Below are 115,343 nucleotides of genomic sequence, written 5' to 3'. Positions count from 1 at the left end.
AGTGGTATCAGGATTGAAATTCATGCGGTTGCCGTCATTCCGAGATGGACAAGGTAGCCCGCGAACACCACGAGCAGAAGCCCCCCCTGCCAGCGCCGCAGCTGGCTGCCTCGCGCCAGGGCAAAGACGAACAGCGCGGCGGTCATGCCGAGCATCACCGGGTAGTCGCGGACCAGCACCTCGGGCTCGATCGCCAGCGGCGCAATCAGCGCGGGGACTGCCAGCACGGCCAGCAGGTTGAACAGATTGGAACCGATCACGTTGCCGATCGCCAATCCCGCCTCGCGGCGAAAGGCCGCCACCAGGGAGGTCGCCAGTTCCGGCAGGCTAGTCCCGATGGCCACGATGGTCAGGCCAATCACCAGGTCACTGATGCCCAGTTGCTCCGCAATCCCCACCGCACCCCAGACGACCAGCTGGCTGCTGGCAATCAGCAGCGCCAGACCAAGGCCCAGCCAGGCCAGGGCGCGACCGGTAGAGGTGGCCGCCGGAATGGCCTCGACCATGCCACGCACCTCTTCAGGCGCCTCGGCCGGATCCAGCGCCTGCGCACGCCGCGCGATATGGATCACCCAGGCGGTCACCAGCAGCAACCCCGAAATCAGAAGCCCGCCCTCCAGGCGGCCCAGCTCGCCGTCCAGCAGCAGAAACAGGACAGCCAGACTCACCCCCATCAGGATCGGTAGCTCGCGGCGCACCAGGCCGTGCCCGATAACGAGCGGCGCCACCAGCGCCGCCATCGCCAGCACCAGCCCGATATTCGCGATGTTCGAGCCGATCGCATTACCCACCGCGAGGCCCGGGTTGCCCTGCAGCGTCGCCAGTACGGACACGACGATCTCCGGTGCCGAGGTGCCGAAGGCGACAATGGTCAACCCGACCAGCAGGGCACTCACGCCCACGCTACGCGCGAACGCCGAGGCACCGAACACGAAGCGGTCGGCACTCCAGGTCAGCAGTACCAGACCGCCGATGACCGCAGCAACGGGAAGGACCATCAGCGAGTGCCGGGACCGGAAGTGGGTGGAGCGGGGTGTCTCTTCACCCGCCAATTGTAGCCGATCGCTGTAACCAATCGCCGGGGCCGGCCCGCGCGCACTGTCACCCCCCAGGGATCAGATACCCGGCGATGGCGAACCACAGCGGGAGTGTCACCAGCGACAGCGCCGTCGTCAGCGTGACCGCGGCCGCATACAGGCCGGTATCGAGCCGGAAGCGATCACAGAACACGAGCCCCAGGACCATCGCCGGCATCGCCGCCTCGAGCACCGAACCAATCCCGGGCACACCCTCCAGCCCGACCCACCAGACCAGGCCGAGCGCGAACAGCGGTGCGATCAGCAACTGGATGACGGACACCATCACCAGGGGGCGCAGATCGCGGCCGCGGAAACGGTCGAACACCAGCGCCAGCCCCAGCGAGAACAGCATCAGGGGGGCGACCGAGTCAGCCAGGAAGCCGAGCCAGGTATCCAGCCAGGTCACCAGCGGCAGACCGGCCAGGTTCAGCGCCACGCCCAGGACCGCCGCCCAGATCGAGGGGACAGCGACCAGCCCGCGAATGGCCCCGCCGCCGCCATACAGCCGGACCGCCTCCGGGTCCCCGTAACGCCTGGCCAGCAGGATCCCCAGCGTCAGCACCAGGGGCAGGCAGGCGAACAGGTCGTACTGGATCGCCACCGCCCGGCCGGCATCGCCGAACAGACTATCGAGTACGGGGAGCCCCAGGTAGGTGGCATTCGGCCAGGCCGCGGCCAGCAGCATCGCCCCGACCGCCGCGCGTTCTGCCAGGCAAAGTCGGCAAGCGAGCAGGGTCACGGCCACCATCGCCAGCACGGTCGTGCCGGCCACCAGGGCGATGCGCAGCGAGTCGAGTCCCAGGGGGGCGGTCCACAGCACCTGCAGCACCAGCGCGGGCAGCAGCAGGTAGTAGACCAGGGTGGTGAGCACCCGGCGGGCGGTGTCGGCGTCCAGCCCGCCGGGGCGCAACAGGCGCCAGACGACGCCCGCAACGATGAGCGCCCCCATCTGGGTCATGACCGTCAGCATGGGGGCGCTCGTTTAGGACTATAGGTTTCGCGTCAGAAGGTAATCAGGCCTGGCCAGCCTGCTGCTCCTGCTGCTGGCGTTCGACGTCGGCACGCACCTGGTCCATGTCCAGCTCGCGCACCTTGCCCAGCACCTCGTCCAGTTGCCCGGCGGACAGCACGCCCGGCTGGGAGAAGACAATGATCTGCTCGCGGAAGATCATCAGCGTCGGGATGGAACGGATCTGGAACGCCCCGGCGATCCCCTGCTCCTCGTCGGTGTTCACCTTGGCGAAGACGACGTCGGAATGCTGCTCGGAGGCCGCCTCGAAGGTCGGGGCGAACTGCTGACACGGGCCGCACCAGGGGGCCCAGAAGTCCAGAATGACAATGTTGTTGCCGGTGATCGTGGATTCGAACGTATCCTGCGTGAGTTCCTGAACGGCCATGATGGCGGGCTCCAATGAAAGTGTGTGCGAAACCTTAACAGCCCCGCCGCAGGGTTTCAGGATTTCGATGCCGCGAGCATGGCCGCTCGCAGGCGCTCCAGGCGCTCGATCGGGTCGTCCGCCTCCAGCAGCTGCTGCTTGATCTCGAGATCGATCGGCAGCAGCTCCGTCAGCCGTCCGACCACCCAGGAGGAATCGTCAAAACGACGCTCCAGGTGTGACCAGGGCGTGCCGAGCTGGTCCAGCAGCCGCTCGAGCAGATCCGCCAGTGAGGCATAGTCCACCGGCAGGCTGACATCGGGGCGCTCCTGCAAAGGCTCGACCTCCGCCAGCCAGAGGCCGTCCTCGGCGCGGCGCGGGTTGTGAAGCTGGTGGCGACGCTCGCCCTTGACGAGGATCCCGAGCAGGCCGTCCGGCCGCTGGTCCCAGTCGACGATCGCGACCTCGGTCCCGATCGGGTGGAAGCCGACGGACGGGTCCGTCTCCGCCTCCGGACGGGGCGCACCGGACTCGGTGTCCGGCTCGATCGCGACGATCACGAAGCGGTCATCCTCGCGCAGGCAGCGGCGCACCATGTCGAGATAGCGCGTCTCGAAGATCCGCAGCGGCAGCAGCCCCTCCGGAAACAGCACGGTATTCAGCGGGAACAGTGGCAGAGTTGTCATGCCGGGCCCTCCGGCGGCAACGACGCCTCGCCCCAGCGCGGGCCCAGGGCATGTTCGATGTCCAGATGGTCCAGTACTCGCGCCACCATGAAATCAACCAGATCGTCGATGGATTGCGGCCGATGATAAAAGGCCGGGTTGGCCGGCATGACCACCGCACCCATGCGCGCCAGGCGCAGCATGTTCTCCAGGTGGATCTCGGAGAACGGCGTCTCGCGTACCACCAGCACCAGCCTGCGCCGCTCCTTGAGCACCACATCCGCCGCGCGTTCGATCAGCCCGCGCGAGGCCCCGGTCGCGATGGCCGATACGGTCGCCGTAGTGCAGGGGCAGACCACCATCGCCTCAGGCACCGCCGAGCCGCTGGCCACCGGTGCGGTCCACTGCTCCGGGCCATAGCAGCGGATCTGTCCATCGGCAGCCCCATGACGCTCGGCGAAAAAGCGAGCGATCTCGGCCGGACGCCCGGGTACGTCGAGATCAGTCTCCAGCCCCAGCACCACTTGTGCCGGTTTCGACAGCATCAGATGCACCTGCACCCCCGCCTGTACCAGGCACTCCAGCAGGCGCAGCCCGTAGGGCGCGCCGGAGGCACCGGTCAGGGCCAGGGCGATCGAACGCGGCTTTCCACTCATGCGGGGGTCCCCGAGGGTTCACGTGACTGCAACCCGGCGATCAGGCGCTGGTGCAGGCCATCGAAACCACCATTGCTCATAATGACCAGCGTATCGCCGGGGCGCGCCGTGGCAAGAATCCCCTGCAACAGGGATTCGATCTCGCGCGCCACCGACAGCCGCCCGCCGAGCTGATGCTGCAGACCGTCAGTGGACCAGTCGATCTCCGGGGCATGATAAAGGTGCACCCCGTCGGCGCGTTCCAGGGCCGCCCCCAGGGCCTTGGCATGAATCCCCATACGCATCGTGTTGGAACGCGGCTCCAGCACCGCGATCAGGCGTCCGCCGGGGGCGACGCGGCCGCGCAGGCCCTCGAGGGTCAGGCGGATCGCGGTCGGGTGATGGGCGAAGTCGTCGATCACGCGGATCCCGTCGATCTCGGCGCGCAACTCCTGGCGCCGCCGCACACCGCGGAAGGCCGGCAGGGCCGCGATCCCCGCGGCCAGCGGTACCCCGGCATGGCGGGCCGCCCCGAGCGCGGCCAGGGCATTGGAAAGATTGTGCTGCCCCGTCATCTCCCAGGCCACGCGCCCCTGGGCCACCCCGTTGGCCAGCACCTCGAACTCCGAGGCATCGTCATTCAAAGGCCGCGCCACCAGGGCCACCGTATCCCCGGTGTCCGGGTCGGTGGTGATGCGCTCCACCGGCGTCCAGCAGCCCATCTCCAGCACGCGCTCCAGCGCGGCATCACCTGCGGGCGCCAGGATCAGGCCCTGGCCGGGAACAGTGCGTACCAGGTGATGGAACTGACGTTCGATCGCGGCCAGGTCCGGGTAGATGTCTGCATGGTCGAACTCGAGGTTGTTCAGCACCAGGGTGCGTGGCCGGTAGTGGACGAACTTGGCACGCTTGTCGAAGAAGGCGGAGTCGTATTCGTCCGCCTCGATCACGAAGAACGGGGTCTCGCCCATCCGCGCGCTGACGCCAAAGTTTCCGGGCACGCCCCCGATCAGGAATCCCGGGCTCAGCCCGGCATGTTCCAGGATCCAGGCCAGCAGGCTGGCGGTCGTCGTCTTGCCGTGGGTACCGGCCACCGCCAGCACCCAGCGGTCATGCAGCACATGCTCGGCCAGCCACTGCGGGCCGGAGGTGTAGGACAGGCCGCGATCGAGCAGGGCCTCGATGACCGGCATGCCGCGAGTCATCACGTTGCCGACCACGACCGGTCCCGTATCCGGCAGGGTCGCCGGGTCATGTCCCTCGTGATAGGGGATACCGGCCTGCTCCAGCTGCTCGCTCATCGGCGGATACAGCTTCTGGTCGGAACCGGTGACCTGGTAGCCACGCGCGCGGGCGAGCTGGGCCAGCCCGCCCATGAAGGTCCCGCCAATACCGAGGATATGCAGCTGGCCCGTGTTCACTACAGCGCTCCCAGGGCCACCTGGGTGATCACGCTGGAGACCACCACATACCCCAGCGCGATCAACATGCCGACAAAACGGCTGCCCAGCTCCAGGGCCTGCTGCAGGATATGCCCGAACACCAGCAGCAGCCAGCCCACCAGCGTCAGCAGCGCCAGGAGGGCCCCGGTGGAGACCTCCTCCGGGTCGGCCGGGGCATCGATCAGCATCAACAAGGCCATCAGCAGGCCCAGAAGGGCCCCGGTGCCGGCCATTGCGGTAAAGGTCTGCAGCCAGCGGTCAGGCACACCCCCCATGCGCAGCACCACGACGATAAACATATACAGCACGGCGAGATCGAGCACATTCAGGACCAGGGCCTGGCCCGTGCCGTACATCGGGATGCCGACCGCCATGCCCGTGACCAGGGCAATCCCGAGCCAGAAGATCAGCGTAGCGTTATCGGGCGGCAGGTCCTGCGGGCCACTGCGCAGACGCAGGATGTCCAGCATCGTCCAGAGGCTGTTCAATCCATGTCCTCCTCGGCTTCCATCGCCTCCAGGGCCTCGAGCTCGTCGAGTTCATCCAGCATCTCGGTTGCGCGCTCGTCCGACGCCCCGCGCACCAGGAAGTCGCGGCGCTGCAGATAGGCCTCGCGCATGGCGATGTATCGATCGTCGGAGATCTGCGCCAGCATACGCTCGGTCGGTATCAGTCCGGCGCGCATATCAACCACATCCAGCGCGATCAGGCCCACCCACCAACCGGTGTGATCGGTGCGCAGGTTTGTGTGATAGAGGGGGCTGGTATAGCCGTCAACCAGACGCGCCGGGGCATCGCGCGCGGTACTGGGCCCCAGGAGCGGCAGCTGCAGGTACGGGCCACGTGCCACGCCCCAGGCACCCAGGGTCTGACCGAAGTCCTCGTTGTTCTTCTCGAGGCCCATGGGAGTCGCGACATCGATCAGGCCGAGCAGACCGAAGGTCGTATTGAACATGATGCGCCCGGTATCCGAGGCGGCGTTGTCCAGGTTGCCCTGCAACAGGTTGTTGAACAGGACCGTGAAGTCATTGAGGTTGGAGAAAAAATTGCCTACCCCGGTCTGGACGGGCTGCGGCAGCCGCCGATACTGGACTGCGGCCGGGCGCAGCAGGGCCTGGTCAAAGTCGTCGTTGATCTCGAACACCACCCGGTTGTACGACTCCCAGGGGTCGTCCGGATGACGATCTTCGCTGGGCACGGTCGCACAGCCGGAAAGCGTCAGTACCATCAGGGCCGCCAACCCCATGCGTAAACGGGAAACAACCGACATACGATTCCTTTTTCGCTGCGCCCGACCTCGGGAAACACGGATCAATGTACACGCTCGCGCTCGAGTCGCTTTTGCGTGCGAACAAGGCGCGGTGACTGCCGTGCAGTCATTCTGCACAAGGGAGCCGCAATGCCGTACGCGCGCCCGTTTTTGATAACAACGGGCAGCCGAGCCCCTGCAGTGAGTGAGTTGCGGGGTTGGCACCCCAGGTTCCCCGATCCTGCGTTGCGCCCCGCATTCATCAAAAACGGGCGGGTAGAACCACTACCCGCTACGCACCACGCCTTGTCTCGGAAAACCTGGGGTGCCAACGCGAGTGTGTACATTAATCTGTGTTTCCCTAGGCGTCAGGAACCGGTAATGGGGTGAATATCCGCCTTGCGGGCCACACCAACCTGGCCCCGTCCCTCGTTCTTGGCGGTGTAACAAGCGCGATCGGCGGCCACGAAGGCCGCATCCACACTCGGCAGCGTCTCGCCCAGTTGCACCACACCCACCGAGGCCCCAATGGTGACGTCCCGCGCCTCGACCTGCAACGGCCGGTCGCCCAACGCACTGCAGATCCGCTGCCCCAGGACCCGGGCCTGCTCGGCATCGGTTTCGTACGCGATCACCGCAAACTCGTCGCCCCCGATCCGGGACACGGCATCGCGCGATCGCGTCAGCTGCCGCAGGATCGTCGCCACCCGGCGCAGAAGCTGGTCGCCCACCCGGTGGCCATGGCGATCGTTTACCGCCTTGAAATAATCCAGATCCACCAACAGCAGGCTCGCCACCGACGAGTATTCCCGGGCATTGTCCATCGCGTGCTGCATCTCGCGCTCGAATGCGCGCCGGTTCAACAAACCGGTGAGCGGATCGTGACTCGCTTCATGCACCAGCCGATCCACCAGCTCGCGCTCCTCGGAGATATCGGCCAGCACGAGCAGGGTGCGCACCGAACTGCCCGCCACCGGATCCAGCGCTGTGCGGTCGATGCGCACGATCCGTTCGTGGCCGCTGGGCGTCACCAAGCGTGCCTCGGTATGCTCGCCCAGATGTTTGGCGAGCGGCTGGGATCGGTCTGCACCCAGCGGCCGATCGGTCCCCATCTCGCGCAGGTCCAGGACCTGATCCAGGCTGCACCCCAGTGCCTGCAGACGGACCAGCCCCGCCATCTGCTCGCCCGCGGGGTTCATATAGACGATCCCGCCACGGGCATCCAGCGTAATCACCGCGTTCGGGATCGCGCCCATCGCCCGGCGCAGGTTGTGCCCGGCGATGCGCATACGGGCATGTACCCGCAGCACGTACAGGAGGATCGCCGCGATACCTGCCGCCAGGACGGCGAGTAACGCCGCCAGGTTGTCGCGCGCCCATCGCAGCACGGCGAACGGCTCGGGGGCGTAAAGCCCCACGCCCAGGTCGTACATCAGGCCCTGCACGTCCTCGTAGGAACGCGGCGCGGCCCAGCCCGTAATCCCGACCGCCTGGCTCACCGGGTGCTCGGCATCCAGCGCCAGAAGGGCGCGCAGCACTGCCTGAGCGATATCCACATCGAGATCGCCGCGCATCGCCAGCGGCCACTCCGGGTACAGACGGGTCGAGGTCCGGTAGGGGAAGCGGGGCACGGCCCGCTCGCCGATCAGACGCACTTGCTCGACCCGTGGGTCGCCCTGCTCGCGCAGGTCTTCGAGGATCCCGGTGCGAAAGGTCGCGGCATCCACCTCGCCCGCCAGCAGCAGATCCAGTCCCCGGGAAACCGGGAAGCCCGTGAATACCACGCGATCCAGATCGGTCTCGACATCCAGCCCGGCGGCCTCGAGTTCCCGCCAGGCCATCCACCAGCCGCCAAAGCCGTCGGGGTGGACCGCGGAGACCCGCTGCCCGACCAGGTCGCTCAGCTCGACCAGGTCCGTGCGGTCCTCGCGCGCGATGATCACAGCCCCAAAACGGTCTTCCTCGCGCCCGACCTCGGCCGGGAGCATGGTCGCGATACGGGAGATGCCGTGACGCTGCTCCAGCATCACGTAGGAGCCGGGGTTGGTCAGGACCAGGTCAAAGCGACCCTCCGCCGCCCCCGCCTGCAGGGCATCATTGTCGACCGGCACCAGGCGGACCTGAATGGCCTCCAGCGCCTGCTCCAGGTACTCGGCGAAAGGCGTCCACTGTTCGCGCGCGGCATCCTCGCCCCGGTGCGCCAGCACCGCGAGGATCAGCTCGCGCTCGGCCACCCCGGCCTTCGCACCGGCCGGCGTTGCCAGCAGCGCGCCAAAGACCAGCCCCCACAGCAGAACGACACCTCCGAGACCGCCCCTGCCGAACCAGGACAGGAAACCAGGCGATCGCCGGAGGCACGCACGCGGGCTCATCTCATGTGGGCTTCCGATTGCGGCTGGCGGCGATGCGCAGGCGCAGTGCGTTCAGGCGAATGAAACCCTCGGCGTCCTTCTGGTCATAGGCGCCGGCATCGTCCTCGAAGGTAGCAATCGCGTCGTCGAACAGGGTGTCCTCGGAGCGGCGGCCGGCGACGATCACGTTGCCCTTGTACAGACGCAGGCGCACCTCGCCGTTGACCACACCCTGGGTGTCATCGATCGCGGCCTGCAGCATGCGCCGCTCCGGACTCCACCAGTATCCGTTGTAGATCAGGCTGGCGTAGCGCGGCATCAGCTCGTCCTTCAGGTGCGCGGCCTCGCGATCCAGGGTGATCGACTCCAGCGCCCGGCGCGCCTTGAGCAGGATGGTGCCGCCCGGGGTCTCGTAGCAGCCGCGCGACTTCATGCCGACATAGCGGTTCTCGACGATATCGAGACGGCCGACGCCGTGGGCCCCGCCGCGTTCGTTGAGCTTCGCGAGCAGCTCGGCCGCGCTCATACGCTCGCCATTGATCGAGACCGGGTCGCCCTTCTCGAAACCGATGGTCAGCGTCTCGGATTCGTCCGGTGCCGCCTCCGGGGAGACCGACCAGCGCCACATGTCTTCCTCGGCCTCGGTCCACGGGTCTTCCAGCGGGCCGCCCTCGTAGGAGATGTGCAGCAGGTTGGCATCCATGGAGTACGGCGACTTCGTACCCTTCTTAGCGTAGTCCACCGGGATGTTGTGCTGCTCGGCGTAGGCCATCAGGCGTTCGCGCGAGTTCAGGTCCCACTCGCGCCAAGGGGCGATCACCTGGATGCCCGGCTTCAGCGCATAGGCCCCGAGCTCGAAGCGGACCTGGTCATTGCCCTTGCCGGTCGCGCCATGGGCGATGGCGTCGGCGCCGGTCTCCTCGGCGATCTCCACCATCCGGCGCGCGATCAGTGGCCGTGCGATCGAGGTACCCAGCAGGTACTCGCCCTCGTAGATGGTGTTCGCGCGGAACATCGGGAACACGTAGTCGCGCACGAAGGTCTCGCGCAGGTCCTCGATGTAGATCTGCTTGACCCCCAGGGCCTCGGCCTTGGCGCGGGCCGGCTCAACCTCCTCGCCCTGGCCCAGATCGGCGGTGAAGGTGATCACCTCGCAGCCGTACTGATCCTCCAGCCACTTGAGGATCACGGAGGTATCCAGGCCACCGGAATAGGCCAGCACGACACGGGAAATCTTCGAACTCATGGGAATACCAATCCTTCTTTCTTCTTGAGAGTTATAGTCGTTTTTGTGACGGGCTTCACTACCAGCCCGCGGAGGCCGGGGCGCCCCGGGGAGACTCCGGCGCCGCCCGCGGCTCGGCCGGGGGCAGCTCGCGGCCGGCGTCAACAGCGGTTTCCGCAACGGAAGATGGTCTGGCTGCGGCGTCCGCGCCACCCAGCCACCAGATATCCACCCGGCGCGAACCCTCGCGCTCGCCGTCCGCGTCCGGGTCGACACCACCGGCCTCGACCGTCAATCCATCGCCCGGCACACCCGCCTCCACCAGCGCCGCGCGCACCGCCTCTGCGCGCTGGCGACTCAGACGCTCGTTAACCTCGCGCGAGCCTTCGGCGTCGGTCAGGCCGACCAGGCGCACCCGTGGGCCTTCTACTGTGCGCAGGGTCTCGGCCGCACGGGCGACGGTCTCGCGCCCTCTGGAATCCAGTTCGCGGCTGCCGGTTGCGAAGTACACCGACCAGCGATCCAGCGCCCCGACATCCGGGCCCTCGGCCCCGGTGTAGCAGGCCTCGAAGGCCCCGGCACGCTGGGCAAAACGGATGCCGCGAAAATGCACCGCGTCCTCGGCACCGGGGAAATCGATCCGCACGTCATGCCCCACCAGAAGGCGGGCCTGGAGCGCCTGAACATGCGCGTCCGGAACCCGGAAACGATCGGGTCGTTCGGCCCGCAACTCGAGATCCAGGGGCGACTTCGGACTCGCCCCAAGCCACTCCGGGGCCCCGGTGCGCAATCGCGCGGTGGCGCCCTCGGGCATTGCGTAGGGGGCAAGCCAGAAGGCGCGAAGCGCCAGGCCTGGCTGGGTCTCGAAGCGCAGCGTACCGCCGTGGCGAACGCCCTGCTCGATGCGGCAGGCATCGTCCAGTTCGATCACCTGCCAGTCGCTGCGCTCCAGCGATTCACGGTGAGGCACGACCCCCGCCTGAGCCACCCCGTGCGCCAGCCACAGTCCCCCGAAAACCAGGAGAGCAAGACGGCGCAGCACGGACACGGAACTAGCGACTCTTGGGCGGCAGGATATCGGTGATCGAACCGTGCGCGACCTCGGCGGCGAAGGCCACCGTCTCGCTCAGGGTCGGGTGCGGATGCACGGTCAGACCGATGTCTTCCATCTCCGCCCCCATCTCCAGTGCCAGCATCGCCTCGCCGATCAGATCGCCGGCGGACGGCCCCACCAGACCCGCGCCGATCACCCGGCCATCGGCGTCGAACAGCAGCTTGGTCATGCCGTCCTCGGCACCCAGCGCAATTGCGCGGCCGGAGGCGGCCCAGGGGAACACGCCCTTGGTGTACTCGATGCCGTCGGCCTTGGCCTGTTCCTCGGTCACGCCCATCCAGGCGACCTCGGGGTGGGTATAGGCCACCGACGGGATCGCGCGCGCGTCGAAGTGCACCTTGTGCCCGGCGATCACCTCGGCCGCGACCTTGCCCTCGTGGGTGGCCTTGTGCGCCAGCATCGGCTGGCCGACCACGTCGCCGATGGCGAAGATGTGCTCGACGTTCGTGCGCTGCTGGCTGTCGACCTCAATGAAGCCGCGCTCGGTTACCTGCACGCCCGCCGCCTCGGCACTGATCTTCGCGCCATTCGGGCTGCGCCCCACGGCAACCAGCACACGGTCGAAGGTATCCTCTTCCGGCAGGCCCTTGGCCTCGCCCTCGAACTGGCAGACGATCCCGGCCTTGGTGGCCTTGGCCCCGTTCACCTTGCTCTTGAGGAAGATATTCTCGAAGCGCTTCTTCGCACGCTTCTCGAACGGGCGCACGATGTCGCGGTCCGCGCCCGGCATCAGGGTATCGGACAGCTCGACCACCGTGACCTTGCTGCCCAGCGACTCGTATACACAGGCCATCTCGAGGCCGATGATGCCGCCGCCGACCACCAGCAAGCGCTCGGGGATCTCGGCGAGATCGAGGGCATCGGTGGAATCCATCACCCGCTCGTCGTCCCAGGGGAAGCCGGGCAGCTTGATCGCCTGCGAGCCGACCGCGATGATCGCGTGTTCGAAGCCGATCACTTCACGGCCATCATCGCCCTCCACGGCGATACTGTTGGCGCCGACGAACTCGCCCGTGCCCTGCACCACGCGCACCTTGCGCTGCTTGCACAGCTGCTTGAGCCCGCCGGTCAGCTTCTTGACCGTCTTGTCCTTGTAGCCCCGCAGGCCGTCGAGATCGATCTCCGGCTCGCCGAACTTGATGCCCAGCGCGGCAAAGCGCTCAGCCTCGTGCAGCACCTCGCCGGCGTGCAGCAGCGCCTTGGACGGGATACAGCCGACGTTCAGGCAGACCCCACCGATCTGCGGGTAGCGCTCGACCATCACCACGTCCAGCCCCAGGTCCGCGGCGCGGAAGGCGGCGGTATAGCCGCCGGGGCCGGAGCCCAGCACCAGGACCTGGCACTGGCTGTCGGTATTCGGGTCGGCGGCCGCCTTGGGTGCCGCCTTCTGCGGCTCACTCGCGGCGCCCGATTCCACCTTGGCGGATTCGGTCTTCTCGCCACCGGATGCGGGGGCGTCATCGCTTCCGCCCGCAGCCTCGCCACTGGCCTCGAGATCGAGGAGCTTGCTGCCCTGGGAGACCTTGTCCCCGACCTTCACATGCAGCTTCTTCACGGTGCCGGCCTCTGGGGCGGGCACGTCGATGGTCGCCTTGTCGGACTCCAGCGTGATCAGCGGGTCTTCCGGCGCGATCTCGCTGCCCGGCTGTACCAGGACCTCGATGATCTCGACGTCCTTGAAATCCCCGATATCCGGGACCTCGATGGTCTTCGTCTGGCTCATCCAGTCACTCCGGTTGCGATTACAGCAGCATGCGGCGCATGTCGGACAGCAATGCGCTCAGCGTGGTGGCAAAACGGGCGCCCAGCGCGCCATCGATCACCCGGTGATCGTAGGACAGCGCCAGCGGCAGGATCAGGCGCGGCTCGAACTCCTTGCCGTTCCAGACGGGCTTCATGCTGGAGCGCGACACCCCGAGGATCGCGACCTCGGGGGCATTCACGATCGGCGTGAACTGGGTGCCGCCGATCCCGCCGAGGCTGGAGATGGTCAGGCAGCCGCCCTGCATGTCCGCGGGCTTCAGCTTCTTGTCGCGGGCGCGCTGGGACAGGTCCATCAGCTCGGAGGCGATGTCGACCAGGCTCTTGCGATCCACATCGCGCACCACCGGGACGACCAGACCGTCCGGCGTGTCCACCGCGATGCCGAGGTTGTAGTACTGCTTCAGGATCAGGTTCTCGCCGGTCGCATCCAGCGAGGCATTGAAGCGCGGGTACTGCTTGAGCGCGGAAACCACCGCCTTCATCAGGAACGGCAGGAAGGTAACCTTCACGCCCTTCTTCTCGTACTCGGCCTTCAGCGACTTGCGGAAGTCCTCGAGCTCGGTGATGTCGGCCTCGTCGAACTGGGTCACGTGCGGGACAGTGACCCAGTTGCGATGCAGGTTCTTGCCGGTGAGCTTGTTGATCTTCGACAGCGGCTGGGTCTCGATCGGACCGAACTCGGAGAAGTCGATCTCCGGCATCGGCTCAACCCCCAGGCCGCCGCCGGCGCCCTGGCTCAGCGCGCGCTTGACGAAGCCCTGCACGTCCTCGCGCAGGATGCGCCCCTTGCGCCCGGAACCCTCGACCTTGCTCAGGTCCACGCCCAGCTCGCGCGCGAACTTGCGCACCACCGGCGAGGCATGGGCCTTGCGGAAGGCCGACTCGTCGCGGATGTGCTCGGTCGGCGACGGCCGCGGATCGGCCCGATCGGCCGCTTTCGGCGCCTCGGACGGCTTCGGCTGCTCGGCCTCGGGGGCCGACTCGGCCTGCCCACCCGAGGGAGACGGCGCTTCCTGCTTCGGCGCCTCGTCGTTGGCTGAGGTGTCCTCGGCCGCGCCCTTGTCGGAGGGCTCCAGCTCCAGGATCGGGTCGCCCTGGTTGACGCGGTCGCCGGCCTTCACCTTCAGCGCCTTCACGGTGCCGCCCTGCGGGGCCGGGATCTCGATGGAGGCCTTGTCGGACTCCAGCGTGATCAGCGGATCCTCGGGGGCCACGGTGTCGCCGGGGCTGACGATGACCTCGATGATCTCGACGTCCTTGAAGTCGCCGATATCCGGGACGTGCACAGTAGTCGTGTTGCTCATGTCTGCTCCTGCCTCGGGTCCGGCGGCCTCAGGCCTGCAAGGGGTTGGGCCGTTCGACGTCGATCTTGTACTTCTTGATCGCGTCGGAGACGGTCTTGACCTCGACGGTCCCGTTATCGGCCAAGGCCTTCAGGGCCGTGACCGCGATGTGGTAACGATCCACCTCGAAGTGGCGGCGCAGCGCGGCACGGGTATCCGAGCGACCGAAGCCGTCGGTCCCCAGCACGCGGTATTCGGCCGGCACGAAGGCACGGATCTGGTCGGCATAGGCCTGCACGTAGTCGGTCGCGGCGATTACCGGATCCTCCGAGCCACCCAGACATTCCTCCACCCAGGACTTGCGCGGCTTGGCCTCCGGATGCAGCCGCGCATGGCGCTCGACATCGCGGCCGTCGCGGGCCAGCTCGTTGAAGCTGGTCGCGCTCCAGACCTCGGCGGCGACGCCGAAGTCCTTATCCAGCAGTTCGGCGGCGGCAATGGCCTCGCGCAGGATGGTGCCGGAACCCAGCAGGCGCACCTTCTTTTTCTTGCGCCCACCCGCCTGCAGCCGGTACAGGCCGCGGCGGATGCCTTCCTCGGCGCCCTTCGGCATGGCCGGCTGCGGGTAGTTCTCGTTCATTACGGTGATGTAGTAGAAGACGCTCTCCTGCTCCGCGTACATACGGCGCATGCCGTCCTGCACGATCACCGCCAGCTCAAAGGCGAAGGTCGGGTCGTAGGCGATGCAGTTGGGCACGTTGGCGGCCATCATCAGACTGTGGCCGTCGTCGTGCTGCAGGCCCTCACCGGCCAGGGTGGTACGCCCGGCGGTCGCCCCCATCAGGAAGCCACGGGCACGCATGTCGCCAGCGGCCCAGATCAGGTCGCCAATGCGCTGGAAGCCGAACATCGAATAGAAGATGTAGAACGGCACCATCGCCACGCCATGGGTGGAGTAGGAGGTGGCCGCCGCGATCCAGGAGGACATGGAACCGGCCTCGTTGATCCCCTCTTCGAGAATCTGGCCCTTCTTGTCCTCCTTGTAATACATCACCTGGTCCTTGTCCTGCGGCTCGTAGAGCTGACCGACCGAGGAGTAGATTCCCAGCTGGCGGAACAGCCCTTCCATGCCGAAGGTACGCGCCTCGTCGGGCACGATCGGGACGATGTTCTTGCCGATCTTCTTGTCGCGGGCAAGCAGGGTCAGCAGACGCACGAAGGCCATGGTGGTGGACATCTCGCGCTCGCCGGAGGCCTCCAGCAGGCCGTTGAAGGCGTCCAGCCCCGGGATCTCCAGCGGGGTGGCCAGCGGGCGGCGCACCGGCAAATAGCCGCCCAGGTCCTTGCGCCGCTCGTGCATGTACTTCATTTCTTCGGAGTCGGGGTCCGGCTTGATGTACTCGGCCTTCTCCACCTGCTCGTCGGACAGCGGGATGTTGAAGCGGTCGCGGAACTGCTTCATGTCGTCCGCGTCCATCTTCTTCTGGCTGTGGGTACGGTTCTGGGCCTCGCCCGCCGACCCCATGCCGTAGCCCTTCACGGTGTGCGCGAGGATCACGGTCGGCTGCCCCTTGTGCTCCGCGGCCTCCTTGTAGGCTGCATAGACCTTGACCGGGTCATGGCCACCGCGATTCAGGCGCCAGATGTCCTCGTCGGACATATTGGCCACCATGCGCTTGAGCTCGGGGTACTTGCCGAAGAAGTGCTCGCGGACGTAGGCGCCATCGCGCGACTTGTAGTTCTGGTAGTCGCCGTCGACCGCCTCCATCATGCGTTTCTGCAGCAGGCCGTCAGTGTCCTTCGCCAGCAGCGGGTCCCAGTAGCGGCCCCACAGCACCTTGACCACGTTCCACCCGGCGCCGCGGAAGATCGCCTCCAGCTCCTGGACGATCTTGCCGTTGCCGCGGACCGGGCCGTCCAGGCGCTGCAGGTTGCAGTTCACCACCCAGGTCAGGTTGTCCAGCTTCTCGCGCGAGGCCAGCGTGATTGCCCCCAGGGTCTCCGGCTCGTCCACCTCGCCGTCACCGACAAAGCTCCAGACGCGGCGGTTCTCGGTCTGCGCCAGGCCGCGATCCTGCAGATAGCGCATGAAACGCGCCTGGTAGATGCTCATGATCGGGCCCAGCCCCATGGACACGGTCGGGAACTGCCAGAAGTCCGGCATCAGCCAGGGATGCGGGTAGGAGGACAGGCCCTTGCCGTCCACCTCGCGGCGGAAGTGGTCCAGCTGCTCCTCGGTCAGGCGGCCTTCCATGAACGCGCGGGCATAGATCCCCGGCGAGGAGTGCCCCTGGGCAAACAGCAGGTCGCCGCCATGATCGTGCGACGGGGCGTGCCAGAAGTGATTAAAGCCGACGTCATAGAGCGTAGCGGCGGATGCGAAGGTCGCGATATGCCCGCCCAGCTCGGCCGATACGCGGTTGGCCTTGACCACCATCGCCATCGCGTTCCAGCGGATATAGGAGCGGATGCGGTGCTCCACCGCGCCGTCGCCCGGGTATTCGGGCTCCAGGTGCGTAGGGATGGTGTTCACGTAGGCGGTATTGGCCGAATACGGGAGGTAGGCCCCGCTGCGGCGCGCCTTGTCGACCAGGCGCTCCAGCAGGGCGTGCGCCCGTTCGGGGCCGTCGGTCTCCAGCACGGAGGCCAGGGCGTCAATCCACTCCTGGGTCTCCTGCGGGTCGATATCGTGTTCGGTCGCGTTCGGGTCCATGCGTCTACCCCTGAAAACGGGTTGGGAATCAGGATGCCATCACGGCTCCAGGCCACCGGGCGGGCGGGCATTTGCTACCATGCGCCGGTGTTGGGCGGGCATAAAAGGCGCAAGTATCCCGACTGAGCCGCCAACAGGTCAAGCGAAAGCCGCCTATGGCGCCGATCTTCGGGAAAATCTGCGGGAAAAGCCGCAAACATCACGAAAGCCCACGCTCTCGCCGCCAACACCCGCGAATACCGCCCGCCGACCCCATTCAGGACCGAGCACACCGATGGCCGAACCCGTCCAGCTGGACCCGCAACACCGCCCCATGGCAAACCGATTTCGCGGCTTCCTGCCCGTTGTGGTAGATGTCGAGACGGGAGGCTTCGATTGTCGGCGACATGCCCTTTTGCAGGTCGCGGCCGTGTTCCTGCGCCGCGACGAAAACGACCATCTGGTGCGCGACCGCACCGTGAGCCTGCACGTGCGCCCCTATGAGGGGTCGGAGATGGATCCAAAGTCGCTGGAGGTGAACGGGATCGACCCCTACCACCCGCTGCGCGCGGCCTACCCCGAAGATCAGGCCATGGGCCGGCTGTTCAGCGAGGTCCGACGGGAGGTGAAGATCAACCACTGCAAGCGCGCAATCCTGGTCGGGCACAACGCACACTTCGATCTCGGCTTCGTGCATACCGCCGCCGAGCGCTGCGGGATCAAGCGCAACCCGTTCCACCCGTTTTCCAGCCTGGATACCGTGTCCCTGGCCGCACTGGCGTTCGGCCAGACGGTGCTGGCACGGGCGGCCGATGCCGCGGGGCTGGGATGGGATACGGAAGCCGCTCACAGCGCGGCATTTGATGCGGAAAAGACAGCGGATATTTTCTGCCAGATCGCGAACCGCTGGCAGGACGGGGTCGGGGTCCCGCAGAACGCCCTGCGCCTGCCCGACCCGGAAGAGCTGCCGCCGGGGAGCTGACCCCGACCCGGGGTAACACCCACAGATCGCCATGCCCCTGCGGGGCTCGCGATGACACTACCGCAACCCCGTCATTGCGAACCCCGCAGGGGGTGAAGCAATCGCCCGACATTTCGGCGGCGGCAGGGCCCGGGGGCTACGTCAGGAGATCGCCACGGCCCCTGGCAGGGCCCGGGGGCTACGTCAGGAGATCGCCACGGTCCCTGGCGGGGCCTCGCGATGACGGTTTTGGGGTGTGCGACAGCCCTTCGGGCTGACGCACCAGGAGTTCTAACTCGCCGCGCGCTTGGCGTGGGCCTCTTCGACCGCCTTCTTCAGCTCACCGCTTTCGAACATCTCAAGGGTGATGTCGCAGCCACCGATCAGCTCGCCATCCACATAGACCTGCGGGAAGGTCGGCCAGTCGGCGAAGCGCGGCAGGTTCTGCATGACCTCCTGGTCAGCGATCACGTTCACGTAGGCGAACTCCTGCTCGCAGCGCTTGAGCGCCTCGACCGCGCGGCTGGAGAAGCCACACATCGGGAACTGCGGGGTGCCCTTCATGAAGATCACTACCGGATTGTCTTCCACCTGCTGGCGGATGCGGTCCATTACGTCCATCGAAGTACTCCCAAAGATTCGGTGCAAAACAGGGCGAGGCACCAGCGGCACCACACCCGATAATCAATTCGCAGTGTAACGCTCAGACATTGAAGCGGAAATGTACCACGTCGCCTTCGTGCATTAGGTATTCCTTGCCTTCCAGGCGCCATTTCCCGGCGTCCTTCGCACCCTGCTCGCCATTGTTCGCGACGAAGTCGTCATACCCCACCACTTCGGCACGGATGAAACCGCGCTCGAAATCGGTATGGATGACACCCGCGGCCTGCGGCGCAGTGGAACCCCGACGCACGGTCCAGGCTCGCACTTCTTTCTCGCCGGCGGTAAAGAAGGTCTGCAGGTCCAGAAGCCGGTAGGCGGTACGGATCACCCGATCCAGCCCCGGCTCCTCGAGCCCGAGATCGGCCAGGAATTCGGCCCGCTCCTCCGGATCCAGCACGGCGATCTCGGCCTCGATGGCCGCACAGACGCTGACCACCTCGGCGCCCTCCTCGGTCGCCTTGGCCTGTACCGCCTCGACCATCGCGTTGCCGCCGGCCAGCGAGGCCTCGTCGACGTTGGCGATATACATCAGCGGCTTGATCGTCAGCAGATGCAGGTCATAGAGCAGGCGCCGCTCGTCCTCGTCCAGGTCCTGGGCCCGCGCCGGAATCCCCTGATCCAGGCCGGCCGCGACTTTTTCGGCCGCCTTCAGCTGCGCGATGGCCGTCTTGTCCTGCGACTTCGCCGCGCGCGCCAGTCGGGTCAGCGCCTTGCTGGCGGTCTCGAGGTCCGCCAGCATCAACTCGGTGCTGATCGTCTCGATATCGGCCAGTGGATCAACCTTGCCGGCCACGTGCACGATGTCATCGTCCTCGAAACAGCGCACCACCTGGGCGATCGCATCCGTCTCGCGGATGTGAGCCAGGAACTTGTTGCCCAGCCCCTCGCCCTGCGCGGCACCGGCCACCAGACCGGCGATGTCGACGAACTCCACCGTGGTGGCCAGCGTACGCTCGGGCTTCACGATCTCGGTGAGCCGCGCCAGGCGCGGATCCGGCACCTCCACCACGCCCACGTTCGGGTCGATGGTGCAGAACGGATAGTTCTCCGCGGCGATCTCGGCGCGGGTCAGGGCATTGAACAGGGTCGACTTGCCGACGTTCGGCAGGCCGACGATCCCGCACTTCAGACTCATCGGGTTTCCTCGGGGGTTGTGCGACCGGGGGCCGCCTTCGACCCGCCGCCATGCAGATTGCGTACAGCCTCGTCCCAGCGCCCGGCAATCAGCGCCGGCACCTGGTCCAGCGCGGCATCGATGGCATCCTCGATCGCACGGGCATCGTCCCGACCAGGCCGGTCCAGCACGAACGGGACGACGTCGTCACGATGCCCGGGGTGACCGATACCCAGGCGCAGCCGGGCATAGTTCGGCCCACCCATATGGCGATGCAGGTCGCGCAGACCATTGTGGCCACCGTGCCCGCCGCCCATCTTCAGGCGCGCGACACCGGGGTCCAGGTCGAGCTCGTCATGCACCACGAGAATCTCTTCCGGGGCAATACGATAGAAATCCGCGCACTTGCGCACCGGGAGACCGCTCTTGTTCATGAAACTCATGGGCTTGAACAGCCAGCAGTCGCCCTCGGGCAGAGTCAGCCGCGCCGCCTCGCCATCGAAGCGGCCCTCGCTGCGAAATTCGGTGGAATGACGACGAGCCAGGGCATCCACAAACCAGAAGCCCGCGTTATGCCGGGTCTCGGCATAACGCGGGCCCGGATTGCCCAGCCCGACGATCAGGCGAATAGCCATGGGTCAGAAGGGCGCAGGAATGGCCGTGAGGCTTATTCCTTGTCCTCGGACCCGCCTTCGTCGCCGGAGGAGGACGCTTCTTCGCCACCCTCGGCCTCGGCACCCTCGGCCTCGGCGGCTTCGACTTCCTCGCCCTCTTCTTCTTCGGCCTTCGCGGCACGCGGGAGCAGGACACTGACCACGGCGTAGTCGTAGTCCTCGCCGTGCATCAGGGCCACACTTTCCACACCCTTCGGCAGTTTCAGCTCGGAGATGTGGATGGTGTCACCGACGTCCATCTCGACCACATCGATGTCGATGGACTCGGGCAGGTCGCCCGGCAGGCACTCGACTTCGATGTCGTTCAGCATGCGGCTGACCATGCCACCACCCAGCTTCACGCCCTTGCATTCTTCCTCATTGTGGAAGTGCAGCGGCACGTGCACACGGATCGGCTGGTTCGCCGACACACGCAGCAGATCCACGTGGTAGATGGTCGGCTTGAACGGATGACGCTGCACGTCGCGCAGGATCGCCTTCTCGCTCTTGCCATCCAGCTTGACCGTCAGGATGTGCGAGTAGAACGCATCATGCTTCAGGTTGTGCACCATCGCGTTGTGGTCGAGGGTGATCGGCTGCGCGTCATTCTCGCCACCGTACAGGATGGCGGGCAGCTTGCCGGCGCGACGCAGGCGGCGGCTCGCACTCGATCCCTGCTCGTCCCGCTTCTCGGCTTCAATGGTAAAACTCATGCTCATCGTTGCTTTCTCCAAATGAACACGCCTCATCCGCGACCAGATGAGGCGTGAAGTTGGGGGACAATCCCCCGAAATCGTGGCGCCAGTAGCGCCTTGCGCCCGAGGCTTCAGTCCACAAACAGCGAACTGACCGATTCCTCGAGATTAATCCGACGAATGGTCTCGGCCAGCATCTCCGCGACCGACAGCTGCCGGATCTTTGCACAGGCCTGGGCATTCGGCTGCAGGGCCAGAGTGTCGGTCACCACCAGCTCGTCCAGCGCCGAACCGTTAATATTATCAATTGCTGCACCAGAAAGCACGGGGTGCGTGGCGTAGGCGCTCACCGACGCCGCACCGTGCGCCTTCAGGGCCTTGGCCGCCTGACACAGCGTGCCGGCGGTATCCACTAGGTCGTCGATGATGATGCAGGACTTGTCGCGCACATCACCGATGATATGCATCACCTCGGACTCGTTCGCACGCGGACGGCGCTTGTCGATGATCGCCAGATCGGCATCATCCAGGCGCTTGGCAATCGCGCGGGCACGCACCACACCGCCAACATCCGGCGAAACCACGGTCAGATTGCCGGAGACATGCCGCCAGACATCGCCCAGCAGCACCGGCGAGGCGTAGATGTTGTCCACCGGGACGTTGAAGAAACCCTGCACCTGATCCGCGTGCACATCGATAGTCAGCACGCGATCGGCACCGACCGCCTCGATCATGTTCGCGACCACCTTGGCCGAAATCGGCACCCGCGCCGAGCGCACCCGGCGGTCCTGGCGGGCGTAGCCGAAGTACGGGATCACGGTGGTAATGCGACCGGCCGAGGCGCGCCGCAGCGCGTCCACCATGATGACCAGCTCCATGATGTTCTCGTTGGTCGGCTGCCCGGTCGGCTGGATCAGGAACACGTCGCGACCGCGCACGTTCTCCAGGATCTCGACCTGCACCTCGCCGTCGCTGAAGCGGCCCACAATCGCCTTGCCCATCGGCAGGCCCAGGTGCTCGGCAACGCTCTGTGCCAGGCGGGGGTTCGCGTTCCCCGCGAAGACCATCATTCGGCTCTTGTCGACCACGGTTTTTTCCGGTCTGGGTGGTGCGGAGCGGGTGAACGGGTCACCTGGCTCCAAAATAGACCCCGGCGTGGCGCCGGGGCCGGTGGTGTGTGGCGCGGTGGCGATATCCAGCATCACCACCCGCGTTGTATGGCTGGGCCGGCAGGATTACGGCGCTTCGCGCCGCCCTTCGGGCCGCCGCCAGTGACGGCGTCCTCTCGCGGCTATGCCGCTCGAGTCGAACCCGGTTCCCATCCTGCCGGCCCTTTGGCCGGTGCCGCGGCGCCATGCGCCGCGGGTTTCGTTGTATGGCTGGGCCGGCAGGATTCGAACCTGCGCATGACGGGATCAAAACCCGTTGCCTTACCGCTTGGCTACGGCCCAATTGCTCGTTGTTGCCTGCCCCAACCCTGCCCAGGTTCCGCTTCCGGAACCGATGGCGGATCGGCTGCCGCCGATCCGGGCCGGCAGGATGATGGCGCTGCGCGCCACCCTTCGGGCGCCACCTGCGGTGGCGTGCTCTCGCGGCTGCGCCGCTCGGGTCGAACCTGCGCATGACGGGATCAAAACCCGTTGCCTTACCGCTTGGCTACGGCCCAATTACTTGTTGTTCGGCACCCTCGGCGGCGGCGCTGCCCGGGAGCCACTGCCGCAGGGGCGACACGTTCGTCAGCGGCGTCACCCAGCTCCGCCAGGGACGGGGCTGTGCGGCCTGCGCCTGGCGGGCAGCCTGCTCGTTCGGGAACATCCCGAAGATACAGCCCCCAGTGCCGCTCAGCCGCGCGCGCTCCGTTTGCCCGCCCATCCAGTCCAGTGCCTCGGCAACGAGTGGATACTGCCGGCGAACCAGCGGCTCGAACACATTACGAAAGCGCGCGGCATCAATTTCGGGCGAAATTGTCTCGGCGGGACAGTCGCGTGTCAATTCCGCTGAGCCAAACATGGGCCCTGTCGCCACCGAAACGCCGGGGTCCACCAGCAGCAACCAGGCCAGATCCGGCTCCAGAGGAACCAGGCGATCCCCGACGCCTTCGGCCCAGGCCGCCCGGCCGCGCACAAAAACCGGCACATCAGCCCCCAGGCCCAATCCAATCGCGGCCAGGTCATCCTCCAACAGCCCGAGATCGAATAGTCGGTTCAGTACGACCAGCGTGGTTGCGGCGTCGGAACTGCCCCCACCCAGGCCACCTCCAATCGGGATGCGCTTGTCGAGATGCACCCGCACCCCAAAGGATGAACCGCTGGCCTCCGCCAGCGCCCGCGCGGCCCGCAGGCACAGGTTGTGACCTCCATCGAGCGCCCCGGCCGACATCTCGAATCGCCCCCGCTCCAGCGGTTCGAAGCGCAGCGAATCCGCCAGCCCGACGAACTGAAACACGCTCTGCAGCTCATGGTAACCATCGGCGCGCCGCCCCGTGATATGCAGAAATCGGTTGATCTTGGCCGGCGCGGGGAAGGCCACATCGAAATCGCCGCTCATCGCGTCGCCATGTGCCAGTTGGCGATGCGCACGCGCAGCTCCACGCCCTCGCGCTCGAGGTCCATGCGCACCGGGAGCGCTATGCCGTCAACCTCATCGAACTCGCCGAACTCGATCACCCAGCCGGACTGCTCGATGCGCCGGGGCAAGCCGTCCTCGTCCGTCTCGAGATCGTAATCGGCGCCCGGTGCGAGCAGACCCCGCACCCAGTAGCGCATGCCGGAAACCGGTATCGACTCGTTCGTCAGGTAGGCGACCAGGGCATCCGGGTCCTCGGCCTGATACTGCTCGCCGGCCCGCGTGACCAGCACCGCGGGTTGATTCGGGGCCAGCGTCAGACGACCACCCCCGCGCCCCATCGGGCCGGACAGGTCGAGGACATGGCGCTCCTGCTGCACGCGCCAGTTCAGCTGCGCGGACCAGTATTCCGTCTCGGTGGAGAGCCCCAGACGGGCCGCCAGGCGCCACTCGTCAAAGGCCTTCACCACCTCGGCGCGCTCGTCGAAGGCCTGTCGTGCAGCGGGGTCTTCGGTTCGGGGCATTGGCGCGGCACAACCAGCAAGCACCAGCGCGAACACTATGATGGATGCCCAGCGAGCAGCACTCGCCCGCGAACGGGCACAGAGTGCGCGGAATCTCGCTGCCATCAATTTAGAAGCTCGTCACGCACCCGCAGCAGGCGCTCGTGATCCGGCTCGCGCTCCAGCGCCGCCTCCAGAATGGAGCGCGCCTCGTCGCGTTCGCCCCGCTCCCAGAGCACCACGGCAAGGTTGCTCGCGATCTCGCCGTCGTCGGAGAGATCGTAGGCGCGGCGCAGGAAGTCCTCGGCCTCGTCGAGGCGCCCGAGGCGATAGAGGACCCAGCCATAACTGTCGATGATCGCTGCGTCGTCGGGCTCCTGCGCGTAGGCCCGTTCGATCAGGTCCAGCGCCTCGTCATAGCGATCGGTGCGATCGGCCAGCGTATAGCCCAGCGCATTCAGCGCGGCGACGTTCTCCGGATCGTTGTCCAGGATCGCGCGAAAATCCGCCTCGGCGGCCTCGATGTCATCCTGGCGCTCGTGCACCAGGCCGCGCATGTACAGCAACCGGGTATCGCCGGGGAACTGCACCAGTCCCCGATTCAGGCGTTCGCGCGCAGCCGTGTACTCGCCCCTTTCGCGCAGCAGGTTCGCCTCGCCAACATAGGCACGTCGGGCAAGCTCGGCATCCGGACCCTGCTGCATCTGTTCGAAGCGCTCGCGCGCAGCCGACTCGCCCTCGATCTCCAGCGTCATGCGGGCCGCGCGCAGGCGGGCATCATCGGCGTGACCGCCACCCCCGACCCGCTCGTAGGCCTGGCGGGCGCCCTCCGGGTCGTCTTCCATCTCGTGCAGCCGCCCCAGGTAGTAGGCGATGTCGTCCTCGCGCTCGCCCAGGGCATCCAGTCGCTCCAGATAGGTCCGGGCCGGGCCCAACTGTTCGGCCTCGAGGTTCATCAGCGCCAGGGCCAGCAGCAGCTGCACATCCTCCGGGTCCTGCTCGACCAGGCGGTCCATTTCTTCGCGCGCCATCTCGCGATCATCGTGCTCCGCCAGCATGCGGGCATAGCCAAAACGGGCCTCGCGGCTCTCGGGGTGGTTGGCCACCGTCGTGCGCAGTTCTTCCAGTGCCTCGTCGGACTGCCCCACCTCGTCCAGGGCGCGGGCACGCAACAGACGCAAGGACACGGATTCCGGGAAGCGCTCCACACCCCGAGCAGTCGCCTCCAGTGCCGGCTCGCCGGGCGCGAAGCGCAGTGCCGCCTCGGCAAATACGCGATGCACACCGACGTCGTCCTGACGCTGATCCGTCAGGCTCTCCAGGGCCTCCAGCGCGGCCTCGCGGTTGCGTGTCTGACCGACAACCGCCCCGAGCGCCGCGTAGGGGTCCCCACCCTGTACGGCCTGCAGGTCAATCACCGTGCCCATCTGCTCGGCAGCGGGGCCCGGCTGCCCCAGGTCCAGACGCAGCACCGTGGACAGCTGCAAAGCATCCAGGCTCTCCGGTGCCAGCTGGCGCCAGCGCTCGGAAGACTGCAAGGCCTGATTGCGGTCCTGGGCGAACAGTGCAATACGGGTGGCCCGTTCGGCGATGGCCGGGTCGTCGCTGAGCAGGGCCGCGGCGCCGTAGTAGCGCGCAGCCTCCTCGTACTGCCCGGAGCGCACGGCGATCTCGCCGACCAGCACACCCAGCATCAGGGCCGCTTCCGGGTCCTGCGCCGGCATGATCGGGAGGATCACGGGGCGATCCGTCTCCAGGGCCTCGCCCTCCGAGGCGCCCAGAGGCATGTGGGCGCAGCCCACCAGCACGAGCGCGGCCAGCGCCGCAAATAGGGGTCGAATCATTTCGGGTCCGATCGGATTACTCCATTGCATTCTGGGGAGACTCGGATAAGTGCATCGCTTAGTTGCATCACTAATGGGACGCCCATCCCGTGCCACGGTTCCAAACCGGCAACCGTGCGGCACACCGGCTGGACACTGTAACGGACGGCACGGGCCAGTACACTACGCATCCACCACCGAGGGAATGCACTTCTCCCCCGGTGACTTGTATGTTTTGGGGGCCTTTTCCGGGCATTTGCGGCACAATAGCGTCAGCATGCTGTTCACTCTTGGTATCAATCACAAGACCGCCCCGGTCGCGATCCGCGAACGGCTGTCGGTGAATGAAAGCCAGCTCGGCGAGGCCCTGCACTCGCTGCGCTCGGGCGTCCTGTTGCCGGAAACCGCGATCCTGTCGACCTGCAACCGCACCGAGGTGTACTTCCGCGAGGGCGGCAAGCAGTCGGAACACCGCGTGCTGGACTGGCTGGGCGGCTACCACGGCATCGACCGCGACGAACTCAGGCCCTATCTCTATCTGCACCACGACGGCTCCGCGGTGCGCCACACCCTGCGCGTGGCAAGCGGCCTGGACTCGCTGGTCCTCGGCGAGCCCCAGATTCTCGGGCAGATGAAGACGGCCTACCAGCATGCCCATGACGCCGGCACGCTGGGCCGCTCGCTGGAGCGCCTGTTCCAGCATGCCTTTGCCACCGCGAAGGACGTGCGCACCCAGACTGCGATCGGCCAGAGCGCCGTCTCGGTGGCCTTCGCCGCGGTCTCGCTGGCGCGCCAGATTTTTGGCGACCTGAAGCCGCTGACCGCGCTGGTGATCGGCGCCGGCGAGACGATCGAACTGGCGCTGCAGCACCTGTCCGGCCACGGAATCGGGCAGGTGATCGTCGCCAACCGCACCGAGGAACGCGCCCAGGCCGTGGCCGAGCGCTTCGACGGCCAGGCGATCAGCCTGAACCAGTTGCCGGATCGCCTGGCCGAGGCCGACATCGTGATCTCCTCCACCGCCGCCCCGCTGCCGATCCTCGGCAAGGGGGCGGTGGAACGTGCCCTGCGCAAGCGCCGGCACAAGCCGATCTTCATGGTCGACATCGCCGTCCCGCGCGACATCGAGCCCGAGGTCGGCCAGCTCGAGGACGTCTACCTCTATACGGTGGACGACCTCCAGGAAGTGATCGACGAGAACATGGCCTCGCGCCAGGCCGCCGCCGCGCAGGCCGAGGAGATCATTACCCAGCGCGCCAGCGAATTCATGCGCTGGTTGCGCGCCCGCGACTCCGTGGACAGCATCCGCCAGCTGCGTCAGCGCGCCGAGGCCGTCAAGGCCGAATCCCTGGCCAGGGCCGAGGCGATGCTGCGCGCCGGCAAGTCGCCGGAGGAGGCCATGCAGTTGCTGGCCCACAGCCTGACCAACAAGCTGATGCACGCCCCCTGCAAGTCGCTGAACACCGCCGCCCACGAGGGTGACGCGCGCCTGCTCGACGCCGCCCACCGGCTGTTCCAGCTGCCCAGCCCGGAAGACGACCCCGGCCACGACCCCGAGTCCGGCACCCGTTCGTGAAGGCCTCGTTCCGTACCAAGCTCGAGGGCCTGGCCGAGCGTCATGCCGAGATCGCGCAGCTGCTGGCCACACCGGACGCCGCCGAGGACGCCGACCAGCTGCGCCGTCTGTCGCAGGAATACAGCCAGCTCGAGCCGGTCGCCGAGGCCTGGAAGGCCTGGCACGACAACCAGGCCGCGCTGGAAGAGGCCCGCGCGATGCTCGCGGAGGACGACCCCGATCTGCGCGAAATGGCCGAGGCCGAGATCGACACCCTGGCGGAACAGGCCGAGGCACTGGAGGCCGAGCTCCATCGCCACCTGATCCCGAAGGACCCGCACGACAACGCCAACGTATTCCTCGAGATCCGCGCCGGCACCGGCGGCGACGAGGCCGCCATCTTCGCCGGCGACCTCCTGCGCATGTACACCCGCTACGCCGAACAGCAAGGCTGGAAGCTGGAGATCCTCAGCGCCAGCGAGGGCGAGCACGGCGGCTACCGCGAGGTAATCGGGCGCCTGGCCGGCCAGGGCGCCTTCTCGCGACTCAAGTTCGAATCCGGCGCCCACCGCGTGCAGCGCGTCCCGGAGACCGAATCCCAGGGCCGCATCCACACCTCCGCGGCCACGGTCGCCATCCTGCCGGAGCTGGACGAGGTCGAGATGCCGGATATCAACCCGGCCGACCTGCGCGTGGACACCTTCCGCGCCTCCGGGGCCGGCGGCCAGCACGTCAACAAGACCGACTCCGCGATCCGCCTGACCCACCTGCCCACCGGCATCGTGGTCGAGTGCCAGGAAGAACGCTCGCAGCACAAGAACCGCGCCAAGGCGATGACCTACCTCGCCGCGCGCCTGTTCGAGGCCGAGCGCGAGGCGCAGGCCGCCGCGCAAAGCGCCGAGCGCAAGAGCCTGGTCGGCAGCGGCGACCGCTCCGAGCGCATCCGCACCTACAACTTCCCGCAAGGCCGTGTGACCGACCACCGCATCAACCTGACCCTGTACAAGCTGGAACAGGTGATGGCCGGTGACCTCGACCCGGTAATCGAACCGCTGATTCACGAATACCAGGCCGAGCAGCTCGCCACTCTCGCGGACGCGTAATGGAAACGCCCGCGACGCTGGATGCACTGCTGCGGGAGCTGCGCGGCCGTCTGCAGGCGGCCGGATCGGACGAGCCAGGGCTCGAGGCCCGCCTGCTGCTCGGCGCGGCGACCGGCCTCGACACCAGCGCCCTGATCGCCCGCGGGCTCGATGTCGCCTCCGCGTCGCAGCGCGAACGTGCCGACACCCTGTGCCGGCGTCGCGAGGCGGGTGAGCCGATCGCCCACATCCTCGGCCGCCGCGCCTTCTGGACCCTCGATCTCGAGGTCTCCCCCGCCTGCCTGATTCCGCGCCCGGAGACCGAACTGCTGGTGGAACGGGCCATCGCGGCCATCGACGCCTGCGAGCGCGCGCATCCCCGGGTACTGGATCTGGGCACCGGCAGCGGCGCGATTATCCTCGCGCTGAAGGCGGAACGCCCGGCCATCGAGGCCGTCGCCACCGACCGCAGCCCGGACGCCCTGCGCCAGGCCCGTGCGAACGCCAACACCCTGGGGCTGGACGTGACCTTCCTGCAGGGGGCGTGGCTCACCCCGTTCAAGCCCGAGGACGCCTTCGACATGATCGTCAGCAACCCGCCCTATATCGCCCAGGACGATCCCCACCTGACCCGCGGCGACCTGCGCTTCGAACCGAGGGAGGCACTGGCCGCACCGGAAGCCGGACTTGGCGATCTGTACACCATCATCGATACCGCACTCCTCCACCTGCTCCCGGATGCCCCGCTGCTGCTGGAGCACGGGTTCGATCAGGCCCGAGATGTTCGCGCCCGCATGCAACAGGCGGGCTATCGCGAGGTGCAGAGTTTGCGTGACCCCGCCGGGCACGAGCGCATCACGATCGGGAGCCGTCCATAAAAAAGCCCCGGCGCGAACGCCGGGGCCAACCGTGTGATGCGGGTGCTGCCTAGAACGGCAGATGCAGGTGCAGGTTCATCGAGCCGCTGGGCGAGCGGTGCCGCGGGCGGCTGTGGTAGTGGTGATGATGGTGCTGCTGGTAGCTGTGATAGTGCCGGTGATGATGGCCACGCCCGCGTTTGTGCGAGCGCTTGGAATGCTTGTAGCCACGATAGCCGGGATGGCTGCGGGCATGCGGCGGGCCGCCATAATGGCCCGGGCGATGATGCGCATGCTGCAGTGCATCAGGGTCGAAGGCCGCGGCACCGGTGTGCACAAAGCCGGAGACCGGCTGGGCCGCATGCGCCGGGGCCGCCAGGGCAAACGCCAGCAACGCCGCCGGCGCCAGGGCGATCATCATGCGTTTCATCGTGTACCTCCTTGAACTGCGCAACTGGCAGAATTGCCAAGGTCCAAATTACGGGGTCTTCCTGAACGGTTCCTAACCGAGCCGCCCCAGGAGCGTGACGCCGGTTACACTTTGCCGTACTACGTGACTAAGCCTTGACCCGATTCACACTGGAGAACGCCCCGTGGATGACCCGGAACTGCTGCGCTACAGCCGCCAGATCATGCTGCCCGGTGTCGGAGTCGAGGGGCAGCAGCGCCTGCAGGAAGCACATGCGGTCATCATGGGCCTGGGCGGACTGGGTTCGCCGGTAGCCGCCTACCTCGCGGCCGCCGGGGTCGGACGACTCACGCTGGTCGACCCGGACCATGTCGAGGTCACGAACCTGCAGCGGCAGATCCTGCATACGGACGCGGATATCGGCCGCGACAAAGTGGAGTCCGCGGCGCGGCGCCTGGCGGCGATGAATCCGAACTGCCACGTCGAGACCCGCGCCGAACGCCTGGATGTGGATGCCATGACCACCCTGTTTGCAAAGGCCGACGTGGTCCTGGACGGCACCGACAACTTCGCCAGTCGGGGCGCGATCAACCGCGCGGCCGTAGCCAGCGGCACACCGCTGGTCTCCGGCGCGGTGATCCGCTTCGAGGGACAGCTCACCACCTTCGACTACCGCGACCCCGAGGCCGCCTGCTACCACTGCCTGTATGGCGAGGGCGGCGGGGACGAGGACACCTGTGCGGCCAATGGCGTACTGGCCAGCCTGCCGGGGGTGATCGGCAGCCTGCAGGCCACCGAGGCGCTCAAACTGCTGATCGGGCTCCCGACCCTGAGCGGGCGGCTACTGATGGTGGATGCGGCCGGCATGCAGTTTCGCGAGATTCGTCTGCGCCGCGACCCGGGTTGCCCGGTCTGCGCACAGCGCCCGGCGCGGGCCTGAGCGGCACGCTGAGTCAGGCGCTGGAACGGGGCCGGAAGGCGACCACCTGGCCACGGGGGATACGCTGATCCTCCTGGGCCAGGGCGGCGGTCAGGCGGTCGGCCATACAGTTCAGGGCGCGATTGGTAACCATGGGCGCCATGGAGTGATAAAGACGCAGCTCGCAGGCCACCGGGCGATGCAGGTTGTGCCGGTGGGCGGCGCGGAAGGCCGTCCAGGCCACCACCGGCATATCGTTGAGCACACGATCCACCACAACCCAGGCATCCGGCTGCAGGATCAGGTCCAGGTGTTTGAGGATTGGCAGGGGCAGACGGATCTCGGGGCCCAGCCGCCGCAGGGCCAGGGCCACCTGGTTGTAATAGCGGGCCTCGACCTGCCATCCGGGTCGGGTATCCAGGGTGGGAATCTCGGTATGCCGGGAATACATGACCAGCCCCCCGCCAGGGAAACACTGATGCCATTACTATCTCTATAGCAAAGACTGTCTCTCGGCGGGAAGATTCCGTGTCCGGTTTATTTGCACCCGGCTACTGGCGCGTGTCGGGGGTTGGCGGCTGGGCTGTCTGGGTGGCGCAGAGGGCCTCGGCATCCACCGGGTCGAAGTGGTATTGCGCGTTGCAGAACTCGCAAGTCACCTCGATCTTGCCCTGCTCCTCGATGATGCCGCGGATCTCGTCCTGCCCGAGGCCGCGCAGGGTCTCGGCCACCCGCTCGCGCGAGCAGGGGCAGTGGAACTGGACCGGGGTCCCGTCGAACAGGCGCACGCGCTCCTCGGCGAACAGCCGGCCGAGCAGCGTGCCGGCATCCAGCTTCAGCATCTCCTCGGGGGTGGTGGTGTCGGCCAGGATGTTCGCGCGGTTCCAGTCCTCGGAGTCACGCGTGACTGCATGACCACCCTCACCCGGTACCGCCTGCAGGAGCATCCCGGCCGCGGACTGACCGTTGGCCGCCAGCCACAGCCGGGTGGGCAGCTGCTCGGAACGTTCGAAGTAGACATTCATCGCATCCGCCAGGGTCTCGCCCTCCAGCTCGACCACCCCCTGGTAGCGCTCGCCGCCATCGCCCGGGTCCAGCGTCAGCATCAACCGGGCGTTGTCGCCGGCACACTGGGCCAGCGTCGCATCCTCGGGGGGCGTCTCGCGAAAGCGCGCCAGGCCGCGCAGCCGACCCTGGCCATCGGCCTGGGCCACGATCATGTGCACGGGACCAGTGCCGGTGATTTGCAGGATCAGTGAACCATCGAACTTGAGCGTGGCGGCCGTCAGCGCCACGGCCGCATAGGCCTGCCCCAGGAGGTCGCGCACCACCGGCGGATACTCGTGGCGTTCCAGCAGGGCCTGCCAGGCCGCGTCCAGGTGTACCCATTCGCCACGCACCCCGGCTTCTTCCAGCATGAAGCGGTGCAGGGTGTCGGTTTCAAGCATGAAGTCCGCAGCCCTGCATCATCCGTCCAGCTTGGCCTTCAGGCGCTCGTTCACCTGAGCCGGGTTGGCCTTGCCCTGGGTGGCCTTCATCACTTGGCCGACAAAGAAGCCAAACAGCTTGTCCTTGCCACCACGGTACTGCTCCAGCTGCTGCGGATTGTTGGCCATCACCTCGTCGATGATCGCGTCGATCGCGCCGGTATCGGTGATCTGCTTGAGCCCCTTGGCCTCGATCACGGTGTCGGCATCGCCCTCGCCGTTCCACATCGCCTCGAAGACCTCCTTGGCGATCTTGCCGGAGATGGTCTCGTCCTGGATGCGCGCCAGCAGCCCGGCGAGGCCCTCGGCGTTCACCGGGGCGTCGGCCAGCTCGACCTCGGAGCGGTTCATCGCGGCGGAGAATTCGCCCATCACCCAGTTGGCGGCGATCTTCGGCGCGCCACAGCCGGCGGCCACGGCCTCGTAGAAGTCGCCCATCTCGCGCGCGGCGGTCAGTACACCGGCGTCGTAGTCGGACAGGCCGTACTGTTCGACGAAGCGGGCGCGCTTGGCATCCGGCAGCTCAGGCAGCCTGGCACGCACGGACTCGATGAAGGCCTGGTCCACGACCAGCGGCAACAGGTCCGGGTCGGGGAAGTAGCGGTAGTCGTTGGCCTCTTCCTTGCTGCGCATGGAGCGCGTCTCGTCACGATCCGGGTCGTACAGGCGGGTCTCCTGGACCACGCTGCCACCACCCTCGATCACGTCGATCTGGCGCTCGATCTCGTGATTGATCGCGCGCTCGACGAAACGGAAGGAGTTCAGGTTCTTCAGCTCCGCACGGGTACCGAACTCGGTCTGGCCCTTCGGCCGGATCGAGACATTCGCATCACAGCGGAAACTGCCTTCCTGCATGTTGCCGTCGCAGATATCGAGATAGCGCACCAGCGAGTGCAGCTTTTTCATGTAGGCGACGGCCTCTTTCGCCGAACGCAGTTCCGGCTCGGAGACAATCTCGATCAGCGGCGTACCGGCGCGGTTGAGGTCGATGCCGGTCATCGACTCGAAGCCCTCGTGCAGGCTCTTGCCGGCGTCTTCCTCCAGGTGCGCGCGGGTTACCCCGATGCGCTTGATCGTGCCGTCCTCCAGCTCGATATCCAGATGCCCCAGCCCGACGATCGGCAGTTCGAACTGCGAGATCTGGTAGCCCTTGGGAAGATCCGGGTAGAAGTAGTTCTTGCGCGCAAACACCGACCGCGGCGCGATCTCGGCGTCAATCGCCAGCCCCAGCATCACGGCCCGCTCGACCGCGCCCTGGTTCAGCACCGGCAGCACGCCGGGCATGCCCAGGTCCACCGCGCAGGCCTGGCGGTTGGGCTCGGCGCCGTAGGCGGTCGGCGCGCCGGAGAAGATCTTGGAGACGGTGTTGAGCTGGGCGTGAATCTCCAGCCCGATGACGGTTTCCCATTCCATGCGGCGATCCTCAGGCGAAGGCCGCCGGCACACGGGTGTGCCAGTCGGTTTCTTGCTGGTACTGGTGGGCAACGCCGAGCAGGCGCGCCTCGTCGAAGTAGTTGCCGATCAACTGCAGGCCCACCGGCAGGCCGTCGATCTCGCCGGCCGGCAGCGACATCGCCGGCAGGCCCGCGAGGTTCGCGGCGATGGTGTAGATGTCCGACAGGTACATGCTGACCGGATCGGCCTTGGCGCCCAGGGCGAACGGCAGCTCCGGCGTGGTCGGGCCGAGCAGGACGTCGACGTCCGCGAATGCGCTGCGGAAGTCGTCGGCGATGATGCGGCGGACCTTCTGCGCCTTCAGGTAGTAGGCGTCGTAGTAGCCGGCGGACAGCACGTAGGTACCGACCATGATGCGGCGCTTCACCTCGTCGCCGAAGCCCTCCCCGCGCGAGCGGGTGTAGAGGTCCATCAGGTCCGCGGGGTTGTCGCAGCGGTGGCCATAACGCACGCCGTCGAAGCGCGCGAGGTTCGAGGAGCACTCGGCCGGAGCGACCACGTAGTAGGCCGGCACCGACAGGTGGCTGTTCGGCAGGCTCACCTCGCGGATCTCGGCGCCGCGGCCCTTGAGCACCTCGACGGCCGCGTCGATCACGCCGCGTACCTTCTCGTCCAGGCCCTCGCCGAAAAACTCCTTCGGCAGGCCAATGCGCAGACCCTTCAGGTCCTGGCTCAAACCGGCGGTGAAGTCCTCGGCCGGGCGCTCGACGCTGGTGGAGTCGCGCTCGTCGAAACCGGCCATGGCGTTCAGCATCAGGCCGCAGTCCTCGGCGGTCGCGGCCATCGGCCCACCCTGATCGAGGCTGGAGGCAAAGGCGATCATGCCGTAGCGCGACACGCGCCCGTAGGTCGGCTTGAGCCCGGTAATGCCGCAGAACGCGGCCGGCTGACGGATCGAGCCGCCGGTGTCGGTGCCGGTCGCCCCCGGCACCAGGCGCGCACCCACCGCCGCGGCGGAGCCGCCGGAGGAGCCGCCGGGGACGCGCTCGGTATCCCAGGGATTGCGCACCGGGCCATAGAAACTGGTCTCATTGGACGAACCCATCGCAAACTCGTCCATATTCGTCTTGCCGAGCATCACCGCCCCGGCGGCGTTCATGCGCTCGACGACGGTGGCGTTGTACGGCGAGACGAACGGATCAAGCATGCGCGAGCCGCAGGAGGTCCGCACACCTTCGGTGCAGAAGATGTCTTTCTGGGCGACCGGCACGCCCAGAAGCGGGGTCTGCTCACCATTGGCCAGGCGGGCATCGGCCGCTTCGGCCTGCGCCAGCGCGGACTCGGCGGTCACGGTAATAAAGCTGTTGAGCTGTGAATCGAGGCGCTCGATCCGGTCCAGATACAACTGGGTCAGCTCACGCGAGCTGATCTCGCGGGCCTGGAGCTTGCGCGCCCAGCCGGACAGGGTTTCCTGGGACATGGTTTCGGGAACTCTTGTCTAATAAAGCGTGATGAAATCGGCGAAATCGGCCAGCGGTGCCCGCGGCTTACTCGATCACGCGTGGCACCAGGTAAAGCCCACCCTCGACGGCCGGCGCAATCGCCTGAAAACCCTCGCGATTGTCGGTCTCCGTGACCGCGTCCGGGCGCAGGCGCTGCTCGGCATCCAGCGGGTGGGCCATGGGTTCCACGCCCTCGATGGGGGCGCCGTCGAGCTGCTCGACAAAATCGAAGATATCGCTCAGACCGCCGGCAAATTCGCGGGCCTTTTCGTCGCTCATCGCCAGACGAGCGAGGTGCGCGATGCGCTGAACTTCGGAGGCTTCTACAGACATGATCGGCAAGGGCCCCTGTATCAGTCGATGGTGATGCGGAATGCGGCCGGCAAACTTACCACAAAGCCGTTATTGCCCAAACCCCGGGCAGTTGCTAGAGTCTCGGGCTTTCCCGCCCGACCACCAACGCAGGTTTCTTCTTCATGCTCAAACGCCTCCTGGGGTTGTTCTCCAACGACATCTCCATCGACCTCGGCACTGCCAACACCCTTATCTATATGCGCGGCCAGGGGATCGTCCTGAACGAGCCGTCCGTGGTCGCGATCCGGCAGGACCGAGGCCCGGGCGGCCCGCGCTCCATCGAAGCCGTGGGGATCGAGGCGAAGAAGATGCTGGGGCGCACGCCGGAGCACGTGGTAACCATCCGCCCGATGAAGGACGGCGTGATCGCCGACTTCACCACCACCGAGAAGATGCTGCAGTACTTCATCAAGAAGGTGCACGAGCGGCGGATCTTCCGCCCCAGCCCGCGGGTACTGGTCTGCGTGCCCTGCGGCGCGACCCAGGTGGAGCGCCGCGCGATCCGCGAATCCGCGTTCGGCGCCGGGGCGCGCAAGGTCTACCTGCTGCAGGAACCGGTGGCCGCGGCCATCGGCGCCGGCATCCCGCTGGATGAGGCCGTGGGCTCCATGGTGCTGGACATCGGTGGCGGGACCTCCGAGGTCGCGGTGCTGTCGATGAACGGCATCGTCTACTCCGAGTCCGTGCGCATCGGCGGTGACACCTTCGACGAGGCGATCATGTCGTATGTGCGCCGGAACTACGGCGTGCTGATTGGCGAGGCCACCGCCGAGCGTATCAAGCATGCGGTCGGCTCGGCCTATCCAGGCAAGGAGCTGCTGGAGATCGAGGTCAAGGGCCGCAACCTGGCTGAAGGCGTGCCGCGTTCGTTCACCCTGAACTCCAACGAGATCCTCGAGGCCCTGCAGGATCCGCTGTACGGAATCGTCTCCGCCGTGCGCACCGCGCTGGAACAGACCCCGCCGGAACTGGGCTCCGATGTCGCCGAGCGTGGCATCGTGCTGACCGGCGGCGGCGCCCTGCTGCAGCAGATCGACCGCCTGCTGATGGAAGAGACCGGCATCCCGGTGGTCATCGCCGACGACCCGCTGACCTGTGTGGCGCGTGGCGGCGGGCGCGTGCTGGAGATGCTCGACGAGAAACAGGTGGACTTCCTGTCCATGGAGTAGACTCCGGGCTGGATCGGGGGATGGGGTGTCGCCCCGCATCCTGGGAAATTGGTGGGGCTCTTCCCATCGCACCTGCCAACCGCGGTGCCGCCCTGACCCAATCACGACCCGCAACCGGAGGTTAAGCCATCAGCAAGCCGCTGTTCAGACTGGGTGTATCGCCCACTCTGCGCCTGCTCGCGGTGATCCTGCTGGGTGTCGCGCTGATGGCGCTGGATCACCGACTGAACGAGCTGCAGACGGTGCGCAATGCGCTGTCCACGGTGGCCTACCCCCTGCAGGTCGCGGTCGATGCACCGATCCGGGCGGGCAGCCGGCTGCTCGAGTCCTTTACCAGCCGCGAAGACCTGATTACCGAGAACCGCATCCTGCGCGAAGAGAACGCTGAGCTGCGGGCCCGCCAGTTGCGCTTCGATGCGCTGCAGATGGAAAACGACCGCCTGCGCGCACTCCTGAACACCGCCGAACGGGCACAAGAGCGCGTCGAGATCGCCAAGCTCCTGGCCGTGGACCTGGACCCCTTCCGCCAGCAGATCGTGCTCAGCAAGGGCAACCGGCACGGTGTCTACCCGGGGCAGCCTGTCATCCACCCCGATGGCGTGATCGGACAGGTCCTGTCCACCCAAATGACCAGCTCCACCGCGCTGCTGATCTCCGACCCCGGCCACGCCTTGCCTGTGCTCAGTGCCCGTACCGGCCTGCGCGGCATTGTCGTCGGCACCGGCAACCCGCGGCGCCTCGAAATGCGGCACGTACCGCCCCAGGAGGACATCGAGGAGGGCGACCTCCTGCTGACCTCCGGGCTCGGCGGGCGCTTCCCGCCGGACTACCCGGTCGCCCGAGTGACCTCGGTCGAACGCCAGCCGGGACAACCCTTTCTTGATATCCAGGCCGAGCCTCTGGCGGCCCTGGACCGCTCGCGCGAGGTCCTGCTGCTGTGGACCAGCGAACGTCCGGACGCGGACGCCGATACCCGCCCGGAAGAAGAAGGGGAAACGACCGAACGGGAAGCAGAACCGGAGGGCGAGGCCGACATTCCGGGGGCGGCTGAGAACCCATGAACCGCACGCTGGGCATCCCCTGGCTAATCGCCCTGACCCTGGTCGTCGCGCTGGCCCTGGCCATCGTGCCCATACCCGATGCGCTGCCCCCAGCCCGACCTGAATGGCTCCTGCTGGCGCTGGTGTACTGGATCATGGCCTTCCCTCAGCGCTTCGGGGTGCTGACGGCCTTTGTCATGGGGTTGCTACTGGATACCCTGTACGGCCAGTTGCTCGGGCAGAACGCCATCGCCCTGGCGGTGGTGGCGTACATCGTGCTGCAGATTCATCCACGCCTGCGTGTTTACCCCGTCTGGCAGCAGGCCATCGTGGTGGCCGTCCTCACGGCGCTGTACAAGCTCCTGGCCCTGTGGCCACAGGGCGCGATTGGACTGCCGCCCGACAGCGCCTGGTATTGGGCGCCGGTGGCGACCAGCGCACTGGTCTGGCCGTTGATCTTCGTGCTGCTAAGGGACATGCGGCGGCGCTGGCTGCTCCACCTGAGCTGAACACGGGCCACCCGTTCTGGTCGAACGCCCCCAAAAGCGACTCATGCGCGAGCGTGTACGTTGATCACTAGTCCCCTGACGAATGGAGAGAGACACGATGGACCCGAAGACCCGCACCGAAATCGAGGCCGCTGTATTCCAGCGCCTCTTGCAGCATCTTGATGAACGCAAGGATGTGCAGAACATCGACCTGATGAATCTCGCCGGTTTCTGCCGCAACTGCCTGTCCAAGTGGTACGTCGCCGCCGCCGAGGAACGCGGCGAGTCGATCGATTACGAGGGGGCCCGCGAGATCGTCTACGGCATGCCCTACAGCGAATGGAAGGAGCGCTACCAGAAGGAGGCGACCGCCGAGCAGAAGGCGGCTTTCGAGGCGAGCCAGAAATCGACCCATGCATGACCACGGACTGATCGAGACGCCCGAGGCCCTGCAGGCGTTTCTCGATTCGATCACCGGGACGGACTGGATCGCGCTGGACACGGAGTTCCTGCGCGAGAAGACCTACTATCCGCAGCTCTGCCTGGTACAGGCCGCCACGCTGGATCAGCTCGCCTGCATCGACCCGCTGCGCCTCGACATCCAGCAGCTCGCCCCGCTGTTCCGGGACGCGCGCATCACCAAGGTCTTCCACGCCGCCTCGCAGGACATGGAGTTGCTGTATCGCGAGCTGGGCTTTGTGCCCAGCCCCGTGTTCGATACCCAGATTGCGGCCAGCATGCTCGGCTACGGCGAGCAGGTCGGCTATGCCAACCTGGTCAAGAACGTGCTCGATCGCGATCTCGACAAGAGCCAGACCCGGACCGACTGGTCCCGGCGTCCGCTGAGCGCGGACCAGATCCGCTATGCCGCCGACGACGTCCGCCACCTCGCGACACTGTTCAACCGCCTGCTGCACGAGCTGGATACCCACGACCGCATGCACTGGCTGCGCCCGGAGATGGAGGCGCTCAGCAATCCGGCCCTGTACGAACCGGACCCGGAACAAAGCTGGCAGCGCGTATCGGGGGTCAAGCGGCTGAAGCCCAAAGAACGCGCGGTACTCAAATGCGTCGCGGCCTGGCGCGAGCGTACCGCGCAAAGCAGCAATCGTCCCCGGCGCTGGGTGCTGTCCGACGACCTCCTGCTGGACATCGCACGCCGCACACCGGCTGATACCCAGGCTTTGCGCGAACTGCGCCAGTTCCCCGGCGGCATGAAGCCCGACCACATCGAATCGCTTCTGGCCGCCATCCGGGAAGGCCAGGCCCTGCCACGCGAGCAATGGCCGCATTTGCCGGAGAAGCCGCGCCTGAGTGAGCGTGACGAGGTGCTGGTCGATATCGGCATGGCGCTGCTGCGCGAGTGTGCCCGCGAACACCAGATCAGCGCCGCGGCGATCGCGCAACGCAAGGATGTGATCGAACTACTGAAGAGCGACGGCACGGAAGGCCGCCTGGCTAGTGGCTGGCGCCGGGAGATTGCAGGTCAGACCATCCAGCACTGGTTCAGCGGCGAGAGCCGCCTGGCCTGCAAGCCCAGTGGTGAGCTTGATATGGAACCCGTTAGCGAAACGATTGCGACGGAATAGCCGCCGCAATCGTCGCAAGATGCAGATGCAACCCGCTCAGGCCGCGGATTTGTACACACCACGGCGCGGGGACTTCAGACGTCCCTGGCGCTTGAGGTAGGCAAGCGTTTGCGAGATGTTCTTGGTATCCAGGCCGGCCTTCTCGGCACGCTCCTTGATCTCCTTGGTCGCCATCTCGGATTTCTCCGCCACGATCTCGACCAGCTGCTGACTGACCGAGCTGCCGCCCCGGCCGCCACGGCGACCACCACCAGCACGACCGACACGGCCGCCCAGTTCACGGATCTGGCGCTCAAGCTCGTTGAGTTCTTTGCGATGACGCGCGATCATCTCTTTGCGCTTTTCCATCAGCTTTTCGCGCTTCTTGCGGCGCTCGGCGTCCTGGCGCTCGGCTTCTTCCTTTTCCCGCTGACGGGCCAGTGCATACAGCTCTTCGGCGGAAAGTTCGGAGGCCTTCTTGCTATCCAGACTCATTACTCGTCTCCTCGTTCGGAACTTCTCAATGACCAGAACGGCTTCCAACTCCTCGCACGCCCTGGACGGCACATATCGCACGGGTGAATATGATAAAAATAGAAGTAAATTACAAGAGCCGAGAAATAAATTAACACTCGAAGAAGAAGCGCAAATCCGACAAAAGGTGCGCGAATTCTACATCAAGTCACAACCGGAACAGCCGAACACGCCCCCCGAAGTTCTTTTTAACCTACGAGGCAAAGCCGCCGGGCAATGGCGGCTGCGCAACGGGCACGAGCAGCTACGGTTCAACCCCGAGGCGTTCTGTCAGGACTGGGATTCACACTTCCCGGATACCGTCGCCCACGAGGTGGCGCACTCACTCGTGTACCGGACGTCCGGGTTACGCCGCGTACGCCCTCACGGCCCGGAATGGCGAGCCTGGATGGAAACGTTCGGCTGCCAGCCACGGGTTACGCACAACACCCCCCTGAAAGGCAGAAGGGTCCGGACCTATACCTACCGTTGCGCCTGCCAGACCCACGCACTAAGTGCGCGGCGACATTATCTGATTCAGCGGCGCCGATACCGCTATGAATGCCGAGAGTGCGGACAGCGACTACAGCAGGAGAAATAAAGATCATTAGAAAACCTGGCGGGGCGGTCAATGCAGATCATGCAACCGGCTTTCCAACTCGGCCAATACGCATTCCACTGCGCCACGCCCCTCCTCGATCACCGTGCGCGCCGCATCACCCATGGTTTTCCGACACTCGGAATCTCCCAGCAAATCCGCGACGGCGCGGCCCAGCGCCTCGGCATCCTGCACACGCCACAAAGCACCTTGCTCCCCGAGGCGCTCGACTGCGAATGTAAAATGCTCGGTGCTGGGCCCCACAAGCACCGGCAGCCCGAGCGCGGCGGGCTCGAGTACATTCTGCCCCCCCAGGGGAACCAGGCTGCCCCCGACAAAAGCGGCATCCGCAGCACCAAGGTAGACCCCAATCTCGCCGATCGTATCGCCCACCAGCACATCCAGCGGCGGCCCCGGACATTGCGTGCGCCTCCCGACCGAAAACCCGGCTTGCCGGGCCGCCTCGAAAGCCACGTCAAAGCGATCTCGATGGCGCGGCACCCAAAGCAACACGGCGTCGGGATGGGATTCGCGCACCGCGCGATGGGCCTCGAGCACGGCCTCTTCCTCGCCTTCCCGCGTACTGACCGCCACCCAGACCGGCACGCCTTCAGGCGCAACAGTCGCACGCAGATCCGCCGCCTGCTCATGGCCGGGCGGCAATGCGCGATCGAACTTCAGATTCCCCACCACCTGGACGCGCGCGTTCGGCGCCCCCAGCTCGCGAAAGCCCCGGGCGGCCGACTCGTCCTGGGCCAGGATCTTCTCGGCACGCGCAAGGGTTTCCCGCACCAGAGGCTGCAGACGCCGGTACCGCTTGATTGAGCGTGGTGATAGCCGCGCACTCACCACCCGGAGCGGAATACCGGCCTGTTCGCAGGCACGATAGAGATTGGGCCAAAGCTCGGTCTCGACGATCAGCGCGACGGCCGGACGGGTGCGCCGCAAGAATCGGCGAACGGCCCCGGGCAGGTCCAGCGGCAGATAGGCGTGCTGGACATCCCTCCCGAGAGCCGCTTCCACCCGGGCGGCTCCCTCCGGTGTCGTGGTCGTCATCAGGAGCGCATGCTCCGGATAGCGGCTACGCAAGGCACGTGCGAGCGGTACCGCCGCCTCCACCTCGCCCACCGAGGCGGCATGGAGCCAGATGGTGCCGGGTGTTAGCGGCTCCCCGGCTCCCAGCCATTCCCGCCAGCGGGCCACTGGTACCGCGTTTGTCCGGGCGCGGCGCACCAGCCGCGCCAGCAAGGCCGGAGAAGTCAGTCGCAGGAGGGCCGTATAGAAGATGTGGCGCATCGCGGCTAGCGGCTCAGTCGAGCCACGCAATGGCCTCGGGCAGGGTGCGGATACGGATGTCTCCGTCTTCAGTGGGCAGCGGTTCCGTGCCCGAGGGATCAAACAGCAATCGGGCGCCGACCCCGGCGCGCCGCGCGGCCTCGAGATCCGACGCGCGATCCCCGACGAGCACCGAACCAGTGAGATCCAGATCCAGGTCATCCCGCGCCCGCAACAGCATGCCCGGCTCCGGCTTGCGATCCGGACAGGCCCGACGATAGTCGGGCTGCGCATCACGGGGATGATGAGGGCAGTGGTAGACGGCCTCGATGCGGCCACCGCGCTCGGAAAAGCGCTCGCTCATCCAGTCCGTCAGCTGCCGGAAATCGCTGTCGCCGTAATAGCCGCGGCCAATCCCGGACTGGTTGGTGACGACCACCACCGGCCAGTGCCGGGAAGTGGCGGCCGCCACCAGTTCGAAGATGCCGGGGACGAACTCGACCTGGTCAGGGCGATGCACGTAGCCATGGTCGACATTGATCACCCCGTCGCGGTCGAGAAACAGGGCGCGCGCACTCACGCCGACCCCGAACGTTCCTGATCGGCCACCAGCGCATCCTCGACGATCCCGCACAACAGATGCCCGATCAGCCCGTGGACCTCCTGAACTCGCGCGGTAGCGGCATCGGGCACCCGCAGCACATGATCTGCGGGATGCGTCTCCGGCAGCCCCTTCTCGCCGGTCAGGGCAACCGTAACCAGCCCACGCTTGCGCGCCATCCCGATGGCCTCGAGCACATTGGGCGAATGCCCGGATGTGCTGATCCCGACGAATACATCACCCGGCTGCCCCAGCGCCTCGACCTGACGCGAGAACACATGCTCGTATCCAAAATCGTTCCCGATCGCCGTCAGCACCGAGGTGTCGGTCGTCAACGCGATCGCCGCCGCCCCCGGGCGCACCGCCCGATAACGACAGACAATCTCCGCCGCAATGTGCTGCGCATCCGCCGCGCTGCCACCATTGCCCGCCAGCAGCACCTTGCCGCCGTCGCGGATGCACTGCAGCCAGCGCTGCCCAACCGTCTCGACCTCGGCAACAAACGCCCGGTCCTCCGCCAGCCGCCCGAACAGCCGGCTGGCCGCCGTGAGCTCCTCGATGATTCCTTCCCGCACTTGCGCTCTCCGCCAGGGAAACACTGAACAATGTAAATGGTCAGCGGGGCACGCCCGCCGATGCCGGGCAAAGTACACCGCGTATCCTTAAGGCCACAAGCAACCGCACGTCGCGGTATCACAGGGCCATGTACAATTTGGGAATGTCTCTCAGCGCCAGTCCGAGTTTCGTGCCACCCGCAAGCCACATGCCGGGCAGCCTTGCCCCATGTTCCGCAGCCCCTGCCGCCCAGCAAGCCCCGGGCGCGACCGGGTGTGCTTTCGTGCTGGCCGGGAGATCATGTTGAGTTCAAGCGGCGCCCACGTCCCGGCTGTCCTGGTCATCGGCCCGGCCTGGGTGGGTGACATGGTGATGGCCCAGAGCCTGTTCATGACGCTCAAGCAACGCGAACCCGCACCCGCTGTGGACGTGATTGCGCCCGCGTGGAGCCTGCCGATTCTGGAGCGCATGCCCGAGGTGCGCCGTCCCATTCCGTTGCCTGTGGGCCACGGGGAGCTTGCACTCGGCCGGCGCTGGCATCTAGGGCGGTCACTACGGGACGCGAACTATCAGCAGGCGATCGTACTGCCGCGTTCAGCAAAGGCGGCAGTACCGGCCTTCGCCAGTGGGGTACCCCGACGGACCGGTTACCGCGGCGAGTTCCGCTACGGCCTGCTCAACGACATCCGCCCACTGGACCGTCAGCGCCTGTATCGCACGGTCGATCGGTTCGTCGCGCTCGCGCACGCCCCGGATGCACCACAACCACCCCCGATTCCGGAACCCAGGCTGGTGATCTCCGAACGCGGTCGGGACGAGGCACGCATTGCACTGGGACTGGGCAACCAGGAGGCACCGGTTCTGGCACTCTGCCCCGGCGCGGAGTACGGCCCCTCCAAGCGCTGGCCCGCCGAGCACTATGCAGAAATTGCTCGGGCCCGCCTGACAGCAGGCTGGCAGGTCTGGCTGTTCGGTTCACGGAAGGACCGTCCAGTGACCCAGGCGATTGCCGAGGCCGCCCCGGGCTGCGCAGACCTGGCCGGGCGCACGCAGCTGGGCCAGGCGATTGACCTGCTTGCCTGCGCAGACCTGGTCATCACCAATGACTCGGGGCTCATGCACATTGCGGCGGCCACCGGCCGCCCGGTGATCGCTGTCTACGGGTCCTCCGACCCTGGCTACACGCCGCCGCTAACCCCCCGCCGGCGCATCCTGCATCTAGGTCTGGAATGCAGCCCCTGCTTTCAGCGCGAGTGCCCCTTGGGGCATTTGAACTGCCTGCGCAAGCTGGCGCCCGAGCAGGTACTGGAGGCCGCCGACGCCCTGCATGCGGAGAGGCACTGATGCATCTGGCATTCGTGTTGTTCAAGTACTTCCCGCATGGCGGGCTGCAGCGCAACTTCCACCGCATCACCGAGCTTGCCCTGGAGCGCGGCCATCAGATCGACGTATTCACACTCGCATGGGAGGGCTGGACCCCGGAGCACCCGCACCTGAAGCTGCGTGTACTGCGGGTGCCTGGCTGGCGCAACCACACACGCTATCGCCATTTCGCCCGCCGCGTTCAATCGGAGGTCCAGGCACTACAGCCCGATCGCGTCGTCGGGTTCAACAAGCTGCCCGGGCTGGATGTCTACTACAACGCAGACCCCTGCTTCATCGAACGGGCGCAGGCTCGCAGCCAGCTTTATCGCCTCTCCGGGCGCTACCGCGTACATGCGGCCCTTGAGCGGGCGGTCTTTCGCACCGAGGCGAACAACCACATCCTGCTGCTATCCGAGGCCGAGAAGCCCCTGTTCCAGCGCTGGTATGCGACTCCCGAGGACCGCTTCCACCTGATGCCACCGTATGTCTCGGCTGACCGCTTCGCCAATGCCGACACCCCGCAACGAAGGCACGCTCTTCGCAAACAGCTCGGCCTGGGGGACGACTCGCTCATGCTCCTGATGGTTGGGTCGGACTTCCGACGCAAGGGTGTGGACCGCAGCATCCGGGCGCTGGCCGCCCTGCCGGACGGCTTGCGGGAACAGGCATCGCTATACGTACTGGGCAAGGGGCGCGCGGCCCCACTGATGCGCCTGGCCCGAAGTCTCGGTGTCTCGGGGCAGGTGCATTTCCTGCAGGGGCGCGACGACGTGGCCGACTTCCTGTTTGCGGCCGACCTGCTTCTGCACCCCGCCTACCAGGAGAACACCGGGACCGCGATCGTCGAGGCGATCGCGGCCGGTCTGCCCGCCCTGGTTACAGCCAATTGCGGATACGCCTTCCACATCGAGCGCGCCGACTGTGGCGAGGTGCTGACCACGCCGTTCGAGCAGCCCATGATGGACGCCGCCCTGGCCCGCATGCTGAGCCAACCCAAACTGCAGGCCTGGCGTGATGCGGCCCTGCGCTACAGCGTTCGCACCGAACTCGGCGCACGCGCCGAGCACGCGCTGCGGGTCATCGAAGGCCCCCGCTATGGCGAGGTGGCGGCATGAGGGTGCTCCGGCGCAATGAACTGGTGATGGACGATGCCTTACACGCGGCGTTAACCGCACGCTACGGCCCGGGAGACCCCTTCGAGCAGGCCATGGCGCTGGATGGCGAGGTCGTCCGCAACGTCGACGGGCGGCGCACGTTCCGTTTCGAACTGGGCGGGCAGCCCTACTTCGCCAAGGTGCACAACGGCATGCCGTGGCGACGCATCCTGCGCAAGCTGAGCCAGTTCCGCATCCCGGTGCTGGGTGCCGAACCCGAATGGCGTGCAATCCACCGGCTGCGGAAGCTGGAGATCCCGACCACGCCACCGGTCGCATTCGGCATCCGGCGTGGACTGAACCCGGCACGGGAACGCTCGTTCGTGATTACCCGCGACCTGGGGCGCACCCGCACCCTGGAACAGGAATGCCTGAGCTGGCCCGAACAACCACCGGCCTTCGCCTTTCGCCTGCAGTTGATCCGAGAGGTCGCCCGCATTGCCCGCACCCTACACGGGAGCGGCATGAATCACCGCGACTTCTACCTGTGCCACTTCCGACTCGACCTGAACTCGAACGAGAACGCCATCCGGTCCGGCCGCATCCCGCCGCGCCTGCACCTGATGGATCTGCACCGCGTTCAGTTCCACGCCCGCCTGCCGGCCCGCGCGCAAATCAAGGATCTCGGAGGTCTGTACTTCTCCGCCATGGATATCGGCCTCAAGCCACGAGATATCCTCCGTTTCATGCGCCTCTATCATGGCACCAGACTCCGCGCCACCTTGGTTGAAAGACACACGCTCTGGACTCGAGTGGCACAGCGAGCCCGAACGCAATACCGCAAGGAACACGGGCGCCTCCCATGTCACGGCTGATGCAATGGCTCGCAGGCATCGGGCGAAGCTCAAGCGTGAAAGGAGTCGCCCCTCTTGACGAAGACCTGAAGAACGCCGGCCTCACCCTCCTGGAAAACCAACCAAAGGCGGGCTGGACCGTCCTGGACAGCTCGGCGCAGGCCCGCGTCGCGCGCGGCCAGTGGCAAAGTCAGGCAGTTGTAATAAAGGTCTTTCTTCCAAGGGGGCCATGGGAATCCGTCAAGTCCATCGGCCGGGGCAGTCGCGGCATGCGGGCCATTCGGCATGGGCGCCAAATGAGTGAAGATGGTTTCGATACACCACGCGCACTCGCCTATGGCTGGATCGGGGTGAACGAGTGCCTGGTAATGGAGGACATCAATGGGGCCAGCCTTTCACACCTGATCACTTCCCGCCATGGGGAACCGTTCCTGGCCATTGCGGACCGTCATCTTGTTCACCGCCGACTCGCAGAAACCGTTGCTCACCTCCATGAGTCCGGATGGACCCATGGCGACCTCCGACTTGGGAATATCCTCGTGTCACCCCCCTCCGCAACCGGACGGTTGGTGTTCCTGGACAACGAAAGAAGCAAAAAACATGGCAGACCATGTGACGGCCAGAAAAACCTGGTCCAACTCAACATGACTCATCCGTCTTTTCTGCCTCGAACCAGTCGTGTTCGGTTTCTGAGCCACTATGCAACACAGCGCGGCATGGGGCGGGTCGCATTCCGCCACCTTGCTATTCGGATTGCCCAGGCAACCGAGGCGCGCCACCAGGAACGGCTGCGACGTGGTGGTTCCAAAGCGCGTTTTTCAGCCAAATAGCAATGAACTCGAACAGCCAAAGCATCCGGCTAACTTCCGGGTTTTGCGGTGCCGGCAATCCCGACCACCCTGTCGTGAAAGCGCTCCAGGCGGGGCACCCCGTACTCGACGGGGCTCGGCGCGAATGCCTGAAGACCAATGCCCAGGCCGAGAGCGGGCTCCTTTTCTCGGACTTCTCGCCCGACCCTGTCTTTTACAAGCGGTATCCATCCCGATGGAGAAACCGGATTCTTGGGCATCTTGGCATTCGCTCCCGTGCCCGCCGGGTTTGGGAGTTCTCGACCTACCTGAAAGGACATAACGCGCCGGTTGCCAAACCTCTGGCCTACCTGGACGGCTCGGCGGAAAGCTGGTTCTTCTGCGAGGCTCTGCCCCAACACCCAAGCCTGAATCAATGGCTAGAAGACGATGCGCTACCGGACGCGGCCCTACTCAGTGAACAGGCCGCTCAAGCGATCGCCACGTTGCACAACGCGGGGGTTGTACACCGTGATTTCAAGTGGGGAAACGTGCTGTTCTCAGCCACAGGAGACGTCATCATCGCCGACCTGGATGGCGCGCGGTTTCATCACCAGCCGCGCCGGGCGGATCTCGCCCGCGACCTAGCCCGTTTCGCCGTTAACGGGCTCGAGGTTGGCCTGACGCAAAGCTGGGCGCGGTCCTTCGTCGGCCGTTATTGCAAGATTCGCGGCATTCCCGTTGAACGACTTCTTCCCGCGGTCGCCCGCTCCGTCACCGTCATTAGCAAACGGCACCAGAAGCGCTATCGTCGCCCCCCTGTCAGCCTGACCTGAGCTTTGGACATCGAAGTGAAAAACCAAGATCGACTTGTACAACTCATGCTGGATCAGCACCTGGGAAATTTTCTCGTCGCCACACCGGTCCTCTCTGCTCTGGCCCAGCACGAGAAAAATCTCCTCGTCATTCATGAACCTCACGCCGAACTCGCGAAACGGATCCCAACGCTAAAGGGCCCGATTGTCACACTGCCCAGAACGGGCAGCCCGGCAAGGGACTTCATCGGATTCATCAAGCTACTCCATACAGTCCGCTCCACAAGACCCACGATTGCCCTCGATTTCGGCGGCAGCGGCAGCGGGGGCTGGCTCGGAGCCATGAGTGGCGCCCCACGGCGAATCTGTCGAGACAGCGCACCGTATGCTCGGCGCTTCAGTGAGCACGTAGCAAAGCCAGAGGGGATGCAACACCGCATCGAAATCTACGGCGCCATAGGGCGAGCTGTCGTACCCGAACTGGAATGGGGATGGCCCAAGCTTGAGCCACTGTCCTCGGACCACGCAAACCTTGAAGAGACTCTGCGTGCGCACGAAATAGACTCGGAGCGCCCGATGATCTGCCTGCATGTAGCCGGAGGGAAGGAATACAAGCACTGGCCGTTGCCGAAATATGCTCAGGTAATCGACACATTACGCCGCGAAGGGAAACAGCCCATTCTGATCGGTGCGGGGCCTGACCGCACAGCGGCGCAGGAGGTTCAGGCTCTGTGCGAGGACCCGCCGGTCAACCTGGTGCAGCGACTGGGCATTGGAAGCCTCATCGCTCTCTTCGAGCGCGCGTCTCTTTTCATTGGCAACGACAGTGGCCCCATGCACATGGCTGCCGCAACGGGCACACCGGTTGTTGCGTTGTTCGGGCCGACGGATCCCGTCCGCTGGGGCCCTCTAACCAACCGGGCCCTGATCGTTCGCGGCACGGAACATATACCGCCGGAACAAGGAAAGAAGAAGTTTGCCGACGGTCGCCGAATGGACAGCATCCGGGTCGATGACGTGGTGAACGCCATTCGCCTCTCCGAGAAGCGCTTTGCAAAGTAGCTGGAAGAACCTTAAGTCCTTCGACCAAGCGCGTGGCCACCACTCACCAAATTCTCTCGTAGCGGCTCTTGTACCGCGCGTCGAATGCCGGGCAGGTATTTTCGCTGGATCAACCTGGCTGCCCGCGGCCAGACCCGTGGAATCCGTGAGGCGTGAGCCAGCCCCAGGGTGCAATACACTCTTCTGCGAAACGCCACCCCCCGAAAGGTGCGAAACGGAATGGCCGCCAGCCGAGAACTCTCTTCTCGAACTCCCTCCAGAAAGGCTCGCTGAGCTTCCACCGGATCCCCTTCCTCCAGATGAACTAGCGGATCCAGAAGCAAACGCCGGTACAGGTACCCCAGCAGGCGGTGGCCAGCGAGAGTTCGACGCCAGAGGGGTTCAGCGAATGCGGCCGCATAATCCAGGTGCATCGCACGGCCGCGGCTGACATCGAAGAGCACATTGTCCATATTGCGGTCCTTCATTCCCGCAATGAAGGCTGCTGGAAGCGATTGCCCCAGGCCATAAAACAGCTTCTCTCGTTCAAGGCCGCCAGGCTCCCGATCGACAATGGCAGCGACAGACTTTGCGGGGCTGTAAGGCATGGCCACCCAGCCAGCATCGATCACCTGAACCGGGAAAGCGGGCACTCCCAGCGCGGAGAGCACCTCGCTAACGGTGACCTCCTTGTCCGCATCAACTGTGCTCTTGACCACCAGGGTCTCCTGGCCGCCGGCTCGCACCAGAAATACCTCGCGAACCAGACGCTCCACCTGAATAGCCGGAGTACGGAGTTGCTCGGACAGCCGATCGCGAACGCCAGATGGTAGACTCTGCATTCGATCCATTCGCGTTGACGATTGCACGTTCTCTCCCAATAACGACTCGCTGCCCCGGCACCCCCCGCGAAAGCGCGCGGATCATAGCGGGCCACCAAGCCACTACATGATGTCATGACCGATACACCAGAAGAACGGCCCCTCGCCAACCAGCATATCCTCATCGTGCTGGAGAAAAAGGGCCATGTGGGTGCAAACGTCCGGGAACACTTTCGCGTCTACCGCGAGGCAGGCGCCCGCCTCACTCTGTGCTTCTTGACCGGCGACGGCTCGGAGTACCAGTCTGACCGTCCAGCTGACAGCGTTACCGGACTGCGTCTCAGCGACAAGGCAAGCAGACGGAACCGAATCGCAACCGCATGGCGCCTGGCGCGAATCCTGCGAAGGGACCGACCAGACGTCATGATTGGGGATCAATACAAATGCGTCGCGAGTCTGCTACTTGCCAGCGTCATCGCTCGCCATGGTCGCCCGATCTACGCACTGCTGCGCGGATACTACGCAACGGATTCCAGAAGCCGTCAGCGCTACTACCAAGCCTTCCGCAAGCGCCTCACGGGCATACTGACCCTGACCGACGCGCAGAGAGATCGCTTCATCGCGAACATGCCGTGGTATCCAACAGACAGTATCTCCGTCGTCCATAACTATATCGACGCCCACCGCCTGCGCACGACAATGCTGTCGAAAACGGAGGCGCGCGAAAGACTCGGACTGGATGAAGACCAGTTCGTCTTCGGCTGTGTGGCCCGTTTTGACAGCTACAAACGCATCACTGATCTACTAAAGGCCTTTGCGAAGCTGCAGACACGAGACGCCGCTCAGGCCCAACTCGTCATTATAGGCGACGGAAAAGAGCGCGCAGCTCTTCATGCCGAGACCAGAGATCTGGGTATTCACTCACGCACCCTGTTCACAGGCTTTTTAGCAGGTGCCAACCGGTACATGCAGGCGTTCGACGTATTCGTTCTGCCCTCCGAAGGTGACAACTTCGCCAGAGTCTTCCTCGAAGCGATGGCGGCCGAGATCCCTGTCGTAGGGGTACGCGGCGGCGGAACACCCGAAGTCCTCGGAACGACCGGCTACCTCGCCCCTCCCCGCGATCCGGCCGCGCTGTCCGAGATCCTCGACCAACTCATCCGCCTTTCTCCGGATGAGCGATGCGCTGCTGGGCGGAAGGGGCGGGAGGAGTCGGAGATCCGATTCACGCGGGAGGGGCTCCGACGTCAGCTACTCGGCGCCCTGAGCGGGAGCATGATGCAAGCTCGAACGCTTCAGCCTGATGGCATCTAGGTGCCTGTCGATCACTTGCGCCTGCGCCTGACCCAGCGATGAAACCTTCTGAAAAGGGGCCGCAAGGGCCTGACGAATACCCCGAGCGTGTGGGGATCGTATTTGCCCACATGCGCCACCTTTACGGCGCCGGTGGAGGACTCGAACGAAATCGCTGGAACCTCGCCAACGAGTTTCTCCGCATGGGCATCAAGGTGGACTTGCTGGTGTTGAATCCGGACGGGCTGGAACACCTTGCCGACCAACCCGATCGGCATGCCATTCGTCTGCGGCGCGAACACCCAATAGCAACGCGCATCCGCGCGCTCAACAGCGCGCCCGACAGCTGGAAGGAATTACTCAAACCCGTGATTCTCCCGGCCAAAGGTGCCAAGCCGCTTCGCTACCTAAGAAGCGTCCAGCAATATATCGAAGGGTATCGCCCAGAACGGATAATCGGAGGAGGAACCCAGGAAAACCTGACACTTGCCATCGCTCGATCCGGAACAACGCACAAACCTCGCCTGACCCTTAGCGAACATAACCCTTTGTCGAACACGCTTACGACAGAAAAACATCGTCGACTCTGGCGCTGGCACCACCTGCGCCCCCTGCTGCGGCGCATGTATTCGCAGGCCGACTCGCTCGTGGCGATCTCTGACGCAGTAGCCGATGATCTGGCAAGCACGCTCGATCTGCCAAGAGAACGCATCAAGACCGTCTACAACCCGGTAGTCACGGATGCCCTGTGGGAACGGATCCGCGAACCATTCGATCACCCTTGGTTCGCCGAAAGCTCCCCCCCAGTGATCCTGAATGTCGGGCGGATGACCGCTCAGAAGGACCAGGCTACGCTCATCCGAGCATTCGCAGCCGCGCGACAAACGCGCCCACTCCGGTTAATAATCCTGGGTGACGGGCCAGAGCGCGCCAATCTGGAGAGACTGGCTGACGAACTCGGTATTCGACAGGACATCCACATGCCGGGGTTCGCCGCGAACCCGCTAAAGTATATGGTTCGGGCATCAGTCTTCGCCCTCACCTCGCGCTGGGAAGGTTTTGGTAACGTGCTCGTCGAAGCGCTGGCATCGGGCTGCCCTGTTGTTGCCACCAACTGCCCGGGGGGACCCGCTGAAATCCTGGATCACGGTCGCTTCGGCACCATGGTGCCATCCGACCCGGCACAGATTTCAGAGGCCCTGCTGGCCACGATCGACGCCCCCCCCGATCGCTTGCTCCTGAAAGACCGGGCCTCCCAGTTCACCGCCGCCCGGGCCGCAGAACACTACCTGTCCCCCTGACCGGCGACATCACGAATCTGATCGAGCCTATTTCCAACTGTTGCGCCAGATGAAGCAAAGGTACCGACCATGGGGTTGCGAACGCATCTGAAAGTCCACCTGTCGCCTTTCTTTCTCCGCTATCCGTGTCGATACGGTACCACCAAGGTCGACACTCGAATTGCCGTGGACCGAGAACGGCGTTTCATCTATTTCCGCATACCCAAAGCGGCCAATTCCACTGTCAGCTATGCCATCAGCAATATCGAAACCGAAAACGGCGACAGCGCCGGAGCCTATAAATCCGGATACGATCGTGCGAGCTCATTGGGGTTCCTGGAGACCTACCGCCTTCACCAGCGGTTCTTCCTCTTTTCGGTTGTTCGAAACCCATATACCCGCGTAGCGTCAGCATACTTGGACAAAATCCAAGGCCAAAAGCGTCAAAGGGTCCCCGTCGCGAGAGCGCTGGGCCGCGCGAGCACCGCGCCAATCACCTTCAACGAGTTCTGCGCATACCTCGCGAAAGGCGGGTATCGCGACGACGTCCACTGGTTTCGCCAAACGGACCTGATTCCGTGCGGAACCGACTGTCTAGACTACCTAGGCTCCGTCGAAACGCTCACGAAGGATCTGAACGCTATCCGAACCCGACTCGCGATTACAAGCGAAACCGGTCGATCCGACTGGAACCATGGCAAGACAGGCGCCTCGTCGCGCCTCTTTGAACTATACGACGATGAAACTCGGATCTCCGTTTTTGAAACGTACAAGCAAGACTTCGAGCTACTCGGGTATGCAAAGAGCTTGGACAAGAACGACCAGCCCCCTTTACGAGCCTCGATGGCCTAACCAAACAAACCAGACAGGTGGCGCACTCTCTCTAAAGGGACTGAGACCCCTCGATGATGGAGACAATCGCAAACTACAGCCCGAACTTACTCTAGCTAACGCTGAAGCATTTTTTCGGGAATCAGCTTCTGCCGAGACCCTTAAGCGAGACGGCGTCGTAGTTCATACCCAATCAGCAATGCGAGAGGAACCCAGAGGCCAAGCCAGAAATGCGGATTTACCCGGTGAATGATCTCGTGGCCATCAAACGACAACATCACGATACCGCCGAAGAACATCGATATACCAAACGCTAGTCCGGCGATACGTTCCCGACTCGTCATCCCCACTTGGTGAACAGCCTCTCGGATAGCAACTAGCACCAAGAGTGCCCAAGCGAGTGCCCCCCAAATACCGGCTACCAGCGTCGACATCAGCCAGATGCTGTGTGGGCTGTAATACGTTCGGCCATCACCGCCCATGACGGCACGATCCAGGATGAGCCCCTCGCCGTACCAGGGGTTCTGCATGATGCGATCGACAACGGCCAACCAGACAGTAAAGCGATTAGCATCCGCACGTTCGATAAAGCTTCGGAACCCAAAATCCATGACGTGAGTTACGACTACAAACGCCCCCACCCCGAAGACGAGCCCCAACAGCACCTTCCAGTAGCGAAAATATGCAAGCTGGACGACCGCCCCGACCGAGAATCCGAGCAGTAGCGCACGGCTTTGCGCAAGAAGAATAAACGCCACCCCAACCGCAACGCCGACCCAGCCCAGAATCCGCAGATATCCCTTGTCTCGATTCAAGGCGACGGCCAATCCGACTAGCGCCACCAGCAAGAAGCCGACGGAACCGCGATTCGGACTATCGCGGTAAAAGACCATGTTGTTCAGTCGCGTCGAGGGAAACGGATGATCCGCGTAGTAAACCCCGATGGAATACACGAGAACAACCGCCGCTATGGGTATCAATACCAGAACCAGGCGATCGAACCAGTCGTCGCGGGTCGCTACAACCCAGGCTGTCGCCGAGACAAAAATGAGGGTCAGAAGCGCATAACGGACCTTGTCATAAACTTCGTCGGCGTCGACCAGACTTGGGTCACTCCACAACATCGAGGCCGAGAGCACTCCGACCCACAGGATCAGAAACTGGAAGACGCGAGAAGAAAGAAGGAGGCCCCAGTCCTGCCACCTCATGGCCAGCAGGAACGGCAACACTATCAGGAGGTACAGAACATCGCGATGAAAGCGGGTACTCCAGGCGGCAAGAAACCCCGCAAGGAATATAGCCAGCGCCCAGCCGAGCCACCGGGAATCCCTGACCCCGGCGCGGAACCGGGCAAAAGACCAGAATCCGCGCACCCGGAAGAATGCGCCTGCATTCACGGCATCAGCCTCGGCCGATCAGCGGACTTCTGCGCTCATCGATCAAGAGCCGCATTGGTTTGCAGCTCCTGCACCCAAGCCTCGTCAAATAATGAGTCACGTCGGGTCTCGAGCTTCTGCTGGTTCCGGCGATGGGTCTTCTCGGGGGAGACAGCAGCAGTGCCATGCCCAAGGTGGACGATGCGCGGCATCATGGTACGCACTGGAACAACTTTAGTCGGGTACCCCTTGTCCCAGAGCTGGGCGGAAATCGAGTAGCCACCACTCTGGTCGTAGAAACCCTTTTTGCCCTCAACACTGCGGAAAGTGAGCCCCTCGTCCAGCAGAATCTGGCGGCGATACATCGCACAGAAGTCCTTGGGATAGTGACCCTGCTTCCACACGTAGCGCTTCTTGCGCAGCCCAAGAGCGTACTTGATGTTGCTGCGGATCACATGAAAGACACGCTTCTGGAACTCGTAGACGGGGTTCTTCAGCTCCAGCTTCCATGTGCCCACGCCACCAAGACGGGGATCATCCCCCATCGCCTTCAGGTATTCGTCCAGCCAGTCCTCGCGCTTTACAAACAGGTCCGTATGCATCGTGACCAGAAACTCGCCTGTGGCCTCTTTCAACGCGATATCGTGCGAGGTCCAGACGTTGTGCGGGAAATTGAACAGCCCCTCTTCCGGTCGCTCGATCAAGCGGATCCATTCCAGCGAACGCAGGTACTCCAGGCTTTCGTCTTTCGAACCATTGTCGATGACGATGACCTCCACATCCTTGCCGCGCGTGTTCTTGCGGATCGAACGCAGGCACGGCTGCAGCAGAGGCAGGACCTGCCAGTGAGGAATCGAGATGCTGATACGACCGGGAACAATGGTATGGCTCGACATAAACTACTCCGGATAGGCTGCGCACAAGCGCCCACATCAGGGGACATGGCAGGTCAGGCGCGCATGCTACCATGCGGCCAGTATCGCGTCCCTGATCCTGGGACGGATCCGGACGTCTGTTATCATGCGCACCATCTCGGCTTACTGACCCGGCTTGCGCTCCGCTTGCCCAGGTGCGCCGCACATCAATGCAGTGTCGCCAAGCCTAGCACCTAGCCTGCCAAGGAACCCAGATGGGCGCCCGCTCGATCGACCAGAACCCGAACCACCCGACCGCTGGCAAGTCCTGGCACCTTTACAAACGCATCTTTGCGTTCATCAAGCCCTACTGGCGCCTGGGCGTCCTGGCGATCACAGCGATGATCCTGGCCGCCGCCGGTCAGGCCGCGTTCGCCTGGATTATCCAGCCACTCGTTGACGGCACCTTTATCGAGCAAGACGCCGGCGCTCGCCTGTGGGTACCGGCTGCCCTGATCGGGATTTTCCTCTTTCACGGCTTGACCACCTTCGCTTCGGATTACAGCGTCGCCTGGATCGGGCGCAAGGTAGTGAAAGACATCCGCCAAGCGGTGTTCGAACATTATCTCCGATTGCCATCTTCGTTTTTCGACCGGCACTCCCCCGGCACCCTGCTGGCCAAGCTCACGTACAACGTGACGCAGATCAGTTCGGCCGCATCCAAGGCCATCGTCGTCCTGATTCGGGACAGCTTCACCGTCTTGTTTCTTCTGGCCTACATGACCTACCTCAGCGGTTGGCTCGTGCTCATCGTCTTCACCGTGGCGCCTATCGTCGGCCTGGTAATTACGGGCGCCAACCACAAATTCCGGAAGATCAGCCGCCGCATGCAGCAGTCAACCGGGGATTACGCGCAAATCGCTGAAGACGGGATTCGAGGCCAGACGGAGGTCAAGATCTTCGGCGCGATGGACTATGAAGCCCGACGCTTTGGTGATACCAACGAGCGGTTTCACCGCCAGGCCATGCGCCATAAGGCCGTACAGGCCGCCGCCCAGCCGTTATCGCAATTCGGAGCCATCATTGCCCTGGCCCTCATCGTCTACCTCGCAACCATGGACTTGGTACTCGAGACGATTTCGCCTGGAGGGATGGTCTCGTTTGTCGTCGCCATGCTCCTGCTGCTACCCCCACTCAAGCGCATCGTGGGCGTCAATGCCGAGATCCAGAAAGCACTGGCCGCAGGCGAGAGTGTATTCGAGGTCCTGGACACCCCTCCGGAGGCAGATAACGGCAAGCGCCCCCTGCACCGCGCCACGGGGCTGATCGAATTCGATCACGTAGGGTTCCAGTACCCGACGAGCCACCAACGAGTACTCCAGGATATCAACCTGGTCATCCAACCAGGCCAGACCGTTGCCCTAGTAGGCCGCTCAGGCAGCGGCAAGACAACGCTGGCTCGGCTCTTGCCCCGCTTCTACGAGATCGACGAAGGTGAAATCCGCCTGGACGGACACCCAATTCAGGAATACCGCCTTCAGGATCTCCGTTCCCAAATAGCCGTCGTCAGCCAGCACGTGGTCCTGTTCAACGACACACTGGCACACAACATCGCCTATGGGATGAAAGAACCACCCTCGGAAGACCAGCTCCGAGAAGCGGCGCGAGCGGCCAATGCGCTCGATTTCATCGACAAGCTCCCGAATGGCTTTGACACGGTCGTTGGTGAAAACGGCATCATGCTGTCCGGCGGGCAACGCCAGCGTGTCGCCATTGCGCGAGCGCTCCTCAAAAACGCACCCATTCTGATCCTTGACGAGGCCACGTCGGCGCTGGACTCCGAGTCGGAGCAAAAGATCCAGCTCGCACTGGAGACTCTCATGCGCGATCGCACCACTCTTGTGATCGCTCACCGCCTCTCGACTATTGAAGATGCCGATTGCATCGTGGTCGTAGATTCCGGACGCATCACCGAAGCCGGCACCCACGCCGAGCTTCTGGGCCGCAATGGTGCATACGCTGCATTGCACAAGGTCCAGTTCGAAGACGGAAAAGAGGGGCCCCGGTGAAGAAACATCAGCGCGGAACGTCACCTGATCCCTGCGACACACCAAGGGCCCGGATGCCCCTGATATACTGAGCGGCTCTGCCATCAACTCCCACTTGATGCCATCCCCGTGAGCGCTCACCTGGCACTTTTTTCCAACTGGGGCCACAGGCTCGGCGTAGGCCTGCTATGGCTTATCGCTCGTCTGCCCGCGCCGCTCGTGCTGCGTCTGGGCGAGACGCTCGGGCCTGTTACCTATATTTTGGCCCGCCAGCGACGACTGATCATCCGTCGCAACCTCGAACTGTGCTTCCCTGAACTGGAGGCCCGCGAACGCGAGGCCCTGGTACGCTCCAACTTCCGTTATACCGGTCGCGGCTTTGCCGAACTGGCGCTGGCATGGTTCGGCGGACCACGTGTAGACAACATCCCGCTGCGCGTCCGCGGACTGGAGCATCTGGAGGAGGCACAGGCCGACGGGTCGCCTGTAATCCTGCTCTCGGGTCATTTCACGCCAATCGAGATCGCCGGCCGCCTGCTGAGTCGGCAAATCGACATGGCCGTGATCTACAAGCCCATGGATCGCCGGCCCCAGGCGGATGCCACCATGAGGCAGGGAAGGGCCAGGATCGGGCCCGTACTGTCCAAAGATGACCTGCGCGGCATCGTGCGCACCCTTCGTGATGGTCGACCCGTTTGGTACGCGGGCGATCAGAACTATCGCAGCCGACAGAACGTCTTTGCTCCGTTCTTCGGCATCCCGGCCGCCACCGTGACCGGACTCCCGCGTCTTGCGCGAATGAGCAAGGCACGTGTCGTGCCGCTTTTCTATCACGCCCTGCCCGGACACGAGGGCTACGAAGTGGTGCTCGGGCCGAAGCTGGAGAACTATCCCTCCGGAGACGATGAGGCGGACGCCGCACGTATGAACCAGATTATCGAGCAGGCCGTACGCGAACACCCGGAGCAGTACTTTTGGGCACACCGCCGTTTCAAGAGCCAACCGGACCCCGAGGTAGACATGTACCCCGGCGTCAAGGATCACCGCCGAGCCCGTCGCTCCGGGCGCCGCAAGTCTCACAAGTGAGCCGCAGCGACCATGCCCCGCGTACTACCCCTGACCAGCCCGCCCGAGTCCCTGTGCATCCTGCGCTTCTCGGCGCTGGGCGACGTGACTCACATGACACCGGTGGTCCGCACCCTGCAACACGAATGGCCGGACACCCGGCTGACTTGGGTCGTCGGGCGCGCTGAGCACGCTCTGGTAGGTGATATCCCGGATGTGGAGTTTCGGATCTTCGACAAGACGGCCGGCTGGGCCGGTTACCGCGAACTCTGGCGGCAACTGCGCGGCGAGCGCTTCGACGTGCTGCTGCACAACCAGTTCGCCATGCGCGCCAATATCGCCAGCCTGGGCATTCGGGCTGACCTGCGCCTGGGCTATGACCGCGCCCGTTCGCGCGATCTGCATGGTCTGTTCATCAACGCGCGCATCCCGCCGCACCCCGGTCAGCATGTAATCGACATTTATTTCAGCTTCATCGAGACACTGGGGATCCGCCGTCGCCACATGGTCTGGGACATTCCCGTACCGGAGGACGCCACAGCGCGCGCCCGCGACGAGATTCCCGACGACACCCCGACGCTGGTGATCAGCCCCTGCTCCAGTCACCCCCTGCGCAACTGGACCGCCGAGGGCTGCGCGCAGGTGGCCGACCACGCGTTTCGAACACACGGCCTGCAGGTACTGATTACCGGGGGGCCTTCCGAACTGGAGCGCCAAATGGGCGAGGCCACCCTGAAGCACAGCCAGTTCTCTCACCGGAGCCTGGTCGGGGCCACATCGATCAAGGAGATGCTGGCCATCCTCGGCCGCGCGACCGCCGTGGTCAGCCCGGATTCGGGCCCAGCCCACATGGCGAACGCGATGGGTACCCCAGTGATCGGCCTGTACGCCTGCACCAACCCGGGCCGTGCACGCCCCTACTACAGCGGACCGTGGTGCGTGGATCGTTACGATGAGGCCGCCCGACGGGAACTGGGCAAACCGGCCAGCGCGATCCGCTGGGGCACCAAGATCGAGCGACCCGGTGTAATGGAGCTGATCCGGCCCGAAGACGCAATCGAACGCCTGGATGCATTGATGGCAGCGGGCGCGCCCCGCGCCCGGCCGCCGATGGCCGCGGCTCAGTCGCCCGAGGACGCGCCCGCCTCATAACCGGCACGCAGGGCCACAAAGCAGGCACCGGTGTAGACCCAGCGGCTGCGAATCCGCAGGCGCTTCTCCAGGTCGCGGCGCAGCCGCTGCAGATTGGCCTCGCGCCAGTCCGGGTCCGTTCCGGCTCGATGCCGCCCACGATCCCAGTCGATGACGCTGACCCGTCCATCCGAGGCGATTAGGATGTTGCGGCTGTTCAAGTCCGGATGCCAGTGCCCGGCATCGTGGAAGCGCCGGATGCAGGCGCCCACCGCCCGCCACGTGGTATCCGAAACCCCGGCCTCGCCAAGGTTCTCATCCAGTGAACGCGCCCCCGGTACCCGCACCGTAATCAGATCGGCCGCATACAGCGGCCCGGAACGCACCACGCGCCCGGCCACCGGGCGCGGCACAGGCAGTCCTTCACCATACAGCCGGGCCGTGTAGCTCCACTCGCGCCAGGGACGGGTCTCGGCAAGACCCTGCCACAGGTAACGATCGCCCAGAATGCGCGCAACAGTCCCGCCACGCATGTAGTGGCGCAGCACCCATTGCTCGTCGGGATCGAAAGGGCTGCGGAAGAACGCCACACTGCCACGGCCACCGCCGCGGCCCGTCACCAGACCTCGACGCTCCAGCTCGCCGAAATCGAACCACCAGGATTCCGGGACGGCGGGCAGGGCCGCATCATGCAGCACGCGGACCCGCCCGCGACGCCAGTGGCGGGCTTCCACGCTCAGGCAGCCCGGCCGGCGGCCTCCAGCACCCCCCAGGGGGAACGCTCGGGCATATGACAGGCCTCGGGACGCACGTAGAAGGTGGCCACCAGCGCGTGCTGGCCGGACAGCGCCGCATGACTGACCTGGTCGGTCAGCACGCACCAGCTGTAATACGGCTCGAAGCTCAGTTCCGTACCACGCCCCGGGGCATTCTGGAACTCGTCGCTGTCCTTCATCCAGTTGTGCATGCGCCGCATCGCGCGATCGTAGGGCGAGGTATCACCGACCACTTCGAGCTGCGGAAGGTTAAGGGCCGACAGTGCACGCAGACTGCCCGTCCATGCGCGCTCCGCCAGCCCCTGGCGCAAGCGCGGTGGAGGGGCAATGCCGGCGGCGGCGCCGAACTGGCGATAGAGTTCGCCGAACTCCTCGGCCACCCGCCAGATGCGCGCCTCTTCCGGATTGATGTTGGTAAAGAAGCGCAACGGCCGCCATCCGTGAGTGGCTCCGGCCGGGAAGGCGTCCACATGCAAAAGTTCGTTGTTGGAGTGCCGCTTGATCACCCGGCCCTTCTCCTGCACCGGACGGAAGTTGATCTTGCGCGGGCTCCAGCCGCTGGTGAATTCCGGTAGCAGATGCCCCAGGAAGCCCTCCACCCGCTGGCCGTACTCGCGCAGGATACGGCGCACGCGCGCGCCTGCGTCGCCCTCATTCTTCAGGCCGCTGATAAAGTCTCCATGCGGGTGATAGCTGATGTTCTTCAGACTGAGCAGCCGCCCGACCTCGTCGCGCAGAAAGGCCAGGTCCTGCTCATCCGGCAGCGGCAGGCGTCCCGGCTCGAACAACAACACGTGCCCCTCCTCCAGCGAGCGCTCCAGGCGATCACCGGGGGTTTCATACTCGTCCGCGCGAACGCGATGCAGGGGCTGGCCACTCATGCTACTTCTCCGGAATCAATCGGCCTGATCGGCCGCGACCGCATCGAGGTAGGCGTGCACACCGTCCTCGATATCGTGAAATTCCAGGTCGCAGCCGGCCGCACGCAGCTGCGACAGATCGGCCTGGGTATAGCTCTGGTAGCGGCCCTTCAGGTGATCCGGGAACGGGATGTACTCGATCTCGCCGCGGCCGAACCAGTCGATCGTCGCACGCGCCATGTCGTTGAAGGTCCGCGCGCGACCGGTCCCGCAATTGTAGATCCCGTTGACCTCCGGATGTTCCAGCAACCACAGCTTCAGGTTCACGCAGTCACGCACATCAACGAAGTCGCGGCGCTGTTCGCCATCGGCGTAACCATCACAGCCCTCGAACAGCCGGACCGTATTGCCCTCGCGCAGCTGGTTGCTGAAGTGATGGATCACGCTCGCCATCCCGCCCTTGTAGCCCTCGCGCGGGCCGTAGACATTGAAATAGCGCAGCCCCACCACCTGGGCGGTCAGCTGATCCATGTGCCGGCGCAAATACTGGTCGAATGCGAGCTTGGAATAACCGTATGCATTCAGCGGGCGCTCGTGAGTCGGGTCCTCGCGGAAGGTGTCGTTACCGCCGTACACCGCGGCCGACGAGGCATAAATAAACGGGATACGTCGATCCTGGCACCAGTGGAACAGCTCGCGGGTGTAGGCGAAGTTGTTACGCATGATGTAGCGCCCGTCCCACTCGGTCGTCGCCGAACAGGCGCCCATGTGGAACACAGCCTCCACTGGCCCCAGGTGGGCATCGCCATCGACCAGGTCGCGGAAATCTTCCTTGTCGTGATAGTCGGCGATGATGCAGTCGGTCAGGTTCAGCGCCTTCTGCCCATGGGTCAGGTTGTCGACCACAATGATGTCGGTGCGACCCCGACGGTTGAGCTCCTTGACCAGATTGCTGCCGATGAATCCGGCACCGCCGGTAACAATAATCACGGGGACAACTCCTGAAAAAAGCTGGGGATGCGCCGCATTGTACGCGGCGCACGAAAGACGGGGAAAGCGTGGTGAGGGACGCCGGGTGTCAGGGCTCCGAGGGCTTGCGCATGCGTTCGATCATCGACGAGGTCGAGCAACCATCGAGGAAGTCGAGGATCTCCACGCGTCCGCCGTGTGCCACCACCGCATCGTGCCCGGCGATGTCCTTCGGGCGGTAGTCCCCGCCCTTCACCAGCCGATCGGGAAGGACCTCTCCGATCAGGCGCGCCGGGGTGTCTTCGGAGAACGGCACGACCCAGTCCACCGAGGCGAGCCCGGCGAGGACCGCCATGCGCTGCTCGACGGGGTTCACCGGACGCCCCTCTCCCTTCAGGCGGCGTACCGAGTCATCGTCGTTGACCGCCACAATCAGGCGGTCGCCCAGACTGCGAGCACGCTCCAGATAGGCGACATGCCCGGCATGCAGCAGGTCGAAACAGCCGTTGGTCATCACGATGCGTTCACCATGTACGCGAGCATCCGCCACGGCGTGCAGCAGCTCATCCTCGGTCAGCACCCCACGCCCGGTCTGCTCCTGATCCTGCAGGGCACGGCGCAGTTCCGCTACGCTGACTGTCGCGGTACCCAGCTTGGCCACCACGATACCGGCAGCAATATTGGCCAGGGCCATCGCCTGAGGCAGTTCCAGGCCGGTTGCCAGTCCGGCCGCCAGCGTCGCAATCACGGTATCGCCGGCCCCCGTTACATCGAACACCTCCCGTGCCCGGGCCCCCAGGTGCACTGGCACGGCGCCCGGACGAATCAGGCTCATGCCGTCTTCGCCCCGCGTCACCAGCAGCCCTTCGATCCCACAGTCCCGGGCAAGTGCCTCGCCTCGCGCGACCAGTTCGGTCTCGTCGGCGCAGCGCCCCACCACCGCCTCGAATTCGGTCAGATTGGGGGTGATCAGCGTCGCCCCACTATAGAGCGAGAAATCACGGCCCTTTGGATCGACCAGCACGGGGACTCCGGCGGCGCGGGCGGCCTGAATCAGGGGTTGGGGATCGCGCAGCGCGCCCTTGGCGTAGTCGGACAGGACGACGGCGCCGCAGTTGGCCAGCAGGGGCTCGACCTGTGGCAGCAGGTCGGCGGCGCGGGTGCCGGGGAAACCGTCCTCGAAGTCGAGGCGGATCAGCTGCTGGTGGCGGCTGATTACGCGCAGTTTGGTGATGGTGGCCGCCCCGGGCTGGCGGCGGAAGTGGCAGGCCACTCCCGCGCCCTCGAGCAGACCGGACAGTTCGGCCGCGGCCTCGTCCTCGCCGGTCACACCGACCAGATCGGCATGACCACCCAGGGCGGCAAGGTTCAGTGCGACGTTGCCGGCCCCGCCCGGACGCTGCTCGATCTCGCTCACGTGGACCACCGGGACCGGGGCCTCGGGCGAGATACGATCGGTGCCGCCGTGCCAGTAGCGATCCAGCATCAGGTCACCGACCACCAGCACACGGGCCTGATCAAACGGGGGCAGGGAGAGCTTCATCGGATGCGTGCGCGGGAACGCCCGGGGCGGGCACGATTCACCCCGGCGCAGATGCCAGGGCGCGGGCCCACGATGATCAGGCGTCGTCCTTCAGGATGAACTGGGTGCCACAGTACGGGCACTGGTAGCGGCCGTCCGGGGTCTCGTCGATCGGCAGGTAGACGCGCGGGTGCGAGGCCCATAGCGCCATCTTCGGCGTCGGGCAGTGCAGCGGCAGGTCTTTCTTGGTGACCGTGATCTCCGGCTGCGCGTTCGCGGTCTCGTACTGGTCCTGGTGATGAGCGGTATCGGGATTGACCATGGTTTTCGTCTCGCGTGTCAGAGGTAGGTCAGCCAGCCGTCGTGCTGACGGTCGCGGCCCTGTACGACATCAAAATAGCGCGATTGCAGGCGTTCGGTAATCGGCCCGCGGGTGCCGGAGCCGATCGGGCGGTCGTCGACCTCGCGGATCGGGGTCACCTCGGCGGCGGTACCGGTGAAGAAGGCCTCGTCGGCAATGTAGACCTCGTCCCGAGTGATGCGCTTCTCCACCACGCGCAGGCCTTCCTCCTCGGCCAGCGCGATCACCGTGCGGCGGGTGATGCCGTCCAGCGCGGAGGTCAGGTCCGGGGTGACCAGCACGCCATCGCGCACCAGGAAGATGTTCTCGCCACTGCCCTCGGCCACGTAGCCCTCGGTATCCAGCAGCATGGCCTCGTCGTAGCCGCAGCGGGTCGCCTCCTGCAGGGCCAGCATCGAGTTCATGTAGTTGCCGTTGGCCTTGGCCTTGCACATCGTCACATTCACGTGGTGCCGGCTGTAGGACGAGGTGCGGATGCGGATGCCCTTCTCCATGCCCTCGTCGCCCAGATAGGCGCCCCAGTGCCAGGCCGCGACCATCGCGTGCACATTGAGGTTGTCCGCGCGCAGACCCATGCCCTCGGAGCCGAGAAAGCACATCGGGCGCAGGTAGGCGCTCTCCAGGCCGTTGTCGCGGACCGAGGTGATCTGCGCGTCGTTCAGCTCGTCGGCCGAGTACGGGATGGTCATGCCGAGGATCTTGGCGGAGTTGAACAGGCGCCGGGTGTGGTCCTGCAGGCGAAAGATCGCCGGGCCGCGCTCGGTCTTGTAGGCGCGCACGCCCTCGAACACGCCCATGCCGTAATGCAGGGTGTGGGTCAGCACGTGGGTCTGCGCCTCGCGCCAGGGCACCATCTGCCCGTCCAGCCAGATCACCCCGTCGCGGTCGGCCATCGACATGTCTTGTATCCCTCTAGGCGTTCTTGTTGGCGACCGGATCCGGCGCGCCGAACAGGTCATTCCAGGTTTCGATTATGCGGTCGCGCACCGCCAGCAGCTCGTCGTCCGGCTCCTCGACCCGGGCCTCCCGGCCCGCCAGCGTCAGGCGATGGATGCGGTTGCGCAAATCCCGATAGGCATCCGCCAGCACCTCGCTCAGGTCCTCGCCGATCACGCCCTCGCGCCCGAGGGTCTCCAGCGTGCGGATCTTGTCCGGCCAGTTGCAGACGGCGGGATGGTCGTGGGCGGATACCAAAACCCAGTATTGAACCATGAATTCGATATCAGTGATACCGCCCCGATCGCGCTTGAGATGGAAGCCCTGGCCCTTTTTCGAGGCGTGCTCGGCCAGCATGCGCTGGCGCATCTCGACGACCTCCGCCCGCAGGGCATCGGTGTCGCGTTCGCGGGTCAGCACCTCGCGGCGCAGGGCATCGAACCGCTTGCCCAGCTCAGGATCACCGGCGACGAAGCGGGCGCGCACCAGTGCCTGATGCTCCCAGGTCCAGGCGGATTCGTCCTGATAACGCCGGAAGGCCTGCAGCCCGCTGACCAGCAGACCGGAGGTGCCGCTCGGGCGCAGCCGCGTATCCACCTCGTACAGCCTGCCGGCCGCGGTAAAGGCCCCCAGCAGATGGACCACGCGCTGCGCGACCCGGGCAAAGAACTCGGTGTTGTCGATCACCTTCGGCCCGGCGGTCTGCGCGTCCTCGCCCTCGGAATCATGCAGGAATACGACGTCCAGATCGGAGCCATATCCGAGCTCGAAGCCGCCCAGCTTGCCGTAGCCGATCACCGCGAAGCGCGCCGGGCGCAGGTCGTCGCCCTCGCCGCAGCGCGGCGCGCCGTGACGCTCGACCAGCTTGTCCCAGGCGAGCTTGAGCACCCGCTCGAGCATCACCTCCGCCAGCCAGGTCAGGTGGTCGGAGACCTTCATCAACGGCAGAAAGCCCATGATGTCGGCCGCCGCCACGCGCAGCGTCTGCACCTGCTTGAACTGGCGCAGGCGGTCCAGCATCTGCTCGTGGTCCTCACCCGGGAACTGCGCGAGCTCCGCCTCCAGTTCCTCGCGCATCCCGTCCCGGTCCGGCGGGGCATACAGGGCACGCGGGTCGAGCAACTCGTCCAGCAGGACGGGGAAGCGCGTCAGCTGCTCGCTGATCCAGGGGCTGGCCGCGACCAGCTTGACCAGCTGCGACAGCGCCAGCGGATTCTCGACCAGCAGCGACAGATACACCGAGCGGCGGGCGATGGTACGTACCATCTGAAGGGCGCGGGGCAGCACTGCGTCCGGGGCATCCATCTCGGCCAGGGCCCCGATCAGCAGCGGCATCAGACGATCCAGCCGTTGGCGTCCCGTGGTGCTCATCGCGCGCACGCCGGGGCTCTCGCGCAAATCCACGAGCCCCTCCAGGGCCGCTCCGGGGTCATCGAAGCCGAGGGAGGACAGGGCCTCGCGCGCCACGTCGTCGTCCAGCGAGCCCTGCCACAGGCGATGCAACTGCTGTTCGCGGTCCGCCTCGGGCGAGCTGTCCATGGACTCGGCATCGTCGCGCTGCGGGGCGGTAAACACCTGTTCGAAGTGCGCATGCACCCGGCGCTGCTCGCGCACCAGCGCCGCCTCGAAGGTCACCTCGCTGTCGAATCCCAGCGACAGGGCCAGGCGGGTCCGGTCGCCGGCAGAGCGCGGCAGACGGTGGGTCTGCTGATCGTTGAGCATCTGCAGGCGGTTTTCGACCCGGCGCAGAAAGCGATAACTGCGCTCCAGTTGGTCGACCGCGTAGCCCGGCAGCAGGTCGCGCGCTCGCAGCACCTCCATCACGCCCAGCAGGTCTCGCCGTTGGAGGGCCTGGTCGCGCCCGCCGCGAATCAGCTGGAACGACTGGGCGATGAACTCGATCTCGCGGATCCCGCCCTCGCCATGCTTGACGTCCTCGTAGCGCCCGCGCCGGGCGGACTCGTCGTTGATCATCTGCTTGAGTTCGCGCAGGTTCGCGAGCGTGCCGTAGTCCAGATAGCGGCGGTAGATGAACGGGCGCAGACGCTTCATCAGCGCATCCCCCGCGGCCGCATCGCCCGCCAGCGGACGCGCCTTGATCAGGGCGTAGCGCTCCCACTCGCGGCCATGCGCCTGGTAATAGTCCTCCATCGCATCGAAGTGCATTACCAGCGGGCCCGAGTCGCCGAACGGGCGCAGGCGCATGTCCACGCGATAGCAAAAACCGTCGGCGGTCACCTCGGACAGCGCCGCGATCAGGGCACGCCCCAGCTTCTGAAAGTACGCACCGTTATCCAGGACCCGCTCGCCATCAGTCTCGCCGGACTGGGCGTAGGCGAAGATCAGGTCGATATCAGAGGAAAAATTCAGCTCACCACCACCGAGCTTCCCGAGCCCCAGCACGACCAGCGACTGAGGTGCGCCGTCGGCCCCACGCGGCTGCCCGTGGCGACCCTGGTAGTGGCGGTCGAGCCAGTCCAGCGCGCCCTGGATCAGGCCCTGGGCAAGACGACTGAGGTCATGCATGACCTCGTCCAGGTCCGCGCGCCCTTCCAGGTCCCGCCAGGCGATGCGGATCATCTCGCGATGGCGCACCTCCCGCAGCGCGTGCTTCAGCGGCCCCTCGCCCTCGGCCTTCTCCAGCGCGGCGCGCAGCATCGCGGCAAAGGCGTCGTCATCCCGCGCGGGCACCCGCCCCTTGTCATCCAGGGTGTCGAGCAGATAGTCCGGATGCCGACCCACCGTCTGGGCGAGGTAATGGCTGAAGGCCAGCGGGCTGGCCGACTGACCCGACAGGCTGCCGGGCCAGTCGGCCTTTTCGCCAAGGTCCTGTAATAGGTGCTCGACCTCCTCGTCCAGGAAGGGGGGCAGGGCTTCGGGGGTATCGGGCAGGGGCTTGTCCATGGGCCAAGCTTAGGGAAACACTGATCAATTTACACACTCGCGTTGGTACCCCAGGTTTTCCGATACAAGGCGCGGTGCGCAGCCGGTAGTGGTTCTACCGGCAAGGGCCGCCACGCAGGATCGGGGAACCTGGGGTGCCAACCCCGAAGGGGCTCGGCCGCTTTTGCGCGCACACGGCGTTGCGGCTCCCTTGTGCAGAATGACTGCACGGCGGTCACCGCGCCTTGTTCGCACGCAAAAGCGACTCGAGCGCGAGTGTGTAAATTGATCAGTGTTTCCCTTAGGAAACGCCCACCGCCGTGCATACCCTCTCTTCCGCGCGGCTCAAAATCCCGCTCCGGCAGCAGAAAATCGTTGACAAGGATGAGAACACAAATAACAATCGTTCTCGTCTAATTTGATCAATGGAAGATTCAGTATGCCGTTTCGCCCCCTTTCCTGGCTGGTGATGGCCGCCGCGGCCGTGGCCGTCTCCATGCCCCTGGTCGGCTGCAGCCCGGCCGACGAAGATGAAGTGAACCTCTACTCGGCGCGGCAGGAGAATCTGATCCAGCCCCTGCTCGAGCAGTTCACCGAGGAGACCGGGATCAAGGTGAACCTGGTCACCGGCAGCGCGGACAGCCTGCTGCAACGCCTGCGCCACGAAGGGCGCAACTCGCCCGCGGACGTGCTGATCACCGTGGACGCCGGGCGCCTGCACCACGCCCAGCAGGCGGGTGTGCTGCAGGCTGTGGAATCCGACACGCTGGCCGAGAACATCCCCGAGCGCTATCGCGATCCCGAAGGCGAGTGGTACGGCCTGTCGCTGCGCGCGCGCCCAATCCTCTATCACAAGGACCGGGTCGATCCGGATGACCTGTCCACCTACGAGGCCCTGACCGACGAGCAATGGGAAGGTCGTATCTGCATCCGCTCGTCCGACAACGTCTACAACCAGTCGTTGGTGGCCGCGATGATCGCGACCGAGGGCGCGGAGGCCGCCGAGGCCTGGGCCGCCGGCATCGTGAACAACATGGCGCGCCGACCGCAGGGCGGCGACCGGGACCAGATTCGCGCAGTGGCCGACGGGGTCTGTGATGTTGCCATCGCCAACACCTACTACCTGGGGCTGATGCTCGACGGCGACGGCAGCGACCGCGATGTCGCCGAACAGATCGGCGTCTTCTGGCCCAACCAGGACGACCGCGGCACACACGTGAACATCAGTGGTGCGGGCGTAACGGCACATGCCCCGAACCGCGACAACGCCATCCGCCTGATCGAGTTTCTGACCTCGCAGGAGGCGCAACAGTGGTACGCCGAGGCCAACCAGGAGTACCCGATCCGGGATGATGTGCCGGCCAGCGAGATCCTGCAGGGCTTTGGCGAGTTCAAGTCCGACGACATCGAGCTGCACCTGCTGGGCGACAACAACAGCGAGGCAGTGCGAATCATGGACCGCGTACGCTGGCGCTGATGCCCTTCGGGCCCACGCGTTTCGCAAGCCCCCGGCTCCGTCCGGGGGCTTGCTGTTTCTGCGAAGCCTTTAATGGGGAAGCGGTCTTGGTGGTATTCGAAACAAGAACCTTTATTATTCGCACTCCATGAGCGCCCAGCCCTCCAACCCAGCCCTGCCCGCTACGCGAACCATTTCCCGGGGCCGGCCGCGACTGTCGTTCAGTCTGTGGTCGGTCGTGGCGATCACGGTGGCGCTGGTGCTCGCGCTGCCGGTGCTGGTGATCTTCGGGCATATATTCATCCCCGCGGGCGAGGTCTGGGAACACCTGCGCCAGACGGTACTGGCCGATTACGTCACCAACTCCCTGGCCCTGCTGGTCGGCGTCGGCATCGGAGTGCTGCTGATCGGCGTCCCGGTCGCCTGGCTGGTGAGCATGTGCGAGTTCCCCGGACGCAGCATCTTTCAGTGGGCGCTGATGCTGCCGCTGGCGATGCCGGCCTATATCATCGCCTACACCTATACCGGCATGCTGGACTTCTCCGGGCCGGTGCAGAGCCTGATCCGCGACCTGACCGGGCTGGGCTACGGGGAGTACTTCTTCCCCGAGATCCGCTCGCTCGGCGGGGCGATGGTCATGCTGATGCTGGTGCTCTATCCGTATGTGTACCTGCTCAGTCGCGCGGCCTTTCTCGAACAATCGGTCTGTGTGCTGGAGGTCTCGCGCACGCTCGGTCAGGGGCCATTCGGCGGATTTCGTCGCGTGGCCCTGCCGCTGGCCCGTCCGGCGATTATCGCCGGGCTGACGCTTGCGCTGATGGAGGTGCTCGCGGACTACGGTACGGTCGCCTACTTCGGCATCAGCACCTTTACCACCGGCGTGTTCCGCACCTGGTACGGGCTGGGCGACCCGGCCGCCGCCGCGCAGCTCTCGGCGGTGCTGCTGACTTTCGTTTTCATACTCATCGTGCTGGAGCGCTGGTCGCGCGCAAAGGCCCGCTTCCATCACACCAGCCGCCGCTACTCCACCCTGCCGCGCTATCGCCTGCAGGGCTGGAAGGCCGCGGCGGCGTTCACCGCCTGCCTGCTGCCGGTGGTGCTTGGGTTCCTGCTGCCCGCTGCCCAGCTCACGATCTGGGCGGCACAAACCACCGACCACTGGATGAACGCCCGCTTCGCCGAGCTGGTGTTCAACACCTTCTGGCTGGCGGTGGCCGCGGCCGTGATCGCAGTAGTCCTGGCCCTGGTGCTGGCCTACGCCAAGCGCATGCAAGGCGGGACCTTTACCAACCTCGCCGTGCGCGTGGCGGGCATGGGCTACGCGATCCCCGGCACGGTGATCGCGATTGGCGTGATGATCCCGTTCGCCGCCTTCGACAACGCCTTGGACGGCTTCATGCGCGACACCTTCGGGCTGTCGACCGGGCTGCTGCTGTCCGGCACCGTGTTCGCCCTGCTGTTCGCCTACGCGGTGCGCTTTCTCGCGGTCTCGCTGCAGACCGTGGAGGCGGGGCTGGGCAAGATCCAGCCGAGCATGGACGACGCCGCCCGTTCGCTCGGCATGCGCCCCCTGCAGACCCTGACCCGCGTACACCTGCCGATCATGCGCGGCACCCTGCTGACGGCGCTGTTGCTGGTCTTTGTCGATGTACTCAAGGAGCTGCCCGCGACGCTGATCCTGCGCCCGTTCGATTTCAACACCCTCGCGGTGCGCGCCTTCGAGCTGGCCGGCGACGAACGGCTGGCGGAATCCTCCAGTGCCGCGCTGGCCATCGTGCTGGTCGGGCTGGTTCCCGTTATCCTGCTGTCGATGACCATCGGTCGCTCGCGACCCGGTCAGGGCGCACCCGACCAGCGCCCGGACACCGAGGCCGACGCGCCACAGAAACCGCTCCCCATGCCCGCCGGTACGACCTGACATGACACAAGCCGCTACTTCCAACGCCGCCATCCAGGTCACCCATACGCCACTGCTGGAACTGGATGGCATCGACATCGGCTATGACGGCAAGGCTGTGGTGCACGGGGTCTCGCTGGCCCTGCCCGAGGGGCAGATCGGCTGCCTGCTGGGCCCCTCCGGCTGCGGCAAGACCACCCTGCTGCGCGCGATTGCGGGCTTCGAACCGGTGATGCGCGGGGCCATTCATCTGGGCGGGCGGGCCGTCAGCGAGCCCGGACACACGGTGCCCCCGGAGCGCCGTGGCGTCGGCATGGTGTTCCAGGATTTCGCGCTGTTTCCGCACCTGAGCGTCGCCGACAACATCGCCTTCGGTATCCGCGACTGGAGCCGCGATGCACGTACCGATCGCGTTCAGACACTGCTGAAGCTCGTCGGCCTGTCCGGATACGGCGAGTCCTATCCGCACGCCCTGTCCGGCGGCCAGCAGCAGCGCATCGCACTGGCGCGCGCCCTGGCGCCGAAACCCGCGCTCCTGCTGCTGGACGAGCCCTTCTCCAGCATGGACGTGGAGCTGCGCGGTGACCTGGCCCGCGAGGTGCGGCGCATCCTGCGTGCGGAGCACACCACCGCGATCCTGGTGACCCATGACCAGCACGAGGCCTTCGCCTTTGCTGACCGCATCGCGGTGATCCACCAGGGCCGCATTGCGCAATGGGATACCGCCTACAACCTGTACCACCGCCCAGCCGACCGCTTTGTCGCGGACTTTGTCGGCGAGGGCACACTGATCCCCGGCATGGTATGCACCGAGGACCAGGTCGACACGGCCTTTGGCGAGATCCAGGGTTCGATGTCCGAGCAGCTCCCGCCGGGCACTGCGGTGGACGTGCTGGTACGCCCGGACGATATCGCCATCGACAACGAACAGGGCACGGTGCAAACCGAGATCCTGGACAAGGCCTTCCGCGGGGCTGACTTCCTCTACACCCTGAGGCTCCCCGACGGGATCAGCGTGCTGTGCATCGCACCCAGCCACGACAACTTCGTGATCGGCGAGCATGTTCGCCTGCGCCTTGACTTCACCCATCTGGTGGTGTTCTCGCGCGGGAGCGGAGTGGACTGCCCGAGCGTCTGAACCCAGGGGAGACACTGACGTGATCCTTGTCGGGAACTCACGTCCGCGGCAAGACACTGATAGGGGCGCCCCCTTTTCCCAAAGCCCTGCGGCTTCCCGCTATCATCGATCCATGACCCTTCTTCCTCGCCCGCATCCATTTTCCCTGCTGCATGCGCATGCGGTTCGGCGGATGAGATGGATCGGGATTCTGCTGGCGCTGCTGGCATTCCCCCTGGCGGCCGACGAGGACAATGGCCCGGTACCGGGCCTGGTGCTGGAGGGCGGCACGGAGCTCCAGCGCGAGAACATTCGCAACAGCCTCAACCTGGCGCGTCAGCCCTGCGACCTGCCCGGCTTTCGCGAGCGCCGCCTGCTACGCGATATGGAGGAGCGAGCCCGCAATGCCCTGCGCGCCGTCGGCCACTACGATGCCGAACTGGACCTGAGTCTGGAACGCGACAACGACGGCTGCTGGGACCTGCACCTGACGTTCGATCCCGGCCCTCCGACCACAGTGGAAACCGTCGACATCCAGGTCACCGGCGAGGGGGTCGGCGATCTCGCGTTCGAGGCCGTACTCAGCCAGACCGACATCCAGGAAGGCGATGTCCTGCGCCATGACCGCTACGACACCCTGCGCAATCGCATGACGCGGATTGCGGCGGATCGCGGCTATTTCGACGCGGACCTGCACACCCGCCGCCTGGAGGTCGACCGCGAAAACCGCACCGCGACCATCCGCCTGCACATGGACACCGGGGAGCGATACCGCATCGGCCGGGTCACGCTGGACCAGGACATCCTGGCGCCAGAGTTCGTCGAGCGCATGATCCCTTTCGAGGAGGGCGACCCCTACAGCTCCTCGCAGATCATCGCGCTGCAGCGAAACCTGAATGACTCGGGGTACTTTTCCGGCGTACGGGTACGCCCCCTGCGTGACGAGGCCGAGGACCGCCACGTCCCGATCGTGGCCGAGTTCGAGCCTCGTCGGCGGCACAGCTACGAGGCCGGCATCGGCTACTCCACCGATATCGGCCCGCGCCTGCGCTTTCGTTTCGAGAACCGCTATGCCAACAAGCGCGGTCACCGCTATCACGCGGAGCTGGAGGCCTCCCCGGTACGCTCCGGTGTGGGCTTCAACTACGCGATCCCGCTGCGTGACCCGCTGCGCGAGCAGCTGAACCTGTTCACGACCTACCGCACCGAGGACACCGATTCCCAGCAGTCGGACCGCTTCCAGATCGGGGCCAACCGCGTGCTGCAGCGAACCGGCGGCTGGCAAACCACCGAGGGCCTGCGCTACGAGTACGAGGACTACACCGTCGGCGAAGAGACGGATCGCAGCCGCCTGCTGATCCCGTCTTACCGCATCGGCCGCATGGAGGCGGACGACCCGATGACCCCACGCCGCGGCTACCGCTTCGACATCACCGTGCAGGGGGCCCAGGAAGAGCTGCTATCCAGCACCTCGTTCGCTCAGGTGCTGGCCAGCGGCAAAGTCGTACGCGCCATCGGCCCGGGACGGGTCCTGGCCCGCGCCGATGCCGGATTCACCGAGGTGGATTCGGTCCACGAACTACCCAGTTCCCTGCGCTTTTTCGCCGGCGGGGACGCCAGCATCCGCGGCTACGGCTACCAGAAGGTCGGCCCGACCAACGAGGACGGCGACGTGATCGGCGGGCGCCACAAGGTGGTCGGCAGCCTGGAGTACGACATCCCGGTTCGCGGCAACTGGAGCGCCGCCGCCTTTGTGGATGCAGGCAACGTCGTCAACGAATGGACCGAGTTCGACCCGGTCTACGGCGTCGGCGTGGGCGTGCGCTGGCGTTCGCCCGTGGGACCGATCCGCGTCGACATCGCCCACGGCCCGGATTCCGATGACGACTTCCGCATCCACTTCTCCATGGGGCCGGACCTGTGAGGCGCCTGGGCAAGACACTGCTGTGGCTGATCGGCGGGGTCCTGCTGCTCCTGGTCCTGGTGATCGGGAGTTTGGTCGCCCTGCTCGCCTCCGAGAGCGGCACGCGCTGGCTGGTCGAACAGGCCGAGCAGCACGCCCCAGTGGATCTGCGCATCGAACGCGTGGAGGGCACGCTGTTCACCGAGCTCGCAATCCACGGTCTCTACCTGTCCCTGCCGGACGGCCCCCGCATCGAACTGGACGAGGGCCGCCTGGGCATCGACGCCCGCGCCGGCCTGCGCGGTGAGCTGCGGATCCCGGTTGTACATGCGACCGGGCTGCTGATCGACCTGCCACCCGAGGCGATCGATGACGACGAAGAGCCCTTCGAACTACCCGATGCGATCCGCCTCCCATTGGCCGTGCAGCTGGAGGATGTCCTGCTGAGCGACCTGCGGGTCTACCGCGAAGGCGAGCCGCTGGTCACCATCACGCAGATCGCGGCCCAGGCCCGCGCCAGCGGCGCCCTGATCGAACTCCAGCACCTCGACCTGGACATGCCGGAGATCCAGGCACGATTACAGGCGCGGGTCGAGACTGAAGGTGGCTACGCGGTGAACGCCGAGGGCACCTGGACCGCGCCCCTGCCGGACGCCGTGGCCGAAGGCCTCGACACCAACGAGGCACAGGGGCGGCTGGAGCTGGACGGACACCTGCGTGAGCGCCTGCGGCTGCATCACGCCCTGAGCGCCGGCATGGATCTGACCCTGCAGGCCGAGGTGGTCAATGTGCTGGAGGACCCGCGCTTCGACATCGAGGCCACCTGGACCCCGTTCGCCTACCGTCTCGCCCCGGACCAGACCGCGCATCTCGCCATGGGACGGCTCCATGCCTCCGGCGAGCCCGACGACTGGTCGCTGGGCCTGGATGGCGGCGCCCGGCTGGACGACATGCCGGCAGTCGAACTCGTGCTACAGGCCCATGGTGATTTGTCCATGGCCGAGATCGAGTCACTGAGGCTGGATTCCGAGGCCGGACGCCTGGCGCTCGCCGGACCCATCCGCTTCGACGAGGTCCTCGACTGGGACCTGCAACTGGCGCTCGACGACCTCGACCCCGCCCCCCTGGGTCTGGAAATGGACGCCGGCCTGGAACGCCTGCGGGCCACCCTGCGGGGCCGCCTCCCGCTGGACAGCGAACAGATACCGCTCGCGGCCCTGGAAGCCGCGATCGACATCGACGAGCTGCGAGGCCACTTCGAGGACCACGCCCTGACCGGACAGCTGGGCCTGACGCTCGCGGACGGTACGGCCCGCCTGCGCGAGAGCGAACTCAAGGTCGACGAAGACGCCCTGACGGCCGCCCTCAGTGGACAGGTCGCGGGGCTGGGCGGGGACCTGTCCGATCCGGGGCACGCGCTGGATCTCGAAATGGATCTGGCACTGACCGCACCGGATCTCGCGCGCCTGCAGGAAGAGTTGGAAGGTCACCTGGATCAGCTGCGCATCGCCGTGTCCGGCCGCTATACCCCCGCCTCGGGACAGCTCCAGGCCCAGCTGCGCCTGGACCCCCTGCGGGCTGAAAGTCATGGCATTGGCGTGACCGGCGACGGGCGCGTGGACCTGACCGAGAGCGGCGCCCGGATCGATCGCCTGCGCCTGGCGATGGACGACGGCGGGCGCCTGGATCTGGCGGGAGACGTGGGCTGGGCCGAGGGTCTCGACTGGGACCTCGCACTGCAGGCCGAGGCATTGGACCCGGCCATCATCACACCCGAGGCACCCGGCCGCCTCGACCTGACACTCAGCACCCGCGGCGGGCAGGCCGAGGACGGCGTACTGCATCTGCAGGCCGAACTGGAGCGCCTGACCGGCACCCTGCGCGAGCAGCCGGTCGAAGGGCGCGGCCGAGCCGAGCTGGAAGGCGATGCCCTGACGGTCGAACAACTGGAGCTGGCGCTCGGCGCCAACACCCTGAGCGCACAGGGCCGCTGGACCGAGGTGCTGGATTTCCGCCTGCGGGTAGATGCCCCGGAACTGCAGCAGCTATGGCCCGACCTTGCGGGACAACTGAACCTGGATGCGCACGTCACCGGGTCTCCCGAGGCGCCACAGGTAGCGGCCGAAGGCGACGGTGCCGGCCTCCGGCTGGGGGATATCGCGCTGGCGCGGCTGCAGCTGAACGCCGAGGCCGGGCTCGCGGAAGACACCCCCGCCCGGCTGGACCTGCGGCTGGAGGACCTGGAACCGGCCACCGGGATCCACCTGGCCGACGTGCACCTGAGGGCCTCGGGGACCGTCGACGACCATCGCCTGGATCTGGACGTGGATGGCCGGGAACTGGGTACGCTGGCACTGGCGATGGCGGGGGGCTTCGACCTCGACGCCACGCACTGGAGCGGCCGGCTGACCCGCCTGGACCTGACGCAACCCCAGGCGGGCGACTGGTCGTTGCCGTCCCCGGTCGGCCTGGAAGGCGGCCCGGAGTCCGCAGACCTCGAGCGTCTGTGCCTGGCCCGGGAAGGCGGGCGCATCTGCGCCGAAGGTCGCTGGCAGGAGGCGACAGGCGGAGACTTCAGTGCACTCCTGGAGAACCTGGAGCTTGGCTGGCTGGAGCCCCTGTTGCCGCCTGAACTGGGCATCGAGGGGCAGATCAATGCCGAGGCCAGCGGCCGCCTGGATGGGCAGGGGCGCATCGACGCGGATCTGGCCGTACGCCCGACGGATGGGCGCCTGATGGTGCGCGACGAGGATGGCGAGTTGCAGGATGTGCCCTACCGGGATGTCCATCTCGATGCGCGGGTACGCGACCGCGACGTGGATGTCGATTTTCGACTCGGCTTTCTCGATGGCGGTATCGCACGGGCGACACTCGAACTACGTCCCGACGGCGACGATACGCGCATCGATGGCGATTTCGAGGCCCGCCTCGATGATCTGTCCTGGATTGCGGCGGCAAGCCCCGACATTCAGCGCCTTCGCGGCGTGCTCGATGCCCGGCTGACCTTCGGCGGACGCCTGGATGCCCCGCTGGTCGAGGGCGCTGTGCGCTTTAGCGACGGGGGTGTGCTGATCCCGGATGCCGGGATCGACATCCTGATCCCCGAGGTCAACGCCAATGTCGTCTCCGCCGAGGAGATGACCCTGGACGGGCGGCTGGAGTCAGGCGATGGCGCCATCGACCTCGCGGGTCGCGTGGACCTGGGGGACGATGGACCACGTGCCGAGATGCAGCTGCGTGGAGAAGACTTCCTCGCCGTGAATCGGGTGGACGCCGAGGCGACGATCACACCGGACCTGGAGCTGGTGTTCACCCCCGAGGATGGCATCCGCGTGCGCGGGGAGGTGCTGCTGCCCTGGGCACGGATCCGTCCGCCGGACCTGCCCCCGGGCGCGATCCGCGTCTCCGGAGACGAGATCATCCTGGGTGAGGAACTGGAAGAGGCGCAGGCGCTGAAGACGGATATCCGCATCCGTATACGCCTGGGTGACGACGTGCGCTTTGACGGCCACGGGCTTACTGCCCGCTTTGCCGGCGAGGTGGATGTCGAGGAGATTGCCGGGCGCCCCACCCAGCTGTTCGGGGAGATTCGCATCCCCGAGGGGCGCTTCAATGCCTACGGACAGGATCTGCGAGTCGACCGCGGCATCCTGCTGTTCCAGGGGCCTGCGGAAACACCGGAACTGGACCTGCGCGCCGTGCGCACGGTACGCGAGTACAACGTAACGGTGGGCCTCGAGATCGGCGGGACCCCGGACAACCTGCGCTCGAGGGTGTTCTCGGAACCCGCGATGGACGAGACCGAAGCCATGGCCTTCCTGCTGACCGGACGGCCACTCTCGGGGGCGTCGGAGTCGGACGGCAACATGATCGCGTCGGCGGCCGCGGCCTACGGCCTCGAACAAAGCGCGCTGATCACCCAGCGGATCGGGACGGAACTGGGGCTGGACGAGGTTACGATTGATACTGAAGGCGGTATCGAGGAGAGCGCCCTGACCCTGGGGCTGTATCTGTCCCCGCGCCTGCTGCTGCGCTACTCGGTGGGCTTGTTCGACAATACCTCGCGGGTGTTGCTGAGCTACGAGCTCAGCCGGCGGCTGACACTGGAGACCTCCTCCGGCACCACCGAGCAGACTGTAGACCTGATCTACCGGATCGAACGCTAAGCCCGAACCAGGCTCCGGGGCCTGTCAGGATCGCTCCAGCTTCTTCGCGCGTTCCGACCTCTGGTGCGTCTATCTAGCTCGATTCCCCGTTGTGGCGGATAGCCTGCTGAATGCGCTGACGGATCTGGCTGCGGTAGAGCTGCTCGTTGGGGATACCGACTAGCGGCTGGCCCACCGGATTGCCCTCGGCGTCAAAGGCCATGATGGTCGGGACCACACGCGCCCCGTAGGCACGGCCCAGCTCGTGACCGCGGCGCACCTCGCCGTCGAAGTCGCGCACCTCGTCACGGTTGAGGATGACCTTGCGAATGTGGATACCCTCGTAGCTCGCATCCTCGCTCATCGGACCCAGGTGCTGGTGTTCCGCCCGATCACAATAGGGACAGCTGTCGGAGGCGAACATGATCAGGGTCGGCTTGCCGTCCCCGTTCTGCACCAGGGACTGCAGATCCGTGGCCCGCTCGATCCCATGCGCGGAGGCGGCGCCAGACAGCAACATGCCCCCGAGCATCAGGACGATCGTCAGGCCGACCAGACGGATGCCCTTGTGTAGCTTGAGCGTATGCAGATTCATGATCAGTAAGGTCCTCCGGTTTTGGAGTTAGTCTAGGACGGAAGGCTTAACCGGAACTTAACGCGCCCCCGCGCCGCAACCACATAACCAGGGCTCCAAGACCCTTCATAAAAAAGGCCCCGCCGAGGCGGGGCCTGATTCCCGGACCATCGGACGAACCGATGGCCGGATACCGACAGCTATAGAGACCTTAGTCGGCGCGCTGACGCACGTCGGAGGTCACTTCCACGCGACGGTTGGCCTCGCGGCCTTCGCGGGTGGAGTTGTCGGCGGTCGGGCGGTCCTCACCGTAGCCCACGGTACGGATGTCGTCTTCACGCACACCTTCGCTGGCCAGGAAGTCGGCCACGGACTGGGCGCGACGCTCGGACAGGCCCTGGTTGTAGTCGGCCGGGCCGATGGTGCAGGTGTGACCTTCGACCAGCACCGAGCTGTACTCGGCGTCGTCGGCGGTCAGGCTGCGGGCCAGTTCACGCAGGGCATCGCGGCCTTCCGAACGCAGTTCGGCGCTGTCAAAATCGAACAGGGCCTGGGCGCTCAGCGTGGTGGTTTCAAACTCGGGCTCGGGCTCGGGCTCGGGCTCGGGGGCCGGATCCGGCTCGGGGGCCTCCGCGGTTTCCTGGATGTAACCGGCGCACTCGGAATGACGGACGTTTTCCGGTGCCCAGGAACGGGTGCGCACGCACTCGCCAGAGCGATCCATCACGACATTACCGCTGCGGTCGGTGACGTTGGCCGCCGGCGGCTCCTGAGCCACTGCCTGGCTCGCGGTACCGATCAGCAGCGTGGCCACGGACGCGGCCAGAATATTCTTAACCAGCTTGTGATTCATGTTCATAGCCTCCTTGTAAAAACAAACGACGACTGATCAGAGACAAGCGCGTTGCCGAACGGTTGACTCCCGACCGGAATCTGGAGCAGCGAGCGCCAAGCCCTCTACAGCAGCTTGATAGTGGCACATGCTTTCCGGTTTTGCACGCATTCCAGCCAAGAATTGTATCGGCATCACAACGTTGTCACATTAAGGAAACACCTGCCTGTGATCAGGCGACTCCCTTCTTCTGTCTGATCAGGGCAACTACCTGCCCATCAAAACGCCGACCTTACCTAGAACCTTGTTCCCTTAAGGACACACAGATTACTTGTGGGTTCCGATGTACAAGAACAGGGTGGCGCGATCCAGACAAAAAGACCCCGCCGCAGCGGGGTCTCCTGTTGCTTGGCGTCACAAAAGGCCGAGCGGCTTACATCATGCCGCCCATGCCTCCCATACCGCCCATACCACCCATGTCGTCCATGCCGCCACCGGCACCGCCGTCGTCCTTCTTCGGCAGCTCGGCCACCATGGCCTCGGTGGTGATCAGCAGGGCGGCCACGGACGCGGCGTTCTGCAGCGCCGAGCGGGTCACCTTGGTCGGATCCAGGATGCCCATATCGATCATGTCGCCGAACTCGCCGGACGCGGCGTTATAGCCGTAGTTACCCTTGCCTTCCAGGACCTTGTTCAGGATCACGGAGGGCTCTTCGCCGGTGTTGTAGACGATCTGGCGCAGCGGCTCTTCCATCGCGCGACGGGCGATGTTCACGCCGGCGGTCTGCTCGTCGTTGTCACCCTTGAGCTTGGCGATCGCCGCACAGGCACGCAGCAGGGCCACGCCACCGCCGGGGACCACGCCTTCTTCAACCGCCGCACGCGTGGCGTGCAGGGCATCCTCGACGCGGGCCTTCTTCTCTTTCATCTCGACCTCGGTGGCAGCACCGACCTTGATCACCGCCACACCACCGGCCAGTTTGGCCACGCGTTCCTGCAGCTTTTCCTTGTCGTAGTCGGAAGTCGCTTCCTCGATCTGGGCACGGATCTGGTCGACGCGGGCCTTGATGTCCTTGTTCTGACCCATGCCGTCGATGATCGTGGTGTTTTCCTTGGTCACCTGCACCTTCTTGGCACGACCCAGGTCTTCCACCGTGGTCTTCTCCAGCGACAGGCCGACCTCTTCGGAGATCACCTGGCCGCCGGTCAGCACGGCGATGTCCTGCAGCATGGCCTTGCGGCGGTCGCCAAAGCCCGGGGCCTTCACGGCGGCAACCTTCACGATGCCGCGCATGGAGTTCACCACCAGCGTGGCCAGAGCCTCGCCCTCGATGTCCTCGGCGATGATCAGCAGCGGCTTGTTGGACTTGGCCACACCTTCCAGGATCGGCAGCAGATCACGGATGTTCGAGATCTTCTTGTCGAACAGGAGGATGTAGGCGTCGTCCAGCTCGGCGCTCATGTTCTGCTGGTTGTTGATGAAGTACGGCGACAGGTAGCCGCGGTCGAACTGCATACCTTCCACGACATCCAGCTCGTTCTCCAGCGAGGAGCCTTCCTCGACGGTGATCACGCCTTCTTTGCCGACCTTGTCCATCGCATCGGCGATGATCTCGCCAATCGCGGTGTCGGAGTTGGCGGAGATCGAGCCGACCTGAGCGATCGCCTTGTGCTCGGTGCACGGCTTGGACAGTTTCTTCAGTTCCTGGGTCGCGGACTTCACGGCCTTGTCGATACCGCGCTTCAGGTCCATCGGGTTCATGCCAGCGGTGACCGCCTTCATGCCTTCACGGACGATGGACTGAGCCAGCACGGTCGCGGTGGTGGTGCCGTCACCGGCGGCGTCGGAGGTCTGCGAGGAGACTTCCTTGACCAGCTGGGCGCCCATGTTCTCGAACTTGTCATCCAGTTCGATTTCCTTGGCCACGGACACGCCGTCCTTGGTGACAGTCGGGGCGCCGAAGGCCTTGTCCAGGACCACGTTGCGGCCCTTGGGACCCAGGGTGACCTTCACGGCGTTGGCCAGGGTGTTCACGCCCTTGGCCATGCGGGTGCGGGCGTCGTTACCAAAACGGACTTCTTTAGCACTCATGTCTCGTTCTACTCCTGCAAAAAATGGGGATAGGGGCGGATCCGCGGGGCTTAGCCCTCGATCACGGCCATGATGTCGTCTTCGCGCATCACCAGGACGTCTTCGCCTTCGACCTTGACCTCGGTGCCGGAGTACTTGCCGAACAGCACCTTGTCGCCAGCCTTCACGTCCAGGGCGCGGACTTCGCCGCTTTCCAGGATCTTGCCGTTACCGACCGCAACCACTTCGCCGCGAATCGGCTTTTCGGCCGCCGAGTCCGGGATCACGATGCCGCCGGGGCTGGTGCGTTCTTCTTCCATACGCTTCACGATGACGCGATCGTGCAAAGGCCGCAGGTTCATGGTGCGAACTCCTTATATCGATGTTCTTAACAGGTTGGAGGATGTCGGGTAGGCGCCCTGTTAGCACCCACCCCGAACGAGTGCTAATAATAGGGGCACACCAAGCCGAGTCAAGGGCGCGGGGAAGGAGAATTCTCAGCGGCGGTCGTCGTGGTCCAGGCGATCATCGGGCGCGGACTCGTCACCGGCGTCGTGGCGACGGAACTCCCCCTCGATCGGGCCGCCCGGCCCGGCCGGACCCGAGCCACTCGTGCGTGCCCGGATCATGCCCCGACGCAGGATGCCCTCGGCCGCCCAGCGCCGCAGCGGCGGCACCAGCAGCACAAAGCCCGCCGCGTCGGTGAAAAACCCGGGCAACAGCAGCAGGACCGCCGCCGACATCAGCAGCCAGCCCTCGACCAGCCCGCGCGCAGGCATCTCGCCGCGGGCCAGGCTCTGCTGCAAGCGGCGCCAGTGGTAGAAGCCCTGCAGACGAAACAGCAGCAGACCCGCCGCGGCCGTCGCGATCACCAGCGCCACCGTGGCGAGCGCCCCGACAGCGTCGCCCACCCAGGCAAAGCCGAAGATCTCGAGCAGTACCAACCCGAGAAAAACAAACAACGGGAGGAAGGGGCTGCGCATGAATAACGGGTTCCATAAAAGAAGAGCAGAACATTGGAACACGCCCCCAAACCGCTGTCGAACAGCCCTCTCAGGGGGCATGCCACCAACGCTCGCTTCGCTCTCTTTTCCTTGCAACCGAGAGGGAATTGAGGGACGCTCTGGCCCGTCTTAACTGTGAACGTCTTCAGAAATCCGGAGCCCAGCCGCATGAGACCGCGCCGCATCATTTCCCTGCTCCCCGCCCTGCTGGCGGCCTTGCTCCTGCTGCTCCCGGGATTGGGCAGCGCTGGCGTGGAAGACCCTCGCGATCCGAACCACCACTTCTTCGACCCGACCTTCGGCGACTTCCAGGAAGAACTGGAAGAGGCCCGCGAGGCCGGCAAGAAAGGCATCCTGCTGTTCTTCGAGATGGATGACTGCCCGTTCTGCCACCGCATGAAGAATCAGGTCCTGAATCAGCCGGAAGTGCAGGAGTTTTACAAGGACCGCTTCCGCATCTTCGCGGTGGATGTCGAAGGCTCGATTGAGGTCGTCACCTTCGAGGGCGATACCAAGACGATGATGGACTTCGCCACCCGCGATTTTCGGGTGCGTGCAACGCCGGTATTCCAGTTCTTCAACCTGGAAGGCGAACCCATTGCTCGCTTCACCGGGGCTACCCGGGATGTCGACGAATTCCTGCTGCTGGGCGAATTCGTCGCCGAAGGGCATTACGAAGACGGGAATTTCACCCGCTTCCGTCGCGAACGCGCTGGACGATAGGTACCCCGATGCATCCAGCACATGCGGCGCGCCGGCAAGCGCGGCGTCGAATCGTAACGCCCCTTCTGGCCAGCCTCGTCGCACTCGGCGTTGCGCTTTTGCCTGCCACCGGTGGCGCACTGGACACTCCGGCAGATGGCGTGATCGATCCCGAACCACTGCCCGAGCCGTTGCGGCTGCAAAGCGCGCTGACCGCGGTCGACGCCCTCCACCCACAGGTCCGACGGGCGCGGGCGGAACGCGAGATCGCCGAACAGGAACTGGCCGGCACCCAGGCCGGGCGCGACGTCACGGTGAATGCGCGGCTGGAGGCTCGCTGGATCGAGCCCAATGACCTCGCCCCGGATCAGAGCCGCAACGACTCGCGGGCCACCATCGTCGCCCGCAAGCTGCTGAGCGACTTCGGCCAGTCAAACGCGCGCGAGGCCGCCAGCACCCAGCGCCTCGAGGCCGCCCGCGAGATGGAGATCCTGGCGCACGCCCGGCACTCGCTGCAGGTCATGGAGCGGTACTTCAACGTCCTGCTCGCCGATCTCGGTTTTGCCCGCGACACCGAGGCCATGGCAGCCGCATTCGTCAGCAAGGAGCGTGCGGAAGAACGCGCCGAGCGTGGACAGGTCTCGGATATCGAGGTCTTTCGCCTGGAGTCGGAGTACCAGACCCTGCGCGTGCAGCGCCAGCGCGCGCTGCAGAATCAGCGCCGAGCCCGCGACGAGCTGGCCGAGGCCCTGAACCGACCCGGCGAGCGCATCCGCACCGTCCTGGCGCCCGCCCTGCCGCTGGATCTCCCGGACCTCCCGGGCCTGGACGACCTGATGGCCGAACTCGACAGCGCCAATCCAACCCTTGCCGCCGAGCGCCTGCAAGTAGAGGCCGCCGCACGCGGCGTGGATGCGGCCCGCGCCCAGCGCCGCCCACGCCTGTATGCGGAGGCCGAGACGGGCTACTGGAACCGCGAGTTTGGCGGCGATCGCAACCCCTTTGCCGCCGGGCTCGTGCTGGAAGTGCCGTTGTACGAGGGGCGCCGCCAGGACAGCCGAGTCGGGCATGCGGTCGCGGCCCGGCAGCGCGCGGAGGCGGACCTGGGGCAGGCACGGATCGAGGCCCGCAACCGCCTGCGCGAGCTCTATCACGAGGCCCAGGCCCTGCGGATGCAGCGTGACGAGGCCGAATGGCGCATGGATTATCGCCAGCTGTATATCGACCGCGCCCGCTACCTGTACGACATCGAGGACCAGGCCGATCTCGGCGACTCGATGGTCCAGCAAAGTGCGGCGGCTTATTTCAATGCCCAGACCGAGTTCGAACTGGCTATGGTCTACGAGCGCCTCGCGCTGCTGACCGGCCGTAGCGACCTGAGCCCCTTTCGCCTGGCCGGCACGGCCATGGCAGAACGGGAATAACGAATGCGCGCCCGCGGGCGCCCCGAGGGAGAACACCCGATGTCCATCGATCGCCTGATCCCGGGCAACCCAGGCCGACGACTGCTGCTCTCGGCGCTCGCTTGTTGCGCCCTGCTGGTACTGCCCTCCACGGGGTTGGCGACCGACGACAGCGACGCACTTGAGGGTCAGCTCGACTGGGGTCAGACCTACCGCATCACAGCACCGGTGGCCGGCAAGATCGAGGTGATCGAGGTCCGCCCGGGCGAGCATGTCGACCAGGACGCCGCCCTGTTCCGCCTGGATACGCGGAGGGTCGAGGCGGACCTGCGTGCCGCGCAGGCCGCCATCGAGCGCCTGCAACTGGAACTGGACGAGGCCAATCGCGAGGTCGAAAAGGCGGAGGACCTGTACGACCAGACCCTGATCGCCTTGCGCGAGGTGGAACTGGCACGCATCCAGCAGGCCACCGTCGCCGCGCGTCTGGCCGAGGCGCGCGCCCAGCGCGACCGGGCGCGCGCCGATCGCGACGACGCCACAGTCCGCGCGCCGGCCAGCGGCCGCGTCACGCGTATTGATGTCTCCCCCGGCCAGTTCGTGAATCCCGCCCTGGCGCCGGCCGTGCTGGCGGTACTGGGGGCCGGGGACACCATGCGGGTCCGCGCCCTGGTGGCACCGGAGCGTATTCAGTCGCTCAGCGAGGGGCAGGAGGTCACGATTACGGTTGGCGAGTACGAGTTTTCGGGCACGATCGACCGGATCGGCTGGGAACTTGTAGGCAAAGACGACGATCAGGGGTATCGGATCGAGGCCGAATTCTCGCCGAGCGACGATGCCGTGCTGCGCCCTGGCCAGCCGGCCCGGATCGAACTTCGCACAAACTCCTGATGCCCAAGAGTCGATGATGCCGGACAAGGAACCCGACAACTCGAACGTGCGCGCCTGGCTGGTACTCACCACACTGGACGACCCCACCGAGGCCGAGACCCTGGCGGGTGAACTGGTCCAGCGCGGCCTGGCAGCCTGCGTGCACATCCTCCCGGCCGGACGCTCAATTTACGTGTGGGAAGGGAATATCGAGACCGATTCCGAAGTCACACTGCTGATCAAAACCTCCGTCGATGCCCGCGATGAGTTGCAGGCCCACCTGACGGAACATCACCCGTATGAGACCCCGGAGATTATCGCCGTGCCGATCACGCACGGGTCCCCGGATTACCTGAACTGGATAACGCAATGCACCTCCTGAATCTGCGCAACTGGCTGGCGACCTTCCTGGTCGCGTTCCTGCTGACCCCGGCCCTGGCGAACGCCATCTTCGATGACGATCTGCTGGACCCGGATGATGCGTTCAGCCTGAGCGCGGAGGCCATTGACGCCGACACGATCCGCCTGACCTGGGAGATCGCGGACGGCTACTACATGTACCGCGAGCAGTTCGAGTTCGAACCCGAGAGCGAAGGGTTGGAGCTCGGCGAACCGAACATCCCCGACGGCGAGAAGAAGACCGACGAGTTCTTCGGCGAGGTCGAGACCTATCGCGACGAGATCAGCATCGAGCTTCCGATCCTCGCGGCCGAAAGCACCGAGATCGAACTGACCGCGCGCTCGCAGGGTTGCGCCGACCTCGGCGTGTGCTATCCGCCCCACTTCCAGACCGTATCGCTGGAGCTCCCGGGCCTGCCGGGCGAGAACGGTGAAGAGGCGACCGAAGACGAAGCCGTCGATGAGGAGCGCAGCGCCCTGGACGAGATGGGCGACCTCTCCGGCGACCTGGGTGCCGCCGACGACCTGCTCGAGCCGGAAGAGGCCTTCGCCGCCTCGCTCGAGGCCATCAGCCAGAATGCGGTCATCCTGCGTTTCGAAATCGCCGAGGACTACTACCTCTACCGCGACCAGCTCGACGTGCGCATCGCCGAGGGCGACGGGATCGAGCTGGGACCGGTCAACCCGCCCGAGGGCGAACGTCACGAGGACGAGTTCTTCGGCGAGACCGAGATCTATCGCGACCAGGTCGAGATCCTGGTCCCGATACTGCGCGACGCGGACGACGTCTCCGAGATCACCCTGGCGATTGACTACCAGGGCTGCTGGGACGGGGGCGTGTGCTACCCGCCGCTGACCCAGGAGGTCTCGGTCAGCTTCGACTCCGACCTAGCCGCAGAGGCCGACGAAGACGCCCTGCCAGAGACCGGCGACGAAGCCCTGGACGAGATCGAGACCACCGATGCCGCCCCGGAAGAGGACGACGAGGCGGCCGCCCCCGTCACCCAGCAGGACCGCATCGCGGCCCAGCTGGCCGATGGTCAGATCTGGCTGGTGGCCCTGGCCTTCTTCGGCTTCGGGCTGCTGCTGACGTTCACCCCCTGCGTATTCCCGATGATCCCGATCCTGTCGAATATCATCATCGGGCAGAAGAACCTGACCACCCGCAAGGCGTTCCTGATCTCGCTGGTGTTCGTGCTGGCGATGGCACTGACCTACACCATCGCCGGGGTATTCGCGGGGCTGGCCGGGGCCAACCTGCAGGCGGCCTTCCAGAACCCCTGGATCATTGGCACGTTCGTGGCGATCTTCATTGCGCTGGCGATGTCGATGTTCGGCTTCTACGAACTACAGATGCCGGCCAGCGTGCAAAGCAAGCTGTCGCAGATCAGCAACCGCCAGGAAGGCGGCACCTACATGGGCGCCGGGATCATGGGCTTCCTGTCGGCCCTGATCGTCGGCCCGTGCGTGACCGCGCCGTTGATTGGCGCCCTGCTCTACATCAGCCATACCGGTGACGCCGTCCTGGGCGGCATCGCCCTGTTCTCCCTGAGTATGGGCATGGGTGCCCCGCTGCTGGTGATCGGCACCTCGGCCGGCCGCCTGCTGCCGAAGGCCGGCCCGTGGATGGACACCATCAAGGCGGTATTCGGTGTGGGTCTGCTGGCGATCGGGATCTGGCTGCTCGAACGGGTGATCCCGGGCGAGCTGGCGATGTTCCTGTGGGCCATCCTGCTGATCGTGACGGCGGTGTACATGGGCGCGCTGCGCACCCTGCCGGAGGGAAGTTCGGGCTGGTACACGCTGTGGAAGGGCCTGGGTGTAGTCCTTCTGATCTACGGCATCCTGCTGATGCTGGGCGCGGCCACCGGCGGCAAGGACGTCTTCCGCCCGCTGGCCACACTCAACCAGCCGACGATGACGGCCAGTGGCGAACGCTCCGGCCCCACGGAGATGGAGTTCACCTACATCGACAGCCTCGATGACCTGGAACGCGAGCTGGAACAGGCCCAGAACAACAACCAGCCGGTGTTCCTGGACTTCTATGCCGACTGGTGCGTGGACTGTGTGCGCCTGGAAAGAACGACCTTCCAGGACCAGCGCGTGATCAGTGCGATGGCGGACGTGCACCTGCTCAAGGTGGATGTGACCGACAACACCTCCGAGCACCGCAGTCTGATGCGCGAGTTCAACCTGTTCGGGCCGCCCGCGATGATCTTCTGGGATTCCGACGGTAACGAATTGCGCAACTATCGCAACGTGGGTTACCTGAACGCCGACCGCTTCCTGGCCCATGTAGAAAATGCGCTCGGGGTGACGCCATGACGCATCGCTCGCACACAGTTGGCTGGATCGCCCTTGCCGCCGCCAGCGCCTTCTTGCTGGCCGGTTGCGAGGACCCCACGCCGGAAATGGATACCGCCGAGGCGAATGGGGGGGAAGCCGCGGAGGCCGCCACCGAAGAGGCCCAGGGCGACCGCCGCATCGACTTTACCCTTCCGGATCTGGACGGTAACGACCGCCAGTTGAGCGAATGGGATGGCGACCTGATCGTGCTGAACTTCTGGGCCACGTGGTGCCCGCCGTGCAAGAAGGAGATGCCGCTGTTCCAGGAGATCTGGGAAGAACATCGCGATGATGGCTTCACCATCGTCGCGGTCGCCGTGGATGAACTCAGCGCGACCCAGCACTTCGTCGACGACTTCGGGATCGAATTCCCGATCCTGATCGGCCAGGACGAGGCCGTGGAAGTCGGTCGCAAGTACGGAAATCGGATCGGCGCACTGCCCTACACGGTGCTGATTGACCGTGACGGCATCATCCGCGATACCCATCGCGGCGAAGTCGAGGAAGAAGACCTGCAGGCCTGGCTGGACGACTACCTCTAAGGAATCAGTGTTTCCCTATCGGCGTCAGCCGCTGCCGAGGGCATCGAATCCCGTTTGCTGGAGCTTGCGTTCTGCCAGGCGCACGGCCGCCACGAGCGCCTGCTCGGGGGGCTCGCCCGAGACCAGCGCATCAACCAGGCCGGCATTGAACGTATCGCCGGCCCCCACGCTGTCGACGACACGCAAACCCGGTGTCGGCGCGCAGTACACATGCAGGTCATCCTGTGCGAGCCAGGCCCCCTCGGCCCCGGCCGTCACGGTCACGATACGCCCGGGGTAACGGCGGGCCAGTTCGGCCGCGGCCTCTTCTGGGCGTGCGGCAATCCCCTGCGCCCAATCGCGCGACAGCATCAGGACATCGGCCCACTCCAGACACGCCTCCAGCCCTGGGCGACGCTTTTCCAGCTCCAGGGAGATCGGCTGATCCGTTACGGCTTCGCGGACCCGGGGCAGAATCTCGCGCAAGGTCTCCGGCTGGCGCCCCTCGAAATGCAGCCAGTCGTACTCCTCCCACGCGATCCGCCGCAGATCGGCTGCACTCAGCTCGGGCAGGTCGCGGTGGTGCACGATGGTACGGCTGCCCGAATCGCGCGACCGCAGGATATGCGAGGTCGGGGTCGCGCCCGGGTGCCGCACACACGCGGCGGTATCGACGCCGCGCGCGACGAGACGTTCCCGCAGCCAGTCACCCGACCCATCCTCCGCGAACACGGCGGCCAGGGCCGCACGATGACCGAACTGCGCAAGGATGCGGGCAGTGTTGGTCGCGTTGCCCCCTGGCTGAGAGGAGCTGGCCAGGGCGCGAATTTCGTCGTCCTCGCGCGGATAGCGCTCGACGTCCAGAGTGTGATCCAGGGTTGCAATGCCCGTTGTCAGGATGCGCGCCATGCTGCTCTCGTCATTCGACCGGGCTGTATTGTGCGGGCCGCGAAGCCCGGCGTCATCCGCGACATCCCGACGACAGCCTGCGACAATGTGGCCTCACCCGATCACGACGAGCGGCATGGCAACCTTCCCCTCCCCGGAAACCGCCGAGGCGGCGTTCTACGAGGCCTTTCAAGCAGGCGACTCCGACGCCATGCGCACGATCTGGCTGGACAGTCCCGAATGCGTCTGTATTCACCCCGGGGGCGAGCGCCTGCTCGGGACCGACGTCATCCTCGAGAGCTGGGACGACATCCTGCCGAACATGCGAGGCGTCGTGATCCACCGCACCGAGCTGAACATCATCCCGGGGCAGGACTTGGTGATCCACACCCTGCGCGAAAACCTCTACGTCAGCGGCGAACGCCGCGGCGTGATGCTGGCCACGAATGGTTACCGCCTCGAGGGCGAGAGCTGGCGGATGTTCCTGCATCATGCCAGCCCCGATCCCGACCCGCCGCCGGCCTGGGATACAGGACGGGTGCACTGATGGGCGGGGCGAGCGACGAACGCCTGGCGGCCTACTACGAGGCCTTTCGTGCCGCGGACATTGAGCGGATGATGCGGTTATGGGCAGAACGCCCGGATATCGTCTGCGTGCACCCGGGCAGCCCACGCGCGCATCGCGGGGTTTCCGAGGTGATGGAGAGCTGGCTGCTGGTATTCGCACGCGAGCTGAATATCGGGATCGAGCCGCGCATCGTCGGGCGCCAGGAAACGACCGAAAGCCTGAGTCTCGTGATCGAGGAGGCAATTACCCGCCCCGGCGATGTCGCGGCCACCGGGACCATCCTGATCAGCCAGACCTGGCGCCGCAGCGGCGATAGCTGGCGACTCCAGTTTCACCATGCCTCGCACGGACGCCGCGCACCGCCCTCGCAGCAGGGGATGTTCGTGCCGGATGGGGGCGGCTCCACCCGGCACTGACGTGCAAGCGGTTCTGGCGCGAAAGACTCAGCCCTCTGAACGGGGCTGGCACAGATCCGGACGCTGGACCTTGAGGGCATCACAGACCCCGCGAACGGCATCGCGCACGCGTCGTCCCCGTCCCTCCAGTGTCATGCTCGCAATCTCCCGATAAAGCGGATCACGGCGCTCGAACAGCTCCTGCAGCTTGGCCCGTGGGTCTGCCACCTCGTTCAGCAGGGGGCGTTTGCGATTGCGGCGCGTGCGCCGGAACTGCTCGTCCACCGGGACGCGCAGGTAGATCACGAAGTGCTCGCGCAGGAGGTCACGGTTCTCCGGGCGCTCGACGATTCCGCCGCCTGTGGCGATTACCGCTCCATCGCGTTCCAGTAGCGATTGCAGCATCGCCGACTCGCGCTTGCGAAAACCCGCCTCGCCCTCGAACTCGAAGATCGTGGGTATATCCACGCCGGTACGCCGCTGGATCTCCTGATCGGTGTCGAAGAACGGGCGCCGCAGCAGCCCCGCCAGCCCGCGCCCGATTGTGCTCTTGCCGGCCCCCATGGGCCCTACCAGGACAATGTTCTGCATGGCGGCAAGGCTACTGGCCTCGCTGGACAAAGAAAAGCCGGGGACAGGCCCCGGCTTTTCCTGCCAATGCGCATTCAGTAGTCAGTCGAGAACGCGCGGCGTCACGAAGATGAGCAACTCCGCCTTGGTATTCTGGGTCGAACGATTGCGGAAGAGGTTGCCCAGGAACGGGATATCGCCGAAGAACGGCACCTTTTCGAGGTTGGTACGGCTGTCGATCTCGTAGACGCCACCGAGCACAACCGTCTCGCCGTTACCGACGAACACCTGGGTCTGGACTTCGCGCTTGTTGATCCCCGGCACACCCAGTACCTCGCGCTGACTGGGCTCGTCCTTGGTCACGTTGATATCGAGAATCACGTTACCGTTCGGGGTGATCTGCGGCGTCACCTCGGTGGACAGCACCGCCTCGATAAACTGGGTGGAGGTGGCACCAGAGGCGGTGGCCTCCTGATACGGGATCTCCTCACCCTGCTTGATGGACGCCGTCTGGCCGTTGGCCGTGATCACACGCGGACTGGAGATGATCTCCCCGCGGCCTTCAACCTGCAGGGCCGACAGTTCGAGATCGAGCAGCACTCCGCTCCGCAGGATACTGATCCCGGCCTGCCCCGCATTGCCACTGGCGGGCAGCGAGCTGTTCAGGCGATCGCCAATCGCGATGCCCCCAACCCCCGCCGTCGTTGCATCACGGGCGGCATCAGCGCCCTCAATGGAACCCGCGCCGCCGACTCGAGTACGACGATCCCCTCGCGTTCCGGAAATGCCGAAGCGTGCACCCAGTTCGCGATTGAAGGTGTCTTCCGCAATCACAATGCGGGTCTCGATCAGCACTTGCTGCACCGGCACGTCGAGCGTCTGCACCAGACGCCGCACATCCTCGATACGGTTCTGGGTGTCCTGCACCAGCAGGGTGTTGGTGCGGCTGTCGATCGTGATGCTGCCGCGATCGGACAGGAACTGGCCGGTCTCGTCGCCGCGGATCAGCGAGGCGATCTGCTCGGCCTGGGCAAAGTTGATCTGCACGAACTCGGTGCGCAGTGGCTCGAGTTCCTGGCGGTCGCGCTGCGCCTCAAGCTCCAGGCGTTCGCGCGCCGCAATCTCTTCGCTCGGGGCGACGTAGAGCACGTTCCCGTCCATGCGCTTGTCCAGACCACGCGAGCGCAGAATGATATCCAGTGCCTGATCCCAGGGCACGTTGTTCAGGCGCAAGGTGATATTGCCACCCACGGTATCGCTGACCACGATATTGAGATCGGTAAAGTCGGCCAGCAGCTGCAGGACCGAGCGCACCTCGATATCCTGGAAATTCAGCGACAGGCGCTCGCCCTCGAACTGCTCCTCCTCGCGGCGCCGCGCCTCGCGTTCCGCCTCGGTAATCGGCGCCACCTCCAGCACAAAGCGGCGATCGCTCTGGTAGGAGAGGACTTCGTATTCGCCATGCGCGCCCACTTCCATGCGCACACGCTCGCGCTCGGCCACGGTGTCGATGGTGCGAACCGGTGTGGCGAAATCGAGCACGTCCAATCGGCGCTCCAGGGATTCCTCCACACGAGCGCGCGGGAATGTCAGTTCAACCTTACCCGCCTGCTCGCGCACATTAACCTCGGCCCCCGAGCGCGAGAGGTCGATCTCGACTCGGCCTTCGCCCTCGGAACCGCGACGAAAATCGATGCCGGTAATCTCGACCGGGCGCGCACTGCGCGTCGCCCGTTCGGAGGGCTCGCCGGCACGATCGACCACCTGCTGGACATCGCTGTCGGCCTCGGAAACCCCGCGGCCCAGCGTCAGGATCAGGTTGTTGCCCTCGACCCGGGTCTGGTACTCGGAGGGCTGGGTCAGGTTCAGCACCACGCGCGTGCGATCACCGGATTCGACCGCCGTGGCGGTCAGCAGCGGGCCCACATTGAGGTCCGTCTCGCGGCTGCGCAGCGCATTGCCAGCGTCCGGCAGGTCCAGTGCGATCCGCGGCGGGGAGTCGATGGCAAAGGCCCGCACGTCTTCGGGCGGAGTCCCGGAAAAGCGCAGATTCACCTGCACCCGGTCACCGCTAATGCTGGCCGCCCGAATCTCTTCCAGTTCGGTCGCCGCCACCCCCTGCGAAACCATGAACAGCAAAGCCGCCATCACGGTGCCCGCCAGCGCGCGCATGGAAGAACCCATGTGTAATCCCCTGTAGTTGTTGCCGGTCTTGCGGCCCATTCGGTTCATCATTGTTCTGCTCCCCCAACCGCTAGTCGGCCAGCGCCACGGAGTTTTCGCGTTCCACGTGCCCGCCGAAGGCGTCCGGGACCACCTCGACCAGCTTCACCCGGGTGGCTGTGATCTCGACGATACGGCCGTGGTTTTCACCCATGTAATTGCCAACTGTCACGCGCTGAATACCCCGATCGGGGGTACGGACCAGGGCATAACGCACCTCGTCCTGCTCCAGCGACCCCACCATGCGCAAGGAATCCAGCGGGAAGCTCTCGAGGAATTCGCGGGGGCGATCCGGGTCGACCTCGGCGTCGCCGGGCTCGCCCTGGGCTGCCGCCAGCTCGGGCTGCGCAATTACGGAGGAATCGAACGGGGAGCGGGTGTGCCCCGGATACAAGTAGGGCTCGTGCGGCTCCAGCGTCGGGATCGGGTCGATACCGCTGCCCGGACGCTCATTGATCTCCGCAATGTAGCGCTCCAGGTCGCTCTTGTCGGGGGCACAACCCGACAACCCGAATGTGGCCATCAGGCCCAGCGCCAGGGCCACCCCCAGGGATCGCTGTGCAGGGTTCCGCATCAGTGGTCCTCCAGGTAGCGGTAGGTACGCGCAGTGGCGTCCATTAGCAGATCGTTATCGGAATTGCCCCGACGAATGTGCATGTCGTGCATGGTGACGACGCGCGGGAGCGCCGAGGTCCCGCTGACGAATTCGGCCAGATCCTCGTAGTCACCGCGCACCCGCAGCCGAATCGGCACCTCGGCATAGAAATCCCGTCGGTTTTCGCCGCGCGGCTCGAACAGCTCGATCTCGAGCCCGGCCTGCAAGCCGGTCTGCGAGATATCCACCAGCAGGCTGGGGATCTCGGCGCTGCTCGGCAAGAGCTCCAGCAACGAGGCAAACATCCGCTCCATCTCTTCGAGCTGTTCCTCGTAGGCCCCGAGATTCGCGGCCCGCTGCTGCTTGTCCTCGAATTCGGCGCGCAGTTGCTCCTCGCGATTCTCGGCGCGTTCCAGATCGGTGCGCTGATCGCCGATGAAGAAGTAATAGGACAGCCCCAGGATGGCCAGAACGATGACGATCAGGATCAGCGCCTTTACCGCCCAGGACGCCTCACCAATGTTGTTGAAGTCGATCTCGTTGAGTTCCTTGATATTCATCAGGAATCCTCCTCGACATCCGAAGGCCGCGCCTGATTGGCGTCGAGGCGGAAGTCACGTACCTGCAGGCTGCCGTCTTCACGTGTCTCGATGATCTGCAGGTTGGAATCGGCCAGCCAGGGCGAGGCGTCGATGCGGCGCATCAGCGTCGAGATCCGGGTGTTGGATTCGGCCCGCCCCGTCAGACGAATGCGTTCGCCCTCCTGGCGCACCTCGTTGAGATAGGTGCCGTCCGGCAACGTCTCCACCAGCTGATCGAACAGATGTACGGCCTCTGGGCGGCGCGCCTGCAAGGTCTGAATCACTTCCATGCGCGCGATCAGGGCCTGGCGCTGCTCGTCCAGATCGCGGATGCGAGCAATCTTTCGATCCAGCTCGCGGATCTCGCTCTCGAGCATCTGGTTACGCGACTGCTGGTGGTCGATCAGCGCACTCATAAAGGTGTGCGCGCCGAACGCCAGCAACACGCCGACCACGAGCGCGCCGCCCACGGCACCGAAGAATTGCTTGCGCCGCTGCTCGCGGGCCTTCTCGCGCCAGGGGAGGAGATTGATGTAGATCATCCGGCGTACCCCCTGATGGCCAGGCCACAGGCCGTAAGCAGCGCGGGGGCATCATTGGCGAAGCGCTGCTGATTCACACGACGGGAAAGCGCCATGCCACGGAACGGGTTGGCGACGGATACCGGGGTCCCGGAACTTTCCTCGAGCATCTCGTCGACACCCGCGATCGCGGCACAGCCGCCACCCAGCAGGATGTGGTCGATCGAGTCCTGCGGGCGGGTCACGTAGAAGTACTGCAGCAGACGCTGGATCTGATCCATCATCGTCTGCTTGAACGGCTCGAGGATATTGCTGACGTAGTCGGCCGGAAGATCACCGCTCATCTTGGCGGAGCCGGCCTCCTGATAGTTCATGCTGTAGCGGCGCATGATCTCCTCGGTCAGCATGCGGCCGCCGAAATTCTGCTCGCGGGTATAGATCACGCCCTCGGTCTGGCTGACGACATACACCGCCGTTACCGATGAGCCGACGTCGACAATCGCGACGATGGGCTTGTTCTCGCGATCGGGGATCTGCTCGACCAGTCGTTCAGAGGCGTGCTCGATCGCGTAGGCCTCGACATCCACCAGCTCGGGGGTGAGCTTGGCGGATTCGGCGATCGCCACACGCGATTCGACGTTCTCGCGCCGCGAGGCGACGACCAGGACGTCGACCAGCTGGGGATTCTTTTCGTTCTTGCCGAGGACCTGGAAGTCGAGATTGACCTCTTCCAGGGTGTAGGGGATGTACTGATCGGCCTCGACGAACACCTGGCCCTCGAGCTCAGTGTCGCTGAGCGTGGCCGACATCTGGATGGTCTTGGTGATGACCGCCGAGGACGGCACGGCCATGGCGCAGTGCTTGAGCTTTGTGCCGGAGCGCTTCACCGCGCGGGCGAGTGCGTTCCCCACCGCCTCGGTGTCCTGGCAGACCTTGTCCACCATCACACCATCCGGCAGCGGCTCCACCGCAAAGGCCTCGACACGGTAGCCCTTACCTTGCCGGGCCAGCTCCAGCACCTTCACGGCGGCGGAGCTGACATCCACGCCCAGCAGTCCCTGCTTGCTCTTTCCGAGACTCAGCACACATCCCCCTGTATACCCCAATGAAAGTAACTGGTAGCGTTACAATCAAGTATGCTAGCTCGTTCACAATATACACTCCAAAATCCGGGTTGCAAGTTGCTTTGAAAGCTGATTCTTAACTTGGCCCCACTTTTTCTACAGTCATGAAGCCGATTCTCAAGATTTTTGCGGCGTTGCTGGCCCTGATCCTTGCGGCCGGAATCGGCGTATCCGCAGCCATTGCAGCCCTGTACGTGCACTACGCCCCGACCCTCCCCGAAGCGGAGGCGGTGCGCGACGTGCGCCTGCAAACCCCATTGCAAGTCCGCACCGCGGACGGCCTGCTGATGGGCGAATTCGCGGAAGAACGCCGCATTCCCCTGCCCATCGAGGACATCCCCGAGCGCGTCCGCCAGGCGTTCATCGCGGCCGAGGACGAGCGCTTCTACGACCACCCCGGGGTCGACATCGTTGGCCTGGCACGAGCGGCGATCAACGAGATCTCCACTCGCGGCGAACGCAGCCAGGGGGGCTCCACCATTACCATGCAGCTGGCGCGCAATGTCTTTCTGACCCGCGACCGCACCTACGAGCGCAAGCTGCGGGAGATCTTCCTGGCCATTCGCATGGAACAGGAGATGAGCAAGGACGAGATCCTTGAGCTGTACCTGAACAAGATCTACCTGGGCCAGCGCGCCTACGGGATCGAGGCAGCCGCTCGGGTCTACTACGGCCGCTCGATCGATGAGCTGGAACTGGACGAGATCGCCGTCCTCGCGGCCCTTCCGAAGGCGCCGTCCACAACCAACCCCGTTGCCAGTGCCCAGCGCGCGGAGATCCGCCGCAATTACGTGCTGCGGCGCATGCTGGATACCGGCGCGATCAGCGAATCGGAATACGAGGAGGCGGTGGCCCGCCCGGTATCGTCCGAGCGGCACGTGGCCGCGACCGAGGTCGATGCCCACTGGGTGGCGGAGGCGGCCCGCCAGATCGTCTTTAACCTCTGGGGCGAGGACGCCTACCGGCGCGGCCTGCAGGTCCATACATCGATTGACTCCCGTTACCAGGAAGCCGCCAACCAGGCCCTGCGCGAGGGCCTGCTGGAATACGACGAACGCCACGGTTATCGCGGGCCCGAAGATCAGCTGAGCGACGAGACCATGGCCGACGCCGAGGCACGCCAGCGCGCCCTCAAGACACAGGGCGTACACGGGCGCCTGCTGTTTCCCGTGGTCGTCGTGGAACGCGACGGAGACGGCACGCTGCACGTCGACGGCGGCCAGATCGGCGAACTCACCATCGAACCCCGCGATCAGGAATGGGCACGCAACCCCGAGTTCGAGCCGGGCGACGTGATCCGCGTCAGGCCCCACACCGACGGACGCTGGCGCCTGGCACAGAAGCCCGAAGTCACTGGCGCGGTAATCGCCCAGTCGCCGGCCGACGGGGCCATCGTTGCGCTCGCGGGAGGCTTCGATTTCTTCGAGAATCGCTACGATCGCAGCACCCAGGCGCAACGACAGCCCGGCTCTGCGTTCAAGCCGCTGGTGTACGCGCTGGCGCTGCAGGATGGCTACCGCCCGGACGGCATGCTGGTCGACGCCCCGATGGTCTTTGACGACCCCGCGCTGGGTGCGGAGTGGCGCCCGCAGAACTACTCGCGGCAGTTTCAGGGCGAGATGAGCATGCGCGACGCCCTGGCTCAGTCGCGCAATCTGGCGTCGATCCGCCTGCTCAACAGCCTGGGTCCGCAACGCGTGCACGAACAGCTGCCGCGGTTCGGTCTGGATCCGGACAAGCACCCGAGCAACCTGTCGATGGTGCTCGGCACTGGCGGGGTCACGCCCTTGCAGCTGAACAATGCCTACAGCGTTTTTGCCTCCGGCGGGAAACTGTACAGCCCGTGGATCATCACGCGCATCGAGACGGACGACGGCGAGGTCCTCTACACAGCCCCGACCGAACGCGCCTGCCCCGAACCGTGCGAGAACCCGGCCGGCCAGGACCTGTACCTGAACGCCAGCGGGGGTCCGCTGCAGTATACCGACCCGGCACAGGTGCTGGACCCGGGTGCCGCCTGGCAGATGAGCAACATGCTGGGGCACGTAATCACCGCCGGAACCGGGCGTCAGGCGCAACAGCTGGGACGCTCGGATCTCGCCGGCAAGACCGGCACGACCAACAGCTATCGCGATGCCTGGTTCTCGGGGTTCAACGCCGACATCGTCGCGACCGCCTGGGTCGGGTTCGACGACAACCGCGAACTGGGCCGGCGCGAGAGTGGTGGGCGCACGGCGCTCCCGCTCTGGATTCGATTCATGGACTCAGTGCTGACCGACACACCGGAGCGCCCCGTGGAACGTCCCGATGACCTGCAGCGCGTGGCAATCCTGCCAGACGGCCGCCGCGCACCAAGCGAGGAGACCCCGGGGGCGAATATCCAGTGGCTGATCCCGCAGCAGGTACCGGAACGCGGCCAGGCCCCGGCGGGCCCCCGCGGGGAGAATGGTCAGGGCCCGGCCGAGTCGGTGTTCTGATGAGCCCCTCGCGTATTCGCCAGGAGCTGGCACAGGAGGCCGCGCGGATCCTGCTCGACGATGGCATCCGCGACTTCGCGCTGGCCAAGCGCAAGGCTGCCGAGCATCTGGGTGTCGAACCGCGCCACGAGATGCCGCGCAATATCGAGATCCAGGAGGCTGCGATCGAACGCAGCCGCCTGTTCGCAACGGACCACAGCCGCCAGGCCTACCGCGAACGCCTCGAGGCCGCTCGGATCGTCATGGAGCGGCTTTCGGCACTGGAACCCCGCCTGGTCGGCCCGCTGCTGGACGGCATCGTCGAACGCCAGCCGCTGGTCAATCTGCATGCATTTGCCGAGACGGTGGAGGAGGTCATCCTCGACCTGGGCGAGCGCGGAATCCGCTGCCAGACGGGCGAACGCCGCTATCGCAGCCGGCAGGGGCGTGAGCAGCGGGTACCGTTTCTGAGTTTTCGCGGGCCGAATGACACGGACATTGAACTGACCGTATTCCCGCTGGATGGGCTGCGCCAGGCGCCGCCGTCGCCGGTAGACGGCAAGCCCATGGCCCGCGCAGGGCGCGCGGACGTGGACAGGCTGCTGGCCGCCGCGAACGCCGACGCACCAGCGGCGGCCGACGCGTCCTGACGCCAGGAAGGCGCCGCTGCCTTAGTCGCGGCGGTAAGAGGTGACGGTCTCAACCAGGGTTGCCACCCGTTCCGGGTCGATCCCCGGATGAATCCCGTGCCCCAGGTTGAAGACATGACCGGTGTCCCGGTCGAAGCCGTCCAGCACCCGCAGGGCCTCCTCGCGCACCACCGCATCCGGCGCGTACAGCACCGACGGATCCAGGTTGCCCTGCAGCGCCACGCGATCGCCCACACGACGGCTGGCCTCGGCAATCTCGATCGTCCAGTCCAGCCCCAGCGCATCGGCACCGGTCTCGGCCTGCGCCTCGAGCCAGGCATCGCCACCCTTGGTGAACAGGGTAACCGGCACGCGACGGCCGTCGTGGTCCCGAATCAGGCCATCCACGATGCGTTGCATGTAGGCCAGCGAGAATTCGCGATAGCCGCGCGGCGTAAGCGAACCGCCCCAGGTATCGAAGACCATCACGGCCTGCGCACCGGCGCGAATCTGCGCGTTCAGGTATTCGGTAACCGCGGTGGCGACCTTCTGCAGCAAGGCGTGCATCGCCTGCGGTTCGCCGTACATCAGCCGCTTGGTCTCGGCGAAGTCGCGCGAGCCCTGACCCTCGACCATATAGGTGGCCAGCGTCCACGGGCTGCCGGCAAAGCCGATCAGCGGCACTTCGCCATTCAGTTCACGGCGGATCAGGCGCACTGCATCCATCACATAGCGCAGCTCCTGCTCGGGATCCGGCACCGGCAGGTTCTCGATCGCCTCGAGAGAACGGATCGGGTCGCGGAAACGCGGCCCTTCTCCGGTCTCGAAGTAGAGCCCCAGGCCCATCGCATCCGGGATGGTCAGGATGTCCGAGAACAGGATCGCCGCGTCCAGCGGGAACCGGCGCAGCGGCTGCATGGTGACTTCGCAGGCCAGCTCCGGGTTCTGACACAGATTCATGAAGCTGCCGGCCTGGGCGCGGGTCTCGCGGTACTCCGGCAGGTAGCGCCCGGCCTGGCGCATGATCCAGATCGGCGGGCGATCCACGGGCTCGCGCAGCAACGCACGCAGCAGACGGTCATTCTTCAGGGTCTGGGACATCGAAAAACTCAAACGCCGAGGTATTCAAGGATGCCTTCGGCGGCCTCGCGGCCCTCGAAGACGGCGGTCACAACCAGGTCCGAGCCACGCACCATGTCGCCGCCAGCAAAGACCTTCGGGTTGCCGGTCTGGAAGGCGTGCTCACCTACGGCCTGTACACGCCCGCCCTCGTCCACGCCGATCTTGTATTCGGCGAACCAGTCCGCCGGGGACGGACGGAAACCAAAGGCGATCAGCACGCGGTCGGCCGGGATCACATGCTCGGAGCCCGGCACCGGCTCCGGACGGCGGCGGCCGCGCTCGTCCGGCGCACCCATCTGGGTGCGCACCACCTTCACGCCCTCGACCTTGCCGTCGCCGACGATCTCGACCGGCTGCACGTTGAACTCGAACTGCACGCCCTCTTCGCGGGCATGCACCACTTCCTTGCGCGAGCCGGGCATGTTCTCTTCGTCGCGGCGATAGGCGCAGGTCACCGAGGCCGCGCCCTGGCGGATCGAGGTGCGGTTGCAGTCCATCGCGGTGTCGCCACCGCCAAGGACCACCACACGCTGGCCGGCCACGTCGATGAAGCCGTCTTCATCGTGCTCCCAGCCCATCACCTGGCGGATATTGGAGATCAGGAACGGCAGCGCCGGGTACACCCCCGGCAGGTCCTCGCCGGGGAAGCCACCCTGCATCGCGGTGTACGTGCCCATGCCGAGGAACACGGCGTCGTATTCCTCCAGCAGGGTGTCCATCTGGATGTCGCGGCCGATCTCGGTGTTGAGGCGGAACTCCACGCCCATGCCCTCGAGGATCTCGCGGCGGGTGCGGATCACCTGCTTTTCGAGCTTGAACGGCGGGATACCGAAGGTCAGCAGGCCACCGATCTCCGGGTAGCGGTCATAGACCACTGCCTGCACGCCGTTGCGCGCCAGGATATCGGCGCAGCCAAGGCCGGCCGGCCCGGCGCCAATCACGGCCACGCGCTTGTCGGTCGGGGTGACATCGGACAGGTCCGGGCGCCAGCCGGCCTTCAGGGCCTCGTCGGTGATGTACTTCTCCACCGAGCCGATGGTGACCGCGCCAAAACCGTCGTTCAGCGTGCAGGCGCCCTCGCACAGGCGGTCCTGCGGGCAGACGCGGCCGCAGACCTCGGGCAGGGAATTAGTCTTGTGCGAGAGCTCGGCGGCGGCGAACAGGTTGCCCTCTTCCACCAGCTTCAGCCAGTTCGGGATGAAGTTGTGAACCGGGCACTTCCATTCGCAATACGGATTGCCACAGGCCAGGCAGCGGCCCGCCTGCTGCCCCGCGGTCGCCGGGTCGAACTGACCAATGATCTCGCCGAACTCGTGGATACGAATCTCGGCAGGGGTCTTCTGAGGGTCCTGGCGCGGCAGGTCCAGGAACTGCATCGGATTGGAAGCCATGGATCACTCGCTCCGACGGGAACCGGCGGCATGACGCCACGGGGTTCAACCGTTCATGCGTTCAGGAAAGGAACGTTTCGCTCAACCGAGCGTAACGGTCAAGAAATCCCCAGCGCGGTACGGACCTTCTGACTGACGACGCCCATGTCCGCGCGGCCGAAGACCCGGGGCTTGAGCACGCCCATCACCTTGCCCATATCGCTGGGGCCGGCCGCGCCGGTCTCGGCAATCGCCTCGCCGATCATCTGCTCCAGCTCGGCGTCGCCCAATTGCTCGGGCATGTAGACCTCGATCACCGTGATCTCGGCGGCCTCGCGCTCGGCCAGGTCCTCGCGACCGCCCTTGCGGTACTGGTCGATGGAGTCGCGGCGCTGCTTGAGCATCCGGTTCAGGATGGCCAGCACCGCGTCGTCGTCGGCCTCGCGCCGCTCGTCGACCTCGAACTGCGAGACCTCGGCCTGGATCAGGCGCAACGCCCCAAGGCGTTCCTTCTCCCGGGCCCGCATGGCCTGCTTCACGTCATCCTGCAAACGGGCCTTGAGCGACATTGAAGGGTCCTCGATCCGGGCCTGAGGCCCGAGAGACGATTCTTAGTACAGACGCACCCGACGGGTCATATCGCGGGAATTCTTCTTCAGCTGGCGTTTCACCGCTGCGGCGGCCTTGCGCTTGCGCTCGGTGGTCGGCTTTTCGTAGTACTCGCGGCGGCGGACTTCCGCGACCACGCCGGCCTTCTCACAGGTGCGCTTGAAACGGCGCAGGGCAACCTCGAAGGGCTCATTCTCGCGAACTCGTACGTGCGGCATACAATCTCCGGATGCGAATGCTGATTCGTCTACCAAAACAAAAACGCCACCCGAAACACTCCGGGCAGCCATGCAGAACTCCCTATGGTAATCCAACCGGCGTCATTTGCAAAAGTCCGTGAAGCGATGCCCATCCTGACCGCGCACACGCTTACGCCCAAAGTGGCACGCACGCTATGATGCCCCTGATGAACGCACCCGGCACACAGAACCTGAACGTCGAGCTGGGCGAGCGCAGCTACCCCATCCGGATCGGACCGGGCCAGCTCGCCGCCGCCGAAACCCTGCGCCCGGCGCTCGAGGGCCGCCGCGTGGCGGTGGTGACCAACACCACCGTGGGCCCGTTGTACGGTGAGGCTCTGCGCGAAACGCTCGGCCAGTGCGAGATCGCCGGCGAGATCCTCTGGATCGAACTGCCCGATGGCGAGGCCCACAAGACCCTGGCCACAGTGGAATCGATCATCACCCGCCTGCTGGAGGCCCGGCTTGACCGAGGCAGCCGCATCGTCGCGCTGGGCGGGGGCGTGGTGGGCGATATCGCCGGCTTCGCCGCTGCGATCTACCAGCGCGGGATCGACTTCGTGCAGGTGCCGACCACCCTGCTGGCCCAGGTCGACTCCTCGGTGGGCGGCAAGACCGGGGTCAACCACCCGCTGGGCAAGAACATGATCGGTGCCTTCCACCAGCCACGCGCGGTGCTGATCGACACCGACACCCTGAAGACACTCCCCGAGCGCGAGCTGCAGGCCGGGCTCGCCGAGGTCATCAAGTACGGGCTGATCCGTGACGCCGAGTTCTTCGCCTGGCTGGAAGCGCATATCGACGAGCTGCGCGCCCTGGAATCCGAGGCGCTGGCCTGGGCCATTCACCGCTCCTGCGCCTGCAAGGCCGAGATCGTCGCCGCCGACGAACGCGAAGGCGGCATCCGCGCCCTGCTGAACCTGGGCCACACCTTCGGCCACGCAATCGAGGCCGGCATGGGCTACGGCGAATGGCTGCATGGCGAGGCCGTGGGTACGGGCATGGCGATGGCCGCGCGCATGTCGGAACGCATGGGCTGGCTGAGCACGGCCGAGCGCGAACGCGCCGAGGCCCTGATCCAGCGCGCCGGCCTGGCTCTGGATCCACCGGACAGCATGAGCGCCGAGCGCTTCCGCGAGCTGATGGCGATCGACAAGAAGGTCGCCAGCGGCCGTCTGCGCCTGGTGCTGCTGAGGGGGATCGGCCAGGCCGAACTCACCGACCAGTTCGATGTGTCGGCGCTGGACGCGACGCTGCACGAGGGCGCCCGTGTCGCCTGAGGCCCTGGCCACCACACCCCGGGTCGACCGGGCCTCCGGGCTCGCGTCGTACGCCGCCGACCCCGCGGCCTCGCGCGGGCGCGCCCACCCGGAAGCGGCGCCACGCCACCGCAGCGATTTCCAGCGCGACCGCGATCGCATCGTGCACTCCAGCGCGTTTCGCCGCCTGGAATACAAGACCCAGGTCTTCATCAGCCACGAGGGCGACCTGTTCCGCAACCGTCTGACCCACTCGCTGGAGGTCGCGCAGATCGGGCGCTCGATCGCGCGTGCCCTGTGTCTGAACGAAGACCTGGTCGAGGCCATCGCCCTGGCGCACGACCTCGGCCACACGCCATTCGGCCATGCCGGCCAGCATGCCCTGAACGACTGCATGAAAGGGTACGGCGGCTTCGAGCACAACCTGCAGTCGCTGCGCATTGTCGACCTGCTGGAGCGTCACTACGCGGAATTCGACGGCCTCAACCTGACTTTCGAGACACGCGAGGGCATCCTCAAGCACTGCTCGCCACAGCGCGCTCGGGAACTGGGCGCGATCGGGGTGCGCTTTCTCGAGAAGCAGCAGCCCTCGCTGGAGGCGCAGCTCGCCAACGTGGCCGACGAGATCGCCTACAACAACCACGATGTCGACGACGGCCTGCGTTCCGGGCTGCTCGACATGGACCAGTTGACCGAGGTCCGCCTTTTCCGCGAGTGCCTGGAAGCGGTTCGCGCACGTTACCCGGACCTCGAGCCACGACGGGTTCAGCACGAGACCGTCCGCCGCATGATCGACGCCCTGGTCTCCGACCTGATCGAGAGCAGCCAGGCCGCGATCGATCACCAGCGGCCCGACACCCCGGACGACGTCCGCCAGGCCGGCCAGCCGCTGATCCGCTTCAGCCCGGAGATGGCCGAACAAGCGCGCGAGCTGAAAGCCTTCCTGCGCGAGAACCTGTACCACCACCATCAGGTCCACGCAGTGATGCACAAGGCCCGCCAGCTGATTCAGGAGCTGTTCGCCGCGTTCGACTCCGAGCCGCGACTGATGCCCGAGCACTTCCAGCGGCATGCCGAGCAGATCGCCGCGGCCGATCCGCATGCACCGCAGCGCGCGATTGCCGACTACATCGCGGGCATGACCGACCGCCACGCCATTCGTGAACACCACCGCCTGTTCGATCTGGGCACGCTGACCTGAGACTGAGACCCATGGCGCTCTCCGACCAATGCCTGAAACAGCTCGGCCTGCACACGGCGCCGTTCGACGAGACCCCGGATGAACACTTCATCTACAGCGACCCGTTGCTGGACGGGCTGCTGGAGTCGGCGCGCGCCGCCCTCGATGCCCCGGGCGCCATCGTGATCATGACCGGCGAGAACGGCTCCGGGCGCAGCCTGCAGTTGATGCGCCTGCTGGCGATGCTGCCCGAGCCCTTCGAGCTGATCGCCTTTCGCGCCCGCATCAACACCCAGTTCGAATCGGTGGACAACACCATTCGCAACTACCTGCGCTCGCACAACGCCGATGACCCCGACCGCCCGCTGACCGAGCTACTGGCCGAGCGCGTAGCCGTCGGCCGCGACCCGGTGATCGCGATGGACGATGCCCACCTCGTCGGCACCGACATCGTGAACAACCTGATGCGCATGCGCAGCGAGGTGCTCGAGCCCCAGGGCCGCGCCCCGCGCATCGTGCTGGTGGGCTCCGGCGGCCTGCTCCGCCGCCGCCTGTACCTCCCGGACCCCTCCGACGAGGACCAGGTCACGCGCGTCAACCTGCGCGCCTTCAACCTCGAGCAAACGGCCGCCTATCTGCGCCACCGACTGCAAGCGGCGGGCCTCGACGACCCGGAACGCCTGCTCGACCAGGAAACGATCCACCATCTCCAGACCACCAGCCAGGGCCTGCCCGGCAACCTGAACCGAGAGGCCAACCAGGTCCTGGAGCGCCACTGCCGCAGCGAACGCCATGCCGCCAGTGCAGCCGGCACTACAGCGCCCGGCATCGCGCTGGGTGACGAGGCCGAGCGCGAAGAGGCGCCGTCACCCACGACACCCGAGGCCGCCGGCGTCACCATTGACTCCGATGCCGGCCTCGACCGCGAAACCGACGCCGAGCCCGTGCTTCGTGCCCAGCGCGAAGAGGACGAATTCACTCCGGCCGCCGAGGCCCTCGCGCACTCGGATGCCGATGACGAACCGGACTGGCCGCCGGAGCCCGACCACGAACTCGACGAACCCCCGGAGGAAAAGCGCACCGCGCCCTTCTGGAATCAGCGCTGGTTCGTGCCAGCGGTTGCCGCCACGGTCGCGATCGGTATCGCCGCACCCGTCGCTCTGCAGTTGATGGACGGTGGCGAAACCGAGGCGGAACAAGAGGTCATCGAACTCCCGCTGCCGGAAACCCGACCCCCGGCATCCCCCGAGCAGGACGACCTGGTCGCGGCCGACCCGTTGGAGCATGCGGACGACACGCTGACTAGCCCGGGAATCGAACCCCTGCCCGGCCAGGAACGCCCGAGCGGCGATCCGATTGCCGGCATCGAGGCCGAACCCGCCGCTGAACCTGAGCCACAGCCCGAGCCAGAACCCGCTCCGGAACCTGAACCTGAGCCTGAACCCGAGCCCGAACCAGCACCGGAGCCGGAGCCGGAGCCGGAGCCGGAGCCAGAACCGGAACCGGAACCGGAACCAGAGACGACCACCGAGGCCCTGGCCGACGAGGATGGTGACGGCGAGCGCCTGCGCGGCGATCTGGAGTGGCTCGGCAACCAGTCCTCCGATGCGTTCACCATCCAGTTGATCGCGGCTCCGGACATGTCCACTGCCCGCGGCTATGCGGATCGCCACAACCTTGGCGGCATCCGCTACATCCCCACGCGCGTGAACAATCGCGACTTTGTGGTCGTGCTGGCTGGATCGTTTACCAGTCGCGAGGCCGCCGAAAGCGCGGCATCCGACCTGCCCGAGGCGGTCCGCAACGAAGGCCCCTGGATCCGCTCCATCGGCTCCGTACAAGGCGTGGCACGCGAATAGACTCGCCGCCTTCGCACCCGCCAACCCGCACCTCCCCGTGCCTACTTGACCGGCCCCGGTTTGCCGGGAGAATGACGGTTCGGCTATATTCCTGCGCCTTTTTTCGTGTTCTTTTCCAGCCCGACGGCCCGCCCTTCGCGCGCCGTGACCGGAGTTCACCGATGCGACAGAACCAACTGAACGGCACCCTCTACCGCCCCGAATTCGAGCGCGACAACTGCGGCTTCGGCCTGATTGCGCACATGGACGGCGTAGCCAGCCACTGGGTGGTGGACACCGCGATCAAGGCCCTGGAACGGATGACCCACCGCGGCGCGATCGCCGCGGACGGCAAGACCGGCGACGGTTGCGGGCTGCTGATGAAGACCCCCGAAGCCTTCCTGCGCACCCTGGCCTCGGAGTCGAACATCGAACTGGCCGAGCGCTTCGCCGCCGGTATTGTGTTCATCAACCCGGACAAGATCGCCGAGACACGCGCCGCCGTGGAGGGTGCGATCGAGCACGGCCCGCTGAAGCTTGCCGGCTGGCGCGAGGTCCCGATCAACCCGGAAGACGCCTGTGGCGCCGAGGCCCTGAAGAGCCAGCCGCACATCCTGCAGGTGTTCATCAACGCCCCGGCCGACATGGACGGCGACGCCTTCGAGCGCGCGCTGTTCGTAGTGCGCCGCCGCGCCGAGATCGCAATGGGCGACGACCCGGTGTTCTACGTGCCGAGCCTGTCCGCGCGCGTGGTCTCCTACAAGGGTCTGGTGATGCCGGAGAACCTGCCGGTGTTCTACCGCGACCTGCAGCGCCCGGAGCTGGAGACCGCGATCTGCGTGTTCCACCAGCGCTTCTCCACCAACACCTTCCCGCAGTGGGGCCTGGCGCAGCCGTTCCGCTTCCTCGCCCACAACGGCGAGATCAACACCGTGCAGGGCAACCGCAACTGGGCGGTTGCGCGCCAGCACAAGTTCGCCACCGAGAACCTGCCGGAACTGGCCGAGCTGGAGCCGCTGGTCAACCTGGAAGGCTCCGACTCGCAGAGCCTGGACAACATGCTCGAGGTCCTGCTGGCAGGCGGTATGGATCTGTTCCGCGCGATGCGCCTGCTAGTGCCGCCGGCGTGGCAGAACGTCGCGCACATGGACTCCGACCTGCGCGCCTTTTACGAATACAACTCCATGCACATGGAGCCCTGGGACGGCCCGGCCGGGATCGTGCTGACCGACGGCCGCTACGCCGCCTGCACCCTGGACCGCAACGGCCTGCGCCCGGCGCGCTACGTGATCACCAAGGACCGCCACATTACCCTGGCCTCCGAGATCGGCGTGTACGACTACGCCCCGGAGGACGTGGTCGCCAAGGGCCGCCTGAAGCCCGGGCAGATGCTGGCCGTGGATACCGAGTCCGGCGAGCTGCTGCAGCCCGAGGACGTCGACCGCATCAACCGCACGCGCCAGCCCTACCGCCAGTGGCTGCGCGCCCACGTGAAGCACCTGAAGAGCCAGCTGGACGACAACCAGCTGTTCTCCGGCGAGCCGATGCCGGCCGAGCGCCTGGAGACCTACGAGAAGCTGTTCGACGTGACCTTCGAGGAGCGCGACCAGATCCTGCGCGTGCTGGCCGAGGCCGGCCAGGAGGCCGTGGGTTCGATGGGTGACGACACCCCGTTCGCCGTGCTCTCCAGCCACACCCGCTCGCTGTTCGACTACTTCCGCCAGCAGTTCGCCCAGGTCACCAACCCGGCGATCGACCCGCTGCGCGAGAGCATCGTGATGTCGCTGGAGACCTGCTTCGGCCGCGAGCAGAACCTGTTCGAGGAGACCCCGGACCACGCCCACCGCCTGGTATCCGACTCCCCGGTGCTGTCCGAGGCCAAGTTCCGCGAACTGTGCAACCAGACCGAAGACGCCTTCCGCGTCGAGCGCATGGACCTGAACTACGACGTCCATGCCGGCTCCCTGGAAGACGCCGTGAAGGCCCTGACCGACAACGCGGTGGAGGCCGTGCGCGGCGGTGCCGTGGTGCTGGTGCTATCGGACCGCGGCATCGACCCGGAACGCCGCCCGATCCCGGCCGCGCTGGCCGTGGGCGCGGTGCATCACGCCCTGATCCGCGCCAAGCTGCGCACCGACGCCAACATCGTCGCCGAGACCGCCACCGTGCGCGACCCGCACCACTTCGCGGTCCTGCTGGGCTATGGCGCCACCGCGATCTACCCCTACCTGGCCTACTCCGCGCTGCACGGCATGTGCGAGTCCGGCGAGATCCCGAACGCGGACCCGCTGACCCTGGCGCAGAACTACCGCCGTGGCATCAACAAGGGCCTGTTCAAGATCCTGTCGAAGATGGGCATCTCCACCATCGCCAGTTACCGCGGCGCGCAGCTGTTCGAGATCGTCGGCCTGGCCGACGAGGTCGTGGACACCTGCTTCACCGGCACCACCAGCCGCATCAAGGGCACCCGCTTCGCCGATATCGAGGCGGACCTGGAGACGCTGTCCAGGCGCGCCTGGAACCCGCGCAAGAGCGCCGGCCAGGGCGGCCTGCTGAAGTACGTCCACGGCGGTGAGTACCACGCCTACAACCCGGACGTGATCCAGACCCTGCACCGCGCCGTGCAGTCCGGCGACTACGGCGTGTACCAGGAGTACGCCGCACTGGTGAACGAGCGCCCGGTGACCGTGCTGCGCGACCTGCTCAAGGTCCGCGACGACATCGAGCCGATCGCGCTGGACGAGGTCGAGTCCGAGGCCGAGATCCTGCCGCGCTTCGACTCCGCCGGCATGAGCCTGGGCGCGCTGTCGCCGGAGGCCCACGAGGCCCTGGCCACCGCGATGAACCGCCTCGGCGGGCGCTCCAACTCCGGCGAGGGCGGCGAGGCCGTCTCCCGCTACGGCACCGAGCGCATGTCCAAGATCAAGCAGGTGGCCTCCGGCCGCTTCGGCGTGACCCCGCACTACCTGGTCAACGCCGAGGTGCTGCAGATCAAGGTCGCCCAGGGCGCGAAGCCCGGCGAGGGCGGCCAGCTGCCGGGCCACAAGGTCAACAAGATGATCGCGGAGCTGCGCTACTCGAATCCGGGCGTGGCCCTGATCTCGCCGCCGCCGCACCACGACATCTACTCCATCGAGGACCTGGCGCAGCTGATCTTCGACCTCAAGCAGGTCAACCCGGATGCGCTGGTCTCGGTGAAGCTGGTCTCCGAGGCCGGTGTCGGCACCATCGCGGCCGGCGTGGCCAAGGCCTACGCCGACCTGATCACCATCTCCGGTTACGACGGCGGCACCGGCGCCAGCCCGCTGACCTCGGTGAAGTACGCCGGCACCCCGTGGGAGCTGGGCCTGACCGAGACCCACGCGACCCTGCGCGGCAACGATCTCCGCGACAAGGTGCGCCTGCAGACCGATGGCGGCCTGAAGACCGGCCTCGACGTGATCAAGGCGGCGATCCTGGGTGCCGAGAGCTTCGGCTTCGGCACCGGCCCGATGGTCGCGCTGGGCTGCAAGTACCTGCGGATCTGCCACCTGAACAACTGCGCAACGGGTGTCGCCACGCAGGACAAGGTGCTGCGCATGAACCACTTCATCGGCCTGCCCGAGATGGTCATGCACTACTTCCAGTTCGTCGCCCGCGAGACCCGCGAGTGGATGGCGAAGCTGGGCGTGCGCAGCCTGACGGATCTGATCGGCCGTACCGATCTGCTGGAGATCCTGCCGGGCGAGACGCCGAAGCAGCAGCACCTGGACCTGAACGGCCTGCTGGCCAGCGGCGACCTCGACGACAAGCCGCGCTTCTGCAAGGAGCCGAAGAACGAGCCGTTCGACAAGGGCGAGCTGGCCGAGAAGATGGTCGCCGAGATGCTCGAGGCCATCGAGAACAAGGCCGGTGGCGAATACCGCTTCGACGTTGCCAACACCGACCGCTCGATCGGCGCGCGGCTGTCCGGCGAGATCGCCAAGCGCCACGGCAACCAGGGCATGTCCGATGCCCCGATCACCGTGCGCATGAAAGGCACGGCCGGGCAGAGCTTCGGCGTCTGGAACGCCGGCGGCCTGCACCTGTACCTGGAAGGAGACGCCAACGACTACGTCGGCAAGGGCATGACCGGCGGCAAGCTGGTCATCCGTCCGCCGGAAGGCTCGGGCTTCGCCAGCCAGGACACCACCATCATGGGCAATACCTGCCTGTATGGCGCAACCGGCGGCAAGCTTTTCGCGGCCGGCCAGTGCGGCGAACGCTTCGGAGTGCGCAACTCCGGCGCGATCGCCGTGGTGGAAGGCATCGGCGACCACGGCTGCGAGTACATGACCGGCGGCGTGATGGTGGTGCTGGGCAACACCGGCATCAACTTCGGCGCGGGCATGACCGGCGGCTTCGCGTTCGTGCTGGACCGGGAGAACGACTTCCCGGACCGCATCAACAACGAGCTGATCGACCTGCACCGCCTCGACACCGAGGACATGGAGGCCCACCGCAACTACCTGGAGGAGCTCATCACGGAATTCGTGCACGAGACCGACAGCGCCTGGGGCCGCGAAATCCTCGAGCAGTTCGACCACTACCAGGGCTCGTTCTGGCTGGTGAAGCCCAAGGCCTCCGAACTCCGGGGCCTGCTGGCCAACCTGCGCCAGGCCGCCTGACCCACCACCCGGCGGAACGTTCAAACGGGCCCCTGACGGGGCCCGTTTTGTTTGCAGTGCCCCAAAACCCGTCATTGCGAGCGCAGCGAAGCCATCGCTTGATGCTGTGTTCTGGTGGCAGTTCCTGGAGATTGCTTCGCTGCGCTCGCAATGACCTGGCAGCACCCGGACACCATCCCGCGACCGGAGGCTGACGGATAGCGATTGCTTCGCCGCCCCCGGCTCCTCGCAAGGACGCCGAGGTAGAAAGCAGCGTCATCGCGAGGAGCGAAGCGACGTGGCGATCTCCACGGGCAACCCCGGCGTCCGCCCCGGAGACCACCGGGGCTCGCCGCATCGGCTGCGGCGTCCCGCAATGACGTGTTGCGCCCCGACCCTGGGCTATCATGCGAACCTGACGACGAGCACACCCCCGAGGAATAGCCGGCGAAACCATGGCAGGTCTCATCCCCCAGGCATTCATCGACGAGTTGCTCGAACGTAGCGATATCGTCGAGGTGATCCAGCGCCGCGTGAGCCTGAAGAAGGCCGGGCGCGAGTTCGCCGCCTGCTGCCCGTTCCACGGCGAGAAGACACCGTCGTTCTACGTCTCTCCGCAAAAGCAGTTCTACCACTGCTTCGGCTGCGGGGCGCACGGCACGGCCATCAGCTTCCTGATGGAGTACGAGAATCTGAGCTTCCCCGAGGCGGTCGAGCAACTGGCCGAGCAGGCCGGACTGGAGGTCCCTCGCGAGGCCGGAGCGGACGACAAGCGCGAGGCCCACGCGCCGCTGTACGAGGCCCTGAACGCGGCCGCCGACTACTACGTGCAGCAGCTGCGCCAGACGCCGAAGGCAGTCGAATACCTGAAAAACCGCGGCATCGACGGCACCACCGCCCGCGACTACCAGATCGGCTGGGCCCCGCCCTCGGGCCTGATCGAGGCACTCCAGCCACGCTTCACCCCGCAACAGCTGGTGGAAGCCGGCCTGGCCGCGCGGCGCGACGACGGCGGCATCCGCGAGCGCTTCCGCGCGCGCATCATGTTTCCGATCCGCGACCGGCGCGGGTGCATCACCGGCTTCGGCGGGCGCCTGATCGAGGACGGCGAGCCGAAGTACCTGAACAGCCCGGAGAGCGAGGTCTTCCACAAGGGACAGACCATCTACGGCCTGTTCGAGGCGCGCAAGGCCGGCACCCGGCTGGATGACATCGTGGTGGTCGAGGGCTACATGGACGTGGTCGGGCTGGCGCGCGCCGGCTTTCGCCGCGCGGTGGCCTGCATGGGCACCGCCCTGACCCGCGCCCACCTGGACAGCCTGTTCCGCCAGGTCTCGCGCATCACCCTGTGCTTCGACGGCGACGCCGCCGGGCGCCGCGCGGCCTGGCGCTCGCTGGCCGAGGCCCTGCCCGCGATCCAGGGCCTGCGCGAGGTGCGCGTGCTGTTCCTGCCCGAGGGCGACGACCCCGACAGCCTGGTGCTGCGCGACGGCCTCGCCGGCTGGGAGGAACGCCTCACCGGCGCCCTGCCCCTGTCCGAGACGCTTGTGCGGCTGTTGCGCGAGGAACACCCGACCGAAACCGCCGAGGGCCGCACCCGCTTCGCGCATGCCGCGATGAAACTGGTCTCCACCACCCGTGACCCACTGTTCCGCGACCAGCTGGTCGAGCGTGTCGCCCAGGAGACCCACCTGAGCCCGGAGCGGCTGGGCGAGCAACTGCGCGAGGCCGAAGACGGGAACGCCCGCGCGACGGGCCCCGTCTCCGCACCGGCGGACATCCCCGATGCCCCACCCGCCGAGCCGGCGGGCGCGGCGCAGGAGACACCCTCCGCCCTTTGGGGGGCGCTGCTTGCGCGCATCCTGCAGCACCCCGAGCTCGAGTGGTCCCAGTCCGAACTGGCCGACCTCACGGCCTTCCCCGGCACCGCCGCGCAAACGCTGGGCAAGCTGCTCACGGCCCTGCAAGAGCGTCCCGGCTGTAGCAGCGCCCATCTGCTGGAAAGATTCCGCGACGATCGCCACTTCAACCGCCTGCAGGCCCTGGCCGCCCGGGAACTTGGCGATGGCGACCCGAAGGTGACCCAACAGGTGGCCATGGACTGTGCCCGCCAGCTCCTGCTCCAGCAGGCACGCACGCGGATTCGTGAACTCACTCGCGCAGACGGCGGGCTCACTACGGAACAACGCGAGGAGCTCGCGCGTCTTAGTGCACTACTGCAGAAGAGAAACCCCGGTTAGATTCCCCCGTAGCACGCGGCCCAAAGGCCGTAAGCGATTGAAATTGAAAACTCCGCCCCCAGAGTACTTACCGGGATTTCCGCGACCCGGCAGAGGGTTTGGCGGGAGAATCCCGGCAATATAAGAATCTTCTGCTACAATGTAGGATTGATTTTTCTGCGACCCGGAATGATCCGACCCATTCAGCGACCCAGGCACCTCGGAGTACGACCGTAATGAATCGTGAAGAGCAACAATCCCAGCTCAAGGAACTGATTGCCAAGGGCAAGGAGCAGGGATACCTCACGTATACCGAGGTCAACGACCACCTGCCCGACTCGATCATCGACTCCGACCAGGTCGAGGACATCATCGCGATGATCAACGACATGGGCATCGCGGTGCACGAACAGGCCCCGGACGCCGACAGCCTGCTGTTGTCCGACGGCTCCGTCTCCGCCGACGAGGACGCCGAGGACGCCGTGGCCGCGCTCGCCTCGGCCGATTCCGATTTCGGTCGCACCACCGACCCGGTGCGCATGTACATGCGCGAGATGGGCACGGTCGAGCTGCTGACCCGAGAAGGCGAGATCCGCATCGCCAAGCGCATCGAAGAGGGCCTGATGCAGGTCCTGTTCGCGCTCGCCCATCACCCGGGCGCGATCGAGCGGCTGATCCACGAGTACGATCAGATTGTCGCGAACAACGGCCGCCTGACCGATCTGGTGGTCTCCTTCATCGACCCGAACGACCACGCCAACGGCGAGGCCGTGGCCCGTGGCCTGGTGACGCCGGAACAGTCGCAGAAGGCCCAGGACGAGCAGAAGGCGGCGGCCGCGGCCGCCGCCGAACAACAGGCCAGCGCCGAGCTGGACGCCATCGTCGACGAGGTGGAGGACGCCGAGGAAGACGA

At 65.7% G+C, this 115,343-nt stretch carries 103 protein-coding genes, 1 tRNA gene and 1 other RNA gene (2 of these 105 only partly in view); 44 read left to right on the top strand and 61 right to left on the bottom strand.

Annotated elements, in window-relative coordinates:
- The 15 genes from F466_RS0104040 to aceE all read right to left on the bottom strand — a co-directional run.
- A protein-coding gene (locus F466_RS0104040; protein ID WP_018993518.1) for a KpsF/GutQ family sugar-phosphate isomerase crosses the window boundary here: on the bottom strand, positions 1–24 show its 5' end (the start). The gene continues 954 nt to the left of window position 1, outside the view; only the first 24 of its 978 coding nucleotides appear in the window; the start codon lies at positions 22–24; the stop codon falls past the left edge of the window.
- Entirely contained in the window at positions 21–998 is a 978-nt protein-coding gene (locus F466_RS0104035; RefSeq protein ID WP_018993517.1) for a calcium/sodium antiporter, read from the bottom strand. Before F466_RS0104035 ends, F466_RS0104040 begins: the two co-directional genes overlap by 4 nt.
- A gap of 103 nt (positions 999–1,101) precedes the next feature.
- Complete coding sequence (locus tag F466_RS0104030) at positions 1,102–2,049, bottom strand: AEC family transporter (protein ID WP_012981776.1); 948 nt, start codon at positions 2,047–2,049, stop codon at positions 1,102–1,104.
- 43 nt (positions 2,050–2,092) lie between these two features.
- Positions 2,093–2,476: a thioredoxin gene (gene trxA / locus F466_RS0104025; protein WP_012981775.1), complete on the bottom strand. Its 384-nt coding sequence runs from the start codon at positions 2,474–2,476 to the stop codon at positions 2,093–2,095.
- Between the two features lie 56 nt (positions 2,477–2,532).
- Positions 2,533–3,141, bottom strand: coding sequence for an LON peptidase substrate-binding domain-containing protein (locus F466_RS0104020; RefSeq protein ID WP_012981774.1), 609 nt, complete (start codon positions 3,139–3,141; stop codon positions 2,533–2,535).
- Positions 3,138–3,776, bottom strand: a complete 639-nt coding sequence (locus F466_RS0104015; RefSeq protein WP_012981773.1) for a flavin prenyltransferase UbiX — start codon at positions 3,774–3,776, stop codon at positions 3,138–3,140. Before F466_RS0104015 ends, F466_RS0104020 begins: the two co-directional genes overlap by 4 nt.
- Entirely contained in the window at positions 3,773–5,176 is a 1,404-nt protein-coding gene (gene mpl / locus F466_RS0104010; RefSeq protein ID WP_018993516.1) for a UDP-N-acetylmuramate:L-alanyl-gamma-D-glutamyl-meso-diaminopimelate ligase, read from the bottom strand. The genes F466_RS0104015 and mpl overlap by 4 nt, the downstream gene beginning before the upstream one ends.
- Positions 5,176–5,685 carry a hypothetical protein gene (locus F466_RS0104005; RefSeq protein WP_018993515.1) on the bottom strand — a complete coding sequence of 170 codons (510 nt, stop codon included), beginning with the start codon at positions 5,683–5,685 and terminating at the stop codon, positions 5,176–5,178. Before F466_RS0104005 ends, mpl begins: the two co-directional genes overlap by 1 nt.
- Positions 5,682–6,467, bottom strand: a complete 786-nt coding sequence (locus tag F466_RS0104000) for a VacJ family lipoprotein (protein ID WP_038038428.1) — start codon at positions 6,465–6,467, stop codon at positions 5,682–5,684. The genes F466_RS0104005 and F466_RS0104000 overlap by 4 nt, the downstream gene beginning before the upstream one ends.
- Before the next feature lie 347 nt (positions 6,468–6,814).
- Positions 6,815–8,818 carry a diguanylate cyclase gene (locus tag F466_RS0103995; protein WP_018993514.1) on the bottom strand — a complete coding sequence of 668 codons (2,004 nt, stop codon included), beginning with the start codon at positions 8,816–8,818 and terminating at the stop codon, positions 6,815–6,817.
- Position 8,819: 1 nt separating this feature from the next.
- On the bottom strand, positions 8,820–10,043 hold the full coding sequence (locus F466_RS0103990; protein ID WP_018137621.1) for an argininosuccinate synthase: 1,224 nt from the start codon (positions 10,041–10,043) through the stop codon (positions 8,820–8,822).
- A gap of 58 nt (positions 10,044–10,101) precedes the next feature.
- Entirely contained in the window at positions 10,102–11,070 is a 969-nt protein-coding gene (locus tag F466_RS0103985; RefSeq protein WP_018175351.1) for an OmpA family protein, read from the bottom strand.
- A 4-nt stretch (positions 11,071–11,074) separates the two neighbouring features.
- Complete coding sequence (gene lpdA / locus F466_RS0103980) at positions 11,075–12,859, bottom strand: dihydrolipoyl dehydrogenase (RefSeq protein WP_018993513.1); 1,785 nt, start codon at positions 12,857–12,859, stop codon at positions 11,075–11,077.
- Positions 12,860–12,878: 19 nt separating this feature from the next.
- Positions 12,879–14,321 carry a dihydrolipoyllysine-residue acetyltransferase gene (aceF, locus tag F466_RS0103975; RefSeq protein WP_081616957.1) on the bottom strand — a complete coding sequence of 481 codons (1,443 nt, stop codon included), beginning with the start codon at positions 14,319–14,321 and terminating at the stop codon, positions 12,879–12,881.
- On the bottom strand, positions 14,233–16,896 hold the full coding sequence (gene aceE / locus F466_RS0103970) for a pyruvate dehydrogenase (acetyl-transferring), homodimeric type (RefSeq protein WP_018137625.1): 2,664 nt from the start codon (positions 16,894–16,896) through the stop codon (positions 14,233–14,235). Before aceE ends, aceF begins: the two co-directional genes overlap by 89 nt.
- Positions 16,897–17,170: 274 nt before the next feature.
- On the opposite strand from aceE, the gene rnt reads away from it, so the two are divergent.
- Complete coding sequence (gene rnt / locus F466_RS0103965) at positions 17,171–17,857, top strand: ribonuclease T (protein WP_018137626.1); 687 nt, start codon at positions 17,171–17,173, stop codon at positions 17,855–17,857.
- A gap of 270 nt (positions 17,858–18,127) precedes the next feature.
- On the opposite strand, the gene grxD is transcribed toward rnt, so the two are convergent.
- The 10 genes from grxD to F466_RS0103920 form a co-directional block, all read right to left on the bottom strand.
- Positions 18,128–18,457, bottom strand: coding sequence for a Grx4 family monothiol glutaredoxin (gene grxD / locus F466_RS0103960; protein WP_018875229.1), 330 nt, complete (start codon positions 18,455–18,457; stop codon positions 18,128–18,130).
- An 82-nt stretch (positions 18,458–18,539) separates the two neighbouring features.
- Entirely contained in the window at positions 18,540–19,634 is a 1,095-nt protein-coding gene (gene ychF, locus F466_RS0103955; protein ID WP_018993511.1) for a redox-regulated ATPase YchF, read from the bottom strand.
- Complete coding sequence (pth, locus tag F466_RS0103950; RefSeq protein ID WP_018993510.1) at positions 19,631–20,248, bottom strand: aminoacyl-tRNA hydrolase; 618 nt, start codon at positions 20,246–20,248, stop codon at positions 19,631–19,633. The genes ychF and pth overlap by 4 nt, the downstream gene beginning before the upstream one ends.
- A 32-nt stretch (positions 20,249–20,280) precedes the next feature.
- On the bottom strand, positions 20,281–20,985 hold the full coding sequence (locus tag F466_RS0103945) for a 50S ribosomal protein L25/general stress protein Ctc (protein ID WP_018993509.1): 705 nt from the start codon (positions 20,983–20,985) through the stop codon (positions 20,281–20,283).
- A 107-nt stretch (positions 20,986–21,092) separates the two neighbouring features.
- The gene (locus F466_RS0103940) at positions 21,093–22,049 is read right to left on the bottom strand and encodes a ribose-phosphate diphosphokinase (protein WP_026182170.1); all 957 of its coding nucleotides are present in this window, start codon (positions 22,047–22,049) and stop codon (positions 21,093–21,095) included.
- Between the two features lie 130 nt (positions 22,050–22,179).
- A non-coding RNA gene (locus F466_RS13315) (RtT sRNA) lies at positions 22,180–22,304 on the bottom strand.
- Positions 22,305–22,337: 33 nt separating this feature from the next.
- Positions 22,338–22,412 (bottom strand) — tRNA-Gln (locus F466_RS0103935).
- 205 nt (positions 22,413–22,617) lie between these two features.
- Positions 22,618–23,508 (bottom strand): 4-(cytidine 5'-diphospho)-2-C-methyl-D-erythritol kinase, encoded by an 891-nt coding sequence (ispE, locus tag F466_RS0103930; protein WP_018137946.1) that lies wholly within the window; start codon positions 23,506–23,508, stop codon positions 22,618–22,620.
- The gene (gene lolB, locus F466_RS0103925) at positions 23,505–24,155 is read right to left on the bottom strand and encodes a lipoprotein insertase outer membrane protein LolB (RefSeq protein ID WP_051075325.1); all 651 of its coding nucleotides are present in this window, start codon (positions 24,153–24,155) and stop codon (positions 23,505–23,507) included. Before lolB ends, ispE begins: the two co-directional genes overlap by 4 nt.
- Positions 24,155–25,873, bottom strand: coding sequence for a tetratricopeptide repeat protein (locus F466_RS0103920; protein WP_018993507.1), 1,719 nt, complete (start codon positions 25,871–25,873; stop codon positions 24,155–24,157). The genes lolB and F466_RS0103920 overlap by 1 nt, the downstream gene beginning before the upstream one ends.
- A 256-nt stretch (positions 25,874–26,129) precedes the next feature.
- On the opposite strand from F466_RS0103920, the gene hemA reads away from it, so the two are divergent.
- The 3 genes from hemA to prmC are packed head-to-tail and all read left to right on the top strand — an operon-like array spanning position 26,130 to position 29,367.
- The gene (gene hemA / locus F466_RS0103915) at positions 26,130–27,428 is read left to right on the top strand and encodes a glutamyl-tRNA reductase (protein WP_018993506.1); all 1,299 of its coding nucleotides are present in this window, start codon (positions 26,130–26,132) and stop codon (positions 27,426–27,428) included.
- Entirely contained in the window at positions 27,425–28,510 is a 1,086-nt protein-coding gene (prfA, locus tag F466_RS0103910) for a peptide chain release factor 1 (RefSeq protein WP_018993505.1), read from the top strand. The genes hemA and prfA overlap by 4 nt, the downstream gene beginning before the upstream one ends.
- Positions 28,510–29,367, top strand: coding sequence for a peptide chain release factor N(5)-glutamine methyltransferase (gene prmC, locus F466_RS0103905; RefSeq protein WP_018993504.1), 858 nt, complete (start codon positions 28,510–28,512; stop codon positions 29,365–29,367). The genes prfA and prmC overlap by 1 nt, the downstream gene beginning before the upstream one ends.
- Before the next feature lie 49 nt (positions 29,368–29,416).
- Here prmC and F466_RS0103900 read toward each other — a convergent pair whose 3' ends face one another.
- Positions 29,417–29,776, bottom strand: coding sequence for a hypothetical protein (locus tag F466_RS0103900; RefSeq protein WP_026296410.1), 360 nt, complete (start codon positions 29,774–29,776; stop codon positions 29,417–29,419).
- A gap of 163 nt (positions 29,777–29,939) precedes the next feature.
- Between F466_RS0103900 and F466_RS0103895 the strand changes: the two genes are divergently transcribed.
- The gene (locus tag F466_RS0103895) at positions 29,940–30,695 is read left to right on the top strand and encodes a molybdopterin-synthase adenylyltransferase MoeB (RefSeq protein ID WP_018175340.1); all 756 of its coding nucleotides are present in this window, start codon (positions 29,940–29,942) and stop codon (positions 30,693–30,695) included.
- Positions 30,696–30,708: 13 nt separating this feature from the next.
- On the opposite strand, the gene F466_RS0103890 is transcribed toward F466_RS0103895, so the two are convergent.
- The 5 genes from F466_RS0103890 to gatC all read right to left on the bottom strand — a co-directional run bounded on the left by F466_RS0103890 (position 30,709) and on the right by gatC (position 35,391).
- Positions 30,709–31,125: a hypothetical protein gene (locus tag F466_RS0103890; protein WP_018993503.1), complete on the bottom strand. Its 417-nt coding sequence runs from the start codon at positions 31,123–31,125 to the stop codon at positions 30,709–30,711.
- 100 nt (positions 31,126–31,225) lie between these two features.
- On the bottom strand, positions 31,226–32,122 hold the full coding sequence (gene hslO, locus F466_RS0103885; protein ID WP_018137954.1) for an Hsp33 family molecular chaperone HslO: 897 nt from the start codon (positions 32,120–32,122) through the stop codon (positions 31,226–31,228).
- A gap of 18 nt (positions 32,123–32,140) precedes the next feature.
- A complete protein-coding gene (gene gatB, locus F466_RS0103880; RefSeq protein WP_018137955.1) occupies positions 32,141–33,574 on the bottom strand; it encodes an Asp-tRNA(Asn)/Glu-tRNA(Gln) amidotransferase subunit GatB in 1,434 nt (477 codons plus the stop codon).
- Between the two features lie 10 nt (positions 33,575–33,584).
- Positions 33,585–35,036, bottom strand: coding sequence for an Asp-tRNA(Asn)/Glu-tRNA(Gln) amidotransferase subunit GatA (gene gatA, locus F466_RS0103875; RefSeq protein ID WP_018993502.1), 1,452 nt, complete (start codon positions 35,034–35,036; stop codon positions 33,585–33,587).
- 67 nt (positions 35,037–35,103) lie between these two features.
- Entirely contained in the window at positions 35,104–35,391 is a 288-nt protein-coding gene (gene gatC / locus F466_RS0103870) for an Asp-tRNA(Asn)/Glu-tRNA(Gln) amidotransferase subunit GatC (RefSeq protein WP_018137957.1), read from the bottom strand.
- Positions 35,392–35,534: 143 nt separating this feature from the next.
- Here gatC and F466_RS0103865 point away from each other — a divergent pair, with 143 nt between their 5' ends.
- From F466_RS0103865 to rnd, 5 genes are all read left to right on the top strand, one after another.
- On the top strand, positions 35,535–36,581 hold the full coding sequence (locus tag F466_RS0103865; RefSeq protein WP_018137958.1) for a rod shape-determining protein: 1,047 nt from the start codon (positions 35,535–35,537) through the stop codon (positions 36,579–36,581).
- A 128-nt stretch (positions 36,582–36,709) separates the two neighbouring features.
- On the top strand, positions 36,710–37,642 hold the full coding sequence (gene mreC, locus F466_RS0103860; protein ID WP_156000508.1) for a rod shape-determining protein MreC: 933 nt from the start codon (positions 36,710–36,712) through the stop codon (positions 37,640–37,642).
- Positions 37,639–38,130 (top strand): rod shape-determining protein MreD, encoded by a 492-nt coding sequence (gene mreD / locus F466_RS0103855; RefSeq protein WP_018993499.1) that lies wholly within the window; start codon positions 37,639–37,641, stop codon positions 38,128–38,130. The genes mreC and mreD overlap by 4 nt, the downstream gene beginning before the upstream one ends.
- Positions 38,131–38,227: 97 nt before the next feature.
- The gene (locus tag F466_RS0103850) at positions 38,228–38,530 is read left to right on the top strand and encodes a DUF1244 domain-containing protein (RefSeq protein WP_018137961.1); all 303 of its coding nucleotides are present in this window, start codon (positions 38,228–38,230) and stop codon (positions 38,528–38,530) included.
- Entirely contained in the window at positions 38,523–39,698 is a 1,176-nt protein-coding gene (rnd, locus tag F466_RS0103845) for a ribonuclease D (RefSeq protein WP_018137962.1), read from the top strand. Before F466_RS0103850 ends, rnd begins: the two co-directional genes overlap by 8 nt.
- A gap of 36 nt (positions 39,699–39,734) precedes the next feature.
- Here the strand turns inward: rnd and F466_RS0103840 are convergent, their stop codons facing one another.
- Positions 39,735–40,172 (bottom strand): hypothetical protein, encoded by a 438-nt coding sequence (locus F466_RS0103840; RefSeq protein ID WP_018137963.1) that lies wholly within the window; start codon positions 40,170–40,172, stop codon positions 39,735–39,737.
- Between the two features lie 28 nt (positions 40,173–40,200).
- Between F466_RS0103840 and F466_RS13310 the strand changes: the two genes are divergently transcribed.
- The gene (locus F466_RS13310; protein ID WP_083918080.1) at positions 40,201–40,791 is read left to right on the top strand and encodes a SprT-like domain-containing protein; all 591 of its coding nucleotides are present in this window, start codon (positions 40,201–40,203) and stop codon (positions 40,789–40,791) included.
- 27 nt (positions 40,792–40,818) lie between these two features.
- On the opposite strand, the gene waaA is transcribed toward F466_RS13310, so the two are convergent.
- From waaA to F466_RS0103825, 3 genes are read right to left on the bottom strand one after another with little or no spacing between them, the layout of a single operon-like run.
- Positions 40,819–42,084 (bottom strand): lipid IV(A) 3-deoxy-D-manno-octulosonic acid transferase, encoded by a 1,266-nt coding sequence (waaA, locus tag F466_RS0103835; RefSeq protein WP_018993498.1) that lies wholly within the window; start codon positions 42,082–42,084, stop codon positions 40,819–40,821.
- 13 nt (positions 42,085–42,097) lie between these two features.
- Positions 42,098–42,643, bottom strand: a complete 546-nt coding sequence (locus F466_RS0103830; RefSeq protein WP_018993497.1) for a D-glycero-beta-D-manno-heptose 1,7-bisphosphate 7-phosphatase — start codon at positions 42,641–42,643, stop codon at positions 42,098–42,100.
- Complete coding sequence (locus F466_RS0103825; RefSeq protein WP_018993496.1) at positions 42,640–43,239, bottom strand: D-sedoheptulose 7-phosphate isomerase; 600 nt, start codon at positions 43,237–43,239, stop codon at positions 42,640–42,642. The genes F466_RS0103830 and F466_RS0103825 overlap by 4 nt, the downstream gene beginning before the upstream one ends.
- Before the next feature lie 280 nt (positions 43,240–43,519).
- Here F466_RS0103825 and waaF point away from each other — a divergent pair, with 280 nt between their 5' ends.
- Genes waaF through F466_RS13295 form a run of 6 tightly spaced genes read left to right on the top strand, consistent with a single transcriptional unit; the run spans position 43,520 to position 49,197 of the window.
- Positions 43,520–44,563 (top strand): lipopolysaccharide heptosyltransferase II, encoded by a 1,044-nt coding sequence (gene waaF, locus F466_RS0103820; RefSeq protein ID WP_018993495.1) that lies wholly within the window; start codon positions 43,520–43,522, stop codon positions 44,561–44,563.
- On the top strand, positions 44,563–45,699 hold the full coding sequence (locus F466_RS0103815; protein ID WP_018993494.1) for a glycosyltransferase family 4 protein: 1,137 nt from the start codon (positions 44,563–44,565) through the stop codon (positions 45,697–45,699). The genes waaF and F466_RS0103815 overlap by 1 nt, the downstream gene beginning before the upstream one ends.
- Positions 45,696–46,553, top strand: a complete 858-nt coding sequence (rfaP, locus tag F466_RS0103810; protein WP_018993493.1) for a lipopolysaccharide core heptose(I) kinase RfaP — start codon at positions 45,696–45,698, stop codon at positions 46,551–46,553. Before F466_RS0103815 ends, rfaP begins: the two co-directional genes overlap by 4 nt.
- The gene (locus F466_RS13305) at positions 46,541–47,362 is read left to right on the top strand and encodes a lipopolysaccharide kinase InaA family protein (protein ID WP_081616954.1); all 822 of its coding nucleotides are present in this window, start codon (positions 46,541–46,543) and stop codon (positions 47,360–47,362) included. The genes rfaP and F466_RS13305 overlap by 13 nt, the downstream gene beginning before the upstream one ends.
- 2 nt (positions 47,363–47,364) lie before the next feature.
- Positions 47,365–48,156: a lipopolysaccharide kinase InaA family protein gene (locus F466_RS13300; RefSeq protein WP_081622262.1), complete on the top strand. Its 792-nt coding sequence runs from the start codon at positions 47,365–47,367 to the stop codon at positions 48,154–48,156.
- 3 nt (positions 48,157–48,159) lie between these two features.
- Complete coding sequence (locus F466_RS13295) at positions 48,160–49,197, top strand: glycosyltransferase family 9 protein (protein WP_232199151.1); 1,038 nt, start codon at positions 48,160–48,162, stop codon at positions 49,195–49,197.
- 11 nt (positions 49,198–49,208) lie between these two features.
- Here the strand turns inward: F466_RS13295 and F466_RS0103785 are convergent, their stop codons facing one another.
- Entirely contained in the window at positions 49,209–49,952 is a 744-nt protein-coding gene (locus tag F466_RS0103785) for a hypothetical protein (protein ID WP_231373169.1), read from the bottom strand.
- A gap of 180 nt (positions 49,953–50,132) precedes the next feature.
- On the opposite strand from F466_RS0103785, the gene F466_RS0103780 reads away from it, so the two are divergent.
- The 3 genes from F466_RS0103780 to F466_RS0103765 all read left to right on the top strand — a co-directional run bounded on the left by F466_RS0103780 (position 50,133) and on the right by F466_RS0103765 (position 53,422).
- Complete coding sequence (locus tag F466_RS0103780; protein ID WP_018993487.1) at positions 50,133–51,311, top strand: glycosyltransferase; 1,179 nt, start codon at positions 50,133–50,135, stop codon at positions 51,309–51,311.
- A gap of 38 nt (positions 51,312–51,349) precedes the next feature.
- The gene (locus tag F466_RS13695) at positions 51,350–52,591 is read left to right on the top strand and encodes a glycosyltransferase (protein WP_156000510.1); all 1,242 of its coding nucleotides are present in this window, start codon (positions 51,350–51,352) and stop codon (positions 52,589–52,591) included.
- Between the two features lie 165 nt (positions 52,592–52,756).
- A complete protein-coding gene (locus F466_RS0103765) occupies positions 52,757–53,422 on the top strand; it encodes a sulfotransferase family protein (protein ID WP_018993484.1) in 666 nt (221 codons plus the stop codon).
- Between the two features lie 140 nt (positions 53,423–53,562).
- Here F466_RS0103765 and F466_RS0103760 read toward each other — a convergent pair whose 3' ends face one another.
- Together F466_RS0103760 and F466_RS0103755 are read right to left on the bottom strand one after the other, a co-directional pair.
- Positions 53,563–54,798 carry an O-antigen ligase gene (locus F466_RS0103760; protein WP_018993483.1) on the bottom strand — a complete coding sequence of 412 codons (1,236 nt, stop codon included), beginning with the start codon at positions 54,796–54,798 and terminating at the stop codon, positions 53,563–53,565.
- A 35-nt stretch (positions 54,799–54,833) separates the two neighbouring features.
- Positions 54,834–55,673 (bottom strand): glycosyltransferase, encoded by an 840-nt coding sequence (locus F466_RS0103755; protein ID WP_018993482.1) that lies wholly within the window; start codon positions 55,671–55,673, stop codon positions 54,834–54,836.
- Positions 55,674–55,906: 233 nt separating this feature from the next.
- Here F466_RS0103755 and msbA point away from each other — a divergent pair, with 233 nt between their 5' ends.
- The 3 genes from msbA (at position 55,907) to F466_RS0103740 (ending at position 59,896) form a co-directional block, all read left to right on the top strand.
- Positions 55,907–57,700, top strand: coding sequence for a lipid A export permease/ATP-binding protein MsbA (gene msbA / locus F466_RS0103750; protein ID WP_018993481.1), 1,794 nt, complete (start codon positions 55,907–55,909; stop codon positions 57,698–57,700).
- Between the two features lie 102 nt (positions 57,701–57,802).
- The gene (locus tag F466_RS0103745; RefSeq protein ID WP_026296409.1) at positions 57,803–58,765 is read left to right on the top strand and encodes a lipid A biosynthesis acyltransferase; all 963 of its coding nucleotides are present in this window, start codon (positions 57,803–57,805) and stop codon (positions 58,763–58,765) included.
- A gap of 12 nt (positions 58,766–58,777) precedes the next feature.
- Positions 58,778–59,896 (top strand): glycosyltransferase family 9 protein, encoded by a 1,119-nt coding sequence (locus tag F466_RS0103740; RefSeq protein WP_018993479.1) that lies wholly within the window; start codon positions 58,778–58,780, stop codon positions 59,894–59,896.
- Here the strand turns inward: F466_RS0103740 and F466_RS0103735 are convergent.
- The 7 genes from F466_RS0103735 to glnE form a co-directional block, all read right to left on the bottom strand.
- Complete coding sequence (locus F466_RS0103735; protein ID WP_018993478.1) at positions 59,866–60,609, bottom strand: 3-deoxy-D-manno-octulosonic acid kinase; 744 nt, start codon at positions 60,607–60,609, stop codon at positions 59,866–59,868. The genes F466_RS0103740 and F466_RS0103735 overlap by 31 nt on opposite strands.
- Before the next feature lie 2 nt (positions 60,610–60,611).
- Positions 60,612–61,532, bottom strand: a complete 921-nt coding sequence (locus F466_RS0103730) for a Kdo hydroxylase family protein (protein ID WP_018993477.1) — start codon at positions 61,530–61,532, stop codon at positions 60,612–60,614.
- Between the two features lie 15 nt (positions 61,533–61,547).
- Positions 61,548–62,501 carry an ADP-glyceromanno-heptose 6-epimerase gene (gene rfaD / locus F466_RS0103725; RefSeq protein WP_018993476.1) on the bottom strand — a complete coding sequence of 318 codons (954 nt, stop codon included), beginning with the start codon at positions 62,499–62,501 and terminating at the stop codon, positions 61,548–61,550.
- Positions 62,502–62,589: 88 nt separating this feature from the next.
- On the bottom strand, positions 62,590–64,023 hold the full coding sequence (gene hldE, locus F466_RS0103720; protein WP_018993475.1) for a bifunctional D-glycero-beta-D-manno-heptose-7-phosphate kinase/D-glycero-beta-D-manno-heptose 1-phosphate adenylyltransferase HldE: 1,434 nt from the start codon (positions 64,021–64,023) through the stop codon (positions 62,590–62,592).
- 76 nt (positions 64,024–64,099) lie between these two features.
- Positions 64,100–64,324 (bottom strand): zinc-finger domain-containing protein, encoded by a 225-nt coding sequence (locus tag F466_RS0103715; protein WP_018137983.1) that lies wholly within the window; start codon positions 64,322–64,324, stop codon positions 64,100–64,102.
- A gap of 17 nt (positions 64,325–64,341) precedes the next feature.
- Positions 64,342–65,262 (bottom strand): branched-chain amino acid transaminase, encoded by a 921-nt coding sequence (locus F466_RS0103710; protein ID WP_018993474.1) that lies wholly within the window; start codon positions 65,260–65,262, stop codon positions 64,342–64,344.
- 13 nt (positions 65,263–65,275) lie between these two features.
- Positions 65,276–68,203: a bifunctional [glutamate--ammonia ligase]-adenylyl-L-tyrosine phosphorylase/[glutamate--ammonia-ligase] adenylyltransferase gene (glnE, locus tag F466_RS0103705; protein ID WP_018993473.1), complete on the bottom strand. Its 2,928-nt coding sequence runs from the start codon at positions 68,201–68,203 to the stop codon at positions 65,276–65,278.
- Between the two features lie 418 nt (positions 68,204–68,621).
- Between glnE and F466_RS0103700 the strand changes: the two genes are divergently transcribed.
- The 5 genes from F466_RS0103700 to F466_RS0103680 all read left to right on the top strand — a co-directional run bounded on the left by F466_RS0103700 (position 68,622) and on the right by F466_RS0103680 (position 78,721).
- On the top strand, positions 68,622–69,659 hold the full coding sequence (locus F466_RS0103700; protein ID WP_018993472.1) for a Fe(3+) ABC transporter substrate-binding protein: 1,038 nt from the start codon (positions 68,622–68,624) through the stop codon (positions 69,657–69,659).
- A 127-nt stretch (positions 69,660–69,786) separates the two neighbouring features.
- Positions 69,787–71,556 carry an iron ABC transporter permease gene (locus F466_RS0103695; RefSeq protein ID WP_051075324.1) on the top strand — a complete coding sequence of 590 codons (1,770 nt, stop codon included), beginning with the start codon at positions 69,787–69,789 and terminating at the stop codon, positions 71,554–71,556.
- A 1-nt stretch (position 71,557) separates the two neighbouring features.
- A complete protein-coding gene (locus tag F466_RS0103690; protein WP_018139064.1) occupies positions 71,558–72,673 on the top strand; it encodes an ABC transporter ATP-binding protein in 1,116 nt (371 codons plus the stop codon).
- A 172-nt stretch (positions 72,674–72,845) separates the two neighbouring features.
- Positions 72,846–74,576, top strand: coding sequence for an autotransporter assembly complex family protein (locus F466_RS0103685; protein WP_018139063.1), 1,731 nt, complete (start codon positions 72,846–72,848; stop codon positions 74,574–74,576).
- On the top strand, positions 74,573–78,721 hold the full coding sequence (locus F466_RS0103680; protein ID WP_018993470.1) for a translocation/assembly module TamB domain-containing protein: 4,149 nt from the start codon (positions 74,573–74,575) through the stop codon (positions 78,719–78,721). Before F466_RS0103685 ends, F466_RS0103680 begins: the two co-directional genes overlap by 4 nt.
- A gap of 73 nt (positions 78,722–78,794) precedes the next feature.
- Here the strand turns inward: F466_RS0103680 and F466_RS0103675 are convergent, their stop codons facing one another.
- The 5 genes from F466_RS0103675 to F466_RS0103655 form a co-directional block, all read right to left on the bottom strand.
- Positions 78,795–79,295 (bottom strand): thioredoxin fold domain-containing protein, encoded by a 501-nt coding sequence (locus F466_RS0103675; RefSeq protein ID WP_018139061.1) that lies wholly within the window; start codon positions 79,293–79,295, stop codon positions 78,795–78,797.
- Positions 79,296–79,485: 190 nt separating this feature from the next.
- Positions 79,486–80,127, bottom strand: a complete 642-nt coding sequence (locus F466_RS0103670; RefSeq protein WP_018993115.1) for an OmpA family protein — start codon at positions 80,125–80,127, stop codon at positions 79,486–79,488.
- 412 nt (positions 80,128–80,539) lie between these two features.
- A complete protein-coding gene (groL, locus tag F466_RS0103665) occupies positions 80,540–82,198 on the bottom strand; it encodes a chaperonin GroEL (protein ID WP_018649196.1) in 1,659 nt (552 codons plus the stop codon).
- A 50-nt stretch (positions 82,199–82,248) separates the two neighbouring features.
- On the bottom strand, positions 82,249–82,539 hold the full coding sequence (gene groES, locus F466_RS0103660; protein ID WP_018139058.1) for a co-chaperone GroES: 291 nt from the start codon (positions 82,537–82,539) through the stop codon (positions 82,249–82,251).
- 135 nt (positions 82,540–82,674) lie between these two features.
- Complete coding sequence (locus F466_RS0103655; RefSeq protein WP_018139057.1) at positions 82,675–83,160, bottom strand: FxsA family protein; 486 nt, start codon at positions 83,158–83,160, stop codon at positions 82,675–82,677.
- A 189-nt stretch (positions 83,161–83,349) separates the two neighbouring features.
- On the opposite strand from F466_RS0103655, the gene F466_RS0103650 reads away from it, so the two are divergent.
- The 6 genes from F466_RS0103650 to F466_RS0103625 all read left to right on the top strand — a co-directional run bounded on the left by F466_RS0103650 (position 83,350) and on the right by F466_RS0103625 (position 89,440).
- On the top strand, positions 83,350–83,904 hold the full coding sequence (locus F466_RS0103650) for a thioredoxin family protein (protein ID WP_018139056.1): 555 nt from the start codon (positions 83,350–83,352) through the stop codon (positions 83,902–83,904).
- Positions 83,905–84,044: 140 nt separating this feature from the next.
- Positions 84,045–85,307, top strand: a complete 1,263-nt coding sequence (locus F466_RS0103645; RefSeq protein WP_018994559.1) for a TolC family protein — start codon at positions 84,045–84,047, stop codon at positions 85,305–85,307.
- 3 nt (positions 85,308–85,310) lie between these two features.
- The gene (locus F466_RS0103640) at positions 85,311–86,174 is read left to right on the top strand and encodes an efflux RND transporter periplasmic adaptor subunit (protein ID WP_018175264.1); all 864 of its coding nucleotides are present in this window, start codon (positions 85,311–85,313) and stop codon (positions 86,172–86,174) included.
- A gap of 13 nt (positions 86,175–86,187) precedes the next feature.
- Complete coding sequence (cutA, locus tag F466_RS0103635; protein WP_018649195.1) at positions 86,188–86,535, top strand: divalent-cation tolerance protein CutA; 348 nt, start codon at positions 86,188–86,190, stop codon at positions 86,533–86,535.
- Positions 86,523–88,877 (top strand): protein-disulfide reductase DsbD, encoded by a 2,355-nt coding sequence (gene dsbD, locus F466_RS0103630; protein WP_018993468.1) that lies wholly within the window; start codon positions 86,523–86,525, stop codon positions 88,875–88,877. The genes cutA and dsbD overlap by 13 nt, the downstream gene beginning before the upstream one ends.
- Complete coding sequence (locus tag F466_RS0103625; RefSeq protein WP_018993467.1) at positions 88,874–89,440, top strand: TlpA disulfide reductase family protein; 567 nt, start codon at positions 88,874–88,876, stop codon at positions 89,438–89,440. Before dsbD ends, F466_RS0103625 begins: the two co-directional genes overlap by 4 nt.
- Positions 89,441–89,464: 24 nt before the next feature.
- Here F466_RS0103625 and F466_RS0103620 read toward each other — a convergent pair whose 3' ends face one another.
- Positions 89,465–90,328 carry a PfkB family carbohydrate kinase gene (locus tag F466_RS0103620; protein ID WP_018993466.1) on the bottom strand — a complete coding sequence of 288 codons (864 nt, stop codon included), beginning with the start codon at positions 90,326–90,328 and terminating at the stop codon, positions 89,465–89,467.
- Positions 90,329–90,443: 115 nt separating this feature from the next.
- On the opposite strand from F466_RS0103620, the gene F466_RS0103615 reads away from it, so the two are divergent.
- Together F466_RS0103615 and F466_RS0103610 are read left to right on the top strand one after the other, a co-directional pair.
- Positions 90,444–90,854, top strand: a complete 411-nt coding sequence (locus tag F466_RS0103615) for a nuclear transport factor 2 family protein (RefSeq protein WP_018139049.1) — start codon at positions 90,444–90,446, stop codon at positions 90,852–90,854.
- The gene (locus F466_RS0103610) at positions 90,854–91,291 is read left to right on the top strand and encodes a nuclear transport factor 2 family protein (protein WP_018139048.1); all 438 of its coding nucleotides are present in this window, start codon (positions 90,854–90,856) and stop codon (positions 91,289–91,291) included. Before F466_RS0103615 ends, F466_RS0103610 begins: the two co-directional genes overlap by 1 nt.
- 27 nt (positions 91,292–91,318) lie before the next feature.
- Here F466_RS0103610 and F466_RS0103605 read toward each other — a convergent pair whose 3' ends face one another.
- The 6 genes from F466_RS0103605 to F466_RS0103580 all read right to left on the bottom strand — a co-directional run bounded on the left by F466_RS0103605 (position 91,319) and on the right by F466_RS0103580 (position 96,845).
- On the bottom strand, positions 91,319–91,861 hold the full coding sequence (locus F466_RS0103605; RefSeq protein WP_018175257.1) for a shikimate kinase: 543 nt from the start codon (positions 91,859–91,861) through the stop codon (positions 91,319–91,321).
- Between the two features lie 81 nt (positions 91,862–91,942).
- Positions 91,943–94,063: a type IV pilus secretin PilQ gene (gene pilQ, locus F466_RS0103600; RefSeq protein ID WP_198004209.1), complete on the bottom strand. Its 2,121-nt coding sequence runs from the start codon at positions 94,061–94,063 to the stop codon at positions 91,943–91,945.
- Positions 94,064–94,094: 31 nt separating this feature from the next.
- Positions 94,095–94,637, bottom strand: coding sequence for a pilus assembly protein PilP (locus tag F466_RS0103595; protein ID WP_018993464.1), 543 nt, complete (start codon positions 94,635–94,637; stop codon positions 94,095–94,097).
- On the bottom strand, positions 94,637–95,218 hold the full coding sequence (locus F466_RS0103590) for a type 4a pilus biogenesis protein PilO (RefSeq protein WP_018139044.1): 582 nt from the start codon (positions 95,216–95,218) through the stop codon (positions 94,637–94,639). The genes F466_RS0103595 and F466_RS0103590 overlap by 1 nt, the downstream gene beginning before the upstream one ends.
- Positions 95,218–95,781 carry a PilN domain-containing protein gene (locus F466_RS0103585; protein ID WP_018139043.1) on the bottom strand — a complete coding sequence of 188 codons (564 nt, stop codon included), beginning with the start codon at positions 95,779–95,781 and terminating at the stop codon, positions 95,218–95,220. Before F466_RS0103585 ends, F466_RS0103590 begins: the two co-directional genes overlap by 1 nt.
- Positions 95,778–96,845 (bottom strand): pilus assembly protein PilM, encoded by a 1,068-nt coding sequence (locus F466_RS0103580; RefSeq protein ID WP_018139042.1) that lies wholly within the window; start codon positions 96,843–96,845, stop codon positions 95,778–95,780. The genes F466_RS0103585 and F466_RS0103580 overlap by 4 nt, the downstream gene beginning before the upstream one ends.
- A gap of 143 nt (positions 96,846–96,988) precedes the next feature.
- Here F466_RS0103580 and F466_RS0103575 point away from each other — a divergent pair, with 143 nt between their 5' ends.
- A complete protein-coding gene (locus tag F466_RS0103575; RefSeq protein WP_018139041.1) occupies positions 96,989–99,361 on the top strand; it encodes a penicillin-binding protein 1A in 2,373 nt (790 codons plus the stop codon).
- On the top strand, positions 99,361–99,990 hold the full coding sequence (locus F466_RS0103570; protein ID WP_018993463.1) for a hypothetical protein: 630 nt from the start codon (positions 99,361–99,363) through the stop codon (positions 99,988–99,990). The genes F466_RS0103575 and F466_RS0103570 overlap by 1 nt, the downstream gene beginning before the upstream one ends.
- 21 nt (positions 99,991–100,011) lie before the next feature.
- On the opposite strand, the gene hemE is transcribed toward F466_RS0103570, so the two are convergent.
- From hemE to rpsU, 4 genes are all read right to left on the bottom strand, one after another.
- A complete protein-coding gene (hemE, locus tag F466_RS0103565; RefSeq protein WP_012981686.1) occupies positions 100,012–101,070 on the bottom strand; it encodes a uroporphyrinogen decarboxylase in 1,059 nt (352 codons plus the stop codon).
- Positions 101,071–101,078: 8 nt separating this feature from the next.
- Positions 101,079–102,482: an FAD-dependent oxidoreductase gene (locus F466_RS0103560; RefSeq protein ID WP_018139039.1), complete on the bottom strand. Its 1,404-nt coding sequence runs from the start codon at positions 102,480–102,482 to the stop codon at positions 101,079–101,081.
- 98 nt (positions 102,483–102,580) lie between these two features.
- Positions 102,581–103,030 (bottom strand): GatB/YqeY domain-containing protein, encoded by a 450-nt coding sequence (locus F466_RS0103555; protein ID WP_018993462.1) that lies wholly within the window; start codon positions 103,028–103,030, stop codon positions 102,581–102,583.
- Between the two features lie 42 nt (positions 103,031–103,072).
- Positions 103,073–103,288 (bottom strand): 30S ribosomal protein S21, encoded by a 216-nt coding sequence (gene rpsU, locus F466_RS0103550; protein WP_012981683.1) that lies wholly within the window; start codon positions 103,286–103,288, stop codon positions 103,073–103,075.
- Between the two features lie 176 nt (positions 103,289–103,464).
- Between rpsU and aroB the strand changes: the two genes are divergently transcribed.
- The 6 genes from aroB to rpoD form a co-directional block, all read left to right on the top strand.
- A complete protein-coding gene (aroB, locus tag F466_RS0103545) occupies positions 103,465–104,589 on the top strand; it encodes a 3-dehydroquinate synthase (protein WP_018993461.1) in 1,125 nt (374 codons plus the stop codon).
- Positions 104,579–105,769 (top strand): deoxyguanosinetriphosphate triphosphohydrolase, encoded by a 1,191-nt coding sequence (locus F466_RS0103540; protein ID WP_018175246.1) that lies wholly within the window; start codon positions 104,579–104,581, stop codon positions 105,767–105,769. The genes aroB and F466_RS0103540 overlap by 11 nt, the downstream gene beginning before the upstream one ends.
- Before the next feature lie 11 nt (positions 105,770–105,780).
- Positions 105,781–107,607, top strand: coding sequence for an SPOR domain-containing protein (locus F466_RS0103535; protein WP_026296408.1), 1,827 nt, complete (start codon positions 105,781–105,783; stop codon positions 107,605–107,607).
- Positions 107,608–107,768: 161 nt separating this feature from the next.
- Positions 107,769–112,232 carry a glutamate synthase large subunit gene (gene gltB / locus F466_RS0103530; RefSeq protein WP_018993460.1) on the top strand — a complete coding sequence of 1,488 codons (4,464 nt, stop codon included), beginning with the start codon at positions 107,769–107,771 and terminating at the stop codon, positions 112,230–112,232.
- Between the two features lie 434 nt (positions 112,233–112,666).
- Positions 112,667–114,451: a DNA primase gene (dnaG, locus tag F466_RS0103525; RefSeq protein ID WP_018993459.1), complete on the top strand. Its 1,785-nt coding sequence runs from the start codon at positions 112,667–112,669 to the stop codon at positions 114,449–114,451.
- 215 nt (positions 114,452–114,666) lie between these two features.
- Positions 114,667–115,343 carry the 5' portion of an RNA polymerase sigma factor RpoD gene (rpoD, locus tag F466_RS0103520; RefSeq protein ID WP_018993458.1) on the top strand. 1,234 nt of this gene lie beyond the right edge of the window, so 677 of the gene's 1,911 nt are visible here — the first part of the coding sequence; its start codon is at positions 114,667–114,669; the stop codon falls past the right edge of the window.

The sequence above is a fragment of the Thioalkalivibrio sp. ALgr1 genome (genome assembly GCF_000378285.1).
Lineage (GTDB): Bacteria > Pseudomonadota > Gammaproteobacteria > Ectothiorhodospirales > Ectothiorhodospiraceae > Thioalkalivibrio.
This window is presented reverse-complemented; position numbering and strand designations above follow the sequence as displayed.

Coding starts and splice junctions, on each gene's coding strand:
- F466_RS0104035 (WP_018993517.1), bottom strand. CDS start 998: ATGGTCCTTCCCGTTGCTGCGGTCATCGGCGGTCTGGTACTGCTGACC.
- F466_RS0104030 (WP_012981776.1), bottom strand. CDS start 2,049: ATGCTGACGGTCATGACCCAGATGGGGGCGCTCATCGTTGCGGGCGTC.
- trxA (WP_012981775.1), bottom strand. CDS start 2,476: ATGGCCGTTCAGGAACTCACGCAGGATACGTTCGAATCCACGATCACC.
- F466_RS0104020 (WP_012981774.1), bottom strand. CDS start 3,141: ATGACAACTCTGCCACTGTTCCCGCTGAATACCGTGCTGTTTCCGGAG.
- F466_RS0104015 (WP_012981773.1), bottom strand. CDS start 3,776: ATGAGTGGAAAGCCGCGTTCGATCGCCCTGGCCCTGACCGGTGCCTCC.
- F466_RS0104000 (WP_038038428.1), bottom strand. CDS start 6,467: ATGTCGGTTGTTTCCCGTTTACGCATGGGGTTGGCGGCCCTGATGGTA.
- F466_RS0103995 (WP_018993514.1), bottom strand. CDS start 8,818: ATGAGCCCGCGTGCGTGCCTCCGGCGATCGCCTGGTTTCCTGTCCTGG.
- F466_RS0103990 (WP_018137621.1), bottom strand. CDS start 10,043: ATGAGTTCGAAGATTTCCCGTGTCGTGCTGGCCTATTCCGGTGGCCTG.
- lpdA (WP_018993513.1), bottom strand. CDS start 12,859: ATGAGCCAGACGAAGACCATCGAGGTCCCGGATATCGGGGATTTCAAG.
- aceE (WP_018137625.1), bottom strand. CDS start 16,896: ATGGACCCGAACGCGACCGAACACGATATCGACCCGCAGGAGACCCAG.
- rnt (WP_018137626.1), top strand. CDS start 17,171: ATGGCCGAACCCGTCCAGCTGGACCCGCAACACCGCCCCATGGCAAAC.
- grxD (WP_018875229.1), bottom strand. CDS start 18,457: ATGGACGTAATGGACCGCATCCGCCAGCAGGTGGAAGACAATCCGGTA.
- ychF (WP_018993511.1), bottom strand. CDS start 19,634: ATGAGTCTGAAGTGCGGGATCGTCGGCCTGCCGAACGTCGGCAAGTCG.
- pth (WP_018993510.1), bottom strand. CDS start 20,248: ATGGCTATTCGCCTGATCGTCGGGCTGGGCAATCCGGGCCCGCGTTAT.
- F466_RS0103945 (WP_018993509.1), bottom strand. CDS start 20,985: ATGAGCATGAGTTTTACCATTGAAGCCGAGAAGCGGGACGAGCAGGGA.
- ispE (WP_018137946.1), bottom strand. CDS start 23,508: ATGAGCGGCGATTTCGATGTGGCCTTCCCCGCGCCGGCCAAGATCAAC.
- lolB (WP_051075325.1), bottom strand. CDS start 24,155: ATGGCAGCGAGATTCCGCGCACTCTGTGCCCGTTCGCGGGCGAGTGCT.
- F466_RS0103920 (WP_018993507.1), bottom strand. CDS start 25,873: ATGATTCGACCCCTATTTGCGGCGCTGGCCGCGCTCGTGCTGGTGGGC.
- hemA (WP_018993506.1), top strand. CDS start 26,130: ATGCTGTTCACTCTTGGTATCAATCACAAGACCGCCCCGGTCGCGATC.
- prmC (WP_018993504.1), top strand. CDS start 28,510: ATGGAAACGCCCGCGACGCTGGATGCACTGCTGCGGGAGCTGCGCGGC.
- F466_RS0103900 (WP_026296410.1), bottom strand. CDS start 29,776: ATGAAACGCATGATGATCGCCCTGGCGCCGGCGGCGTTGCTGGCGTTT.
- F466_RS0103890 (WP_018993503.1), bottom strand. CDS start 31,125: ATGTATTCCCGGCATACCGAGATTCCCACCCTGGATACCCGACCCGGA.
- hslO (WP_018137954.1), bottom strand. CDS start 32,122: ATGCTTGAAACCGACACCCTGCACCGCTTCATGCTGGAAGAAGCCGGG.
- gatB (WP_018137955.1), bottom strand. CDS start 33,574: ATGGAATGGGAAACCGTCATCGGGCTGGAGATTCACGCCCAGCTCAAC.
- gatA (WP_018993502.1), bottom strand. CDS start 35,036: ATGTCCCAGGAAACCCTGTCCGGCTGGGCGCGCAAGCTCCAGGCCCGC.
- gatC (WP_018137957.1), bottom strand. CDS start 35,391: ATGTCTGTAGAAGCCTCCGAAGTTCAGCGCATCGCGCACCTCGCTCGT.
- F466_RS0103865 (WP_018137958.1), top strand. CDS start 35,535: ATGCTCAAACGCCTCCTGGGGTTGTTCTCCAACGACATCTCCATCGAC.
- mreD (WP_018993499.1), top strand. CDS start 37,639: ATGAACCGCACGCTGGGCATCCCCTGGCTAATCGCCCTGACCCTGGTC.
- F466_RS0103850 (WP_018137961.1), top strand. CDS start 38,228: ATGGACCCGAAGACCCGCACCGAAATCGAGGCCGCTGTATTCCAGCGC.
- rnd (WP_018137962.1), top strand. CDS start 38,523: ATGCATGACCACGGACTGATCGAGACGCCCGAGGCCCTGCAGGCGTTT.
- F466_RS0103840 (WP_018137963.1), bottom strand. CDS start 40,172: ATGAGTCTGGATAGCAAGAAGGCCTCCGAACTTTCCGCCGAAGAGCTG.
- F466_RS13310 (WP_083918080.1), top strand. CDS start 40,201: ATGACCAGAACGGCTTCCAACTCCTCGCACGCCCTGGACGGCACATAT.
- waaA (WP_018993498.1), bottom strand. CDS start 42,084: ATGCGCCACATCTTCTATACGGCCCTCCTGCGACTGACTTCTCCGGCC.
- waaF (WP_018993495.1), top strand. CDS start 43,520: ATGTTGAGTTCAAGCGGCGCCCACGTCCCGGCTGTCCTGGTCATCGGC.
- F466_RS0103815 (WP_018993494.1), top strand. CDS start 44,563: ATGCATCTGGCATTCGTGTTGTTCAAGTACTTCCCGCATGGCGGGCTG.
- rfaP (WP_018993493.1), top strand. CDS start 45,696: ATGAGGGTGCTCCGGCGCAATGAACTGGTGATGGACGATGCCTTACAC.
- F466_RS13305 (WP_081616954.1), top strand. CDS start 46,541: ATGTCACGGCTGATGCAATGGCTCGCAGGCATCGGGCGAAGCTCAAGC.
- F466_RS13300 (WP_081622262.1), top strand. CDS start 47,365: ATGAACTCGAACAGCCAAAGCATCCGGCTAACTTCCGGGTTTTGCGGT.
- F466_RS0103780 (WP_018993487.1), top strand. CDS start 50,133: ATGACCGATACACCAGAAGAACGGCCCCTCGCCAACCAGCATATCCTC.
- F466_RS13695 (WP_156000510.1), top strand. CDS start 51,350: ATGAAACCTTCTGAAAAGGGGCCGCAAGGGCCTGACGAATACCCCGAG.
- F466_RS0103755 (WP_018993482.1), bottom strand. CDS start 55,673: ATGTCGAGCCATACCATTGTTCCCGGTCGTATCAGCATCTCGATTCCT.
- msbA (WP_018993481.1), top strand. CDS start 55,907: ATGGGCGCCCGCTCGATCGACCAGAACCCGAACCACCCGACCGCTGGC.
- F466_RS0103740 (WP_018993479.1), top strand. CDS start 58,778: ATGCCCCGCGTACTACCCCTGACCAGCCCGCCCGAGTCCCTGTGCATC.
- F466_RS0103730 (WP_018993477.1), bottom strand. CDS start 61,532: ATGAGTGGCCAGCCCCTGCATCGCGTTCGCGCGGACGAGTATGAAACC.
- hldE (WP_018993475.1), bottom strand. CDS start 64,023: ATGAAGCTCTCCCTGCCCCCGTTTGATCAGGCCCGTGTGCTGGTGGTC.
- F466_RS0103715 (WP_018137983.1), bottom strand. CDS start 64,324: ATGGTCAATCCCGATACCGCTCATCACCAGGACCAGTACGAGACCGCG.
- F466_RS0103710 (WP_018993474.1), bottom strand. CDS start 65,262: ATGTCGATGGCCGACCGCGACGGGGTGATCTGGCTGGACGGGCAGATG.
- glnE (WP_018993473.1), bottom strand. CDS start 68,203: ATGGACAAGCCCCTGCCCGATACCCCCGAAGCCCTGCCCCCCTTCCTG.
- F466_RS0103700 (WP_018993472.1), top strand. CDS start 68,622: ATGCCGTTTCGCCCCCTTTCCTGGCTGGTGATGGCCGCCGCGGCCGTG.
- F466_RS0103695 (WP_051075324.1), top strand. CDS start 69,787: ATGAGCGCCCAGCCCTCCAACCCAGCCCTGCCCGCTACGCGAACCATT.
- F466_RS0103690 (WP_018139064.1), top strand. CDS start 71,558: ATGACACAAGCCGCTACTTCCAACGCCGCCATCCAGGTCACCCATACG.
- F466_RS0103685 (WP_018139063.1), top strand. CDS start 72,846: ATGAGATGGATCGGGATTCTGCTGGCGCTGCTGGCATTCCCCCTGGCG.
- F466_RS0103675 (WP_018139061.1), bottom strand. CDS start 79,295: ATGAATCTGCATACGCTCAAGCTACACAAGGGCATCCGTCTGGTCGGC.
- F466_RS0103670 (WP_018993115.1), bottom strand. CDS start 80,127: ATGAATCACAAGCTGGTTAAGAATATTCTGGCCGCGTCCGTGGCCACG.
- groL (WP_018649196.1), bottom strand. CDS start 82,198: ATGAGTGCTAAAGAAGTCCGTTTTGGTAACGACGCCCGCACCCGCATG.
- groES (WP_018139058.1), bottom strand. CDS start 82,539: ATGAACCTGCGGCCTTTGCACGATCGCGTCATCGTGAAGCGTATGGAA.
- F466_RS0103655 (WP_018139057.1), bottom strand. CDS start 83,160: ATGCGCAGCCCCTTCCTCCCGTTGTTTGTTTTTCTCGGGTTGGTACTG.
- F466_RS0103650 (WP_018139056.1), top strand. CDS start 83,350: ATGAGACCGCGCCGCATCATTTCCCTGCTCCCCGCCCTGCTGGCGGCC.
- F466_RS0103640 (WP_018175264.1), top strand. CDS start 85,311: ATGCGCGCCCGCGGGCGCCCCGAGGGAGAACACCCGATGTCCATCGAT.
- cutA (WP_018649195.1), top strand. CDS start 86,188: ATGATGCCGGACAAGGAACCCGACAACTCGAACGTGCGCGCCTGGCTG.
- dsbD (WP_018993468.1), top strand. CDS start 86,523: ATGCACCTCCTGAATCTGCGCAACTGGCTGGCGACCTTCCTGGTCGCG.
- F466_RS0103625 (WP_018993467.1), top strand. CDS start 88,874: ATGACGCATCGCTCGCACACAGTTGGCTGGATCGCCCTTGCCGCCGCC.
- F466_RS0103620 (WP_018993466.1), bottom strand. CDS start 90,328: ATGGCGCGCATCCTGACAACGGGCATTGCAACCCTGGATCACACTCTG.
- F466_RS0103615 (WP_018139049.1), top strand. CDS start 90,444: ATGGCAACCTTCCCCTCCCCGGAAACCGCCGAGGCGGCGTTCTACGAG.
- F466_RS0103610 (WP_018139048.1), top strand. CDS start 90,854: ATGGGCGGGGCGAGCGACGAACGCCTGGCGGCCTACTACGAGGCCTTT.
- F466_RS0103605 (WP_018175257.1), bottom strand. CDS start 91,861: ATGCAGAACATTGTCCTGGTAGGGCCCATGGGGGCCGGCAAGAGCACA.
- pilQ (WP_198004209.1), bottom strand. CDS start 94,063: ATGGGCCGCAAGACCGGCAACAACTACAGGGGATTACACATGGGTTCT.
- F466_RS0103595 (WP_018993464.1), bottom strand. CDS start 94,637: ATGCGGAACCCTGCACAGCGATCCCTGGGGGTGGCCCTGGCGCTGGGC.
- F466_RS0103590 (WP_018139044.1), bottom strand. CDS start 95,218: ATGAATATCAAGGAACTCAACGAGATCGACTTCAACAACATTGGTGAG.
- F466_RS0103585 (WP_018139043.1), bottom strand. CDS start 95,781: ATGATCTACATCAATCTCCTCCCCTGGCGCGAGAAGGCCCGCGAGCAG.
- F466_RS0103575 (WP_018139041.1), top strand. CDS start 96,989: ATGAAGCCGATTCTCAAGATTTTTGCGGCGTTGCTGGCCCTGATCCTT.
- F466_RS0103570 (WP_018993463.1), top strand. CDS start 99,361: ATGAGCCCCTCGCGTATTCGCCAGGAGCTGGCACAGGAGGCCGCGCGG.
- hemE (WP_012981686.1), bottom strand. CDS start 101,070: ATGTCCCAGACCCTGAAGAATGACCGTCTGCTGCGTGCGTTGCTGCGC.
- F466_RS0103560 (WP_018139039.1), bottom strand. CDS start 102,482: ATGGCTTCCAATCCGATGCAGTTCCTGGACCTGCCGCGCCAGGACCCT.
- F466_RS0103555 (WP_018993462.1), bottom strand. CDS start 103,030: ATGTCGCTCAAGGCCCGTTTGCAGGATGACGTGAAGCAGGCCATGCGG.
- rpsU (WP_012981683.1), bottom strand. CDS start 103,288: ATGCCGCACGTACGAGTTCGCGAGAATGAGCCCTTCGAGGTTGCCCTG.
- aroB (WP_018993461.1), top strand. CDS start 103,465: ATGATGCCCCTGATGAACGCACCCGGCACACAGAACCTGAACGTCGAG.
- F466_RS0103535 (WP_026296408.1), top strand. CDS start 105,781: ATGGCGCTCTCCGACCAATGCCTGAAACAGCTCGGCCTGCACACGGCG.
- gltB (WP_018993460.1), top strand. CDS start 107,769: ATGCGACAGAACCAACTGAACGGCACCCTCTACCGCCCCGAATTCGAG.
- dnaG (WP_018993459.1), top strand. CDS start 112,667: ATGGCAGGTCTCATCCCCCAGGCATTCATCGACGAGTTGCTCGAACGT.